This window comes from Flavobacterium sp. HJSW_4 (assembly GCF_042436695.1).
Classification (GTDB): Bacteria; Bacteroidota; Bacteroidia; order Flavobacteriales; family Flavobacteriaceae; genus Flavobacterium.
This window is the reverse complement of the sequence record NZ_JBHNPP010000017.1, coordinates 1-115343: the sequence shown is the minus strand read 5'-3', so window position 1 is coordinate 115343 and position 115343 is coordinate 1. Positions and strand designations below refer to the sequence as shown.

At 34.1% G+C, this 115343-nt stretch carries 93 protein-coding genes (1 of these 93 running past the window's edge); 60 read left to right on the top strand and 33 right to left on the bottom strand.

Annotated elements, in window-relative coordinates; translation table 11 throughout:
- Both ACE01P_RS16340 and pdeM read left to right on the top strand, forming a co-directional pair.
- A protein-coding gene (locus ACE01P_RS16340) for a ligase-associated DNA damage response DEXH box helicase (protein WP_379699899.1) crosses the window boundary here: on the top strand, positions 1–1470 show its 3' portion. The gene continues 1020 nt to the left of window position 1, outside the view; the window shows 1470 of its 2490 coding nt (coding positions 1021–2490); the start codon falls outside the window, past its left edge; it ends in the stop codon at positions 1468–1470.
- A 6-nt stretch (positions 1471–1476) separates the two neighbouring features.
- Positions 1477–2115 carry a ligase-associated DNA damage response endonuclease PdeM gene (gene pdeM, locus ACE01P_RS16335; protein WP_379699897.1) on the top strand — a complete coding sequence of 213 codons (639 nt, stop codon included), beginning with the start codon at positions 1477–1479 and terminating at the stop codon, positions 2113–2115.
- 111 nt (positions 2116–2226) lie between these two features.
- On the opposite strand, the gene ACE01P_RS16330 is transcribed toward pdeM, so the two are convergent.
- From ACE01P_RS16330 to ACE01P_RS16305, 6 genes are all read right to left on the bottom strand, one after another.
- Positions 2227–3357: an efflux RND transporter periplasmic adaptor subunit gene (locus ACE01P_RS16330; RefSeq protein WP_379699894.1), complete on the bottom strand. Its 1131-nt coding sequence runs from the start codon at positions 3355–3357 to the stop codon at positions 2227–2229.
- A 1-nt stretch (position 3358) separates the two neighbouring features.
- A complete protein-coding gene (locus ACE01P_RS16325; protein WP_379699891.1) occupies positions 3359–7735 on the bottom strand; it encodes a CusA/CzcA family heavy metal efflux RND transporter in 4377 nt (1458 codons plus the stop codon).
- Between the two features lie 79 nt (positions 7736–7814).
- Entirely contained in the window at positions 7815–8135 is a 321-nt protein-coding gene (locus ACE01P_RS16320; protein ID WP_379699888.1) for a hypothetical protein, read from the bottom strand.
- A gap of 317 nt (positions 8136–8452) precedes the next feature.
- Positions 8453–8974 (bottom strand): hypothetical protein, encoded by a 522-nt coding sequence (locus tag ACE01P_RS16315; RefSeq protein WP_379699886.1) that lies wholly within the window; start codon positions 8972–8974, stop codon positions 8453–8455.
- A complete protein-coding gene (locus ACE01P_RS16310; protein WP_379699884.1) occupies positions 8952–9413 on the bottom strand; it encodes a hypothetical protein in 462 nt (153 codons plus the stop codon). Before ACE01P_RS16310 ends, ACE01P_RS16315 begins: the two co-directional genes overlap by 23 nt.
- A 4-nt stretch (positions 9414–9417) precedes the next feature.
- A complete protein-coding gene (locus tag ACE01P_RS16305; protein WP_379699881.1) occupies positions 9418–9876 on the bottom strand; it encodes a hypothetical protein in 459 nt (152 codons plus the stop codon).
- Positions 9877–10123: 247 nt separating this feature from the next.
- On the opposite strand from ACE01P_RS16305, the gene ACE01P_RS16300 reads away from it, so the two are divergent.
- The 3 genes from ACE01P_RS16300 to ACE01P_RS16290 all read left to right on the top strand — a co-directional run bounded on the left by ACE01P_RS16300 (position 10124) and on the right by ACE01P_RS16290 (position 13349).
- Positions 10124–12142, top strand: a complete 2019-nt coding sequence (locus tag ACE01P_RS16300) for a sensor histidine kinase (protein WP_379699878.1) — start codon at positions 10124–10126, stop codon at positions 12140–12142.
- A 3-nt stretch (positions 12143–12145) separates the two neighbouring features.
- Positions 12146–12886 (top strand): LytR/AlgR family response regulator transcription factor, encoded by a 741-nt coding sequence (locus ACE01P_RS16295; RefSeq protein WP_379699876.1) that lies wholly within the window; start codon positions 12146–12148, stop codon positions 12884–12886.
- A gap of 133 nt (positions 12887–13019) precedes the next feature.
- Positions 13020–13349 carry a DUF4870 domain-containing protein gene (locus ACE01P_RS16290; protein ID WP_379699873.1) on the top strand — a complete coding sequence of 110 codons (330 nt, stop codon included), beginning with the start codon at positions 13020–13022 and terminating at the stop codon, positions 13347–13349.
- 125 nt (positions 13350–13474) lie between these two features.
- On the opposite strand, the gene ACE01P_RS16285 is transcribed toward ACE01P_RS16290, so the two are convergent.
- Complete coding sequence (locus ACE01P_RS16285) at positions 13475–13768, bottom strand: winged helix-turn-helix transcriptional regulator (RefSeq protein ID WP_379699870.1); 294 nt, start codon at positions 13766–13768, stop codon at positions 13475–13477.
- A gap of 90 nt (positions 13769–13858) precedes the next feature.
- On the opposite strand from ACE01P_RS16285, the gene ACE01P_RS16280 reads away from it, so the two are divergent.
- The 15 genes from ACE01P_RS16280 to ACE01P_RS16210 all read left to right on the top strand — a co-directional run bounded on the left by ACE01P_RS16280 (position 13859) and on the right by ACE01P_RS16210 (position 34744).
- Complete coding sequence (locus tag ACE01P_RS16280) at positions 13859–14104, top strand: hypothetical protein (protein WP_379699867.1); 246 nt, start codon at positions 13859–13861, stop codon at positions 14102–14104.
- 108 nt (positions 14105–14212) lie between these two features.
- Positions 14213–16561, top strand: coding sequence for a mechanosensitive ion channel family protein (locus ACE01P_RS16275; RefSeq protein WP_379699865.1), 2349 nt, complete (start codon positions 14213–14215; stop codon positions 16559–16561).
- A 215-nt stretch (positions 16562–16776) separates the two neighbouring features.
- The gene (locus ACE01P_RS16270; RefSeq protein WP_379699862.1) at positions 16777–17367 is read left to right on the top strand and encodes a phage tail protein; all 591 of its coding nucleotides are present in this window, start codon (positions 16777–16779) and stop codon (positions 17365–17367) included.
- Positions 17368–17416: 49 nt separating this feature from the next.
- Positions 17417–18547, top strand: coding sequence for an ABC transporter substrate-binding protein (locus ACE01P_RS16265; protein ID WP_379699859.1), 1131 nt, complete (start codon positions 17417–17419; stop codon positions 18545–18547).
- A 14-nt stretch (positions 18548–18561) separates the two neighbouring features.
- Entirely contained in the window at positions 18562–24906 is a 6345-nt protein-coding gene (locus tag ACE01P_RS16260; RefSeq protein ID WP_379699856.1) for an MBG domain-containing protein, read from the top strand.
- 29 nt (positions 24907–24935) lie between these two features.
- Positions 24936–26249: an OmpA family protein gene (locus ACE01P_RS16255; RefSeq protein WP_379699853.1), complete on the top strand. Its 1314-nt coding sequence runs from the start codon at positions 24936–24938 to the stop codon at positions 26247–26249.
- A gap of 259 nt (positions 26250–26508) precedes the next feature.
- On the top strand, positions 26509–27441 hold the full coding sequence (nadA, locus tag ACE01P_RS16250) for a quinolinate synthase NadA (RefSeq protein ID WP_379699850.1): 933 nt from the start codon (positions 26509–26511) through the stop codon (positions 27439–27441).
- Positions 27442–27469: 28 nt separating this feature from the next.
- Positions 27470–28984, top strand: a complete 1515-nt coding sequence (nadB, locus tag ACE01P_RS16245) for an L-aspartate oxidase (protein ID WP_379699847.1) — start codon at positions 27470–27472, stop codon at positions 28982–28984.
- A gap of 31 nt (positions 28985–29015) precedes the next feature.
- Positions 29016–29747, top strand: coding sequence for an iron-sulfur cluster repair di-iron protein (gene ric / locus ACE01P_RS16240; RefSeq protein ID WP_379699844.1), 732 nt, complete (start codon positions 29016–29018; stop codon positions 29745–29747).
- A 14-nt stretch (positions 29748–29761) separates the two neighbouring features.
- Positions 29762–31885, top strand: coding sequence for a ribonucleoside triphosphate reductase (locus tag ACE01P_RS16235; protein ID WP_379699842.1), 2124 nt, complete (start codon positions 29762–29764; stop codon positions 31883–31885).
- The gene (gene nrdD / locus ACE01P_RS16230; protein ID WP_379699840.1) at positions 31866–32033 is read left to right on the top strand and encodes an anaerobic ribonucleoside-triphosphate reductase; all 168 of its coding nucleotides are present in this window, start codon (positions 31866–31868) and stop codon (positions 32031–32033) included. Before ACE01P_RS16235 ends, nrdD begins: the two co-directional genes overlap by 20 nt.
- Positions 31987–32703: an anaerobic ribonucleoside-triphosphate reductase activating protein gene (locus tag ACE01P_RS16225; protein ID WP_379699838.1), complete on the top strand. Its 717-nt coding sequence runs from the start codon at positions 31987–31989 to the stop codon at positions 32701–32703. Before nrdD ends, ACE01P_RS16225 begins: the two co-directional genes overlap by 47 nt.
- Before the next feature lie 21 nt (positions 32704–32724).
- Positions 32725–33171: a copper resistance protein CopD gene (locus tag ACE01P_RS16220; protein WP_379699835.1), complete on the top strand. Its 447-nt coding sequence runs from the start codon at positions 32725–32727 to the stop codon at positions 33169–33171.
- A 114-nt stretch (positions 33172–33285) separates the two neighbouring features.
- A complete protein-coding gene (locus ACE01P_RS16215; protein WP_379699833.1) occupies positions 33286–33873 on the top strand; it encodes a TetR/AcrR family transcriptional regulator in 588 nt (195 codons plus the stop codon).
- Positions 33874–33934: 61 nt separating this feature from the next.
- Positions 33935–34744 (top strand): SDR family NAD(P)-dependent oxidoreductase, encoded by an 810-nt coding sequence (locus ACE01P_RS16210; protein ID WP_379699831.1) that lies wholly within the window; start codon positions 33935–33937, stop codon positions 34742–34744.
- A 194-nt stretch (positions 34745–34938) separates the two neighbouring features.
- On the opposite strand, the gene ACE01P_RS16205 is transcribed toward ACE01P_RS16210, so the two are convergent.
- Entirely contained in the window at positions 34939–35667 is a 729-nt protein-coding gene (locus ACE01P_RS16205) for a hypothetical protein (RefSeq protein WP_379699829.1), read from the bottom strand.
- Positions 35668–35863: 196 nt separating this feature from the next.
- Between ACE01P_RS16205 and ACE01P_RS16200 the strand changes: the two genes are divergently transcribed.
- Positions 35864–36340, top strand: a complete 477-nt coding sequence (locus ACE01P_RS16200; protein ID WP_379699827.1) for a hypothetical protein — start codon at positions 35864–35866, stop codon at positions 36338–36340.
- Positions 36341–36363: 23 nt separating this feature from the next.
- On the opposite strand, the gene ACE01P_RS16195 is transcribed toward ACE01P_RS16200, so the two are convergent.
- Complete coding sequence (locus ACE01P_RS16195; protein ID WP_379699825.1) at positions 36364–36936, bottom strand: hypothetical protein; 573 nt, start codon at positions 36934–36936, stop codon at positions 36364–36366.
- Between the two features lie 339 nt (positions 36937–37275).
- On the opposite strand from ACE01P_RS16195, the gene ACE01P_RS16190 reads away from it, so the two are divergent.
- The 6 genes from ACE01P_RS16190 to ACE01P_RS16165 all read left to right on the top strand — a co-directional run bounded on the left by ACE01P_RS16190 (position 37276) and on the right by ACE01P_RS16165 (position 44668).
- Positions 37276–38178, top strand: a complete 903-nt coding sequence (locus ACE01P_RS16190) for a carbohydrate kinase (protein ID WP_379699823.1) — start codon at positions 37276–37278, stop codon at positions 38176–38178.
- 162 nt (positions 38179–38340) lie between these two features.
- On the top strand, positions 38341–40518 hold the full coding sequence (locus ACE01P_RS16185) for an HAD-IIB family hydrolase (protein ID WP_379699820.1): 2178 nt from the start codon (positions 38341–38343) through the stop codon (positions 40516–40518).
- 229 nt (positions 40519–40747) lie between these two features.
- Entirely contained in the window at positions 40748–42280 is a 1533-nt protein-coding gene (locus ACE01P_RS16180; protein WP_379699818.1) for a glycosyl hydrolase family 32, read from the top strand.
- Positions 42281–42510: 230 nt separating this feature from the next.
- The gene (locus ACE01P_RS16175; protein ID WP_379699816.1) at positions 42511–43035 is read left to right on the top strand and encodes a PPC domain-containing DNA-binding protein; all 525 of its coding nucleotides are present in this window, start codon (positions 42511–42513) and stop codon (positions 43033–43035) included.
- Between the two features lie 276 nt (positions 43036–43311).
- Complete coding sequence (locus tag ACE01P_RS16170; RefSeq protein WP_379699813.1) at positions 43312–43902, top strand: Crp/Fnr family transcriptional regulator; 591 nt, start codon at positions 43312–43314, stop codon at positions 43900–43902.
- Between the two features lie 76 nt (positions 43903–43978).
- Positions 43979–44668 (top strand): CPBP family intramembrane glutamic endopeptidase, encoded by a 690-nt coding sequence (locus ACE01P_RS16165; RefSeq protein ID WP_379699811.1) that lies wholly within the window; start codon positions 43979–43981, stop codon positions 44666–44668.
- 212 nt (positions 44669–44880) lie between these two features.
- Here ACE01P_RS16165 and ACE01P_RS16160 read toward each other — a convergent pair whose 3' ends face one another.
- Positions 44881–45237, bottom strand: a complete 357-nt coding sequence (locus tag ACE01P_RS16160; protein WP_379699808.1) for a hypothetical protein — start codon at positions 45235–45237, stop codon at positions 44881–44883.
- A gap of 169 nt (positions 45238–45406) precedes the next feature.
- On the opposite strand from ACE01P_RS16160, the gene ACE01P_RS16155 reads away from it, so the two are divergent.
- The 7 genes from ACE01P_RS16155 to ACE01P_RS16125 are packed head-to-tail and all read left to right on the top strand — an operon-like array spanning position 45407 to position 50761.
- Positions 45407–46534, top strand: a complete 1128-nt coding sequence (locus ACE01P_RS16155) for an NAD(P)/FAD-dependent oxidoreductase (RefSeq protein WP_379699805.1) — start codon at positions 45407–45409, stop codon at positions 46532–46534.
- Positions 46535–47248: a methyltransferase domain-containing protein gene (locus tag ACE01P_RS16150; protein ID WP_379699803.1), complete on the top strand. Its 714-nt coding sequence runs from the start codon at positions 46535–46537 to the stop codon at positions 47246–47248.
- On the top strand, positions 47245–48297 hold the full coding sequence (locus tag ACE01P_RS16145; protein ID WP_379699800.1) for a type III polyketide synthase: 1053 nt from the start codon (positions 47245–47247) through the stop codon (positions 48295–48297). Before ACE01P_RS16150 ends, ACE01P_RS16145 begins: the two co-directional genes overlap by 4 nt.
- A gap of 11 nt (positions 48298–48308) precedes the next feature.
- The gene (locus tag ACE01P_RS16140; protein WP_379699797.1) at positions 48309–48746 is read left to right on the top strand and encodes a 3-hydroxyacyl-ACP dehydratase FabZ family protein; all 438 of its coding nucleotides are present in this window, start codon (positions 48309–48311) and stop codon (positions 48744–48746) included.
- The gene (locus ACE01P_RS16135) at positions 48743–50011 is read left to right on the top strand and encodes a beta-ketoacyl-[acyl-carrier-protein] synthase family protein (RefSeq protein ID WP_379699794.1); all 1269 of its coding nucleotides are present in this window, start codon (positions 48743–48745) and stop codon (positions 50009–50011) included. The genes ACE01P_RS16140 and ACE01P_RS16135 overlap by 4 nt, the downstream gene beginning before the upstream one ends.
- A 1-nt stretch (position 50012) precedes the next feature.
- On the top strand, positions 50013–50267 hold the full coding sequence (locus tag ACE01P_RS16130) for an acyl carrier protein (RefSeq protein WP_379699791.1): 255 nt from the start codon (positions 50013–50015) through the stop codon (positions 50265–50267).
- The gene (locus ACE01P_RS16125; protein ID WP_379699788.1) at positions 50264–50761 is read left to right on the top strand and encodes a 4'-phosphopantetheinyl transferase superfamily protein; all 498 of its coding nucleotides are present in this window, start codon (positions 50264–50266) and stop codon (positions 50759–50761) included. Before ACE01P_RS16130 ends, ACE01P_RS16125 begins: the two co-directional genes overlap by 4 nt.
- A gap of 9 nt (positions 50762–50770) precedes the next feature.
- Here ACE01P_RS16125 and ACE01P_RS16120 read toward each other — a convergent pair whose 3' ends face one another.
- Genes ACE01P_RS16120 through mprF form a run of 4 tightly spaced genes read right to left on the bottom strand, consistent with a single transcriptional unit; the run spans position 50771 to position 55864 of the window.
- The gene (locus tag ACE01P_RS16120; protein WP_379699785.1) at positions 50771–51121 is read right to left on the bottom strand and encodes a DUF488 domain-containing protein; all 351 of its coding nucleotides are present in this window, start codon (positions 51119–51121) and stop codon (positions 50771–50773) included.
- A 3-nt stretch (positions 51122–51124) separates the two neighbouring features.
- Entirely contained in the window at positions 51125–52552 is a 1428-nt protein-coding gene (locus ACE01P_RS16115) for an AcvB/VirJ family lysyl-phosphatidylglycerol hydrolase (protein ID WP_379699782.1), read from the bottom strand.
- Between the two features lie 25 nt (positions 52553–52577).
- On the bottom strand, positions 52578–53225 hold the full coding sequence (locus tag ACE01P_RS16110; protein ID WP_379699778.1) for a DUF998 domain-containing protein: 648 nt from the start codon (positions 53223–53225) through the stop codon (positions 52578–52580).
- An 11-nt stretch (positions 53226–53236) separates the two neighbouring features.
- On the bottom strand, positions 53237–55864 hold the full coding sequence (gene mprF / locus ACE01P_RS16105; RefSeq protein WP_379699775.1) for a bifunctional lysylphosphatidylglycerol flippase/synthetase MprF: 2628 nt from the start codon (positions 55862–55864) through the stop codon (positions 53237–53239).
- A 189-nt stretch (positions 55865–56053) separates the two neighbouring features.
- On the opposite strand from mprF, the gene ACE01P_RS16100 reads away from it, so the two are divergent.
- The 6 genes from ACE01P_RS16100 (at position 56054) to ACE01P_RS16075 (ending at position 66311) form a co-directional block, all read left to right on the top strand.
- The gene (locus tag ACE01P_RS16100; protein ID WP_379699772.1) at positions 56054–56839 is read left to right on the top strand and encodes a polysaccharide deacetylase family protein; all 786 of its coding nucleotides are present in this window, start codon (positions 56054–56056) and stop codon (positions 56837–56839) included.
- A 103-nt stretch (positions 56840–56942) separates the two neighbouring features.
- The gene (locus ACE01P_RS16095; protein ID WP_379699769.1) at positions 56943–57860 is read left to right on the top strand and encodes a bestrophin family protein; all 918 of its coding nucleotides are present in this window, start codon (positions 56943–56945) and stop codon (positions 57858–57860) included.
- A 15-nt stretch (positions 57861–57875) separates the two neighbouring features.
- Complete coding sequence (locus ACE01P_RS16090) at positions 57876–58568, top strand: response regulator transcription factor (protein ID WP_379699767.1); 693 nt, start codon at positions 57876–57878, stop codon at positions 58566–58568.
- Positions 58558–59925, top strand: coding sequence for an ATP-binding protein (locus ACE01P_RS16085; protein ID WP_379699764.1), 1368 nt, complete (start codon positions 58558–58560; stop codon positions 59923–59925). The genes ACE01P_RS16090 and ACE01P_RS16085 overlap by 11 nt, the downstream gene beginning before the upstream one ends.
- Before the next feature lie 300 nt (positions 59926–60225).
- Complete coding sequence (locus ACE01P_RS16080) at positions 60226–63441, top strand: TonB-dependent receptor domain-containing protein (protein WP_379699761.1); 3216 nt, start codon at positions 60226–60228, stop codon at positions 63439–63441.
- 257 nt (positions 63442–63698) lie between these two features.
- Positions 63699–66311, top strand: coding sequence for a glycoside hydrolase family 3 C-terminal domain-containing protein (locus tag ACE01P_RS16075; RefSeq protein WP_379699759.1), 2613 nt, complete (start codon positions 63699–63701; stop codon positions 66309–66311).
- A 62-nt stretch (positions 66312–66373) separates the two neighbouring features.
- Here ACE01P_RS16075 and ACE01P_RS16070 read toward each other — a convergent pair whose 3' ends face one another.
- The 4 genes from ACE01P_RS16070 to ACE01P_RS16055 all read right to left on the bottom strand — a co-directional run bounded on the left by ACE01P_RS16070 (position 66374) and on the right by ACE01P_RS16055 (position 71030).
- A complete protein-coding gene (locus tag ACE01P_RS16070; RefSeq protein ID WP_379699756.1) occupies positions 66374–68158 on the bottom strand; it encodes a mechanosensitive ion channel family protein in 1785 nt (594 codons plus the stop codon).
- A gap of 77 nt (positions 68159–68235) precedes the next feature.
- Positions 68236–68742 carry an acetolactate synthase small subunit gene (ilvN, locus tag ACE01P_RS16065; protein ID WP_379699753.1) on the bottom strand — a complete coding sequence of 169 codons (507 nt, stop codon included), beginning with the start codon at positions 68740–68742 and terminating at the stop codon, positions 68236–68238.
- Positions 68743–69153: 411 nt separating this feature from the next.
- Positions 69154–70179, bottom strand: coding sequence for an NAD(P)-dependent alcohol dehydrogenase (locus tag ACE01P_RS16060; protein ID WP_379699751.1), 1026 nt, complete (start codon positions 70177–70179; stop codon positions 69154–69156).
- Positions 70180–70427: 248 nt separating this feature from the next.
- Positions 70428–71030: a murein L,D-transpeptidase catalytic domain-containing protein gene (locus ACE01P_RS16055; protein ID WP_379699749.1), complete on the bottom strand. Its 603-nt coding sequence runs from the start codon at positions 71028–71030 to the stop codon at positions 70428–70430.
- A gap of 339 nt (positions 71031–71369) precedes the next feature.
- Between ACE01P_RS16055 and bioB the strand changes: the two genes are divergently transcribed.
- Positions 71370–72359, top strand: a complete 990-nt coding sequence (bioB, locus tag ACE01P_RS16050; RefSeq protein ID WP_379699747.1) for a biotin synthase BioB — start codon at positions 71370–71372, stop codon at positions 72357–72359.
- 105 nt (positions 72360–72464) lie between these two features.
- On the opposite strand, the gene ACE01P_RS16045 is transcribed toward bioB, so the two are convergent.
- The 4 genes from ACE01P_RS16045 to ACE01P_RS16030 all read right to left on the bottom strand — a co-directional run bounded on the left by ACE01P_RS16045 (position 72465) and on the right by ACE01P_RS16030 (position 74598).
- Positions 72465–72893, bottom strand: a complete 429-nt coding sequence (locus tag ACE01P_RS16045) for a DUF5958 family protein (RefSeq protein ID WP_379699745.1) — start codon at positions 72891–72893, stop codon at positions 72465–72467.
- Between the two features lie 14 nt (positions 72894–72907).
- Positions 72908–73525: a hypothetical protein gene (locus ACE01P_RS16040; RefSeq protein ID WP_379699743.1), complete on the bottom strand. Its 618-nt coding sequence runs from the start codon at positions 73523–73525 to the stop codon at positions 72908–72910.
- A gap of 93 nt (positions 73526–73618) precedes the next feature.
- Entirely contained in the window at positions 73619–74113 is a 495-nt protein-coding gene (locus ACE01P_RS16035; RefSeq protein ID WP_379699741.1) for a hypothetical protein, read from the bottom strand.
- Positions 74114–74343: 230 nt separating this feature from the next.
- Positions 74344–74598: a hypothetical protein gene (locus tag ACE01P_RS16030; RefSeq protein ID WP_379699739.1), complete on the bottom strand. Its 255-nt coding sequence runs from the start codon at positions 74596–74598 to the stop codon at positions 74344–74346.
- Positions 74599–74936: 338 nt separating this feature from the next.
- Between ACE01P_RS16030 and ACE01P_RS16025 the strand changes: the two genes are divergently transcribed.
- Complete coding sequence (locus tag ACE01P_RS16025) at positions 74937–75437, top strand: DNA-deoxyinosine glycosylase (protein WP_379699737.1); 501 nt, start codon at positions 74937–74939, stop codon at positions 75435–75437.
- Between the two features lie 19 nt (positions 75438–75456).
- Here the strand turns inward: ACE01P_RS16025 and ACE01P_RS16020 are convergent, their stop codons facing one another.
- Positions 75457–75699: a hypothetical protein gene (locus ACE01P_RS16020; protein ID WP_379699734.1), complete on the bottom strand. Its 243-nt coding sequence runs from the start codon at positions 75697–75699 to the stop codon at positions 75457–75459.
- A gap of 713 nt (positions 75700–76412) precedes the next feature.
- On the opposite strand from ACE01P_RS16020, the gene ACE01P_RS16015 reads away from it, so the two are divergent.
- The gene (locus ACE01P_RS16015; RefSeq protein ID WP_379699731.1) at positions 76413–77213 is read left to right on the top strand and encodes a helix-turn-helix domain-containing protein; all 801 of its coding nucleotides are present in this window, start codon (positions 76413–76415) and stop codon (positions 77211–77213) included.
- An 87-nt stretch (positions 77214–77300) separates the two neighbouring features.
- Positions 77301–78122: a hypothetical protein gene (locus ACE01P_RS16010; protein WP_379699728.1), complete on the top strand. Its 822-nt coding sequence runs from the start codon at positions 77301–77303 to the stop codon at positions 78120–78122.
- A 70-nt stretch (positions 78123–78192) separates the two neighbouring features.
- Here the strand turns inward: ACE01P_RS16010 and ACE01P_RS16005 are convergent, their stop codons facing one another.
- From ACE01P_RS16005 to ACE01P_RS15980, 6 genes are all read right to left on the bottom strand, one after another.
- The gene (locus tag ACE01P_RS16005; RefSeq protein ID WP_379699726.1) at positions 78193–79095 is read right to left on the bottom strand and encodes a glycerophosphodiester phosphodiesterase family protein; all 903 of its coding nucleotides are present in this window, start codon (positions 79093–79095) and stop codon (positions 78193–78195) included.
- Positions 79096–79109: 14 nt separating this feature from the next.
- A complete protein-coding gene (locus ACE01P_RS16000) occupies positions 79110–80684 on the bottom strand; it encodes a calcineurin-like phosphoesterase C-terminal domain-containing protein (RefSeq protein WP_379699724.1) in 1575 nt (524 codons plus the stop codon).
- Positions 80685–80693: 9 nt separating this feature from the next.
- Positions 80694–82127 (bottom strand): SusD/RagB family nutrient-binding outer membrane lipoprotein, encoded by a 1434-nt coding sequence (locus ACE01P_RS15995; protein WP_379699721.1) that lies wholly within the window; start codon positions 82125–82127, stop codon positions 80694–80696.
- Positions 82128–82134: 7 nt separating this feature from the next.
- A complete protein-coding gene (locus ACE01P_RS15990) occupies positions 82135–85512 on the bottom strand; it encodes a SusC/RagA family TonB-linked outer membrane protein (RefSeq protein ID WP_379699718.1) in 3378 nt (1125 codons plus the stop codon).
- Between the two features lie 145 nt (positions 85513–85657).
- Entirely contained in the window at positions 85658–86587 is a 930-nt protein-coding gene (locus ACE01P_RS15985) for a FecR family protein (RefSeq protein WP_379699716.1), read from the bottom strand.
- A 90-nt stretch (positions 86588–86677) separates the two neighbouring features.
- A complete protein-coding gene (locus ACE01P_RS15980) occupies positions 86678–87265 on the bottom strand; it encodes an RNA polymerase sigma-70 factor (protein WP_379699714.1) in 588 nt (195 codons plus the stop codon).
- Between the two features lie 419 nt (positions 87266–87684).
- On the opposite strand from ACE01P_RS15980, the gene ACE01P_RS15975 reads away from it, so the two are divergent.
- The gene (locus tag ACE01P_RS15975) at positions 87685–88971 is read left to right on the top strand and encodes a hypothetical protein (RefSeq protein ID WP_379699712.1); all 1287 of its coding nucleotides are present in this window, start codon (positions 87685–87687) and stop codon (positions 88969–88971) included.
- Between the two features lie 203 nt (positions 88972–89174).
- Here the strand turns inward: ACE01P_RS15975 and ACE01P_RS15970 are convergent, their stop codons facing one another.
- Positions 89175–90287 (bottom strand): taurine catabolism dioxygenase TauD, encoded by a 1113-nt coding sequence (locus tag ACE01P_RS15970; RefSeq protein ID WP_379699709.1) that lies wholly within the window; start codon positions 90285–90287, stop codon positions 89175–89177.
- A gap of 273 nt (positions 90288–90560) precedes the next feature.
- Between ACE01P_RS15970 and ACE01P_RS15965 the strand changes: the two genes are divergently transcribed.
- From ACE01P_RS15965 to ACE01P_RS15930, 8 genes are read left to right on the top strand one after another with little or no spacing between them, the layout of a single operon-like run.
- On the top strand, positions 90561–91193 hold the full coding sequence (locus tag ACE01P_RS15965) for a nitroreductase (RefSeq protein WP_379699707.1): 633 nt from the start codon (positions 90561–90563) through the stop codon (positions 91191–91193).
- Between the two features lie 29 nt (positions 91194–91222).
- Positions 91223–92740: a pyridoxal phosphate-dependent decarboxylase family protein gene (locus ACE01P_RS15960; protein WP_379699705.1), complete on the top strand. Its 1518-nt coding sequence runs from the start codon at positions 91223–91225 to the stop codon at positions 92738–92740.
- A complete protein-coding gene (locus ACE01P_RS15955) occupies positions 92718–95159 on the top strand; it encodes a GNAT family N-acetyltransferase (RefSeq protein WP_379699702.1) in 2442 nt (813 codons plus the stop codon). The genes ACE01P_RS15960 and ACE01P_RS15955 overlap by 23 nt, the downstream gene beginning before the upstream one ends.
- Positions 95160–95176: 17 nt before the next feature.
- Positions 95177–96517 carry a lysine N(6)-hydroxylase/L-ornithine N(5)-oxygenase family protein gene (locus ACE01P_RS15950; RefSeq protein WP_379699700.1) on the top strand — a complete coding sequence of 447 codons (1341 nt, stop codon included), beginning with the start codon at positions 95177–95179 and terminating at the stop codon, positions 96515–96517.
- A gap of 4 nt (positions 96518–96521) precedes the next feature.
- Entirely contained in the window at positions 96522–98363 is a 1842-nt protein-coding gene (locus ACE01P_RS15945; protein WP_379699697.1) for an IucA/IucC family protein, read from the top strand.
- Positions 98360–99766 carry an MATE family efflux transporter gene (locus ACE01P_RS15940; protein WP_379699695.1) on the top strand — a complete coding sequence of 469 codons (1407 nt, stop codon included), beginning with the start codon at positions 98360–98362 and terminating at the stop codon, positions 99764–99766. Before ACE01P_RS15945 ends, ACE01P_RS15940 begins: the two co-directional genes overlap by 4 nt.
- A gap of 35 nt (positions 99767–99801) precedes the next feature.
- A complete protein-coding gene (locus ACE01P_RS15935) occupies positions 99802–100044 on the top strand; it encodes an acyl carrier protein (protein WP_091130053.1) in 243 nt (80 codons plus the stop codon).
- Positions 100045–100058: 14 nt separating this feature from the next.
- The gene (locus ACE01P_RS15930) at positions 100059–101447 is read left to right on the top strand and encodes an AMP-binding protein (RefSeq protein ID WP_379699692.1); all 1389 of its coding nucleotides are present in this window, start codon (positions 100059–100061) and stop codon (positions 101445–101447) included.
- 60 nt (positions 101448–101507) lie between these two features.
- Here the strand turns inward: ACE01P_RS15930 and ACE01P_RS15925 are convergent, their stop codons facing one another.
- A complete protein-coding gene (locus tag ACE01P_RS15925; protein WP_379699690.1) occupies positions 101508–103889 on the bottom strand; it encodes a TonB-dependent receptor in 2382 nt (793 codons plus the stop codon).
- A gap of 276 nt (positions 103890–104165) precedes the next feature.
- Between ACE01P_RS15925 and ACE01P_RS15920 the strand changes: the two genes are divergently transcribed.
- The gene (locus ACE01P_RS15920; RefSeq protein WP_379699687.1) at positions 104166–105275 is read left to right on the top strand and encodes a PepSY-associated TM helix domain-containing protein; all 1110 of its coding nucleotides are present in this window, start codon (positions 104166–104168) and stop codon (positions 105273–105275) included.
- A gap of 119 nt (positions 105276–105394) precedes the next feature.
- Here ACE01P_RS15920 and ACE01P_RS15915 read toward each other — a convergent pair whose 3' ends face one another.
- Positions 105395–106444: a proline iminopeptidase-family hydrolase gene (locus tag ACE01P_RS15915; RefSeq protein ID WP_379699685.1), complete on the bottom strand. Its 1050-nt coding sequence runs from the start codon at positions 106442–106444 to the stop codon at positions 105395–105397.
- A 276-nt stretch (positions 106445–106720) separates the two neighbouring features.
- On the opposite strand from ACE01P_RS15915, the gene ACE01P_RS15910 reads away from it, so the two are divergent.
- From ACE01P_RS15910 to ACE01P_RS15895, 4 genes are all read left to right on the top strand, one after another.
- Positions 106721–107113, top strand: coding sequence for a hypothetical protein (locus tag ACE01P_RS15910; protein WP_379699683.1), 393 nt, complete (start codon positions 106721–106723; stop codon positions 107111–107113).
- Positions 107114–107270: 157 nt separating this feature from the next.
- Entirely contained in the window at positions 107271–108353 is a 1083-nt protein-coding gene (locus ACE01P_RS15905) for an efflux RND transporter periplasmic adaptor subunit (protein WP_379699681.1), read from the top strand.
- A gap of 21 nt (positions 108354–108374) precedes the next feature.
- Positions 108375–111581, top strand: coding sequence for an efflux RND transporter permease subunit (locus ACE01P_RS15900; protein ID WP_379699679.1), 3207 nt, complete (start codon positions 108375–108377; stop codon positions 111579–111581).
- Positions 111571–113007, top strand: coding sequence for a TolC family protein (locus ACE01P_RS15895; protein ID WP_379699677.1), 1437 nt, complete (start codon positions 111571–111573; stop codon positions 113005–113007). Before ACE01P_RS15900 ends, ACE01P_RS15895 begins: the two co-directional genes overlap by 11 nt.
- Positions 113008–113182: 175 nt before the next feature.
- Here the strand turns inward: ACE01P_RS15895 and ACE01P_RS15890 are convergent, their stop codons facing one another.
- Positions 113183–113839, bottom strand: a complete 657-nt coding sequence (locus ACE01P_RS15890) for an outer membrane beta-barrel protein (RefSeq protein WP_379699674.1) — start codon at positions 113837–113839, stop codon at positions 113183–113185.
- 323 nt (positions 113840–114162) lie between these two features.
- On the opposite strand from ACE01P_RS15890, the gene ACE01P_RS15885 reads away from it, so the two are divergent.
- A complete protein-coding gene (locus ACE01P_RS15885) occupies positions 114163–114738 on the top strand; it encodes a TetR/AcrR family transcriptional regulator (protein ID WP_379699672.1) in 576 nt (191 codons plus the stop codon).
- Positions 114738–115139 carry an acyl-CoA thioesterase gene (locus ACE01P_RS15880; protein ID WP_379699670.1) on the top strand — a complete coding sequence of 134 codons (402 nt, stop codon included), beginning with the start codon at positions 114738–114740 and terminating at the stop codon, positions 115137–115139. The genes ACE01P_RS15885 and ACE01P_RS15880 overlap by 1 nt, the downstream gene beginning before the upstream one ends.
- Positions 115140–115343 lie beyond the last annotated feature (204 nt).

Here is a 115343-nt window from a genome sequence, read left to right as displayed (position 1 = left end):
GATTTTGCGCCTGTTGAATCTATCATTCAAGTTGGCGGACCAAAAGGTGTTGCCCGTTTTATGCAGCGCGCAGGACGAAGCGGTCATCAACCTGGAAAAGAAAGTGTTATTTATTTTCTAGCTACACATGCAATTGAACTTATCGAAGCTTCTGCTTTAAAAAAAGCGGTAGAAAATAGCGTTATCGAAGATCGAGTTCCCTACTTAAATAGTTGGGATGTTTTGGTTCAATATCTCAATACTTTAGCAGTTTCTGACGGATTTTATCCTAAAGAAATTTTCAAAGAAATTCAAGGAACTTTTAGTTATCAAACCATTACGCCAGAAAACTGGAACTGGATTTTAAATTTTATTACGCAAGGAAGTCAAAGTCTTTATGCTTATGACGAATTTAAAAAAGTAGAAATCGACGAAAACGGCTGTTATAAAATCAATAGCAGAATGATTGCAATGCACCACAGGATGCAGATTGGAACGATTGTGGGCGATGCTGTAATGAATGTCAAATTTTTGAGTGGCGGTTATATCGGAACAATTGAAGAATGGTTTATTTCGAAATTAAAACCAGGCGACACTTTTATTTTTGCAGGAAAAAAACTGGAATTATTCAAAATCAGAAATATGCAGGTTTTGGTTAAAAAAGCGAGTCCGAAGAAAGAATCTAAAATTGCAAGTTGGATGGGCGGACGTTTGGCGCTTTCTTCTCAAATGAGCGAATTGCTTCGTCAGGAATTATATCGCGCCAATACTGATAATCTTTCGCCAGAATTAAAAGCTTTACAACCATTATTTCAAAGACAAAGAAAAGAATCAATTGTGCCAAGTTCAGATGAATTTTTAATTGAAACTTTCAAAACTCGAGAAGGATTTCACGCTATTTTTTATCCTTTTGAAGGTCGTTTTGTACATGAAGCTCTCGCTAGTTTATTGGCTTTCAGAATTAGTTTATTGCAATCCATCACTTTTTCTTTGGCATATAATGATTATGGTTTTGAATTACTTTCAGATCAGGAAATTGATATTGAAGCAGTTTTAGATAATAATTTATTTTCAACCGAATATGTACATCACGATTTGCAAAAAAGCTTAAATTCTACAGAAATGGCACGAAGAAAATTTAGAGATATTGCTGTAATTTCGGGATTGGTTTTTACAGGTTTCCCAGGAAAAATGGTTAAAACGAAACATTTGCAAAGCGGTTCTCAATTATTATTTGAAGTTTTTAGAGATTTTGAACCTGATAATTTATTATTGCATCAAGCTTATCGCGAGACATTTGAGCATCAATTAGAAGAAGGTCGTTTGATTTTGGCTTTGGAAAGAATCGCCAATCAGAAAATCATTTGGAAACAATGTTTAAAACCTACTCCTTTTAGTTTTCCGATAATTACCGATCGATTAAGAGAAAAATTATCGAGTGAAACTTTGGCTGAAAGAATCCAGAAAATGACAGCTTCTTACATGAAATAATACTTTATGAAAATTCAAATACAAAACGAAAACTTTATACTTCATTCAAGCGGAGCTATTTTTTGGGAATCTAAAAAAATTATTATCATTTCTGATGTTCATTTAGGAAAAGTAACTCATTTTAGAAAACATGGAATCGCCATTCCGCAAGATGCTGTTTCGGAAAATTTTAGAAAAATCACTGATGTTTTAGAATATTTTGAGCCTGAAAAAATTATCTTTTTGGGAGATTTATTTCACAGCACAAAAAATTCAGAATGGGATTTATTTGAACAATGGATTTCAAATCACAATCAGGAAACTTATTTAGTTGCAGGAAATCACGATATAATCGATCAGAAACATTATTTCGAAATTGGAATTCTTGTTGTTGATGTTTTACAAATTGATCATTTTTTCTTCACGCATCATCCGACAGAAAAAGACAATTTATTTAATTTTTCAGGACACATTCATCCTGGAATTATTTTGCGAGGTTTAGGAATGCAAAGCTTAAAATTGCGCTGTTTTTTTCATAAACCAAATCAAATGATATTGCCTGCTTTTGGAGAATTTACAGGAAAATTTATTTTAAAACCTGAAGAAGATCATCTTGTTTATGCGATTGCTGGAGAGGAAGTTATTCTGATAAATAAAAACAATTGAAAGAGTCTATTGTTTTCATTTACAATTTTTTAAAAATCATTATTTGAAGCAAAAAATAAAACCCAGTAAATCTAAATTTACTGGGTTTCTTTTTATTTTGTAATGAAAAAATTACTGTTCGTCGTTATTCATTGCCGACATCAAAAGCGTATAAGCATTTTTGACAATCACTTTTGAAGAACTTGAAATCGCATCAGAAGTAATTTGGGTAAAACCTTCATTTTTAACTCCAGATTTAACTTCATTCATCTGAAACTGGTTGTTCCCAATATCAGTAAAGACATAGAATTTCCCTTGCCAGCGCACCACCGCATCTTCTGGAACTGTTAGTGCTCTTTGATTTTCAACTTCTACTTCTGCATTTACAAAGAGTCCAGGTAAAAGTTCTGGATTATAACTATTTACTTTACAGATAATTTCTGCCGCACGATCTCCATTTAAGCTTTGATTGATAAAAGCAATTTTAGACGCATACTTTTTTCCATTAGAAGCGTTTGTATACGCCATAACGGTTTGACCGATTGAAAGTGAAGTCACATCTTTTTCGAATGCGTTTAAAGTCAGAACGATGTCTTTTTTATCGATTAATTCGAAAAGCATATCCGTCGGATTTACATATTTTCCGATGTTGACATTTACTTTAGAAACAAGACCATTTATAGGTGAAATCACTCGAATTGTTTTACTTATATTTCCAACATTCAGCGTTTTAGCATTAATTCCTAATAAGTTTAATTTTTGTTCTAAAGAAGACATTGTAATGCGTTGCGTTCTCATTTCAGTCGTGATTTGTTCTAAAACTTTATCACTCGCCGCTTTGTTTGCATTTAACTCTTTCTGTCTTTTGTGTTCATTTTGAGCCAATTCGAACTTTTCTTTTGCCATCAGATAATTTTGCTGCAATTCGATAAACTGCATATCTTCCAAAACAGCTAAAACCTGACCTTTCTGAACGTTCATTCCCGCAATAAGATTCGTACTTTTCACATAACCTCCTAACGGAATACTGATGCTAATTACGCTTTTTGGAGGGACCGTTACTGTACCTTGAAGCTGTAAAATCTCTTTTACATTTTTTACAGTTGGATTACCACTTTCTAAACTAGCATTTTTAACTTGTTCAGGACTTAATTTAATGATATCAATGCTTTTAGTTTCAGCACTTTTAGTTTCTTCGTTTTTCTTATTTCCGCAAGAAATTAGAAATATAGCGCCAATAAACGCTGCAATATATTTTTTCATTTTAAATATTATTAAGATTTTGAAGTGTGACAACTGCTTTATTGTAAGCGTTTAGCGCGTCTAAATATTCACTTTTAATTGTAATAGCCTGATTGACTACCAAAACCCATTGCAGATAATCAATATCTCCGTTTTGCAATTGACTGCTTGAAGCTTCGATAATCGTTTGAGCGTTTTTCAATCCGTCAGTTTCATAATATTGCAGACTTTCTTGGTATTTTTTAAGCTCTCGATCTGCATTTTCAATATTGGTTTTCACTTCTATTTTAGCCGCTTCAGAAAGTTCAACAAAGCTTTCGTATTCTGCTTTTGCTGCTCTTTTTCGCTCTGACTGACTTGTGAAAAATATCGGAATTGAAAGCCCTGCATTTACATAATTAAATCTTTGTCTACTACCATAATAAACATCTTGACCTGAAGCATTAGTTTGAGATCCAATAATGCTCAAATTGTTATATCCCAAAGTAATTTCTGGAAGCATTTTGGCACCTTCAGTTTTCCATCTGTACTTAGCCGATTCCGATTCAAATTGCGAACGCTGCACTGCTGGAAGATTTTCTGGTTTTAAATTTTCGATAGACGAATGATCTAAAACTGCTTTCAAATTCATCTTTTTTGGAGTGTGTTCCGATTTGTCTTGAAGAATGGCATTAAACGAATTCAAAGCGATTTCGATATCACGATTTACCATAACCAATTGGTTGCTGTAGAATTGTCTCGCAGATTGCGAGGCGCTTTTTTCTAAAACATTCGCTTCACCAGCTTTAAACCTCAAATCTGATTTTTTCTCCATAATTCTGTAGATCGAATCAGCATAAACTAGAAGTTCTTTTTTGCTGTTTAGCCACAAATAATCGTAGTAAATATTTCGAACACGAGTTTTTATTTCTTGCGAAGTCAATTGCACTTCAGCTTTTGCTTTATTGAAATCGGCTTTTAAAGCTTTTTTCTGATTGCTATAAACAGTCGGAAAAGCAAAAGTCTGGCTGATTCCAAAACGAGTATCATTCTGCGCGCTATTAAACTGTCCGTAATCGGCATCTATTTGCGTTTGCGGAATATTATAAGCCGATTTCTGCAAATAGCTTTTTGACTGTTCATTCAATTTAGCCGATTTAATCGTTCTGTTATTTTGAATCGCAATTGAAATAGATTCGTCAAGCGAAATTGGTAATTCTTGCGCTTTTGCCATGTTACCAATAAAAAGAATACTCAATAAAATGGTTAGATTATTCATGTGCTTTTTTCTTTTTTTAGTGAAAACTTTAGCGTGATACGTCATTAAATAAATAGCTGGAAGTACAAAAAGCGTTAAAAGAGTAGCTGTTACTAATCCACCAATAACAACCGTTGCTAGTGGACGTTGTACTTCTGCTCCTGCACCATTACTTAAAGCCATTGGAAGAAACCCTAAAGAAGCTACAGCTGCCGTCATTAATACAGGACGCAATCTGTTTTTTGTTCCTAAAAGAATAATATCAAAAGGATCTGTAATTTCTCCTTGCTTCTGAATTCGATTGAACTCGGATATTAAAACGATTCCGTTTAGAACTGCAACTCCAAAAAGAGCAATAAATCCAACTCCCGCAGAAATACTAAATGGCATATCGCGCATTACCAAAGCAAATACACCTCCGATCGCTGATAACGGAATCGCCGTAAAAATGATAATTCCTTCTTTAAACGATCTGAAAGCAAAGTATAATAAAGCAAAAATCATTAATAAAGCTGCTGGAACAGCAACTCCTAATCTTGCTTTTGCTTGCTGAAGATTTTCAAAAGCACCTCCATACGTAATATAATAACCTGGATCAAATTTGATTTGCTGATTCACTTTCTTTTGCAGTTCTTCTACAATTGATTGAACGTCTCTTCCACGAACATTAAATCCGACGATAATTCTTCTTTTAGCGTTTTCTCGCTGAATCTGATTCGGACCCTCCACTTCTTCTACTTTCGCAACTTGATAAAGCGGAATCTGCATTCCTGAAGGCGTTGCAATCAAAAGATTTCTAACGTCTTCAATTCCTTTTCGTCCGTTGTCTTCAACACGAACAACCATATCGAAACGTTTTTCACCTTCATAAATACTTCCAGCAACAGCTCCTGCAAAAGCGGCATTAATAGTTCTGTTGATGTCTACCACACGAAGACTATATTTTGCCATTTCTGCCCAATTGTAATCAATTACGATTTGTGGCATTCCGGTAACTTTTTCTACGTATAAATCGGCTGCACCTTCAACGGTTTTACTGATTGCTCCTAATTTTTCTGCATATTCAGAAAGTTTTTGAAGATCTTCTCCGTAAATTTTACAAACCAAATCTTGTTTCGCTCCCGTCATTAATTCGTTAAAACGCATCTGAACAGGAAATTGGAATCCAGTTGTAACTCCAGGCGCAATTCGTTTAACGGTTTTCGTCATTTTATCAGCCAATTCTGGAAACGAAGAAGCACTTGTCCATTCTGATTTGTCTTTCAAAACAATAATCATATCTCCACCCTCAATCGGCATTGGATCGGTCGGAATTTCAGCACTTCCAATTCTGGAAACGACTTGCTGCACTTCTGGATATTCTTTCTTTAATTCGGCAGAAATCTTCTCAATCGTTTTGGTTGTCGTAGAAAGATTGGTTCCTAACAACAAACGCGTTTCAACAGCAAAATCCCCTTCTTCCAATTGCGGAATAAACTCTCCTCCCATTCTTCCGAACAAAACAACAGCGATTCCGAAAAGTACAAATGCAGCTATAACAATAGATTTTCTAATGCCTAAAGCTTTGGTTAGCCAGCCTTCATAAGCATTTTCCAGTTTCGCCATTATACGATCAGAAAGATTCTTTTTATGACTGATTTTTTTGCTTAAGAATAAAGCGCTAACCATTGGCACATAAGTCAATGACAAAATGAAAGCTCCTAAAATGGCAAATGCAACAGTTTGTGCCATTGGTTTGAACATTTTACCTTCAATTCCTTGAAGCGAAAGAATTGGCAAATACACAATTAAAATGATAATTTGTCCAAACACCGCTGCGTTCATCATTCGCGCAGCCGAGCCTGTAACTTCTTTATCCATTTCTTCTTGCGAAATATCATTTACTGTTTGGTATTTTTTAGAGCTATGAAGATGATGCAGAATAGCTTCTACAATAATTACAGCTCCGTCTACAATTAATCCGAAATCTAATGCTCCAAGACTCATTAAATTTCCGCTTACGCCAAAAGTATTCATCATAATAATGGCAAAAAGCATCGCTAACGGAATTACTGAAGCAACAATAAATCCTGCTCTAAGATTTCCTAAAAATAAAACTAGAATTAGAACAACTATTAAAGCACCTTCAACTAAGTTTTTTTCTACTGTTCCGATGGCGTTGTCTACCATTTTGGTTCTATCTAAGAAAGGCTCAATTTTTAAACCTTCAGGAAGAATTTTCTCGATTTGAGCAATTTTGTCTTTTACATTGACAATAACATTATTGGCGTTTTCGCCTTTCAGCATCATCACGATTCCACCAACCGATTCTCCGTATTCGTCAGTCGTTAATGCACCGTAACGAATTGCAGAAGAAATCTTAACATCGGCAACATCTTTTACAAGAATCGGAAGTCCGCCTTGTGTACTTTTAACCACAATGTTTTCAATGTCTTTAATGCTTTTAGCTAAACCTGTACTTCTAATATAAGAAACCGTTGGACCTTTCTCAATATAAGCTCCTCCAGTGTTTTCGTTACTGCTATTTAAGGCGGTAAAAACTTCACTAATCGTTAAATTTTGAGCTTTTAATCTCGCAGGATTTACAGCAATTTCATACTGTTTTAATTTCCCTCCAAAAGTAGAAACATCGGCAATTCCTTTCGTTCCCAAAAGCTGTCTTCTGATGGTCCAATCTTGAATGGTTCGTAAATCTTCTAGAGAATATTTTTCTTCGTAACCAGGTTTTGGTTTTAAAACATATTGATAGATTTCTCCCAAACCAGTTGTTACAGGCGCCATTTCTGGCGAATTGGCATTTCGATCAATTTCTACTTGCTGGAGTCTTTCTGCAATTTGCTGACGCGCCCAATATACATCGGCATCGTCTTCAAAAACAACACTTACAAGTGAAAGTCCGAAACGAGAAATACTTCGGCTTTCTTTTAAATTTGGAATATTACTAATCGCCTGTTCGATCGGAAAAGTGATCAATCTTTCTACATCTTCCGCGCCAAGCGAAGGAGCTGTCGTGATAATTTGTACCTGATTATTAGTGATGTCTGGCACAGCATCAATTGGTAATTGGGTAACCTCATACACACCGTAGACAATCCACAGCAGTGTAAAGATTCCAATTGCAAGTTTGTTCTTAACTGAGAACTGAATTACTTTATTAAGCATAATGTATTAATTAAAAAATAATAAATGAGCAACTGGAAACGATATGTCTCAGCCACTTCAATAAAAATTTAAAAATTAATTATGCAATCGGAGGTCTAAATAGGGAAAGCAGATTTGGATCTGAGAAAAGATCTGATCTGTAAGTTGGAATTTTTGATTGTGGTAATTCCGGATTGAAAGGAACCGGAAGTAGATCTTTGTCGTCTAAAATGAAAACAAAGTGTGCAGTTCCGCTGGTAATAACCTTAAAAGGAAGCTGCATGTCGCGATCGTCGTCATTGTCGTTTAAGTCTTCTCCCCAATAATGCATCGATAAGAAATCTACGAAACTTACATTTTGCAGTTTATTGTGCTCTTGAAAGTGCTCAATTAGTATTGGCAGTTTATAGAATTGCTGCACAAAACTACTATTCGAGGCAATAAGAAGGATAAATATGTAGACAATTGTTTTTCGCACGACGCAAATTTAACTTAAATTCTTAAAGTTTTCATCATTTTAAGTTAGTAAAGGGTTCTTTTAACAATTTAGAAATATTGAATGTTGCTTTTTTACATTCTAATATTATGAAGCCTATATATTATGAAATTGCCAAATTATTATTCTAACTTTCTATTTTTCAATGCTAACATTCTTTTTCATAAAACAAAAACGAATCAATTCTTGTTGAATTAACTCGTTTCTTTTTTAATTTCTAAAACTGTATTTTTAGTACAGAATTAATTATTTTTATTGGAATTTGCCTTTTCTAAAAGTTTATCGATTTTCATTAAAATTAAATTCTCGTATGCATCTTGTCTTTCGTCACTTTTTTTTCCTGAACTAAATCCTTCACTAATTCTATAATTCTTCAAAAACTGACTTTTCTTCGCTCCTAGTGCATAATACCAGCTTCCCATTTCAGATTGAACAAAAATTACGGCTTCGTCAAGATTCATTATTTTCTTTTTTGAAATTAACGGACTTGCCTTATAAACGGCATTATTACGAACATCAAACGTAAACTGAATTTTCGCAGCAATTTGAATATCATATAAAAAATGAAGAAAAAAGTATACTAAAAGTACACCAATCACCCAGCGCATTTCTTCTCCAAGATCATTAAAAAACAGTATTAAAGCTATTAATCCTGCCGCTATTCCAGCCAAAAACCACCACGATTGATTGAGTGATGGCTTTTGCGGATTTATTGAAAAAGAATTAAGGTTTTCTTCGATGTTATATCTTTCTCGAATGTTCATCTAAAATTTCATTGATTTCGTTAATCAAATTCTGCATTGATCTGGTTGTAAAACCTTGAGCAATTCCTGTGCGTTTTTCTTTGCTTTCTTTCATATAATAAAGATTTAAGGAAACGTTTGTCGTTATAAAATTATGCCTCACTTTGACCAATTCAAATTCGACAAAATCAGCAAACGGAATTTCAACTGGTTTATTGATTAATCCGTTTTTTATTCTGAATTCATTCCTGCTCAGATCAATAACAAATTCCTGCTGCCAAATGGCTATAAAACAAATAACTGTCAAGACTCCAAAAATGCCAATTACTGCATTGTTTTTGTAATAAATGCCTCCGACAGTGAAAGCGAGCATTCCTAACACCACAATTAAACCAAAACCGTATTGTCTTTTCATGACATACAGATTTTCTTCTTTTGTGAATTTCTTAAATTCATTCATTTCGCTACTCAATTTTAACGCCATCAATAATTAAAGAATCACAAAGAAGCGAGATGTAAGCACTTGTATAATCAGCAGTTAATTGATCGCTTAAAGAATCAACTCTTCCTTTTGTAAAATCGAATTTTCTAGTAGGAAGTTTTCCAAATTGGTCTGTCATGGTAATCTGACCATCAACTCCTGCTTTATTTTTCATAAGAACAGCTAGCAAAGCAATATCTTGTTTTTCAAAATCAAGAGAAAAATAGTAATTGTTTTTTACCTCCGTTTTGTCACTTCCGTCTGCAGCAGCGATACTAGATTTTGTAAAAGAAAATGTTGCAGATCTCAATACTGCTTTTGTCGTTTTGTTGCCTTCTTTCAAAGTGATTTCAATTTTAATGCGTTTATCGTCTTGCCCATATGTTAAAGACGATACAAAAAGGCACGCTATTACTAATAATGTAAATAAATTCTTATTCATAATTTTATAGTTTTAAAAATAATTTATAACAGCAAGATTACTACTAAGATCATCTTGCGACAATTCGTAATTGGCAAATGGAGACTTTAGATTTTTATTTGGTAATTCTATGCCAGTATTGAGAAAAAGCGCTTTTAAACCACTTCATTACATAGACTTTACAAAGGATTTTCTTGTCAAATTTGCTAGCTGTTTTTTTTGGTCAGTCGATTTTCAATTTGTACTTTGGCTTCAATTACCACGATATATGCACGTAAAAACTACTTTAAATCAGATAAAAAATAGAAAAACGAAATGGCTATTCTCGTTTCTGATTTTGTTTTTCATCACTACTTTAAATGCACAAGTTTCGGCTGTAGAAAAAATTGCGGCTTATGGCTATTCCAAACGTTTTTCAGATTCATCTGCGAGTAAAAAAATTCAGCAGCAAGCTCTTAATTTAGCCAAGAAAAAAAAGAACATCGACGATGAAGTAATCTGTTATTCGTACCTCGCTCTTACGCAAAGACGTTTATTACATATAAAAGAATTTACTCGTTACGCCGACACAGCCTATATTTTAGCTCAAAAAAGCAGTAAATTAAGAGTTAAGGCTTTTGCTTCTTTGGCAATGGGAACTTTGAAATCTTATATAGATGACAAACCGCAGGCAATCGATCATTTATTGCATTCGTATGCGCTTTTCAACAAAATAGACGCTCACGATCAATGTGCTAAAATTGCTTCTGATATATCGTATTTGTTTTCTCCAGCATCGCCAGAAAAGGTTCATAAATATGCACAAGAAGCTTTGGAACATGCTTATAAGGCAAAAGATCCAGAAAGTAAATTGTATGCAAGATTGGCGTACGGAGGTTATTTAACCGACAAACTCGATTCTGGAGATGAAAAAGATTGGGCAAAGTCTTTAGCATTTTTGAAAACTACGGTTCTATTGGCTGAAAAACAGTCTTTTGATATTATTAGTAAAAGCAATATCGGAATTGCTTACATAAATTTGGCCGATCTTTACTCGAAAGGTCCGAAACCTATTAATGAAGTTGCATTGCTCGAAAACCTTGAAAAAGCTACAGCAATTGCCAAAAAATACAACATTAAAATCATTTACAGAAGCGCTATTGGACTTCAAGGTTTTTATTATACAGAAAAAGGAAATTATGCAAAAGCCGAAATGCTTTTTATAGAAGGAATAAAATACCAGCTTAGTCTGCCTTACACTGATAATTATTTATTAGCAACCTTTTACAATTCTCTAAAAGAAGTTGCTGCAAAACGTCATGATTTTGAAGCATATTATACTTATGATACATTATATGCAAAATACAGTCAGTTAAAGTATAATGAAACCACTCAGAAACTTTTGCAGAATGCAGATGCGAGATTTGAGTCTTCCAAAAAAATGGAACGCATAAAACAGCTTGAATTGGAAAATGAACTTGAACAGCAAAATAAACTTTTAGGTTACGGAATTGCAGGAGGTTTACTAGTTGGACTTGTTTTTATGTTTCGTTCTTACTATTTCAGACAGCGTTATTATTTAAAACGCGAAGAAATTTTAAAACAAAAACAAACCAATAGCGAATTGAAATTGCAATTAATGGAGAAAGAAACCATTGAAAACCTTGCCACTAGACTTTCGCTAGAAAGAAGATTGTTGCGTTCTCAAATGGATCCGCATTTTATTTTTAATGCTTTGGGAAATATTCAGAGTATGATTTTACAGAAAGACACGATTCCGGCGGTTTCTTATTTGAATAAATTTGCCAAACTAACGCGTCAGATTCTGGAACAATCTCGAAAAGAGACCATTTCTTTAAGAGAAGAAATCGACACTTTAAAGAATTATATCGAATTGCAGCAATTGCGTTTGAATGATAGTTTCGAATATGCAATTGTTTGCGACGAATCTGTTGAAGACGATATTCTTATTCCGCCACTTTTGATTCAGCCTTTTATTGAAAATGCCGTTGAACACGGATTAAAGCCAAAACCAAAAGAAGAAAAAGGTTCATTGCAAATTAATTTCTCACAGCAGACCGATCAGAGAAATCTAATTTGCACCATAAAAGACAACGGAATTGGACTTACCGCTTCGAGAAAATTGAAGACAAACGAAAATCATAAATCTCTTTCTACGACCATTACCGACGAAAGATTATCAAAAATGCAAAAAGACCATCCGTATGCTGGTTTTCAGGTTTTAGAACGCAATGCAGACAACGGAGAAACGGGTTGCATTGTTATTATTAATATTCCAATCTTGTAAAAAATGTACAAAACTATCATTATAGAAGACGAACAGCGCATTCGCGAAGCTTTATCCATCATGTTGGAAATGGTTGCTCCAGAAGAAATTCAAATTATCGCTTACGCGGAAAGTGTTGAAGAAGCCGTAAAGTTAATTGACCGCATGCAACCCGATTTGGTTTTTATGGATATTATGCTTCAAAACGGAACTGGATTTGATGTTTTAAAGCAAATTACTTTCAACTCGTTTCATCTTATTTTTACCACTGCTTACGAACAGCACGCTATTAATGCTTTTAAATACAGCGCAATAGATTATCTTTTAAAACCAATTGATCCGGACGAACTTAAAACTGCCATTGAAAGAATTTCGCTTTTACAAGAAAGAGTTTTAGAAAAACAGCAATTAAACGAATTGCAAAACAATCTTTCTAAAACTCCAGATCGTATTATATTGCCAACTCAGGAAGCAATGTATGTGGTTAAATTAGAACAGATTACAAGATGCGAAACTTCTGGTTCTTATACGACTTTCTTTTTAACAGATGGACGAAAAATTATGGTTTCTAAGCCTTTAAAAAATTATGAAGATTTACTGGAACCGCCAATGTTTTTCCGCATTCATCAGTCGCATTTAATCAATGTAAATTCAATTGTAAGTTATTCTCGCGAAGGAATGGTTCATCTGAATGATAAATCGGTTGTGCCAATTTCTAGAGGAAAAAAAGAGCAGTTTTTTAAATTAATGAAAGAGGAAATTTAACATTTTGTAAAACATATTTTACCTCTTACCGATTTAAATACAACAAATACCAACCAAAAGGCACAGTAGACAAAGTAGCTATTCCAAGTCCTATTCATAGTATCTATTTTTGATCCAATAAATAACTCAAACTATGAATAACAAAACCCTTTCTATTCTTAGCTATGTCACTATTATTGGTTGGATTATAGCTTTCGTTAAAAGTAAAGATTTAACACCTAAAAGTGATTTGGTAACTTACCATTTAAAACAAGGATTCGGAATTTTTCTGGTTTCTTTAGCAGTAAATATTGCTTTGTCTATTGTTGTCACTATTGTTCCAACACTTTACTTTTTAGGCTACGTTGGATACGTTATTCTTATTTTATGGATTTTCGGAATCATAAATGCCGCTAACGAGCAAAAGAAACCAATTCCGCTAGTTGGGCAAATTTTTGAAGATAAATTCAGCTTTATTGACTAACCTGTCTTACTTTTTTTAACTGACGTTTTTATTTTTTGGATGTAGGAGATGATTCTCAGAGAACCTCGGTGGCTAAGGTAGCACTGAATAGTATTTGAGGATCTTTCTACTTTAAAAACGAAAATCTACGACAATCCTTCTAACTGCAGAAAAACTGGAATTAACGCTTTTCCTTTTTCAGTTAAATTATATTCGATATGAAGAGGTTTCAGTTTAATCGTTACCTTTTCTAAAAGACCTTCTTCTTCCAATTCTTTTAAAGCTGTGGCCAAAGATTGCTTGTTTGAACCTTGAATTTGGCGCAGTAAATTATTAAAACGCAAAGGCGATTCTACAGCCAGGCGAAAAATCTCTGCTTTCCATTTTCCAGATAACATCTTTAGGAGCCTTTGTGCCGGACAAGTTTCTTTTTCTTCCATAATTATTGGGGTAGTCAAAAAAAATTGACCTATTGTTTTCGAATGTTTTTTGATTAAAATTTGTTTTTAATTCTAAAGTAAAAATATAAAATGAAAGCAAAGAAACCAAGCGAAATGAGCGTTCAAGAATTGTTAAAAACACAGAAGACGATTAAAACAACTATTAAAGTTTTAATTATAGTTGCCATCTTACTGCTTCTCATTATTGTATTCCTATTTCTCGAAAAAAGTTTTTTAACCTTAATGTTATTTCCTTTGTCAATGGCATTCCTTATTGTGAATTCTAATTTTCTTAAAGAAATCCAAAACGAAATTGCTACAAGAAACTTAGAATAAAAATCACAAATTAAAATAAGTTTCTTTTTTTAATTTAATTTTTCTTAACCAAAAGTCTTGCAAAAAAAATTACATTTGGGCTCCCTAAATAAGCCCTAAATTATGATTATGAGCAAAAAGACTTTTTATTTTTTACCTCTATTTTTACTTCTTCTATTCTCGCAATTTAACTATGCTCAAAAGCAAAAAACAGTTAAAAAAGAAACCCGCGGAAGACTATTCAACGACACTACAGCTACAGACAGCGATTACTTAATGGCAATTGAAAAAGCTGGCGAGGTATTAGAATCTGCCTACAATGACATTGATTTTGCAGGTGATACGCGTCATCTTTTTGGCGACATGAAACACACTGAAAGCAAACTAGAATTAATTTTAGCTAGTTTGAAAGGCGCAAATCCGAATGTGCGAAACCAGCAGATGTACCGCATTGTTTTACAAGAAATCCAACAAGAATTGGAAGAACAGAACAAAGCAATCAACGCTAAAAATCTGGATCTTGAAAACATTAAAAAACGCGTAATTGATCTTCGTAAAGACAAGACTTTAATTACATTAATAAAGGATACCATTCGTCGTAAACAATTTAAGAAAGAATTCGGAAATCTTAGAAAAAGATATGTTGCTACTGATAGTTTGATGACGAAAAACCAGACTACTTTAAACAACAAAAAAAGACTTACGGTACAGCGAAAAATTTCTGTTTCTAATGCTTTAGTTGCTGTTGAAGGAAAACTTGAAAAATCTGGAATCAGCATTTTCAATAAAGAATATCCTTCTTTATGGCAGATTAATGATTCTGCAACAAAGAAAAGAGTAACACACAATATAAAAGCAAAAATCATAATCGAAGAAAATGTAGCCGCTTATTACTTAGGCTACAAAGCGGGCGGATTAATCACGCTATGTTTCTTTATGGGACTTTTGTTTTGGTACATTTCTCGAAATATCAAATTCCTTAAAACAAATGGTTATGCTGAAAATTTACACCATTTGAACTTTAAATATTTAAATAGAGGCGTTTTATTACCGATTTTAGTTATTGCACTAAACATTGCTGTAGTTACTAATTTGTATGCTCCTGCCCTATTTTTAGAATTAATTCAGCTTTTCCTACTTGGTGTTTTAGTCTTCCTTTTCAAAAATCAGTGGTCTGGAGTTGCCATGAGAAACTGGCTTTTCCTTTTAGGATTATTCTTCGCACTTTGCTTTTTAGACTTGTTCATCACTATCGGATTATTGCAACGTTTTGCTTTTGTAGCAATCAATGTTTTAGGTATTCGTTATGGATTAGTTCAAATTAAAACACTTAAAGAAGAACTTTATATAAAAGCCTTTTTTAAATGGGCAAGTATCATTTTTATCGGATTGAATATTTTATCAATTCTTTACAATTTATTCGGAAGAGTTTCTCTTTCTAATATGTTAAGTATTACAGCATTTATATCACTTACTCAAATTGTTGCTTTAAGTGTTCTTTTGAAGATTATTTTAGAGATTATTCTGCTTCAAATTTACACCACTAGAGTAAAAAGAGGAATTGAAAAAATGTTTGATTATGAAAGTTTATCAGACACTTTGAAAAAACCTTTTATCATTGTAATCAGTTATATGTGGCTGATTGTAATTGCTTCAAATTTGAATATCTGGGAATCGCTTCGTGGTTCGTTAACTAAATTATTAAGCCATCCGAATACCATTGGTAGCATTACATTTACATTGGGTAATGTTGTTTTATTCTTTATTATTATCTGGGCTGCTCATTTGCTTCAAAAATATGTTGCTTATTTCTTTGGTGAAATTGATGATGAAAATGAAGAAAACATCAATAAAAGACAGCATTCAAAATTACTTATCACACGATTAGTTGTTTTAATAAGCGGTTACCTGCTTGCGGTTGCGGCTTCTGGAATGCCATTGGATAAATTAAGTATTCTTTTAGGAGCTTTAGGTGTCGGTGTCGGACTTGGACTTCAGAATGTGGTGAACAATTTCGTATCGGGAATTATCTTGATTTTCGATAAACCGATTCAGGTTGGTGACGTTGTAGAGATTAGTTCAGAATCTGGCCGTATCAAATCGATGGGATTGCGTACAACTAAAATCAATGCTCCAAACGGTGCAGAAATTATTATTCCGAACGGTAATTTATTATCTCAAAATATCACAAACTGGACGTATACTGATAATTTCAAATTAGTTGAAATAACTTTTGAAATCAATGGAGAAACAATTCCAGAAGAAATTAATACAGTGGTAAACGAAACGCTTGCCAATCTTACTTTAGTAAACAATTCAAAACCATCACAAATATACTACATCTCAATTTCTGACGGAAAATATAAACTTCTAATCAAGTTCTGGTGTAGCATCTACAAAACGGAAGAAACGATAAGTTCAGCACGACAAGAACTGTATATTAGTTTCAAAAACAAAGGTTTAACTTTCTCTAGTTAGATTTTAAGAACATAAAAAAAGGCGGTAATTAATTACCGCCTTTTTTTATGTTAATATTTTAATATTTAGTTGTTTTTACATTAATATGTTAAATTATAAGAGTTTACTTAAAAACAGGTAAAAACCCGTGCATCCACAATTAAGTTATAAAGTAATTTAGCCTTGTAGTAAAATACTACTAAAAAACTAATACTAACAATTAAATCTTACAAACTATGGAAGTATTCCTTGGAACAATTTTGAGTTTCGCTTTTAATTTCGCGCCTAGAGGATGGGCTTTTTGCAACGGCCAAATGATGTCAATCGCACAGAATTCTGCTTTATTTTCATTACTAGGAACAACTTTTGGAGGAGATGGTATGTCGACATTTGGTCTTCCTGATCTAAGAGGTAGAGCTCCTATTCATTTTGGACAAGCGCCTGGTCTAAGTAATTACGTAATGGGTGAAAAGGCAGGTTATGAACAATTTACTTTAACAACATTAAATATACCTGCCCACGGACATACCCTTGCGACTACTGGTACAGGAACAGTAAGTCTAACTGCAAATTCTGTGGTTGGAGGAACAATCACAAATATAACTGATGGCGGAAACAACTCTTTTTCTTCTGGTGGTTCAACACCAAACATCTACAGTGAACCAGGAGGAAGCGGGACTGACAAAATTGGTGGCTTTACTGGAACTGTAGCTTTGGCTGGTAACACAGGATTAACTGGAGGAACTCAACCTTTTCCTTTAAGTAGCCCATATCTTGTTGTTAATATGTGTATTGCAACATCTGGAATTTTTCCTTCTAGAAACTAATAAACTCAAAATAGAGGCATTTTTTGCCTCTATTTTTTAATCTCATTTTATGGATAACAATATTAAAATAGGCATTTTAATTCCAAAGTCGCAACAATATCCTTCATTAGATAAAGATTTTATAAGGGGTTTAAAACTCAATAATCTAAACGTAAAGTTTTTTGTAGAAAGTATTGGTATTGGTGCAGATGAAAAACTAATAATTGATAAACTTCAGAAGCTTAACTTTCAAGAAGATATATCAATTATAATTGGTTTTCTGGGTCATTATAACATGCCTGAGGTCTATAAATATGCTTCTAATAATGATATTTTGTTATTAGCCGCAGATTTAGGAGCAGCAACTCCCTATCAAACATCTGATTACAAGAGCATTTTTATAAATTCATTAGGATTAACTGATTCTTGTTATTATTTAGGCCAATATTTTACACATAAAAAGTATCAAATAGCAACTTCTACTTCATTTTATGATTCGGGATATGGTTTGATTGCTGCCTTGGAATATGCTTTTAACAATCAAAATCATTTTACGGGACATTATATTACTCCATTTGTGCCAAGAGAAAATGAAGCGGCCCATATGGATCATACCATAAATACGCAGCAACCTAATGCTGTTTTTGCTTTTTATAGCGGTTTATATGCCGAAGAGAATGCTGATTTTTTGAAACAAAATAAACTTACTCAAAAATATCCTTTTTATGTAACGCCTTTTTTTATCAATGATAAAATTTTGGACGAATACAAAAATAATCCTCACGAGCTTTATGTAGTCAGCAGCTGGATGCAAAATGACACCGACTCAACAGATTTTACTTCAGGATATAAAGATGTTTACGATGAAAATCCAACCCTATTTTCAATTTTAGGTTATGAAAATGGGCTGATATTAAAGAACATACTTTTAAACGCTAATAATTTAAAAACAAGTTCTTTAATTGACGAAATGCACAAATTAGATATAGAAGGCCCAAGAGGCACTATCCGATTTGATGAGAATACCAACAGAACCAAATTCAATCATTATATATACCAATTAAATTTGGATTCTTTCAATAATATAAGCTTTAGAAAAATTGAAACATTGGTAAACGATGGAGATTTTATTAAGGCTTTTGCCTCACTGCCGAAACCTGATCATATAGGAGGCTGGGACAATGCTTATCTATGTCATTAACTAAATTGTATGTTATGAAAAAAAAATTACTTTTATTTTTTACGTTCTTTTGCGTCTTTGGTTTACATCAAAATATAAAAGGACAGACTTTAGGGCCTGGTGATATTGCTTTCATCGGTTTTGATACTGGAGCTCAAGATGGCTTCAGCTTTATTGCCCTAAAAGCTTTACCAGCTGGACAAATTGTATACTTTACTGAAGAAGGTTTATCTGCAAATGGCTGGCTAGGAAGCAATGAACCACACATTAGATGGACAATTCCTCCGAATGTAACCGTAGGAACAATCATATCTGTGATCGAAACTGTAGCAAACAACAATACCTTTACTGCAACTGCAAGTGTAATTGGTGATGTGACAAGTAGTTTTGTAATTAATCCTACAGGGCCCGTTTACAACTTTAATCTATCTGCAGGGGACCAGATGTTAGCCTATCAAAGTGTTGGAAATGTAATGAGACCTACAATGACACAAGTATCAGTCCCGATACCAGACCCAGAACCGGTACAAACAAATATAACTTTTATAGCGGGTGTTCATGGCGATTACAATGATAATAATTATGATTTAGTTACACATTGGAATAATCCTACTGTAACAGCAAATCTTGGTGGGGGAGAAAGTATAAAACCATGGGGATTAGAAAATGGAAAAAATTGTGTTTCATTATTTCCTGGGATTACAGAACCATCACAATTTTTCGCAAAATATACAGGTCCCTTGGTTGGTACAGCTACTGCTATAAGAACAAGCATTAATACTTACAGTAACTGGATTATTACAACGCCAACTTCTACACCTGCAGGCAGTCAAGGAATTCTACCTGCTAACTACACTACTCCAAATATAAGCCTTGTTAGTGCTCCAACAGTAACCACAACAACTCCTGTAACAATTTTTGGAGCAATTACGGCCACGTTAGGAGGCTCAAACGATAATGGTGGCGATACTGGCACTATTAACAGAGGAATTGTTTGGTCGCTAACGACAAATCCAATAATTAACGATCCAGGTGTAACACAAGTAACAGGGACTGCGGGAACTGGAAGTTTTACTATTCCAGTAAATTCGCTTCCTGCTGGAACAGTAATATACTATAAAGCCTATGCACAAAATTCAATAGGAACATCTTATGGGAATACGGTTTCATTTACAACCAATGCAGCTCTATCTGCTACGCAATCGCAAACAGCTGCTTGTGATGGATCTATTAATGGAACAGCAACAGTAACTCCTTCGGGAGGAAAATCGCCTTATACTTACTTATGGTCTAATGGCACTTCAGTAAATCCTGCAACAGGGCTAGCTGGAAACGCTAATTATTCTGTTTTAATAACAGATTCCGAAGGAACTTCTATATCTAGAAATTTTACTATAGCAGCAAACTCTCCTATATCAGGTGGAACTACCGTTACCAATGTCTCTTGCAACGGAGGAAACAATGGCGCAATAGATCTTACACCTAGTGGAGGAAGCGGAACATATACTTATAATTGGGGTGGCGGAGTAACTACTCAAGATAGAACAACACTTGTCGCTGGCACCTATTCTGTTATTATTACAGATTCTAATAATTGTAGTGTAACAATAAACAATATTGTTGTTGGTCAGCCTACTGCAGCGCTTAACGGAACAACAAATGTAACCACTGTGGCATGTAACGGCGGAAGCACTGGAGCTATAGATCTAACACCTTCAGGAGGAACTAGTCCTTATACTTTCTTATGGAATGATGGTGTTACGACTGAAGACAGAACAGGAATTCCTGTAGGTTCATACTCTGTTACAATTACTGATGCTAATTCTTGTACTAAAATTATTACTGGTATCTTAGTTACCCAACCTGCTGCGATTTCTACATCTGCAACTTTAACCCATCTTGCATGTTTTGGAGGGAATACAGGAAGCATAGTACTTAGTCCAACTGGTGGTGTTCCAGGTTACACTTATTTATGGAATGATGGCGTAACTGCTCAAAACAGATCAGGACTTACTGCGGGTACATACAATGTAACAATTTCGGATTCTAACAACTGTTCAAGACCTTTTAGCTTTACACTTAATCAGCCTAATTCTGCACTTGGAGGATCTGTAACCGTAGGTAATGCTTCATGCAATGGAGGATCTAATGGTAGCATTGATCTTACACCATCTGGAGGTACGCCAGCCTATACTTACAATTGGAGTGATGGGCCAACAACCCAAGATAGAACAGCAATTACTGCGGGAACATATTCTGTTACAATAAGAGATGCTAATAACTGCAGTTTTGTTATAAGTAATATTGTTGTTGGTCAGCCAACAACAGCTTTAAGCGCATTAACTGGAGGAAGTCAAACAGACGTATCATGTAATGGAGGCGGTAATGGAACCGCAACAGTTGCACCAACTGGAGGAACTCCTGGTTATACTTATTCTTGGAATACAACTCCTGTACAAACAACTGCTACGGCAACAGGTCTTTCCGCGAGCACTTATACTGTAACAGTAACAGATGCTAATGGATGCCAAACAACAAGAAGCTATACTATCGGGCAGCCAGCTGCAGCTTTAAGCGCATTAACTGGAGGAAGCCAAACAGACGTATCCTGCAGAGGAGCCAATAATGGTACTGCAACAGTTGCACCAACTGGAGGAACTCCTGGTTATACTTATTCATGGGCGCCTTCTGGAGGAACTAATGCAACAGCAACGGGTCTCATAGCGGGAACTTACACTGTAACAGTAACAGATGCTAATGCATGTCAAACAACTAGAAGTTTTACTATTGGACAGCCAGCTGCATCTTTAAACGTATTAACTGGAGGAGGCAAAACAGATGTATCATGTAATGGAGGTGGTAATGGTACTGCAACGGTTGCCCCAACTGGAGGAACTCCTAGTTATACTTATTCTTGGGATACAAATCCTGTACAAACAACTGCTACAGCAACAGGTCTTTCTCAGGGAACTTATACCGTAACGGTAACTGATGCTAATGGATGTCAAGCAAATAGAACTTTTACTATTGGACAGCCAGCTGCACCTTTAAGCGCATTAACTGGAGGAAGCCACACGGATGTTTCCTGCAATGGAGGCGCAAACGGTACTGCAACAGTTGAGCCAACTGGAGGAACTCCTTCTTATACTTATACATGGAATACAAGTCCTGTACAAATAACTGCTACGGCAACAGGTCTTTCTGCGGGAACTTATACCGTAACGGTAACAGATGCTAATGCATGTCAAGCAACTAGAAGTTTTACTATTGGACAGCCAACGATATTATCGGTAACAAAATCAAAAACAGATGCTCTTTGTAACGGCAGTGCTACAGGAAGCGCTACTGTTACTGTTAGCGGAGGAAATGGTGGTTATACTTATTTATGGAGTCCATCTGGAGGAACTGCAGCAACAGCTACTGGATTAGCTACAGGAAATTACACCTGTTTAATTACAGATGCCAATGCCTGTAGCATTACTGAAAACTTCTTCATAGATGAACCTTCACAATTAAATGCTACAACTTCTCAACAAAATGCTACTTGTTCTTTTGGTGGTCAAGCTACTGTTACACCATCTGGAGGAGCAAGTCCTTATGCTTATTTATGGACTCCTGGGGGAGCTACAACACAAACTGTAAGTAATTTAGCTGCAGGAAATTATAGCTGTCTTATTACAGATGGTAATGGCTGTACTATTACTAAAAATTTCACAATAGGAACAACTAACACTTTAGTTGCTACTACTTCGCAAACAGATTTATTGTGTAATGGTGGAAATACAGGATCTGCATCAGTAGTTCCATCAGGGGCACCTGGACCATTCACTTATGTTTGGTCTCCTTCTGGAGGAAATGGTGACACAGCTACTAATCTTGCAGCAGGAAACTATTCAGTTACAATTACATCAAATAATGGATGTTCTATTGTCAAAAACTTTACAATCAATGAACCGCCAGCACTTGTAATCACAAAAACTGGACAAACAGATGTTAGTTGTTTTAGTGGCTCTAACGGATCGTTAGCTATCAATGTAACTGGAGGGACTGGTACTTACACTTATTCATGGGCACCTGCTGGAGGAACAAGTGCAAATCCAACAGGTCTTTCTGCAGGAACTTACACTGTAACCGTTACAGATGCTAACGGATGTACAGCTACAGAAAATTATGCAATTACGCAGCCTACTGCTCTTGCGCCAACAATAACTAAAAATGATGTTTCTTGTAATGGTGGTTCAAACGGGTCTGCAACTGTAAGCGTTACAGGAGGAACTGGAGCATATGCCTATTCATGGGCACCTGCTGGAGGAACTGCTGCAACAGCATCTGGCCTTGCTGCTGGAAATTACACAGTTACTATAACAGATGCTAATGCATGCCAGACTACAGCATCGGTACTCATAGAACAGCCTACTCTACTTGAAGCAACAATATCAAAAACAGATGTTTTATGCAATCAGGCAAATAATGGTACAGCAACAGTAACTCCTACTGGAGGAACAGGAAATTATACTTACTTATGGTCACCATCTGGCGGAACTGCCGCAACAGCAACTGGATTAAGTCCGAACATTTATAGTGTTCAAGTTACTGATGCTAATGGATGTTTCATAATCAAAACTATTAATATCGTAGAGCCTACCGTGCTTTCTGCAACAGATTCTCATACTAACGTAAGTTGCTATGGCGGTAATAACGGATCTGCTTCAGTAGTTGCAACTGGCGGAACAGGTAACTACAGTTACTTATGGGCACCTTCTGGAGGAACGGCTGCAACAGCAACTGGTTTAACAGCTGGAACTTATACCGTAACGGTTACAGATCAAAATTTGTGTTCAGTTGTAAATACAATCGTTATCTCAGAACCTAATGATTTAATTGTAACTGCAAATGTTGTAGCGGTTTCATGCCATAACGGAAATAACGGATCGATTACAATTAATGCAACTGGCGGTACAGGAGCTTACTCTTACACTTGGTCACCATCTGTATCAAACACTGCTTCTGCAACTGGTCTAACAGCTGGAATTTATGCTATAACCGTTACAGATGCCAACTCTTGCTCAACTATTATAGCTATTGATGTTCTTCAGCCTGCAAATCCTGTTGTTTTAAACACTTCAGCTGTTTCTGGAATAACTGTAAGTGGAGCATCTCTATCTGGTACTGCTTCTTCTGACGGAATAAATACAGATAAAGGAGCATGTTTAACAGAAGTTGGTTTTGTCTACGCAATGCATGCAACTCCTACTACTGCAGATACTAAAATAAATGCTACTTCAACATTAGGAACATTTACAAGCACTTTATCAGGACTTAGAGGAAACAGAACGTATTACGTTAGAACTTATGCTATAAATAGTAATGGTTTTGTTAATTACGGGAATGAAGTTAGTTTCACGACGCCAAAATACATTCTTACTATAACAGCAGAAGCTGGAATTACAAAAGTATATGGTACTGCTGACCCAATATTCAACTATACACCGCTAGGTTTTGCTAACGGAGATACACGTGCTATTTTAAGTGGTCTGCTTTCTAGAGATGCTGGTGAAAATGTTGGGAAATACAACATCAAACTAGGAACAATCGATGCGGGTGCTGATTATACTATTGTGTTTACTGGTGCAGAATTTGAAATTACTAAAGCCAACCAAACGATTACTTGGAATCAAACTTTAGAATTCGGATGTGAAGATTCAAGCTCAGTAGCTTTAACTGCAACAGCAGATAGCGGATTGCCAATTTCGTATACAATTGCAAATTCAGCATTGGGTACAATTTCAGGAACAACTTTAAATATCACTGGATCAGGAAGCTCTACAATTACCGCTGTACAAAATGGTGATCAAAATCATAATGCAGCAACAGCAGTTGTTAAACCGATCGAAATAAGCCAATCTGGACTTGTTATACAGCAATGGGCAAATGTGCTATTCTTTGATAACAAATCAAACAATTATGTGGCTTGGCAATGGTATAAAAACGGAGTAGCTGTTTCTGGTGCAACTCGCCAATATTATAGCGAACTTCTGCCTTTAAATGGTACTTATTATGTAATTTCAAAAGACAAAAATGGAAATTCAATCAAATCTTGTCCAATTGAAACTACTGGAACAATTTTTACCAAAAAGATCAAAATCTATCCAAACCCAGTTAAACCTGGAGGTGAATTTACTTTAGAATGTGATTTTAGTGAATCTCAATTAAACGGTTCTGAGGTAGTTATTTACGACATTACAGGAAAATTAGTTCAGACTATTTCAAATGTAAAAGCCAAAAATCAAATTATCGCTCCCTCACAGGTAGCCTTATATGTTATCGTTCTTAAATTGGCTGATGGTCAGTTAAAAACAATTAACTTATTGGTTAAATAAAAATGAGATTTAATTTAAAATTACGAGCAATGAAAATTAAAACCACGATAGCCATACTACTACTGTTTAATGTCACTATAAAAGCACAGGAAATTAATGTTAAGATAAATGGAGGTCCGTCGGGGATTCTTTATGATAGCAATCTTGGAGATGGCAAACTCAAATTTGGCGGAGGAATAGGTGTTGGATACACCTATTTCTTCAGCAGCCATTGGGGAATTTTGACAGGAATCGATCTTATGTACAATCAAAATAGTTTTGAATTAAAAAACGGAAATACAATTTCAAGTTACGAAGTTGATGATCAAACTTCTGCATTTGAATATCAAGTGACTCCGACAAACTATAAAGAAGATCAGCATTTTATTTCTGCTGCAGTTCCACTTATGATGCAATACAGAACTTTTGTTTCACCAAATACTCAAGTGTATTTTGGATTTGGAGGAAAAATTTTATTTCCAGGAAAACAAACAGCAAAAGCTTCTGCTTCCGAATTGCAATTGAGCGGTTATTATCCAGATATGAATCTTACAGTTGATGATCTGCCTTCTCACGGATTTGGTAAAGTAACCAATTGGCAAGATAAAACAACAGTAAGCTTAGATCCTACTTTTCTTTTAAGTGTTGAAACGGGTCTTACTTTCAAACTAAAAGAGAAAACACAGCTTTACACTGGTTTATATCTAGATTACGGTTTGACTGAAATAGCAAAAGAAAATGCCAATCTTAACATCGTTGCTTACAACCCGACTGGATTGGATAATATCCAAGCAAATGGTACAAGCGGCAATAGAAAAATTGTTCAGGAAAGCCGTTACCTATCTGCCGGAATTCAGCTGAAATTAGGTTTTATGCTAACTAAAAACAAGCCAGAACCTGTCCAGCCAAAAGCAGAACCAGTAACTCAAACAGAAGCGCCTGTTCAGCAAGCACCTCCTGCACAGCAAAAAGTTGTTGAACCAACTCCTGCTAAAAAAGAATTGACGCCGGCTGAACGAGCAATAGTTGAAAAACCTCTTTCTTTTCAAAAGGTTGGAAATACTGACGTAACTCCAGAACTGGCTACAAGATTAGATGAAATCGCCAAAATTCTGAAATCGAATAATGATACAGACTTAAATATCACAGGATATACTTGCGATATAGGAACTGAATCTCGTAATATCGAAATCGGAATGAAGAGAGCGCAAGCCGTTTCTGATTATTTACAGAATAAAGGAATTGAGTCTAATCGTATGCATTTATTTTCAAAAGGAGAAAGCGAACCTTTAGTTCCAAACACTCCAGCTGAAAATAAACCTCTAAACAGAAGAGTTTCACTTACGCTGATAGACGCGAAATAAATTCTACAATTTTCAAAAATCAAAGCCTGAAAAAAGAAATTAGTTCTCTTTTTTCAGGCTTTTTCTTTATTACAAATGTGTTTACTCAAAAACAACACAATCGCGTAATATAAAAAAATAAATTTTTAACACTATGATTAGAATCATGTTTTAAAAAAAATGATGATAATACATTTACCCTATTAAAATTATATGCTAAAACACATTTCAAAACGAGCTTAAAATACCATCAGCTTTAAACTGAAATTCAATAATTTATATGGACAAGAACTTTTTAGTACAGGAGATAATCCGATTGAAAAAAGAAAAAAATGCTGTGATCCTGGCTCATTATTATCAAGATGAGAATATTCAAGAAATCGCAGATTTTATTGGAGACAGTCTTGAATTGGCTAAAAAAGCTCAAAACACAAATGCTGATATTATTGTTTTTGCTGGAGTTCATTTTATGGCAGAAACAGCAAAAATTTTAAACCCAAATAAAAAAGTAGTTCTACCCGATTGGAATGCTGGCTGTTCTCTTGCAGATGGCTGTCCTCCAAAAGATTTTAAATTATTTAAAGAACAACATCCCGATCACATTGTGGTCACATACATAAATTGTTCTGCTGAAATAAAAGCCATGAGCGACTTAGTTTGCACTTCGGCGAATGCAAAAAAAATAATTGAATCGATTCCTGCAGAACAAAAAATAATATTTGCTCCAGATGAAAATTTAGGCAAATATCTTCAAAAAGAAACCAAGCGCGAACTTGTCTTATGGAAAGGCTCATGCGTTGTGCACGAAGCCTTTTCATTGGACAAACTAATTGAGATATACAACAAAAATCCGACTGCAAAAATCGCAGCACACCCTGAATCTGAAAGTCATATTTTAAAAGCAGCACATTACATTGGCTCGACTTCGGGAATTATTAATTTCATTAAAACGGATCCTACTTCCGTTTTCATTGTGGCCACAGAAGCCGGTATCCTACATGAGCTTGCAAAAGCAGTACCTGATAAAACGCTGATTCCGGCTCCTACCACAGAAGAAAACAGCTGTTCCTGCAGCGAATGTGCTTTCATGAAAATGAATACACTCGAAAAATTGTATTTGTGTCTTAAAAATGAAAGCCCAGAAATGCTGGTTACAGAAGAACTGCGAACAGAAGCGCTAAAACCAATAAAAAGAATGCTTGAACTCTCATAAAAACACAACAACTCTAAATCAAAATAACATGCTTAAAACAGATATATTGATTATAGGTTCCGGTATTTCAGGATTATTTTTTGCCATGAAAACAGCAAAAAAACGTCCAGATTTATCGATTGTTATAATGACGAAAGAAACTGCCAAAAATACCAATACACGACTGGCTCAAGGTGGTATTGCGGTAGTTACAGATCATTTAAAAGACAGTTTTAATAAACACATACACGATACGCTTCGTTCTGGAGGTGGTTTGTGTGATAAAGAAGTTGTTGAGATGGTTATTAAACAAGCTCCCGAAAGGCTTCAGGAATTAATCGAAATTGGAACTTCTTTTGACAAAGATGAAAAAGGCCAATGGGATTTAGGTCTAGAAGGCGGACATTCACAACATAGAATATTACATCATAAAGATAGCTCCGGACAGGAAATTGAGAGCAAATTGCTCAAAATTATTAAAAAGATGCCCAATATTGAACTCTTAGAGAATCATATGGTCATTGACATAAATGCCGAAACAAAGAAAGCTAAAACTACTTGTACCGGAGTTTTCTTTTATGAAAAAAAACACAATCGCATCAAATACATGAGAACGCGAACTATCGTTTTAAGTACTGGAGGATGCGGACAACTTTTTGAAAATACAACAAATCCTAAAATCGCAACAGGCGACGGATTGGCAATGGCAGCGCGTGCAGGAGCAGAAATTGCAGATATGGAATACATTCAGTTTCATCCAACTGCTTTATTTACAGGAAAAGAAAATCCGTTGTTTTTGATTTCAGAGGCTGTAAGAGGTTTTGGCGCTCATATTGTAAACGAAGAAGGCAAAAGATTTTTATTTAAATATGATATCAGAGGCGAATTATCAACAAGAGATATGGTGTCAAATGCTATCAGCAAAGAACTTCAATTAAGCGGAAAAGATCATGTTTACTTGGATTGCAGACATTTGGATGCACGAAAATTTTATGCTCATTTTCCAGTAATTGCAGCTCATTGCAATGAATTGGGAATAAAACCAGAAAAAGATTTAATTCCAGTTGTTCCTGCTGCTCATTATCAATGTGGAGGAATTAAAGTTGATTTAAATGGAGTTACAAATATTAAAAATCTTTACGCTATTGGCGAATGCGCTAGAACTGGACTTCATGGAAAAAATCGTCTCGCATCAAACTCACTTCTTGAAGCTTTAGTATTTGCTCATCAAGCTTCAGAGAACGTTGATCGAACTATTGCTGAGTTTGTTTTTTCATCTAAAATATTAATTCCGAAGTTTCCAAAAGCAGAGCAAACCGATGATTATCATTCATTTGAAATACTAAAAAAAGAATTGCAAAAATTGGTTACCTCATTTTATACCAGTGAAGAACGCGATTCAGATTTGGCTTTTGAAAAAATTAAATCATTGCATAATGATGCCGTTTCACTTACAGAAACACACGAAATTACTATTCCTTTTATAGAATTTTCGAATATGATCGCAACTTCATTACTTATTATCAAACAATGTAAAGCCGCGCCAAACAAACAAATGTGCTGAAACCAAAGTTAATTTATACACCCCCTACACTATGAAACTAACAAGCAAAACCACAATTGGTGAAATCGTAGCAGACGATTTCAAAACAGCAGCCATTTTTACAAAATTCCATATCGATTTTTGCTGCAAAGGTCATCGAACAATCGAAGAAGTCTGTAAAAAAAGAGATATTGAAGAAAGTGTTCTTATTGAGCATATTGAAAAAGCAAGAAGCAGTTCTGCCAACCAGTCTTTTGATTATAAAACCTGGACAGCAGACATGATTGCAGATTATATAACAAAAATCCATCATAGATACGTTGAAGAAAAATCGCCTATTATTCTTCAATACTTAAATAAATTATGCGGTGTTCACGGTGCGATTCATCCTGAGCTTCATGAGATTCATACTATTTTTTCAAAATCGTATTTGGATCTAACAGCTCATATGAAAAGAGAAGAGTTGGTTGTTTTTCCTTTTATTAAAAAAATGAAAATCGCACACAGTAAAGGTCAGGAGCTGGAAACACCGCCTTTTTTATCTATTGAAACTCCAATTGCAACATTAAAAGACGATCATGTTACCGAAGGAGAACGCTTTAAAAGAATTGCAGCTTTAACCAACAATTACACCCCTCCTATTGAATCTTGCAATACGTACAAAGCTGCTTTTGCAATGCTCGAAGAATTTGATAAAGATTTAAAAAAGCATATTCATTTGGAAAACAACATCTTATTTCCAAAAGCAATCGAACTTGAAAAAACATTTGAAAAAGTGTCATAAATTAAAAAAATACCATGGAGAAATATGTAATCAAACGCAACGGAGATTATAAGCCTTTTGAAGCTTATAAAATTCAGGATGCCATTCAGAAAGCCTTTCAAAGCGTTAATCAGCCAATAGATAAGAGAATTTTTAAAACTGTTCTTTCTGGTCTTGAGGTAAAATTTTCGTGGCCTGTAGAAGAAATTCAGGACATGATAGAAAGAGTGCTTTTTGAAAAAGGCTATTTCCAGGCCATGCGTTCGTTTATAATTTATCGTCACACGAGAAAATTACAGCGAGAACATATTAATGGTTTAAACGACGACACAACATATATTGACAGTACACAAACTGTTGAAGAATACATCAATCAATCGGATTGGAGAATTAATGCGAATGCGAATATTTCGTATTCAAACGCTGGATTAGTCAGCAATACTGCAGGAAAAGTAATTGCCAATTATTGGCTTGACAAAATATATAACAAAGAAGAAGGTTCTGCTCATAGGAATGGCGACATACACATCCATGATTTGGATTGTCTTACCGGATACTGCGCTGGTTGGAGCCTGCGTGTGCTATTAAATGAAGGTTTTAATGGCGTGCGCGGACGTGTCGAGAGCAGACCTCCTTCTCATTTTAGAGAAGCTTTAGGTCAAATGGCTAATTTCTTAGGAATTTTGCAAAGCGAATGGGCAGGCGCTCAAGCTTTCAGTTCTTTTGATACGTATTTGGCTCCCTATGTTTTTAAAGATCAGCTTTCTTATGAAGAAGTTTTAAAAGGAATTAGAAGTTTTGTTTATAATCTGAATGTTCCAGCACGTTGGGGACAATCGCCTTTTACGAATATCACTTTAGATTGGAATGTGCCAGAGGATTTAAAAGAACAGATTCCGACACGAAATGATCTGCATTTGTTCTCGAATATTAAAAATGAAAATCTGATTTTAGAAGCCAAAAATAGAGGCGTTAAAAAATTGATAGACTTAAAATATGGAGATTTTCAAAAGGAAATGAATCTCATTAATAAAGCCTATTACACGATTATGACTGAAGGAGATGCCAACGGACAGCCATTTACATTTCCGATTCCGACAGTAAATATTACAGAAGACTTTGACTGGAAAGGAGAAAATGTCGATTTATTATTCGAAAATACAGCCAAAATAGGTTCTTCGTATTTCCAAAATTTCATTGGAAGCCAATATATTTTGGACGGAAATGGAAATCGTGTCGAAAATCCAGAAGCTTACAAACCAAATGCCGTTCGAAGCATGTGCTGCCGATTGCAACTCGATTTAAGAGAGTTATTAAAACGCGGAAATGGTCTTTTTGGAAGTGCAGAAATGACAGGAAGCATCGGCGTTGTAACCATCAATATGGCACGTTTGGGATATTTACATAAAGGAAATATTATCAATCTGTTTGAGCATTTAGACGAATTGCTTCTAATAGCCAAATCGACTTTGGAGAAAAAAAGAATCTTTATTCAAGAAATGTATGACCGCGGACTTTATCCTTACACGCAGCGTTATTTGAAGCATTTTAGAAATCATTTTTCGACCATCGGCGTAAACGGAATGAACGAAATGGTTTTAAATTTTTCTGAAGGAAAACAAAATATTACGTGCAGTTCTGGAATTCATTTCGCTACAGAAATTCTAGATCATATTCGATTGCGAATGAAGGAATTTCAAGAAGAAACGGGAAATCTTTACAATCTCGAAGCAACTCCAGCCGAAGGAACAACCTACCGTTTTGCGAAAGAAGATAAAAAGCGTTTTCCTGAAATTTTACAAGCGGGACAAAACGAGAATATTTACTATACAAATAGTTCACAAATTCCGGTAGATCATACCGACGATCCTTTTGAAGCCTTATTGCTTCAAGACGAATTACAATGCAAATATACTGGCGGTACAGTTTTGCATCTTTATATGAGAGAAAAAATAAGCAGTCCAGAAGCTTGCAAAGGCTTTGTAAAAAAGGTTTTGACCAACTTTAAACTGCCATACATAACCGTAACACCAATTTTCAGCATCTGCCCTATTCATGGCTACTTAAACGGTGAACATGAATATTGCCCAAAATGCGACGAAATTTTACTCAATAAAAACAATCAAAAACACTTGGCTTATGAGAACGAAAACGCTTAAAATTCTAGAAGAAAAAAAATCCCAAAGAAGTAAATGTTTGGTTTATACGCGTGTAATGGGATATCACAGACCTGTAGAAAGTTTTAATATTGGAAAAAAAGGTGAACACCAACAACGCACACATTTCGAAGAAACCATTATCTATTAAAGGAATATTTAGCCTCACGCCTTTTACTTTATTAGATTATCCGCATAAAACAGCCTGCATAGTGTGGTTTGCGGGCTGTAACATGCGGTGTTTATACTGCTACAATCCTGATATTGTTTTAGGAAAAGGAAAAATTGATTTTAATGAAGTTCTTTCTTTCCTAAAAACTAGAAAAGGATTATTAGACGGAATCGTATTAAGTGGCGGCGAATGTACTTTACACAAAAATATAATTGATTTTATAAAAGAAATCAAAGCAATGGGATTTGCGGTTAAAATAGATACCAACGGTTCCAATCCTAAAATATTAAATAGCCTGATTCATAACCAATTAATTGATTATGTTGCGTTAGATTTCAAAAGTCTTCCTCATACCTTTAAACACCTAACGCAATCAGGCTTATTTTCAGAATTTGAAGAAAGTCTTTCGCTCTTAATTCGGTCGAATATTCCGTTTGAGGTTCGAACGACTTTTCATTCTTCTTTAATTTCTGAAAATGATTTTGTGAAGATGATTGAATATTTAGAAACAAAGAATTTTGAAGGAAATTATTATGTACAGCTTTTTATGAATAATGTACCAACACTTTCAAAACTAGACGATTCGGATAAAAATATACGCCTTAAAGATTTCTCAACCTCAAAAATAAAAGTTATTTTTAGAGAGTAATAACTTCAAAATGAATGTTATATGACTTTACATCATTGTGTACTGATAGTTCATCTTTTAGCTGCGACAATTTGGGTTGGCGGACATTTATTGTTAGCTATTTGTTATTTACCAACGGCATTAAAGAAAAAAGATCCTCAGATTGTTTTAAATTTTGAAAAGAAATTTGAAGCCCTCGGAATGTCTTCTCTTGCTTTACTCATAATAACTGGAATCTGGATGGCATACGATTTCGGTGTCACGGCAGAAACTTGGTTTCATTTTTCAAGCGGATTTGAAAAAGTAGTTTCCATAAAACTATTATTGCTTTTCTGCACTTTCATTTGTGCAATTTGTGCGCAATTTTATGTTATTCCAAACCTCAATAAATATAATCTCTACAGAATTGCCATAATAATTCTAACGGTTACTTCGATTGGAGTTGCCATGCTTATTCTAGGCTCTACGCTACGTTATGGCGGAATTTGATTGATTTCGAACATCAAATAAGTTATTAAAAATCAATTTATTAAAAAATAATATCTCAAAAATTTGCACAAATGACCAATCGGTCATATATTTGCATCGTAAATATGATTTATCATGACAAAAGGTGAAGAAACCAGACAATTTATTATAGAAAAAGCCGCTCCTATTTTTAATACTAAAGGAATTGCTGCAACTTCTATGAGCGATATTATGGAGGCAACCAAATTGTCTAAAGGAAGCATGTATGTTCATTTTGAAAACAAAGATGTTTTGGCCTGCGCCGCTGTAGATCATAATATGAAAATATTGAGCAATAAACTTCAGGCTGAACTTTCTCAAGGAAAAAGTGCAGAAGAACAGTTATTTGCTTACATCGATTTTTTCAGCAATCCGATAAATCCGCCAGTTATTGGTGGTTGTCCTTTATTGAATTTCGGTACAGAAGCAGACGATACCAATCCGATTGTGAAAGAAAAAGTAAATAGCGCCATCAAACGAGGACAGCAGCTTTTGACTACAATCATAGAAAAAGGAATCATAAATAAAGAGTTCGATCCAAAATGGAATGCAACCGAATTTTCGACTGTTCTTTTTGCTATGTTAGAAGGCGGACATTTGATGTCTAGAATGTCTGGAAACAATGACAATATGAAAACAATAGTGCAAACACTTAAAAAAAATATATCTGAAAAAAGGATATAATTTTTTTTACCCAAAATATGACCGATTGGTCATTTATTAAATAATTATAAAAACAATTACCATGTCAAAAACAATTTTAATTACAGGAGCTTCAAAAGGATTTGGAAGAGCTTGGACAGAAGCATTTTTAGCTAAAGGATATAACGTAGCTGCAACAGCTAGAAATCTTGAAACTTTAAACGACCTTAAAGAAAAATACGGAAACAACATTTTGCCTCTAAAACTAGATGTAAATAATCGCCAAGAATCTCTTGAAGTGGTTCAGAAAGTAAAACAGCATTTCGGAGGAATTGATGTTTTGATTAACAATGCAGGTTACGCACTTACTGGCGCCGTTGAAGAAGCAAGTGAACAAGAAGCGAGAGAACAATTTGAAACCAATTTCTTTGGAACTTTATGGTTAACGCAAGCCGTAGTTCCTATTATGAGAGAGCAAAAAAGCGGTCATATTATTCAGGTATCTTCTATTTTAGGATTAGCAACTTTACCAACTGCAATGGGACTTTACAGCGCTTCAAAATTTGCAGTTGAAGGTTTAAGTGAAACTTTAGCTTCAGAGGTAAAACAGTTTGGAATTAAGGTTACTTTGCTAGAACCAAACGGTTACGAATCTAACATTTGGCACACAGGAATTACCAGCGAAAGTTTGCCTTATTATGACGAAATCAAAAAGGCTTTAGCAGAAAGAGAAAACATATTCGGAAAAGTACAAGCAACAGCACCAGCAGTTGTAAACTTGGTAGAAAATGAAAATCCACCATTGCGATTGCTGCTAGGAAAAGTAGCGCTTCCATTCGTAAAACAAAGCTACGAGCAAAGATTAGAAAACTGGGAAAAATGGAACGATGTTTCTGTTGAAGCACATGGTTAATTAATAATTCAATCCAATTCAAACATAGCCCACGGTTTCAATCGTGGGTACGCAATGGGAATCTCTTCTGTTTGTGTACCCACGGTTGAAACCGTGGGCTATGTTCATTTAGACAACAAAAAAAATGCTGTCTCAAACAAACAGCATTTTTTAGCTAAAAACTTAGCAGCTTAGCATCTTATTATCTCAGAAACTTAGCCCCCAAAGGCATTCCGATATTTATCCATTACCGTTTTGAATAAATCTTTGTTTGAAGGAGGCGAAAGCACAATTGCTCTCGAACCAGAATTTATAGATTCTTCGATATTATTTAGACTTTTTCCGCCAGTTGCCATTACTGGAAAATCAGGAAATTTATTTGAAATCTCTTTTACAATTTTATTGGTTTGCGCTCCGCCAGAAACATGAAAAATATCAACTCCAGCCTTAATTTTACCTTTTAAGAAATCATAATCTGAAGACGTAACCGACGCAATAATAGGTATTGTAATTTTCTCTCTTATTTTTTTGATGTCTTTATTCTCAAACGGAATATTGACGATGATTCCATGTGCGCCCATTTGTTCGGCATAAATTGCCATTTCTAGCGATTTCTTTCCTTTTGTTGTTCCGCCTCCAACACCGCAAACAACAGGTTTTCCAGAGAAATCAATTAGCGTTTTGATTATTTTAGGAGATGGAGGAAAAGGATAAACTGCCAAAATAGCATCGGCATCATTATTTTCTATAAGTGCCATATCTGTAGAAAAAAGAAATGATTTTAAATTTTCATTTTTCAATAGCAAACCCTGACAGTTTTTAGCAATTATTTCTGGCGTTGTAAGCGCTTTGTTAACTGGTTTGTTTCTTCGAAATAATCTTTCCAAAAAAGAAGCTTTCTTTTTACTGCCCCAAAATGATTCTGAAATTAAATTGATTTCCATGGTCGTTAATTTTTGCATTATGACCAAATTTAGGGTATTGAAATTTATTTTTTTTACAAAATAAGAGCGAAAAATTACATTTTGTAATGAGTTGAGGAAAATTTGTAGTAAAATAAAAAATCTGCACATTATTATGTAACATCATTCAATTGAAAAACAATTAAATTTGAATAACACATCATAAAACTATTCTATTATGAAAAATCTGACACTCCTTTTCCTTTGTCTTTTCTGCCTTTCATGTGGCAAGAAAGAAGATAAAAACAACATTACTACTAAAACTTTACAAGATACTTTTCAGCAAAAAAAAGTTGCTGATACCTTATTGGTTTCAGAGAAAAATATACAAACAGGTGATACTATTTTTATGAAATCAAAAAATGAAAATAATATTTATACCGCCGAAGGATCTTTAAATGCTACAAATTCTAAAGTTTATATAAAATTTACCAACCAAGATTCTAAAAACCTCAAAGCAAAAATTATTATTCCTGAAAGCGGAAACATCCGTTTCAATCAAATCATTTCTCCAGATAAAACTTCAGATGGCCCGTTTGGCTTTGACCTGGAAACAAAAATGGAACAGAAAGGAGATTACATTTTAGTAATCGGACATTCTCAAATGGCTGAAAATCCTTATGTAGGAAAATTTGTGGTGCAATTAGAAATGTGACAGAAAATAAAAAAAATCTACGATTATAAAAGATTACCTTCCCAATCTGTTTTCTTCGGAACAAACATTTTATGCCATTTTTCTACAAAGCCATTTATGTTTTGCATATCGGATTGTATCAATTTCGAAAGTTTAGCAACTTCATTTTCGTAACCTTTTTTAGTATAAAATTTTCCAAGTTTATGATCTGCTAAAAAAAGCATATAGAATAATGGCGGTCCTTTATATTCATCACTTCTCAATCTCATTTTAGTTGAAATTTTATCTGGAGTTCCAAATTCTAAACCATCAAAATCTTTTAAAAGCGATAATGAATTTAGGGACGGACTAAGCTCATAAATATTCAAATGAATTTGAATCCATTTTTCGCCTTGAAGAATAGTAACAGAAATTTGTTCTAAATAATTTTCTTTGGATAACCTGCAAAAATCATACGCATAACCACGACTGCTTTTATCATACTGACCGTGCCAAGAAGTTTTAAATGGAGAAAGTTCAAAACCGTTTTTTAACAAAGAAGGAATTCCAGCTTCTTTAAAAATTTCATTTCTAACTTTTAGAAGCTCTTTGTCTTCAACTTTGTAAAATAATTTCATTTAAACTCTATATTTTAAATAGTTTTTGAAAGTAAAATTTTATTAGCAAACTGTTATAGTACAATTTTAATCAACTTTAATTTCATTAGAAGTAACTTTTATAAAATTATAAGAAAATACCTTTTTTAACCCATTTTATCTTCTTATAAGTTATATTTTTATAAAAAAAAGACTACCCATTCAGCAAATATAAATTAAAATTTTAGACTTTCTAAAGTGAACAGATTGTTATGATTTTTGGATTTGGGTTGCAGAAACGGTTATTCTTTTCTATTTTTATACAATCTGATGAAACTCTAATCATCCGATTTAATGTTTTAAAAATAAGAGAAAATTAAAATGAGCAACGACAAAAAACTAAAAGCTGTCGCTTTCGGAGAAGTACTTTGGGATATTTTTGACAATGAAAAGAAAATTGGTGGAGCACCTTTAAATGTAGCGCTTCGCATGAAAGCCCTAGGTGTTGATTCTAATATGATTAGTTGTGTAGGAAATGATGCAGATGGAGAAGCAATTATAAAAGAAGTCAACAAATTAGGTCTAGAAACCAATACGATTTTAAAGTCTGATAATTTCCCAACGGGATTGGTAAACGTAACTTTAGACGAAAGCAAATCAGCTACTTATGAAATTATTTATCCTTCTGCTTGGGATAAAATTATTTTAAACGAAGAAACCAGAGAATTGGTCGTAAGCTCAGACGTTTTAATTTATGGAAGTTTGGTCTGCAGAGACGAAGTTTCTAGAGAAGCTTTAGAAGAATTACTTAATCACACGCATACTTATAAAGTTTTTGATGTGAATCTTCGAAAACCACATTACGATTATGAAATTCTACAGCACTTAATGCAATCGGCGAATTTTATCAAATTTAATGATGAAGAATTGATGGAAATCAGTGCTGCTTTAGATTCTCCATACAACACTTTAGAAGAAAATATGAACTTCATTTGCTCTTTAACCAATGCTACAGCAATTTGTGTGACAAGAGGTAAAGACGGTGCTTTACTTTTATGGGACAAGCATCTTTATGAAAATGAAGGCTATACAATAAAAGTAGAAGATACAGTTGGTGCCGGAGATTCGTTTTTAGGAGCTTTGGTCACTTCGCTTTTAAACGGAAAAGAACCACAAGCAGCTTTAAATTTTGCCTGTGCCACGGGGGCTTTAGTCGCCGGATCTGCGGGTGGAAATCCAGAAATTTCAATCTTTGACATTGAAAATCTGATCAACAAAAATTAAAAGAAAAAAACTACAGCCTGATTCAAAAAATCAGGCTTTTTTTATACTTAAAACATACCATTTTCCTTGTAAACATGGGAAATATGTAAATTTAAAATGTAATTATTTCTTCCTAATCGATACAAGCGGTGTAAATTGCATTTTCAAAATAATTAATGAAGAATGATGAAAAAACTACGAATTTCTCTTATCAATATACACGGACTTTTGAAGGGTTCTGGTCTCGAAATTGGTCGAGATGCTGACAACGGAGGCCAGACCAAATACATATACGAATTAGCAGAATTTTTATCGCAACATGAAGATGTCGAACACGTTCATATTTTTACACGATTGATTGACGATCCTGCTCTTTCACCAGAATATGCAGTGCCTGTAGAGATTGTAAATGACAAACTGGACATAAGGCGAATTCCGTTTCTGGGAAAAAAGTACAAAGCAAAAGAACAGCTTTGGGAAGGTCTGGATACTTTTGTGAATGGCGCAATGCAACACATCAAACAGCACAATATTTTCCCCGATTGGATTCATTCTCACTACGCTGACGCTGGATACGCCGCAGCTGAATTATCAGCCGTTTTAAATATTCCTTTCGCCCATACGGGACATTCTTTAGGATTCTACAAAAAGAAAAAATTAATTGAAGGTGGAGAAACGGAAGAAGAACTAGAAAAAAAGTTCAAATTTAAAGCTCGAATTGCTGCCGAAGAAAAAACCTTAGAACTCGCCGAATTTATTGTTACTTCTACCGAACAAGAAATCGAAACCTACAAAGCATACAAAAACTTCGAATTAGGAAAATACCACGCGATTTCTCCTGGAATTGACACTAGAAAATTTGTTCCTTATTATTATCAAGAAAATGATTCGGACAAACATATGGAAGAAGCGCAACGAAAATACTGGGTTGCCGAAACCATTTCGAAATTCTTGACTAATCCGCATAAGCCTATTATTATGGCACTTTCGAGACCTGACCGACATAAAAACTTAAATACTTTAATTGAAGTTTACGGAAAAGACAAAGAACTCCAAAGCATTGCTAATTTGGTCATTTTTGCTGGTATCCGAAAAGATATTGCCAAAATGCCCGAATCTGAAAAAAACGTTTTAACCGATTTGCTTCTTTTGATGGATAAATATGATTTGTACGGAAAAATGGCAATTCCGAAGAAACATGATGTCGAAAATGAAGTTTCGATTATCTATCGTTATGCGGCAGAAAAAAGAGGTGTTTTTGTGAATTTAGCTTTACATGAAAACTTCGGCTTGACCGTTATCGAATCGGCTAGTTCGGGACTTCCTGTTGTGGTTACGAAAAACGGCGGACCTTCAGAAATTATTCCGGTTTGCCAGAATGGAGAATTGGTAAATCCGCAAGAAGAAAGCCAGATTAAAAAAGCACTTCGAAATATTTTAACCGATGAAAATCAATGGAAATATTATTCGAATAATGGAGCGATCAATATTCAGAAATACTACAGTTGGGTAAGCCACGTCAATCAATATGTCGATTTAATTAATGAAAATCTATCGGTTTCTTCGACTGGAATTAAAAAACAGCATTATCCGAATATCAATATCAGCAGATTAAAACGAAAAATCGATCATTTATTGGTTTCTGATATTGACGGAACTTTAATTGAACCAAAATTAGCAAATCCAGGTTTAAAAGAATTAAAAGCCCATTTAACGAATCGTACGGATAAAATGGCTTTTGCAATGGCTTCTGGACGAAATTTGGCTTTAGTCAAAAAAGTAATTAACGAAGAAGAATTTCCCCTACCCGATTTTATTATTTGTTCAGTCGGAACGGAAATCTATTACACCAACGGGAAAGATTATATTCTGGATAAAGGTTGGGCAAAATTCCTTTCTGGAAGATGGAAAAGAGAAGAAATTGTCAATAAACTGAAAGCCATAAAATGGATTAAATTGCAGGAAGAAGATGCGCAAAACCCTTTTAAAATCTCTTATTATTATGATAAAGAACATTACGACCATGATGAATTAATTCGTGTTTTAGGAACTGGATGGTACAAAGTGAACATTATTCCGAGTCACGGTCAGTTTTTGGATTTTATTCCGAAGAGAGCTTCGAAAGGAAATGCAATCAAGTTTTTATGCCGAAAATGGTCGATTCCTTTAGGAAACGTAATTGCCGCAGGAGATTCTGGAAATGATGTTGATATGTTTAGAGGTCCAGTAAAAGGAATTATTGTTGGAAATCGAAGCGCAGAGCTTGCCGATTATGAAACAACCAAAAGTATTTATGTCGCTAAAAATTCAGCTTCAGAAGGAATTTTGGAGGGATTGAAATATTATAAGATTATTAAATAAAAAGAAGATGCCACTAATTACACGAATTAACTCGAATTTAAAATTTGTTTAATTCGTGGTAAAAAAAATTAAACACATAGAAACATAGATTTTGTTTGTCTGTAAAAAGTCATTTCACTCAAAATAAAAAACATAGTTACAACGACAACTTTGTCAAAGTTTAAAATTCGTGAAAATTCGTGCAATCAGTGGCTAAAAAAAAATATACAATCATTAAATAAGTAATAAAATGTATTCAGGTTCAGGATTTAGCAATTGGGAAATTGGAGATGTTGATGTATTTATAGATGAAAAAGGAATTCATCATTTATTTCATTTAATTATCCCAAATCACGATTATATTGCACATGCAGTTTCGAAAGATGGTCTTTCGTGGAAACGAGTAAAAAACGCCTTATTTGTGGGCGATCCAGGAGAATGGGACGATGATATGTTATGGACGATGCATGTCAGTAAAAAATCGGATGGTGAAGGTTATGAAATGTACTACACAGGACTTAAACGTCAAGATAAAGGAATTGAACAAAAAGTGGGAAGAGCAGTTTCGGCCGATTTGCTTACTTGGAAAAAAGAGAATTTGTATGGCCTTCCTTTTAAAAGTGAAGCACCACATTACGAAGGAAAAAATAACAATCCAAGAGAATGGATTAGTTTTCGAGATCCGTTTAAATATCAATATAAAAACGAAGATTATTTACTGATTTGCGCCAGAAGTGCCTCTGGACCAACTTATAGAAGAGGTTGTATTGGCGTTGCCAAAAGAGAAAAAGAAGGTTATGTGTTGCAAAAACCCCTTCATATTCCGTATGTCTATGATGATGTAGAATGCCCTTGTGTCTTTGAAATGAAAGGGAACCATTATTTATTGGGATCAATTCGAGAAGATATTAAAGTCCGTTATTGGTCTTCAAGTGAATTTAGGGGCGAATATTCGGCTTTTCATAATAATGTATTGCTTCCGCAGGGAAATTATGCCGCAAGAGTCGTAAAAGATGGCAAACATTTTCTAGTCTATAATTTCTATTTCGCAGACGGAAACGTTAATACACATCGCGTTATTCCGCCACCAAAAGAATTAGATGTAGATAAAAGCGGTAGGCTTAAACTGAAAAGCTACTATTATTGGCAAAAATTATATCAGAAAACAATTCATCAGAAAGATTTACCACAGCCCATGCCAATCTTAGGAAATCCTACTGCCGAATTTGTTTTCGAAAATGAAAGCAAATGGCGTTTTGGATGCCGAAGCGGTTATGAAATTTACGGATTCGAAAAACCTTCAAATGATTTTGTTTGGGAAGGAACGCTTGCTGTAGAAGGAATGGGAAAAACAGGTTTTGTAATTGAATGTGACAAAGAAGGAACAGGATATTATATTTCCATTGATTTCATGAATGGTTTCGTGCAATTTAGAGCTTGGGGATTTAATGAAAAGGATGTCAAGAACAATTTTATCTTTGAAAATATTCAAACTAATCAATTTGAAATTGGAGAAGAAAAACAGATTTATTTTAAGATAATCCGATACGGAAATTATTATGAGCTATCAATAAATGATTTCGTAAAACTGACTTTACTTGACTTTAAATACAACGAAGGAAAAGTAGGAATCTATGTTTGTTCTGCGGTAATTTCGATTAGTGATTCTAAAATTCATGTCATTCCAGAACCTGAAAACGAATACGCGGCTTCTGATCCAGAAAAATATTCGATCGATTATAACAGAATCATGCAGATAGATGCTAAAACAAATCCCAACTAATTTTAAAATTTGATTAGGTTGAAGCTTATTTTTCCCGCAGATTAAGCAGATTGAGCAGAAAAAAATCTGTAAAATCTGCTTAATCTGCGAGAGAACTTTTTCTAACAGAGGATTTTTAATTTGCGAAAATTTAATCTTTAAAAAGAAAATCATTAACATAATTTGTGAATTTATTGGCAACCCGAAACTAAATCTTGTTTTTAATTTGAGCCACAAATAATATAAATACCATGAGAATACAATTCAACAAAATTATGGCTGGGCTTTTATTTTGCTTAGCTTTTAATCTTTCGCAAGCGCAACAAAAAAATGATTCTGAAAAATGCCGTTACACCAAAACTCCTCAAGGTTATCTGATGGTTCTTCGCGAAGGCGATGATGTTTTGGAGCAAATCGAAAAACTGGCTAAAGAACAAAATATTCCCTCAGCAAACTTTACTGGAATTGGTTTTGCACAAGACGCCACCTTCGGATTTTATGATTTCAGTCAAAAGAAATTTCATCCCAAAACTTTCAATAAAGTCGAAATGGGAAGCATAACAGGATCAATCGCTTGGAGCGGAGAAAAACCTTCTATACACATGCACGGCGTTGCAACCGATGACAAATTTGATGCTTACGGCGGTCATATTTTAGGTTTAAAAGTTGGTACTGGTTCTATGGAAATTTATATCACAGTAAATCCTGAAAAACTAGAAAGAAAAGTAGAACAACCGCTGAATGCGAATGTTTTACAATTGCCTTGTTTGAAATAAATTTTTACTCACGCAATTGTTAAATTTAAACACATAAAAACATAGTTTTAGAATGTGTGTAAAGGCGCTTCACTTGCATCAATACACATAGCGCTCAAGTGGTAAACTTTGTCCGCAAAACTATGTGTTAGAAACTAGTTTCTTTCTGCACCCTTTTAAAAGTAAAAAAATCTATGTTTCTATGTGTTAAAAAATTAGCGCAAGCAAGACAATAGAATTGTTTTTATTTTGAAAGATAAAACTTATATTGGCATTCCAAACTGATACTTCCAAAAAATGCCACAAAGTCCTTCTCCAGAAGATGTAAAACGAATTTTCGAAAATTATTTTACTGCCGATATGAACATCTGGAAAGGGTTTTCGGAGAAAATAAAAGTACGTGAATTTGATAAATCTGAAATCATAAAAGATTATCACGGCGTCGAAAAATATCTAAGTATCATCATTAAGGGATCGGCAGGATTATTTGTTTGGGATGGCAAAAGAGATATTTGCATCAATCTTCTTTACGAAAATAGTTTTATAAGCGATTATATGTCTTTTCTTAATCAGCAACCATCTGTCATTAAAAATGAAGCTTTAGAAGATTTAACGCTTTGGTCGATTTCACATCAAGATTTGAACGAATTGTACCAAAGATCTGAAACAGGTTTACGAATTGGAAAAGCCATTTCTGAAATGCTGTATGTTCGTAAACAAGAAGAACAAATTAATTTGTTAACGCTTTCTCCTCAAGAACGTTATTTAAAACTTATAGAAGGACGTCCAGAAATTTTTCAAAGAACACCTCTTAAAATCATTGCTTCTTATTTGGGATTAACGGCCGAAAGTTTAAGCCGAATTCGAAAAAGAATTATGGAAAAATGATTTCTTACCCAAAGTCAATTTTATTTTCATTTTTGCTCGCTAAGTTTGCTTCACTAAACCAAACAAATTTAAAACGATGAAAAATAAAATCAACTTTGGCGCTATTATAGTTTATTACGTAATTGCTGTAATCTGCAGATATGCAGCTACTAAAACTAATTTATTATCTTCAATAGAAAATCCGTATTTGGTAATTTTGCTTCGCGGCGTTGGTCCAGCTTTGGGCGCTTTGGCAGCGATAAAAATATTCTCTCTTAATAATCCAATGTCGTTAAAAGGAATCTATAAAAATGCAATTGTTCCGTTTGCCGTTTATTGGATTCTTCCAGCGGTTTTAATTGCAAGTGTTTATTATTTCACAATTGGTAAATTCCCAATTTTATTGATGTTTACGGTTCTAGTTTATGGACTTTTAGAAGAAATCGGATGGCGTGGATTTTTGCAAGAACAATTAAAATCGCTTCCTAAATTTACTTCAATTTTGATTATTGCGATTCTTTGGTTCGCGTGGCATTTAAACTTCGAAATGACAGCAAGCAATATGATTTTCTTCGGAATCATTTTCTTTGGAACGTGGGGAATCGGAAAAGTATATACTTCTACAGGATCTTTGTTAGCGGTTGCAGGAGTTCATTCTCTAAATAATTTCTTCCGTAACGGACTTCACGATACTGAACTTACTTTGATCATAATTTTGTTAGCAATCTGGGTTGGTTTTATTATTCTTTATAACAGAAAATATAAAACTGTAGCAAATCCAGCTTAACTATTTTTCTAAACACATAGAAACATAGTTTTAGATTGTGCGTAAAGGCGTTTCACTTGCAATATTTCACATAGTTTTCTCGGTGATAAACTTTGTCAAAGTTAGCTTCACGCAAAGCTATGTGTTAGAAACTAGTTTCTTTCTCTACTCTTTTTAAAGTGAAGAAAAATCTATGTCTCTATGTGTTTAAAAATTATTAAAAAAAAACGATTTTAATTTAATCGTTCTGTAGTTTCCATTCTTAAACAATGTTCACTTCCTAAATAAAGCGGATCTCCATGTTTCTCAGACCAAAATCCGTCTAAAACATCTTTTGTAATGCATCTGTAAACTACAACCCCTTTATAAGTTTTATTGTCATCGCCTTTGTAACTGAAATTAATTACCAAAATATTGTCTTTGAAAAACCCCGTTCCTTTTTGCTTATGCGAATTGATAACCCAATCTGCTTTAATTCGGTTATTTTGATCTAAAGTTAGAGTCAAAACACCTTTGTATGTAACCTCATTACTTTCGTCCTGGTTGCTTCCCGAAATAGAATAAGTGCCTACTAAATCTTGTATTGTCATTTATTTAACGCGCTATTTTTCTGCAAAAATAAAGATTATCTTTTAAATGAATTGCTTCTAATTTTTCCAACTGCAAGTAGCTTAATCCTTTAAAATAAAAGTTGAAATTTTGTTAATTTCTTATCGAATTAAGTAATACTATTCGAGATTTTATGATTAAATTGGTGGTATGAGAACAAATCCTGATGTGCTTATTATTGGTGGTGGCCTTGCTGGTCTTGCAAGCGCTATACACTTATCCAAAAAAGGATTGAAGGTAATTCTTATCGAAAAAAACACGTATCCAAAACATAAAGTTTGCGGAGAATATATCTCAAATGAAATCCTCCCCTATTTATTTTGGTTGGATATAGATGTTAGAGAACTTCACCCAACAAGCATTTCAAATTTTGAATTTACAGCTCAAAACGGCAAAACGGCAAAAACAAAACTTCCGCTTGGCGGTTTCGGAATCAGCCGTTATGAATTGGATCATTTTTTATTTGAAAAGGCAATCGAAAACGGATGCACAATTATAACCGAAAACGTCACTAATATTTCTTTTGAAAACAACATTTTCACAATAACTACTTCTGAAGAAATTCTTTCTGCTAAAATAGTTTTGGGCGCTTATGGCAAAAGATCAAATATTGATCAGGTTCTGTCGAGAGATTTTATTTCTAAAAAATCGCCGTGGCTTGCCGTAAAAGCACATTATAAAGGAAATTTTGACAAAAGTCTCGTCGGTTTGTACAATTTTCAAGGCGGTTATTGTGGCGTTTCTAAAGTTGAAAACGACGTTATAAACATTTGCTATTTAGCCGATTTTGAGACTTTTAAAAAGTATAAAAACATCGAAGAATATCAGAAATCAGTACTTTATAAAAACAAAAAACTGAAAGCCATTTTTGAAAATAGCACTTCCCTATTCGAAAAACCATTAACAATCAGTCAGATTTCATTCGATAAAAAAGAACCTGTAGAAAATCACGTTTTAATGATTGGAGACACCGCAGGATTGATTCATCCAATGTGTGGCAACGGAATGGCAATGGCAATTCATAGTGCCAAAATTGCTTCTGAATTAACTCTTGATTTTTATTATGGAAAGATTGAAACCAGAAATGAATTCGAACAAAAGTATCTAAAAGAATGGAAAAAGCATTTCAGCAAACGATTATACTTTGGAAGAATTTTAGCCATTGCTTTGACACATAAAAATTTAACTCACGCAATGACAACGGTTGCTGCATCGATTCCGGCATTACTTTCATTCATTATAAAACAAACGCACGGCCGACCAATAACAATTGAATAAATGAGTGTAAACACTAAATATAGAACTGAAGAAATAGAAATAATGGATGATTTTTCGCTTCAAAGCGAAGAATTGATTGGCGCGTTAGATCAAATTGCTTCAATTAACCAATTACTTGGCGGAAATAAACTGACGCTTCACGGCATAAAAGAGCTTTTAAAAAATACTGATACTTCCAAAACAATTACCGTTGCAGATATTGGTTGCGGAAATGGAGATATGTTGCGAATGCTTGCCAAATATGGAAAAAAGCAAAATTTGAATTTTAAATTAATTGGTATTGATGCCAATGCTTTTACAATTGATTATGCTAAAAAACTTTCTAAAGATTATCCAAATATAGAATATCTGTGCATGGATATTTTTAGTGAAGATTTTAATGAACTGAAATACGATATTATTTTGTGTACATTAACATTACATCATTTTACAACAGCACAAATTGACGAAATCATGAATGTTCTAAACAAAAATGCTTCGATTGGAATTGTAGTAAACGATCTACACAGAAGCAAACTTGCTTATCGATTATTTGAACTGATAAGTGTTGTTTTTAATCTCAATAGAATGTCGCGTAACGATGGTTTGATTTCTATTTTAAAAGGATTCAAAAAGAACGAATTGGAACATTTCTCCGAAAAACTAAATCTAAAAAACTATTCCATAAACTGGAAATGGGCGTTTCGTTACCAGTGGATAATTACTAAAATATGAGTGTAAAAATCATCACCGCTGTTAAGCAGCTTCCGCAATATTCTCGAACGACCGAAGAAATACTTCCGCTTTTAGACGTATGGCTTGAAGGTCAGGAAGAACGTTTTATTAAAAAAGTAAAAAAGATATTTGAAGGCGCTTCTGTAGATAAGCGCTATTCTATTATGGAACCTTCAGAGGTTTTTACCGCTACTTCATTCGAAGAAAAAAATGACATTTATAGCCGAGAAATGATTGTTCTCGGACATCAAGTTCTTGAAAAAGCATTAGAAAAAACAGGCTGGGATCCGCAGAGTTTGGATTATATTATTACCGTAAGCTGTACCGGAATTATGATTCCTTCGCTCGACGCTTATCTCATTAATAAAATGAAATTAAGACAAGATATTGTTCGCCTTCCCGTAACCGAAATGGGCTGTGCCGCAGGAATATCAGGAATTATTTATGCGAAGAATTTCTTAAAATCAAATCCAGGAAAACGTGCTGCGGTAATTGCTGTAGAATCGCCAACAGCTACTTTTCAGTTAGATGATTTTTCGATGCCAAATATTGTCAGTGCTGCTATTTTTGGAGATGGCGCTGCTTGCTGTTTATTGTCTTCAAAAGAAGAAGATGCAGGCCCAGAAATTCTAGATGAACAAATGTATCATTTTTATGATGCCGAGCACATGATGGGTTTTAAACTAACCAACGGCGGGCTACAAATGGTTCTCGATATTGAAGTTCCTGATACAATTGCTTCACATTTTGGCGATATTATTCATCCGTTTTTAAAACAGAATAATTTAGAAATTAAAGATATTGACCACATGATTTTTCATCCCGGAGGAAAAAAAATCGTAACAACTGTCGAATCTCTTTTCGGCGGATTGGAGAAAAATATTGATGACACGAAAGAAATTCTAAAACAATACGGAAATATGTCTAGCGTAACGGTTTTGTATGTTTTAGAAAACATTATGAACCGAAATCCGAAAAAAGGAGAAAAAGGTTTAATGTTGAGTTTTGGCCCTGGATTTTCGGCGCAAAGAGTTTTATTACAATGGTAATTTGAAAGCGTATGAAATTAACTGATATTATTGCTCAACTTCCTTACAGCGAACCTTTTTTATTTGTAGATGAATTGCTTCACGCGGATGAAAATGGCGTAACAGGAACGTATACCTTCAAAGAAAATCTTGACTTCTATAAAGGTCATTTTAAAGATAATCCTGTTACTCCAGGCGTTATTTTGACCGAAACAATGGCGCAGATTGGAATGGTTTGTTTGGGAATATTTTTGTTGGGAAATGAATTGGGAGAAAACACCGTAATCGCTTTTACTTCTGCTGATATGGAGTTTTTAAAACCTGTTTATCCGAATGAAAAAGTTACCGTAACTTCAGAGAAATTGTTCTTTCGTTTTGGAAAATTAAAATGTAATGCCGTCATGAAAAACGAAGCAGGACAAGAAGTTTGCCGAGGCGTTTTAGCAGGAATGATAACGAAAAAATTATGAAAAAACGAGTTGTAATAACCGGTTTAGGAGTTGCAGCGCCAAATGGTGTTGGAATTCCTGCGTTTACTCATGCGCTGCAAAACGGCATTTCGGGCATTCGTCATGATTCTCAGTTGGAAGAATTGCAATTTTCTTGTCAGATTGCGGGTCAACCTCAAATATCTGAAGAGTTGAAAGCGCAATATTTTACAGAACTCGAACTTCGCGGATTTAACAGTACGGGAATTTTATATGGCGTTATTGCTGGCTTGGAAGCTTGGAATAATGCAGGATTGCCAATTAATGAAACCCCAGATTGGGACAGCGGAATCATTTTCGGAGCTGGAACTTCTGGAATTGATAAATTTCGCGAAAGCATTTATAAAATCGATGAACTGCAAGTTCGAAGATTAGGAAGTACGGTTGTTGCTCAAACTATGAATAGCGGTGTTAGCGCTTTTCTAGGCGGTAAAATCGGATTAGGAAATCAGATCACTACGAATTCTTCTGCTTGTACAACGGGTACAGAAGCTATTTTAATGGCTTATGACCGAATTCAATCTGGTCAAGCAAAACGAATCTTGGCAGGGAGCACTTCAGACAGCGGTCCGTATATTTGGGGCGGATTTGATGCGCTTCGTGTTTGTGCTTCAAAATATAATGACAATCCCGAAGAAGGTTCAAGACCTATGAGTGCTTCTGCAGCAGGTTTTGTTCCTGGAAGCGGTGCCGGTGCTTTTGTTATTGAAGATTTGGAAAGTGCTTTAGAACGTAATGCTACTATTTATGCTGAAATTCTTGGCGGAAATGTCAATTCAGGCGGACAGCGAGATGGCGGAACTATGACGGCTCCAAATAGTATAGCCGTTCAAAGATGCATTAAAACTGCTGTAGAAAACGCAGGAATTAATTCGAATGAAATTGATGCGATAAACGGACATTTGACAGCAACAACAAAAGACAGTTTAGAAATTGAAAACTGGACAAAAGCTCTAGAAAGAAACGGTTCTGATTTTCCGTACATTAATTCGCTGAAAAGCTTAACTGGACATTGTCTAAGCGCTTCTGGAAGTATTGAAAGCGTTGCTACAATAGTACAACTTCACAAAGGATTTTTGTTTGGAAATAAAAATTGTGATGATCTTCATCCTGAAATTACTGCACTAATTGATCCGTCAAAAGTGCTTTTAGAAACTATTAAAATTAACCCCAAAATAATTGCAAAAGCCAGTTTTGGTTTTGGCGATGTAAACGCGTGCATATTATTTAAAAAATTCGAAAATTAAAATGGACAGACAAGAACTTACCGCAAGATTAAAAGTAATAATAAAGCCTTTCGTTGCGAACATGGAAGCTTATAACAATTTAACGGAAGAAACCGATTTTATCAAAGATTTGAATATAAACTCGGCTAATTTGGTTGATATTGTTCTTGATCTTGAAGAAAACTTTGATATCGTAATCGACAATGCCGATATGGAGCGAATGCTTGATGTAAAAACGGCTTTAGAAATCATCGAAACTAAACTTGCCCAAAAATGATTGGCAATGACATTATAGACCTTGCGCAGTCACGCATAGAAAGCAATTGGCAACGGAAAGGCTTTATTGAAAAGCTTTTTACGAATGAAGAACAATTGCTTATACAAAATCATGCCGAACCAGAAATCATGGTTTGGCTTTTATGGAGTATGAAAGAGGCTGCGTATAAAATCTATAATCGTCAAACGAAAATACGAGAATTCAGTCCGAAAAAGCTATCTTGTTGTTTAGATTCTTTGAATTCAAGAAATGCTTTAGGAAAAGTGATTTGTGATAAAAATATTTATCACACCAAAACTACATTATCTTCAGAAAGTATTTATACAGTTGCAGTTAGACATTTTGAGCATCTAAATAATGTTATTGACGTTGAAACCAAAGAAATTGTAAAAGATGAAAATGGAGTTCCGTTTTTAAAAACTTCAAATTCACTTCAGGCTATTTCTATAAGTCATCACGGACGATTTGAAAAACGTGTAACTCTAAGACAATAATTAATTTTATTAGTTCTTTAGCAGAAATTCTCTCAAAACAACAGCATGATTTATTTCATGATCTTTTGCACCAAATAGCAAAGTTAAAGGCTGTTTCTCTGCTATTTTTCTTAATCTTTCTACATCTTCATTTTTCAGTTTTAATTCTTCAATATATAATTTAGAGAATTCTTCAAAATGCTCTTTTTTATGATCGAACCAAATACGTAATTTAGGAGAAGGCGCAATTTCTTTATCCCATTCATCCATTTTCAAATCGACTTTTTTTATTCCGCGTGGCCATAAACGATCTATCAGAACGCGATAAGTTCCATCACTTTCTTTAGAATCGTAAACTCTTTTAATATTGATTGTTTTCATTTTTTACTTCATTTCCTTCAAAATACTTTCTGCTATTCTAGCGTAATCATCGTTGAAATGATGTGAACCAGGAATTTCCATTGTTTTTATACCTGCTTCTGCAAAACGTTTTCGGGTTTCTTGATCTTCTTCACTCCCAAAAAAACAAACCGGATTATAGGCTTTGATTTTCTTGATTTCTGCAATAACATCATAGTTATCATTTGAACTTTCCAAACTCAACATATCGGCAATATGAATTTCAAAATCAGCTTTTACATCTGGCGATAACGAATAAACTCCTTTTAGTTTTTCTTTTAAAGTTTCTGAAAAATTAGCCACCGCAAACGGAACGACAGAAGCTCCAAACGAATAACCAACCAGAATAAACGATTTTTTATTCCATTGCTGTAAATAATGTTCGACAGCTTTTGAAATGGAAATCGAAGTTTCTGATGGCGTTTTAGCATTCCAAAAATATTTCTGAGCGTCGAGTCCAATAACTGCGATTCCTTTCTCTGCAAAAGCTTCTCCAACAGATTGGTCAAAACTTGTCCATCCACCATCGCCTGAAATCACAAAAGCCATAGGAAGATTTTCGTCTTTATTTTTTGTCGGAATTAAAGTTAAAGGCATATCAAACGGAAGCGGTGCCAAATGCTGTTCTTTCAATAACGAATTTTGCTCTGATTTTTGTTTCGCATAATTCGGCGTGTTCAGAATTTCCTTGTAAGCTTCTATAAATTGCGGCAACCAGTTTTTTGTAACCGAAAATCCATGCCCTACTTTCTGAAGCGTAATTAGCTTTCCAAGCTTGAGTCCGTCCATATATTTTTTGGTATCCGCATAATTGCAAACCTGATCTGTCGTTCCTTGCAATACAATAAAAGGTGCTGTGAGTTTTTCTGTTTTTTCCAAATAAAACGCTTTTCCCGCTTTTAAAACATGAGAAGTCAGTCCAGAACCATCACATAAAGTTCTATCTGTTTCTATATCTGGACAAAATCCTAAAGCAATTGCTCCGCTAAAAGTATTGGCAGGAGCTTGAGCCAACATGCCGTAAACCAGTGTAGCACCAGAAGAATATCCCACCAATATGGGTTTAAAATATTCTTTTAGTTTAAATTTCTTTTGTAAAATCAAGCTCAGTTCTTCAAAATCTCCAGCTGGATAATAGCATTTCGATTTTTCTTTTTTAATACTTTTAAAATAATGCTGAATATCAATACCAGCCACCAAGGCGCCTTGATCGACAATATTTTTAGCCATATCCACTACTCCACTATTCCAACCTCCGTCTCCAGAAATGAATAATACAACTGCATTTGGCGTTGTCTTTGGTTTGTAAATGGTGACTTTTCCAAATGAACCTACTTTTATTGTGTCTGCGCTTGAAGCAAAAACACTATTAGAAAAAACAAAAAGAAAAATTAGTGCTATTTTATTCATCATAATTCTTTTAATATTAAATTAAAAACTACGTTTTTTTGCCTAACATTATAACTGAAAGTGCTGTAAAATAGATATAAAGATTTAGCAGAAAAAGCCTTTGCCATAATCCTTTATAAAGAGAAATAAAATTATTCTGATCTGAAGAAAAACGAAATGTAAATAATATCGTTGTGATAAGTCCGAAAATAAAAACCGCCCAAGAGAAATTGTAAAATTGAGATTTTCTTTGTGTTATAACAGCTTTACGCAAAATTAAAGGAAGCAATAATGCCGCAATAACACCAATTCCTCCAGCCGAACTATGCATCATAAAAGAATCGGTCATTTTTCCGTCGATTTTATCTGCTTTAAATAAACCAGAGCCAATTCCTTCTCCTAAACCGTAAAGTATAATTAATAGAGAACCTAATTTTACGTTTTTAGAATTGTCATTAAAAGCCTTTTTAAACATAACTCCGAACCAGATAAATACAATTCCGATACAAATCCACCAAATTGAAATTATATCTGAAACCGGGCTAATACTGGCTCCTAAAGAACTCATTGTATTCTTGAACTGATTATATCCTGGATAATAATTTCCTAGTACAAACACGACAATCAAATCAGAAATACAGGTCAAAATACAAAGTATTGCCGCTATTTTTATCCAATATAATTGTCTTGTTTTCATACTGAAATACATTAAGGTTTTACCACTTTATTGAGCACAATTGGGGCTTGAAGCAAATCGTAATCGTGAGAATACACCAAATATTTGTTGTGCCAATCGGGAGAAAATTTTTCCTTAAAATCACGCAAGCCTTTATAATGTGAAAAGAATTTGATTCTTTCGTAAGCAAACTTCATTGATTTTTCTGGAAAAGTATTCGCCTCTTCCATTCCGCTCATGGCCGCCAATCCGAGGTTGACAGATTTACAACCTTGTGCTTTTAAATGCGTAAAAAGTTCAATAAGAATAAAATCCATGATGCCGTTTGGAGCGTCGTTGGTTTTACGAATTAAATCGTAAGTTCCTTCATTTTCAGCATAATCAGGAATTATATTTAAGAAAGCAACAACTTTTTCTTCAGCATTGTCAACTGTAATAATTGTTTGTTGTTTGAGTTCTTCCCAATCAAATCTTCCTTGCGAAAAAATGAGCTCGTTTCTGCCTGTACTATCGAGCCATTCATCACTTACGGCTTTTATTTTTTGAAGCACACCATCTTTTATTGGCGGAGCATAAATAGTAGTTTTAAAACCTTTTTCTTTGACTTTGCTTAGCGCATTTCGCAACGATTTTTTCGCACCACCTTCTAATGTAAACGATGCTAAATCGACAATTCCTTCTTGACCAATAAACAAGTTCTTTTTTTGTAGTGAAGTAAACAAATCTAAATTTTCTTCAGAAACGCGATAATAGATACTTCTCAATCCGTTTTCGTAGCAATACGCATCAAATTCTATTATACAATTTTTCATTTCTTCAGCCGATTCTGCAACTGGATTTTCTAATACAACCGCAAAATTATCTGCAACTCGATATGCTAAAAAAGCTTTCTGATTTTCTGCAATAAAAATAGTCTTGTCATCATACGTTTTAAAATAATCTAAAGAAGACGAACCGTATTGTTTCAGAATAGCATTCGCTGCAACGAAATCATCTTCAACGGCTTCTTTTTTAATTGTATACGGACGAATCAGTGCATAAACCAGAAAGCCTAAAGATAAAAATCCGCAGATGTTTATGGATAAAAGAAAACGTCTCGCAAAATGATCTAAAGGCACTAAATCTGAACTTCCGATCAAAAAGTAATTCTGCAAAGTATATTTTATCGACTGAAGCCAATTGAAATCAATATTAAAATGTTTTTTGTCTAAGAAATAAAAACCTAAAATTCCGTAGACTAAAACGGCTGAAATACTAATCAAAACTGTTTTTAAGCCTAAACTCTGCAAGTGCGAATTGCTTTTTATATAATATTCTTTTCGAGTTACAATTAAACTAATTAGAACAATAAAGGCAATTACAGCTTCCTCATAATCAATTGCTTTGGTAAGATGTCCAATAACCGAAATACCTGTTAGAAAAACTGAAAACCACCAAGCAGTTCGTAATCCTTTGAGCATAAATGCGGCGTTAACGAGCATGAATAATCCAGCAGTTATCACAAAATAATTGGATACTTTAATGGCCGAAATCGGAATTACATTTTCTAAAACATGCAAACGTTCTGAAATCGCTGGCGTTAAAACAGAAATAATATTGATTAATCCTAAAATAAAAATCAGGAAAGACGGAATTATACGCATTAATAGCTTGTTAGCGCTAAACAGAAATAATGCGGCTCCAGCCAAAAGCGGAATCCAGAATTCAAAAAATCGATATAAAAAAGTGATGGCTATGGCATTAACATTCTGAAAACCAAATTGTATCAATATAAAACTCATTGATATTTCTATCGCTCCGAGTCCGCGAAGAAAAGGCGAAACAATCAAGAATATAACCGAAATAATATAGCCCATTATTGCCGCGGTTAAGGATGGCGCAAATCCTAAAGCAATCATGGCTACGTATAAATGTGCTATTCCGACAAATTCAATAATGGTCGAATAAAGAATAACAACCAGAAATTTATTTTTTATGATTCTGTTATTTCTCAAATCCTCCATAAATACCTCGGCAGAAGGAAAAAATCGAATTATAGCATTATAAATAAATCCTTTTTTTAAAACCGAAACATAAACGAAGTATAACAGAATACTTAATCCTGCAACGGCCGCAAACGCGTACCATTCGCCAGAACCCGTAGTGCCTTGAAAAAAGGAATAAATTAAAGCTGGAATTGCGACAATAATTACAGAGAGAATTCCAACAAAACCATAAACGATTGAGGCAAAATGAATTTGAGTTGCTTTTACGCCTTTCTTTTCAATAGGTTTTGTGAAAAATGCTAAAGAAGAAATTCCGCCCGCAGGCAGGAAAACACTAACAAAATTTCGTTTTAAAAAGAGAATCACAGCATCTTTAAATGCAATTTTACTTTGCACCGCCTGGAAAGAAGCGTAATACATTAAGGCTTGCAGAGTGATGTAAATTACAGCTAAAAGAACACCGCACAAAACCCAAAGACTATTTGCGTCGGCAATGACATTTTTGACTTCTTTTAGTTCCGAATTTTCATGTTTGATAAACCATATTCCGATACCGAGAAAGAAAATGGTAAAGATAGATTGTCTAATTATTTTATCATTTTCACGTATAAAAGAGATTCCTTTTTTCTCTTTAAAAAAACCAAGAAATCGGTTAGAAATGGAGTGTACTTTCATATTTATATTATAGAATAATTTTGGCAATGAAAATAAATGTCTTGAGTTCTATAAATTTACAATAATTATCTATTACTTATAAGTTTACATAGATATATTTTAAACAACTACAGAACCAATTATTAAGAAGATTCTTTATATTTGAATTGAATTATATTCTGATTTTAATTCATTAACAACCTAAAATCTATGAGGAGACTTTTTGCAAAATCTGTATTGTTTTTACTATTCTTAGCCTTATTTTCCTGCGAAAACAAAAAATCTAAACCAGAAGCAAAACCTGTATACAAAGCCGGTGTAATTTTATCTTTTGACGATGCCTATGTTGATGAATGGTCTGAAGCCGATCAAGCTTTACGAAAATATGATTGGAAAGCTACTTTTAATGTTTGCCGAATAGATTCTATTGGAGCTCCTGAAATTAAAACATTGCTAGAAATGCAAAAGTATGGCCATGAGATAGCTGGACACGGTTATCATCATTATAATGCTGTGAAGTTTACCCAAAAGTATAATGTCAAAGAATATTTGAAACAGGAAATAGATCCGATGATTATTTCCATGAAGAAAAAAGGATTCAACGTTACTTCGTTTGCTTATCCTTATGGTGAAAGATCAGATTCATTAGATCAAGCCTTGTCTCCTTTGTTTAAAATTATTAGAGGCAGAGCTTTTGGTGGTGAAATTCCAGAAAAACAAGACAGTTATTTTAATAATTCTAAGATTGTTTTTGCTTTTGATATTGATAATAGCCACATACATTTCAGTATTCCGTATGTGTTAGAATTACTAGACTATGCTAAAAAGAATAATAAAATTCTGCTTCTATGCGGTCATAAACCAGTGAAAGACATTACCGAAAATTATCAGGTAAAAATCGAAACATTAGAGTTTATCTGCAAATACATGAAACTGAATGATCTTAAATTCTATAAACTTTCGGATTTGGATAATTTGGTTCCGCCAAAGCTTTAATCTTCCTAGATTTTATGTATTTATATCGGAACTTATTCAGTAAAAAATTGCAATTAATTAATACTTTATAAGTACTTTTAATGCATCAATATTACTTTGCATAATGATTATTAAGAAAAAAGACAATTGGTTTAAAATGCTCTTTGAGTGGAAGGGTTCTGTTTTACCCCAATTGCTTCCGCGACTGTTTCTACTCTTTTTGTTTTCCTTTTTAATTGTCTATTACAAATCTTTTCTTCTCGAGTATAATCTTCATATCAATCCAGCAATTTTTACTTTGTTTGGAATTGCACTTGCGATATTTCTTGGCTTTCGAAATAATGTAAGCTACGACCGTTTTTGGGAAGGAAGAAAACTTTGGGGCGCTTTGTTAAACGATACCAGATCGCTTGCCAGACAAAGCATTACGCTTTTAAATACAAAAGAAAACAAATCGGGAAGTCAGAACTTTATCAATTTATTGATTGCTCTTGTTTATGCTTTAAAACATCAATTGCGAAATACCGATGCTACTGAAGATTTTAATCGTCTGCTTCCTCAAGATTTTAAAGAACAGCTGAAAGACGTTCACTATAAGCCAATTATCATTTTAAGAGAATTAGGTTTATGGGTAAAAAAAGCAAAAGAAGAAGGCAAAATTGACGGAATGGCGCAATTGGCATTCGAAGAAAACTTAAATAAAATTTCGGATATTATTGGCGGATGCGAAAGAATTGCCAGTACTCCTATTCCATACACTTACAGCGTTTTATTGCATAGAACAGTTTATATTTATTGCTTCATACTTCCGTTTGGATTTGTAGAAACATTAGGATGGATCACGCCTTTTGCAATTGTTTTTATTGCTTATACTTTTGTAGCCTTAGAAGCTATTGCAGATGAGTTAGAAGAGCCTTTTGGCGTTCAACCGAATGATCTAGCTTTAGATGCCATGTCTTTGATGATTGAAAATACACTTTTAGAATTAAACGATCAGAAGACGATTGAAAAGAAAACTTCTAACCAATATTATATTACCTAATTCACTTCAAAAACGATGAATAAAGTATTATTAGTCGAAGACGATCCGAGAGTTGCTTCTTTTATTACAAGAGGACTTGAAGAACAATTGTATCAGGTAAAGAATGTCAGCAAAGGTTTTGATGCCATTAATGAAGTAATGGAAAACTCTTATGACATTATCATTCTTGATATTATGCTTTCTGATATTTCTGGTTTTGAAGTTTGTGAAGTTTTAAGAAATCGAAAAATAATTGTTCCGATTCTTATTTTAAGTGCGCTAGATACTCCACAAGAAAAAGTAAGAGGATTAAAAGCAGGAGCCGATGATTATTTGGCAAAACCTTTTCTGTTTGAAGAACTTTTGGCACGAATTAATGCACAGCTTCGTCGTACCGAATTTAGTTCAGGCGTTTTAGATTTTCAGTCGTATGCTGGAATCAAAATCAATATGAAAGAACAAAGCGCTAGCAGAGACGGCAAAGAATTGAATCTTTCTTCTCGAGAATTAAAGCTTTTGATCTTTTTTATGAAAAACAGAGAAACTGCTTTGTCTCGAATTGCCATTGCAGAAGCCGTTTGGGATATGGATCTCGATATGAGCATCAATACGGTTGATGTTTACATTAATTATTTAAGAAACAAAGTCGACAAGAATTTTCCTTTTCCGCTTATACACACCATAAAAGGTACTGGATATATGCTTAAAGATAAATCTCATGAATCTTAAAAGTAAACTTGCCAGAAACTCTACTTTGTTGTTTGCCTTTATTTTAGGCCTTGTTCTTATTGGATCTTTTTTTCTTTTTAAAAGCCATAGAAAAGATTTGTATTATGAAAAGCTAGAAGACAACGCTTTAATTACTGCTTTTTTCTATTTTGAAAAAGACGAAATTAGAAAAATCGACAGTGTCAGCTATAAAGACATAGAAACGCAATTCAACAAAATTGCCAATCAATCTATTAGGATTTACAATGCCAAAACAAAGAAATTGTATTTGAGCGATGATGTTCCCGTTGTATTAAGCGAACGAAAATTAAACGCTATTTCTAAGGATCGAATTCTGCATTTTACAATAGACCAAAGGCAATTTAGTGGTTTGTACTATAAAGACAATCAGGGAGATTTTATTATTGTAGTTTCTGGAGTTGATGATGTTGGAATTCAGCAGCTAGAAATGCTTGCCCTTGTGTTTTCTATTTTTTATCTGGCAGGAATTGCGTTAAATTATCTTTTGGGAAGATTTTTAGCGAGACAAACTTTCAGACCTTTTGCAGATGTTATTTCGAAAGTAAATACCATTACAACAGAAAACCTTCATTCAAGACTTGAGATGCCTGCTGCAAGCGGAAAAGATGAAATAAAAGAGCTGATTACCACTTTTAATTATCTTTTAGAAAGACTTGAAAGCGGTGTTGCCATACAACGAAACTTTCTTAAAAATGCTTCTCACGAACTAAAAACGCCTCTTACTTTTATTATTGGCGATATCGATGTTTCGTTACAACAGCCTAGAACCAACGAACAATATCAGGAAGTTTTAAAATCACTTCGAAAAGATACTTTCCATTTAAAATCGACTTTAGACGGATTACTTATTTTGTCTGGCTTAGAACTTTCAGAGCCAGATCAAATGGAGACTATTAGAATTGATGAAATTCTGTGGAATATTCTCGAAAAGAAAAACATCGAATATCCAGAAGTAAAAGTTGCACTTAATTTGGATGCCATTGTCAATAATGAAGATTTATTGTCTGTAAATGCTAACAAACACCTACTTTTTATTGCTTTGTATAATATTATAGACAATGCGATTAAATTCTCTTTTCCCTCTCAGGTTAATGTTGTCGCGCATGAACAACAAGGAAAACTTCTTTTAAAAATAATAGACCAAGGTTCTGGAATTGCGGAAAAAGACATTGAATCTATTTTCGATTTATTTTTTAGAAGTGATCGTACAAGACATATTCAAGGCCAAGGATTGGGACTTTTTATTACGATGCAGATTCTTAAGCGTCATAATATTACTTTAACTGTTGAATCTGAACTTGAAAAAGGCACTGTTTTCTCTCTCCTATTTCCGTAATTTTTAAAACAAAAATCAAACACTTTTCTTAATCTAAGAAACTGTTTTTTGCCAATTGGTAACATTTACATAATAATCTAATCTATCTCTAATCTTGTTCAAATCTACCTCTAATGCCTTATTTTATGGGATCTGAGAGAAAGTACTTGATTTTAAAGCGATAGCTGTTTTTTCATTAAATAACAACTTCGTTATCTTAAATTAACAAAGAATTGTTTTTTGATTTTTCGTTAACATAAGCCTTAAATCGAATCAAAACTAAGAGAGTTTATTTGTCGTGAATAAAAACTAATAAACAACATGACAAAACTAAAACTCTTTTTTTCGGCTTTAATGCTCCTTACCGCAGGAAGCATTTTTGCCCAGATTACAACTTCATCGTTGTCTGCAAAGGTCAATGATGGAACTGCTGCAGTTATAGGTGCAGAAGTTACTTTAACCCATTTACCTACAAATGCAGTTTACAGAGCGACAACAGACAAAGCTGGTCGTTTTAGCTTCGAAAACTTAAATGCTGGCGGTCCTTACGAATTAGAAATAAAAGGCGGCGACACCAAAGATTATTCAAATGCAAATATTTATTTAAATCTTGGCGATAATGATTTACCGACAATTGTAGTTGGAAAAGCAGATAATAATGTATTGGAAGAAGTCGTAATTACAGGTTCTAAGCCTTCTTCTAAAAACAATGGCACAAGTATTAATGAAAAACAAGTAAACGCGCTTCCTTTAATCAATAGAGGAATTCAAGATGTTACCAAACTTGTTCCTCAAAGTTCTAACAACTCTTTTGCTGGTACGAATTTTAGATACAACAATGTTACAATTGACGGTTCTATTAATAATGATGCTATCGGATTTAGTCCGTCTTTAGGAGGACAATCTGGAACTTCTGGAATGCCAGGAAGCAGCACGCGTTCGAATTCTATCAGTTTAGATGCAATTCAAGATATTCAAGTTTACATTGCTCCTTACGATATTAAATTAGGAAACTTTTTAGGAGGAAGCGTAAATGCTGTAACAAGAAGCGGAACAAATACAGTGAGCGGATCTATTTACAGCTATGGAAGAAGTGCAGCTATAACAGGTCCAAACAATGCTGGTGATGGTTCTAAAATGCCAAGTTCTTTCGGAGATTATCAAGTAGGTTTTAGATTAGGATTGCCAATTATTAAAGACAAATTGTTCTTCTTTACTAATATGGAATACGCAGAAAGAACAGATCCTGTTTTTTATAATGCTGGTGCAACAGATGCTAACGGAAAATTGACTTCTTTAGTTGATAATGCTACGGCAGAACAGATTTCGCAATTCGTAAAATCAAACTACGGATTTGATCCAGGGACTTACGGCTCTTATAATAACTTTTCTAAAAGTCAGAAGTTCTTCAATAAAATCGATTGGAAAATCAATGAGAAAAACTCGCTTTCGTTAAGAAACAATACGGTTATTTCTCAAGCAACAAACTTAGAGCGCGATGCTGCAAACTTTAGATTTGCAAGTATGGATTTTACTCAGAAAAACCAAGCGATCAGTACAGTCTTAGAGTTAAAGACACACTTTAATAGCCAATGGTCAAACTCCTTCATTGCAAGCTACTCAGCAATCAAAGATTATCGTGATCCTAAATCAAATAATTTCATGTTTCCTCAAACAGAAATTGGTTACAATGGAGGAACTATTTTCTTAGGAAACGATCGTGAGGCAACTGTTTTCAACATGAAGCAAAATACAACTGAAATTACAGACAACCTTACCTATAAAACAGGAAATCATACTTTATTATTTGGTACTCACAATGAGTTTTACGACATCAACTATGGTTTTGTAAATGCGCTTAACGGAAGAGTTTCATACAAATCTCTTGCAGATTTCTACAATAAACTTCCTACTCGTGTTCGTGGAACTTATCCTTTTGATGGTTCTACTAGAGACGAAATCTTCAATAATCCGTACGCTAAATTCAAAATAAACATGTATAGCGCTTACGTTCAGGACGAAATTAGAATTGGAGACAAATTAAAAGTTGTTCCAGGTGTTCGTATCGATTATACAGATTTACCCAATAAACCAAAATTAAGCGAGCAAGTTCAAAACTCTCCTGAAGATCCAAACTACGGAACAACGTATACTTATACTCCGTTAAATCAAATTAAAAACAACTTCTTTAGTTCGGCATTAGTTTCTCCTAGAATTGGATTTACTTATAACGTAGACGAAGACAAAACATTTGTTATTAGAGGTGGATCTGGAGTATTTACAGGAAGAGTTCCGTTTGCTTGGTTAGGTTACGCATACTACAATGATGGTGTTGGATACGGAAGTTATGACAAAAACAATTTAACTGCTGCTCAAGTTGCAGCTGCAGGAGATCCTTTAGCAACTGGCGGACTTAACGGTTATCACGATGCTACGCCAAAAGTTCAAGCAGATTTAGTTGACAATAAATTTAAAATGCCAGCAGTTTTAAGAAACTCATTGGCTTTTGACAAAACAATTGACGGATACAAATTTACTCTTGAAGGTATGTACACAAAAGTAATTCGTGACTTAGAATTCCAACAAGTAAATAAGACAGACAATCCAACTTATTTTTCTTATGATACGAAACACGAAATGCCAATTTATGCTGCAAACATAAACTCAGCTTTCTCAAATGCTTATTTGTTATCAAACACAAACAAAGGATACCGTTACAGTATTACAGAAATGATTTCTAAAACTTACGATTTCGGTTTCAACTTTATGGTGGCTTATACTTACGGAGATTCTCGTGATATCACAAACGGAATTCGTAACTCTATGGAAAGTAACTTCCAGATGAATCAATCTTTGACTCCAAATAATCCGCAATTGGCAACTTCTAACTTTAACATCAAACATAGAATTGTTTCTAATGTTGGTTATGGAGTAAAATTAGCTCCAAACAATACATTTTCTGCTAACGTTTATTTCAATGCACAATCAGGAAATCCGTTTTCTTGGGGATTTGTTAACTCAACAATTGCAGGAACTGGACAAGCAGCAGGTTTAGCTTATATCTTTAAAGACGCGGCAGAAGCAGCGAAATATATTGGAGTGAATGCTGCAGGAGTTCCTTCTGCAACAGCAGCACAACAAGTAGCAGATTATGAAGCGTTCATTAACGGAAATGATTATTTAAAAAGCCGTAGAGGAACATTCACACAAAGAAATGGTGATACAACTCCATGGAACATTCAAGCAGATTTAAAATTAATGGATGAAATTCAGGTTACTAAAGTAGGAACTTTCCAAATTTCATTCAGCATGGCAAATATCGGAAACCTTATCAACAAAGATTGGGGAAGAAGTTATTTCGTTCCAAACACTTACAATTCAACAGCAAGTCTTGGTTTAACAAAATCTGGAAACTTAGGAGGAACTGCAACAGGCGATCCTACTTATACTTTCCAAAAACCAACTACTTCACCTTATACTGTAGATCAATTAGCTTCTAGATTCCAAGGACAGCTTGGCGTAAGATATTCGTTCTAAAAATTGTGTTTTTTTTATTTTTGATTATCTCCCCGTTTCTACTTTAGGAAACTGGGAGATTTTCCTTTTTATAATCTGATGAAATTTCAAAAACAGCATTATCTAACATTTTTGAAAAAGACTGTGAAACTTATTTTGCTTTTCTGTTTCCTTCTAAAATAGAAATAAGTATATTTATTTAACACTAACTAAACCAAATCGTTATTGCTGTTTTAATTCAACAGTAAATAAAAAATAAATCAAACCAACCAAAACCTATGAAAAGAAAATCCATAGTTATTGCGTTACATTTTCTTGCTTTAACCGCTTTTGCACAAGAAAATTTTCCGTACAAAAATCCAAATCTTCCAACCGAACAGCGTGTTAATGATTTAGTTTCCAGAATGTCATTAGATGAAAAAATCAATCAATTAATGGATTCAGCACCGGCAATTGATCGCTTAGGAGTTCCCGAATACAATTGGTGGAACGAATCGCTGCATGGCGTTGCACGTGCAGGTTATGCTACTGTTTTTCCGCAATCTATTTCAATTGCTTCTTCTTGGGATCGCCAATTAGTTTTGGATGTTGCCAATGTAATTTCTGATGAAGCGCGTGCCAAACATCATGAATATTTAAGAAGAGGACAGCACGGAATTTATCAAGGATTAACATTCTGGTCGCCAAATATCAATATTTTTCGTGATCCTCGTTGGGGTCGCGGACATGAAACCTACGGAGAAGATCCGTTTCTTACTGGCCAGTTGGGACTTAATTATGTGAAAGGACTTCAAGGCACAAATGACAAATACTTAAAAGTTGTGGCAACCGCCAAACATTATGCAGTGCATTCTGGTCCAGAACCGTCTCGCCATTATTTTGATGCAAATACAAGCGATGTCGATTTATACGAAACCTATCTTCCAGCTTTTAGAACTTTAGTCAAAGAAGGTCACGTTTACTCAATTATGGGCGCTTACAATCGTTTTAGAGGAGAATCGGCTAGTGCGAGTCCGTTTCTTTTTAATATTCTTCGAAATGACTGGGGATTTAACGGCTACATCGTTTCAGATTGCGGTGCAGTAACCGATATCTGGGAATATCATAAAATTACCAAAGATGCCGCAAGTGCCTCTGCATTAGCTGTTAAAAATGGTTTGGATTTGGAATGCGGAAGCAGTTTTAAATCATTAAAAGAAGCTGTAGAAAACAAATTAATTACGGAAGCAGATATTGATATCGCAGTAAAACGTTTATTTACAGCAAGATTTAAATTAGGAATGTTCGATCCAGACGAGATCGTTCCTTTCGCTCAAATTCCTTATTCTGACAATAATAATGCAGCACACGATTACCTTGCTCGAATAGCTTCGCAAAAAAGTATTGTTCTTTTGAAAAACCAAAACAATACATTGCCTCTTTCTAAGGATATAAAAACAGTTGCCGTAATTGGTCCGAACGCTGATGATGTTCAATCTTTATGGGGAAATTACAACGGTTTTCCTAGCAATCCAATTACAGTTTTAAAAGGAATTCAAAACAAATTGGAACCAAGTGCAAAAGTTTTATATGCGCAAGGAACTGATTTAGCCAAAGGAGTTCCAGCTATGAAAATTATTCCGTCTATTTATTTTCAAAATGAAAACGGAACGCAAGGTTTAATTGGAGAATATTATGATAATCGCGAATGGAATGGAAAACCTCTTTTTACTCGTGTAGATGATAATGTTGATTTTCATTGGGATATTGACACTCCAGATCCTCGTTTGAAAATGGGTAATTATAGCGTAAAATGGACTGGTTATTTGACAGTTCCTAAATCGGGAACTTATAACATTTCTGAATGGTCAAAACCATTTATGACGGTTCAAATTGAAAACGGAAAAGCTTCAGGCGGTAAAAACGATCACCATCCGCGTTTTCGTCCACAAAAAATTGATTTAGTAGCGGGAAAGAAATATAAAATAGAAATCAAATACCAAAATTATTATGGTGATGCCATTGCGCAATTACTTTGGGCAGAGCCGCAAGAAGACTTAGTTCAAGAAGCAGTACAAACTGCGAATCAAGCCGATGCTGTAATTTTGGTTTTAGGACTAAATGAACGTTTAGAAGGTGAAGAAATGAAAGTCGAAGCTGATGGTTTCAACGGTGGTGACCGAACTAGCTTAAATCTTCCAGCTAATCAAGAAGAATTGATGAAAGCGGTTAAAGCTACTGGAAAACCTGTAATATTGGTTTTAATTAACGGAAGCGCGCTTTCTATCAATTGGGCAAATGATAATATTCCTGCAATACTTACAGCTGGCTATCCAGGTCAGCAAGGCGGAAATGCTATAGCAGATGTTCTTTTTGGAGATTATAATCCCGCGGGAAGACTTCCTGTTACGTATTATAAATCTGTAGATCAGCTTCCTAAATTTGAAAATTATGATATGGAAGGCAGAACGTACCGTTATTTCCATAAAACGCCTTTGTATCCTTTTGGATTTGGTTTGAGTTATACCAATTTCAAATATTCTAATTTAAAGCTCCCAAAAACTTTAAATTCTGAAACCGATTTTAAAGTTTCTGTTGACGTAACCAACACAGGAGATCGCGACGGCGATGAGGTTGCCGAATTGTACATAAAAGATGAAAAAGCTTCTACTCCACGCCCAATCTGTCAATTAGAAGGTTTTGAGCGAATTCATCTTAAAAAAGGAGAAACAAAAACCGTTACTTTTACCATTACGCCAAGACAGCTTTCTATGATCAATAAAAAAAACCAGCGCGTTGTAGAGCCGGGCTGGTTTACCATTTTCGTTGGAGGAAAACAGCCAGACGGATCTAATGACATTCAAAGCGGAAGAATCAACTTTACAGGAAAGACTATAGCATTAGAAAAATAATCTTTATCAAAGTTGATTAAAAAAAACGAGCGCCAAATATTTTTGACGCTCTTTTTTTTATTTTAAAACATCGTATTTTCATCATTAGGATTAAAACTTCCTTTATCTGGATATTTAATGCTATCCTTTAGTTCTTCTACCCTTTTCGGATCAAACTTAGGCAATTGCAATTCGTTATTTTCTTTCCATTTTTTAACTATTTTAGAAACTTCTTCTGCTTTTTCATTAGAAACTGGAATATCTCTAGTCATGTAAAGTGTCTGCGAAGGATAAGCCAGAGAGGTTCCGCTTTTTTCTATAATATCCAACATTCGCAACAAAAGATCTTCTTGCACTTCTTGTGATGTTTCAAAATTAATAGCTTCAATATAAGACGTAATTTCAACTTTTAAAGCATCGGCTGTTATACCTGTAAAACGCACAATTGGTGGCGAATTTAGAACCGCAGGATGTGCATAAAGCAAAGATCGAAGTTCTACAAGCAAATAACGCATCTGATCGGGAGTTGTTTCCATTCTAAAACCAAAAATCGGATTGAATATAAATCGGTCGCGATGTGCATAATTTTCGATTTTACTAGCAGAAAGCTGACCATTCGGAATAGTTACAATACTACGAGCTGCGGTACGAAGTGTTGTCGAACGCATTCCGATAGATTCTACAGTTCCTTTTATGTCATCAATTCGGCAGTAATCGCCAACACGAAGCGGCTGATCGGCAATAAGGCTCACACTTCCCACAAAATTTTCTATTGTTTTTTGTGCTCCTAGAGCCAATGCAATCCCCCCTATTCCCAGAGCTGCAAGCCCAGCAGTTACATCAACTCCAATAATTCCTAATATGGCAATAATTCCGATAACGACAATTGCGGCTTTCATCGTACGACTTAAAAACAATACCGCAGATACTGCAGAAGCACGTCCGCGATTAGTCATTCTGCTTCTTGTAAACATGCTCACAAAATCGGTCATTCGCCAAAGCAGGATTAAAAAAGCTACAATTCCGATTGTGATTATTATGATGCTAAATCGCTGTCTAACAATTATCGAAATCCCCATTTTCTGTGTAAGGGCCACAAATAAAATTACCGTCAGATACATCTGAACGGGAAGCGTAAAAGCATCTATAACTGCATTACCTTTTTCGCTATCTGCTTTCTTCCAAATTTTTTGAAGCAGGAAAATAAAAACAAAGATTATCAGTCTAGAAAGCAAATATGTAACTACCGCCATCACAACTACCACTGCCCAATGTCCAATGGGAACATTTCCTAACTTTCTTTCTTTTAAGGCTTTTGGCAATACCCGATCTAAAAAAGTTTTTTCAACACTAACATCAGCTCCAAGAATTGCTTCTATCGTTTCCGCAGAAAAAAGCCATAAAGCCGGCTGACTATCATCGGATTGATTTTCTAGATAAAGTTGTATGTTTATTTTGTCTGTAGAAATATTTCCAACCAAATCTACACCAGTTGCCAAATTATCATCAATACGTCCTAATTCTTTATTGCTAAGAATTGATGAAGGAGAAAAATTTCCTCCCTGATCTAATAACTGCTGAAAAATTTTGGCTATTCGAATTCTTTCTGATGTTTTGCGATACGAACGTTTACTAAGCATAAAATACTGGCTCGCACGCAGATAATTCTGATCGCCAATTGCTTTGATGAAACCGTTGACAGTTCCTTGCGGTGTTCTTCTTCCTAATGAATCATCTGGAACTTTTTCAGGTTCTTCAGTAGCAGTTTTTGCTCCACCTAAAAGCTGTGCTTCTAGTTTGCAAGGAGTTATCATTACTACTAAAATCAAGAGTAAAAAAGAGAATAAACGTTTAGTACCTAAAATCATATTTTTTTGCTTTAGTAACTTAGACTATTAAAAATAAGAAATATCAAAGAAAAACAACTTGTTTGCGGTGGCTTTTTTTAATTTTCTATGCAAAAGCCTTCACTAGATTTCATAAGGGCGATTTTGGAACTCTTAATAAATTCTATTAATCCAAATTGATTTAATTTTTCAATCCAACCTTTTATTTCTTCATCTGTTCCTATAGCTTCTAAGATTGTATATTCTTTTTGAATCTCTGAAATTTTGAAATTATTTTCACGAAATAAACTTTCCATTTTCGTGTCATTCATAAATGTAGCTGTTGGAATTTTAAACAATATAATCTGTCTGGAAACAATTTCTTCATTTGAAGAATAATAACATTTAAAAACCTCTATAATTTTCTCTATCTGTGCTGCTAAATTTATGACTGTATCCAGTCTTTCATTTACTACAATCGTATGTCTGTACATTTTATCAATTTCGCAAATAGACATATTAAGGCTTAAAATTGCTATTTGTTTTCTTATAAACATTGAGCTCAGTTTAGTGATTAATCTTAATTGGTCTTCTGAATAAATGGTAAGAGTAAATTCGTTTTTCATTGTTTAATTTTTATTGATGCTTTTTTAGGTAAGTGAGGAAATAAAAAAGCCTTTCACATTTAGACTGAGAAAGGCTTTTTTGAATAGACAATAGAATCCTGACTCGTCATGTGATACGAATAATGATAATTGAAATAATAATGCTATTCTGAATTGAATTTTTCATAATTGCTGTAAACAAAAAAACCTCCCGTTGCGGGGAGGTTTTCTAAATTGTATTTTTACTTATTTATATAACATCCCTTCACTACTATCGAATGATAATAATGATAATAATTGCAGCGATGTTAATGATGTTTTTCATTTGTTTGATCTGATGCGCAAATATATTGATATTTTTTAATCTGCAAGCATTATTACAATAAACAAAAAATCCGTCTCTGTGGCGACGGATTTTTCTGTTTTTAAAATTTAAGGTATCAAAACGGCTCTACCTTTTATTTTTCCTTCTCTCATTCTTTCATAAACTTCGTTAGCATCATCTAGTTTATGTTTTTCAATTTCTATATGGATTTTCTTTTGTCTTGCTAAACCAACCACTTCCATCAATTCTGTTCTTGATCCCCAATACGGATTGGTCATACTTACTCCAAATGGCAAGCCATTCATACTGTATTGATAATGTCCGCCGCCAAGACCAACAATGGTAAGATCTCCATCAAGACTTACAACTTTTGTTCCTAAATCTATTGTAGAAGTTGCACCAACAAAATCTATAACCACTTTGGCTTTCTTAATTCCTGTAATTTTCTGAATTTGTTCTGCGGCATCAGCATCTTTAGAATTAATTGTGAACTCAGCGCCTAATTCTTTTGCAAAAGCCAATTTATCTTCGGTAACATCGCAAGCAATAATAGCTGCTCCGCTAATTTCTCTTAATATCTGTAAGGCAACGTGGCCTAATCCTCCAACACCAATTACGACAACAAACTCGTCTGGCATTAATTTCGGAAGCGAGCGTTTTATAGCTGAATAAGGCGTAAGTGCCGCATCTGTCAAGGGAGCTGCAATTACAGGATCTAAATCAAAAATAGGAACTAAAAGTCTCGAAGATGGTACTAACATATAATCGGCCATACCACCATCTAATCCTAAACCTCCACCATAGGCTTGCTCAGATTGATGATCACAATAATTTTCTTTTGATTGCTGGCAGGGTTTGCAATGACCACATCCCCACGGACCATAAACTAAAACGGCATCTCCTTTTTTATATCCTTCTACATTTTCGCCAATTTCTTCGATCCATCCAGCATTTTCGTGTCCTAGAGTAAAAACTGTCCCCACAACAGTTCCTTCGTCGATAATGTGCAGATCTGAGTGGCAAACACCAGCACCGCCAATTTTTAATAAAACTTCATCACCTTTAGGAATAGGTTTTTCAAGATCATTAACAACACGGACATCTTTGTGCCCAAAAAAACGTACTGCTTTCATAAAATAAACTTTTGATTACTATTCTACTAATTTACGATTTTGTATTTTCTATCTCGTTACTAAACAAGTTAAGTTTATCCTAATTTATTGAGTGTTTACGGGAGTTAATAGCTAAAAGAAAAATAAAAAGGGACGAAAATTGGGCATAAAAAAAAGAGAACCTAAGTTCTCTTTTTAAATTTTATACTGTTTAAAATCAGTTGAAGTTTTATCAGTTCAATCTAAACTAATTGTTCCGTTATTTAATTTTAATAATAAACAGACAATAAGATTTTAGAATTTGAACTCTCTATGTATTTTTCAAGTCTTTTAAAAAATTCATCGTTCACCATTGGACATCCGTGGCTGTTGATGATGTAGTAACCTTGCTCATCCTGAGGAACTTCTTTGTATTTGTGCAATACAATAGCACGTTTCATGGCATTGTTGTTCGTTTCATCTAATCCTGCAAGTCTAAAAGCTTTTCCGAAAACACCTTTATATGGTTTTTCTACTGAATATCTTCCTAAAGAAGTGCAATTAGAATTCGGAAGATTACTGAATTGAAGAATGTCTCCTTTAATTCCTGTCTCAGAACCTGAGCCATGCGCAACCAATCCCTGGTCAAGGATTTGGTTATTTTCTAAATCGTAAACAAAAAAACGGTTTTTTCCTGATTTAATCTTCATATCAACAAGAAAAGCAATTTTGCCATTATACTTGCGATTAGTCGCTGTAAAAGCCTTAATTTCATTTACATGATCTGTAAGTCTTGCAAATTCAAGTTCGCTTAATATTTCATCGTCTTCTCGTACATTCATCGTAGTGAAGGAACTTAAGGAAATAAGCAGTGCCACTAAAAATATTCTCATACCAAGCTGATAGTTAAGTTAATAATGATAATTTGGGGTTATTGATAATTTGTTGCTGCAAAATTATGCACAAAGTTTATACAATTCCCATATTATAAGTTAAAGATATTATAAATATCTGGAAATAACAATATTAAACGTTAAAGTTTGATTAATTAACGTTAATCTGCAACACATAATGCATCAAGTTTATAAATCGCCTGATCATTTTTTTTGTCTTTAGAAGAAGAATTGACTGTTCTCTCTAACCGGACTACCCATAATATAAAAAGTGGTACATTTTGGTGATACAGTAAAACAATACATTTGACCAAAAATCATAAAGCATCAAAATAAAAAATGAACGAACAAATAAGAAACGACTGGAGCAGAGAAGAAATTCAGGCCATTTATGATCAGCCTTTATTAGAATTGGTTTTTCAGGCTGCAACTGTACATCGCAATTGGCATAAACCCTCAGAAATACAGGTCTGCACCTTGCTTTCTGTAAAAACAGGCGGTTGTCCAGAAGATTGCTCTTACTGCGGACAGGCGGCTCGCTATCACACTGATATAAAAGTTCAAGCTCTTCTTCCAACAGAAAAAGTATTGGAACATGCACAAAAAGCAAAAGACGGCGGTTCTTCTCGCTTTTGTATGGCCGCAGCTTGGCGCGAAGTTCGCGATAACAAAGATTTTGACCGTGTTATCGAAATGGTAAAAGGGGTTAACGATCTTGGTTTGGAAGTTTGCTGCACATTGGGAATGCTTACCGAAGAACAAGCAATACGTCTTCAGGAAGCAGGTTTATATGCTTATAATCACAATTTGGATACTTCAGAAAGTTATTATGATGAAATCATCAGTACACGAAAATTTGACCAGCGTTTGGATACAATTAATAATGTTAGAAAAGCAGGAATAACTGTGTGTTCTGGAGGAATTATTGGTTTGGGAGAAACCTCATCAGATCGTGTTTCTATGTTGGCAACTTTAGCGACAATGCCAGTTCATCCAGAATCTGTTCCTGTAAATGCACTGGCTCGAGTAAAAGGAACTCCATTAGAAAATAATCCGAAAGTACCAATTTGGGATATGGTTCGAATGATTGCCACAGCGCGTATTATTATGCCTGCATCTGTTGTTCGTTTGAGTGCCGGACGCATTGAAATGACCGAAGAAGAACAAGCTTGGTGTTTTATGGCAGGAGCCAATTCTATTTTTACAGGAGAACGCGAAACGTTATTAGTAACGCCAAACCCAGGATTATCAGAAGACATGCAAATGTTCCAAAACCTCGGACTGAAACCTTTAACTAAAGAAGCTAAAAGTTCTTGTTCTGTGGTTTAAAATAAAAAAATTATCACCCTTTATAGCCCGAAAACTGTGCAATCTTGAAAACTTTCAGGATTGTGCAGTTTTTTTTTTAGTTAAAGAACTTTTGCGAAGCGAAGGTTATTTATATGTCTTTAAAATGGCTTCAATATTTTCATCTTTTGATAAATCCCAGTACCACCATTTATACAAATCTTTTTTTTCTGTTTCAAATCTCTTCATGTAAGCTATTTTTAATAAGCTTAAAAGTAATATTAAAGATTTATTGAGTTCATTTTCTGGAAGATTTAGCAATCTTTTCAGATTATGTGTTCCAACTCCTTTCTGGATTATTACGCAGGGTGTGTATGTTCTTCTTAATTTACTGTTTTCAATAGCAGGTTCAATATCTTCATCTTGAGCTTTGGCCTGTAAAATGAAAAAAAGCAAATCATATAAATACTTCTTTTTCTCCTCGTGACTAAACGTATTAAATATCAGTATCAAATCCTCAATATCTACAACACTCTGTCCATACTTAGTAACCAATATTACGTTTTCTAATTCCATTTTCTAATCTTCTTTTACCAGATAACGCCCCAATATATTAAAGTCTTATTCTTTCTGCTCGTTGCTATTCCTTTTGAATATCCATTTTGCCATTCAGGAGGCATTTGTAGATTTGGCAGTAAATTAAAATTTCCAAAACGATTTCCTGATTTAGCTTCTAATACATAAATATTAAAACTTTCATCTATAGAATTAAAAATCTTAAAATTTGGTACTGGATATTTCATTTTATAGCAGTCTCTATTTACCAACAATGAATCTAATATTTCAACCTTTTTTCTATTTTCATAGGTATATTTTGTTTCGAATCTATTAATGAAAAAAAGACATGAATCTTGGTATGCATATTTAGCAATAAAATGATATTTATTTATAACTGAATCAATTTTTAATGGATTTACATCATGCTCGTATAGCATGAAACAAATATCGTTTTTAGCTTTATTTTTATTGTTGATAATTGTATATGGATATGCAACAAGTTTATTTGGAAAATGAGACGTTAAAATCTTGTCAAATTCACCTTTACTTTTAAGATATTCGTTACTATCTTCTTTACTTATTACTTGACCATTACAACTTGCAAACATAATAGCAATAAATAGTAATCTTAAAAATATTATTTTATTCATAATTAAAGTTATTTTATTCTCTGTGACACAAATATCTTTGACTTTGTAAAGCTTTCATGAAAACTCTTCGACAGGGAAAAACATTTCCTCTTTTTAATCGACTACATAAACTTCTTTGGAGAATAAACAATCACTTGTTCTTAAAGTCATTTTGTCTGGTGATGTATTTTTTTGTGGTTTCAAAAATTTATGATCTCGTATAACTATATTTAAAATTTGCTTACCTTCCTTTTCAAAAACAGCTTTAAACTCAAATTTACCTGTGTTTAATGAATCAACATATGACAATAAAGCATTATTATTAACTTCATTGTAATTAGCTAATTCTTTGTTGATATTTGTTGATAAGATAAGTTCTAAAAACCTACTACTAGTTATAGTAGAATCTATATTTCTTACATCATATTGAAGTTTGCCATCCATTACTGTATTTATCTTTACTGTGTCAGGAAAACTACAAGATAAAATTTTACTCTTATTAAGATCGTTTTTCAAATCATCTTGTAAGTTTTGCTCTTTTTTGTTATTACAGGAAATGATAAATAAAACAATTGCACAACACCCTGCTATTTTAAAAATTTGCTTCATATTTTTTATTGAAATTTTCTAAAAGTCTCCAACTTTAAAACCAAATCTAATAATAAATTATAGAAAAACAAGATAAAAAAATTGCACAAAGTCAGAGACATTTGTGCAGCTTTACAGTAGAACTCTTCGGAGAGCGGGGATTTAAATTATATAGTTTTTCATTTGCATAAACCATAGTAATCGGGGGACTTACATTGATCGCCTCATTTTCTATCCAATAAATTACTATTTCAATGTTTAAGCCATCCCATGAGAGGTAAAATGAACGAATAATAAAGTAGCATTATTCCAACTAAAAAAAGGACAATACCTCCACAAAAACCTTGTAAAGCATTAGATTGACTGACAGAAGGTTTTTTATCCTTGATTTCTTTCCACCATTTCCAAAAGGATTTTGCAAGTAAATAACCGGAAGTGATTAGTACGACCCCTGTAATAGTACAATACATATCATTAATGTCATTCCAAAATAAAATATTATCCATGATTTTTAATTTATTTTTCTTGTAGTTTTTTGTTAATTGCATCTTCAGCAATACCTGTTTTTATCCCTAAACCTTGTTTTATTATTTCCCCCCGCTCTCCGAAGTATTCCTTATACGTTGCGCAAATGTGTCCGACTTTGCGTAACTCTAATTCTTCTTAATAACGTAAATTTATAAATGCCTCCAACTTTAAAACCAAATCTAATACAAATTATATAAAAACAAGATAAAAAAATTGCGCAAAGTCAGAGACATTTGCGCAGCTTTTCAGGTGAACTTTTCAACTAAATCCAAATCTTTATCGGTAATTTTACATTTCTAAGAAAGAAGAAAAAAACATGTATAAAAAAGCCTTACAACCACTAATAGACAATTCTACAGTTATTCTAATTATGGGTACAATGGCGGGTGAACAATCTATTGCCAAGCAAGAATACTATGCTAATCGAGGAAACCTGTTTTGGAAAATTCTGTTTGATATTTTTGAAGAAGAATTCAGTACCTCGTATGAAGATCGAAAAGCGCTGGTTAAAAAATATAAAATTGGACTTTGGAATGTTTTGGAAAGCTGTAAAAGAGAAGGAAGCAGTGATGCTACAATAACAGAAGAAAAAATAAACGATTTTGAAAACTTGCATAAACAATTTCCTAATATCAAATATGTCTTTTTTGAAAGTAAAGCCGCTGCAAAATACTTCCAGAAACACACTTTACCACAAGAAGGCATAACGTATATCACTTTACCTTCGACTAGCGGACTAAATGCAGGTTTAACAAAAGCAGAGAAAACAGAACAATGGAAAATCGTATCACAAACAGCTCTTTCTGAAATACGCTAAAAATTATTCCGTAAAAGAATTACCTATTTCTCATGATGTAAAAAAGTATTTCTTCTTCTAATTCCCTTGACAGATTTTCAAACTTCATTCTACGTCGGTAATTTTTTTCGCTTTTGTCTTTATAAAGTTCTGTTTTAGCAGTACTTATACAATAAGCGTCGCATATAACTTTAAATTTTTCATCTAGTATGTACAATTCTTTCATAGAATCAAAGTACGCTGCAAATTTAACATTATACAATTCGTCAGGAATAACGGCCATAGCTTTTTATTTAATTAATACTGTATTTCACCTTGTAGATTCATTTTTGATACTTCGATATAGAGACCAAAAAATTCTGCATCGAAATAATATTTAAAATTAGAATGAAAAAACTTTAATCTCTTTCTTTGAATCTCTGGAAATGGTTTCAGTTTATAATCTGAAACCAGAAATTGTAAAATGAACCCTCAACCGTTAAAATGCAACATGATGATTTCATGCATTTTATGAAATTACTAATCTTCTTGGAATCAATCACGAAAGTGTTCAAACTCATAAGTATCGTCTGAAAAAGAAGCTTATGATTATATCATACAATTTTATATCTTGCAGGAGGTTCTTTAAGTCTAACTGGTGCTTTACTAAGTAGTAAATTTGGATTTAAAGAATATGAGTCCAAAAAAAAACACGGGAGTCGTTTTCCTATCAAATGGGTAGAAATAAGCACACTCAAACAGGAATCAGCTACAAAAGTTAGAGAATTTGGCTGAACAATTATCTAAAACCTTAAAAAGAGAAATATTTTATATACAGATCTATTAATAAATCTTAAACAATAAGATTTACTATTTTTTTCTAATTAGACGTCAGAAAATCCTCTAAAAATAATCCAACCAATTCAATAATAATAATAATAATAATAATAATAATAATAATAATATAACCTTTTATTTACTATTTTTAGTTTTTTTAACTACCTCAAATACCATAAAATGAATCTGGATTTTTATAAGCCAAAAGATAAAATCTTAAAAAAATATATTGAAGGATATTACTTTATTTCAAAAGATAAAAATTCACAATCTATACAATATTTAACTTTCCCGAATAATTTTTGCATCTTGACTACTAATGAAGATCTTGATGTTGAGGTAAAAGAGAATGAAGTTATCATAAAATCTTCGCCAACTAAAAACATCATGACGTGTGTGGTTTCGCGTTATACGAAGCCTATGAAAATTCATTATAAAGAACTTATTAATGAAGTTACCATTTATTTTAAACCTTTAGGAATAAGTTACTTTTTAGAAGATTCAAAAAGCATTTTTTCGGAAAGTACTATATTGGATTTTACGTTTATGCCTGACTTTAATGCAAAAATGATCGAAATTTTCGGTTTCACAAGAGAAAGACAAATTGAAGAACTTGAAAATTATCTGCTTTCAAAATTACAAGTCAAAGATTTTTCTTTAATGGAAAAAATACTTTCTGACATTGAAACGGATGCAAAGATTGAAGAAATCGCGCTTAAACATCAGATAAGCAGACAGTATTTGAATAAAATTTTTACCAAACATATTGGCAAACCGCTTTCGGAATATCGAAAAATACACCGTTTTAGAAACTCCATTATAAAGCAGAAAGAAAGTAGAAATTTTTCTGAATTATCACAGCATGATTTCTATGATCAATCTCATTTTATTCGAAATTTTAAAGAGCTCACCGACAGGAATCCACAATTGTTTTTTAAAAATATAGACACAGAAAAAGAAAATATTTGGCTGTTTGTTTAAACAGTTTCCATTTGTACAATTCTAAGGTTTTGGGATAATTTACTTTTATCAAGTTGAAAATAAGTAAAACCCAAAAATCTCAAAAATATGAACTGGCAAAAAATTCATCTTTTCCTACACACCTTGTGTCGCTATTCTCTCGCTACAATTATAATTATGTATGCCTTTGCTAAAATATTAAAAACCCAGTTTGTATCTGAGCCCAGCGTTTACGATATGCCAATTGGCTCTTTAGACGGTTTTAGACTTACATGGTATTATTATGGCTACTGTTATTGGTACGGACTTGTAATCGCTATTACACAAATTGCGAGCGCTCTTCTCCTATTTTTTAGAAAAACTACTAGAATCGGAATCATTCTTTTCCTCACTTTTATGATCAATATTCTGCTAACAGATTTTGCCTATGAAATTCGCGCAAAAGAAGTCGCAATTACATTAACTCTAATGGCGCTATTTGTATTATTTTCTGATTATAAAGCTTTACTAAAATATTTTATACAGGAACCGCCACTGTTTCAAAATAGCGACAGACCTAAATGGATAAACAAAATCAGCATCGTTAAATTCATTTACATTCCAGCAGTATTCATTACCTTCTTTGTTGTGTTTACTAATTTGAAAGACGAATACTTGAAAGAAGATAAATTTTATGGAACTTGGGAAAATCTCAAAACCAAAGAACGCTTTCATTTTGAATCGATGAGCAGTTTTCAGATTAACAAGCTTGGCGAGTCAAAAAACATTGCAAATGGAGAATATTCGTTTACAAAAGACTCTTTAACTTTAAAATCAAGCGATAGTTTAAATAAAACAAAAAACTACTTAAAAGGAAAATACAGGTTAAGTCATTCTAGTTTGACTATTGCTACACAAAATGGCGATTTGAATTTTACACGAATTAGATAATACAATCAAAGCAAATAGGCCTTCAATAAAACTGAAGGCCTATTCTGAAAAAAAACAATTAAAACACAAGTTATCGCTTACCCAAAACTCTTTCTGGATAATCGGTAATAATTCCGTCAACTTGAAGCTGAATCATATTGTCGATTGCGACATTATCATTAACCGTCCAAGGAATAATTTTCATTTTTAAAATTCTCAAAGAATCTACTGTTGCTTTGTTTAACAGTTTATAATGCGGACTATAAATTTCTGGTTTAAAATCAAGCTGCGAAAGATTTTTAGCAATAGCTCCTTCTCCAACCAAATACGCCAATTTTATTTTTGGATATTTTTTATGCATCACATTTAATACCGTAGGATCAAAAGACTGAATATTTATCTTCTGTTCAATACCTTTTTCTTTAATAACTTTCATCACCATTTCAGTAAAAATTTCTGGATCTGGTTGTCTTTTGCCATAATCAGCTTTTTCAGATTTGATTTCGATATTATAACGAACAGGTTTAAGATTGTTCTCTTTGATAAAATCCTCGACAGTCTCGATAACTTCTGATAGCAATGGTTTATATGTTTTCTGTTTTTGCTGCATTGGGAAATTGGCATTCCCTCTCGAACCTCCATCAAACTTTCTGATGCTGTCGTAAGTCATTTCATAAAGATTATAGCTCTTTTCTTTATCCTTCGCAATTGCGTTCCCTGCAAAATCAGACATATATTGCGAAGACATAAAAGCTTCGTGAGAAACGACCACTTTTTGATCTTTAGAAATTACAACATCAAGTTCCAGAACATCAGCACCTTTTTTTACAGCGCTCAAAAAAGCTGGAATTGAATTCTCAGGAAAGTTCCCGCGATCGCCACGATGGCCTTGCACTTCTATAACATTTTTTGAAGTTATCGCTTTCTGACTTCCACAAGAATATACTGCCAAAACTGCTATTAAAACACAGATTATCTCTTTGATTTTTAACATCTTTTCTAAATCAATTATTTTACTTTATCTATTCTGTAAGTAGTATTTGCATTGTGCGTTTTACCAAACATATCAGTTGCTTTGATCTCGATTGCATGTTCTCCAATAGCAAGATCTGAAGGAATATTTCCTCTCCAAACGTGTGTACTTTTTTCTGGATCAGATGAACGTTTTCCTGGCATAAGCACTTCTGACAATTCCCATTCGTAAACCAATTCTACGTAAGATGGATCTTGAACTTCTACATATTCCATTTCTTTCCATTCTCCTTGATCTACTCGGTACTGCACTTTGTCTTTTTTACTTCCCATAAAGAAATTGGCAAACACACCAGATTTTGTGCGTTTCGCTTTAGCAACTACTTTTGGAGCAAAAACTTTCATTTGGTAATTCTCAGGTTTTCCTGCCACTTTGTAATCAACAGTATATTTATTTCCATTAAAATGAATAAAAGCATACCCTTTTGGCGTTCCATCTCTCATCACTGAAATTGGAATTCCTTTTTCATCCAGTTTTCCTGAATACCAATCTCCAGAAGTTGTTCCGATATTATAATGATGATGAGGTGTTTCTTGTAACCATCCGTCTTTCTTTTCGAAAAAATCTTGCCTTTGCAAATGCGTATGCGCTGAAAGAGAAAGCGTATTCGGGAAATCTTTCAATAATTCAAATAACTTCTGACGGTCTTCATCTCTAAACGAATCGTCTTTAGCATCTGGCTCACTTATCGGAATATGGAAAGCCATCACAATTAAATTATCCTTTGGAACAACTTTCAAATCATTTTCTATAAATTGCATTTGTTCCTCAGTAAATCCGCCCCAATAACCTTCGTGATCTCTTGGGTCTGGATACAAAACATCATCCAAAACAATAAAATGCACTTTTCCATAATTGAAAGCATAATTAGCTGGACCAAAATGAGCTTCGTAAGTTTCATCGGCTAAATTATCTGCTTTAGCATCAAAATTTAAATCGTGATTTCCAAGAAGATTGTACCACGGAATTCCAACCTTTTTAACTGCTTGAATGTACGGATTGAATAAACTAAGATCATTCCCAACCAAATCTCCCATACTTAATCCGAATGGAATATTTTTGATTCCTTCTACTTCAGAAACAATTCCTCTTGTAAAAAAATCAACTTCTTCTAACGTGTAAGGCTGTGGATCTCCGAAAACAAGCGCTGTAAAATCAGCCGTTTCCTTTTGCGGAATCAATCCGAAATCTACCGATTCTGGAAGTTTTCCCGTTGGAGCCACTCCTTCAAACTTCCCTTTAGGCGAACCCGAAGGTTTATGATTGTAGAAAAATTGAGGTAAATTGTCCTTATTCACCTGAATTTTATACGCTGAAGGTTTGATTACCGCTATAATCGCGTCGTCTTTTAACTGAAGTTCGTAATTCCCTTTTTTATCCGTCAAAACTACTTCACGACCATTGGTAACGGCAACATTTGCGATTCCTTTTTCCTTTTTTTCTTTTTTACCGTTCTTATTTAAATCTTCATAAACGATTCCTTTTACAGTTGTTTGCGCGGTTAAAAAACTACCAAACAACAATGCACTATATATAAATGTCTTTTTCATTTTTCAAATTTATTTATCCCACCAAACTTTAGTATTGATATTGTCACCTCCAACCATTTCAACGGCTTCCAAATAGTTTTCGTTATTTTTAATCTGCTGATTATCTGGATAAGTGAATCTTGACGGCATCACTCCGTTATTAAGCATTGCAGTTGTTGTTGGCAATACAGGAAGTCCAGTTCTGCGGTATTCAAACCACTGCTGATAATCTGTAAAATACAAAGCGTAGTATTTTTGCAGCATGATTCTTTCTAGCGTTCCATCGTATTGTGCTTCAGGTTTACTGAAATATGTTGTCGGAGTTGTTGCTTTTAATTGCTCGATTCCAGCTCGAACGCCTTTTTCGTAATGCCCTTGTGCATCTGCGATAAGTCCACGTTGTGCCAATTCTGCTTTGATAAACTCAACTTCAGCATACGTAAGAAGAAAGATCTGCATCGGATTTTGCACTTGCGTATTTAAAAGCGTTGAAGCATTGTATTTAAACTGAGAATCTGAACCTGCATAAGCACTTGTAATTCCTTTAAAACCAATTGGTGCATTGGTTACCAAAGCTGTTGCTCCTGTTGCAATTATGGCTCTTCTCGGATCTTCAAGCGTATTTAAATTATCAATAAAGAAAGAAGCCATTTTGATATTCAAATTAAAATCTTGAGGTCTTCCCCACGGAGACATATTCGGAGAAACACCCGTTATTTTCAAAATAGCACTTTCGGCAGTAGTAGTAAAAACAGGATAAATTTCTGGATGATCTGACATATAAGCCAATTTCTGAAAAGCGCCCATTTCTGTTCTGTTCGAAACTCTTAATAGCAATCTCATTTTTAAAGAATTCGTAAACTTCTTCCATTTCAAAACATTATTCTGAAACAAAATGTCTTCTGTATAAATCATGGCTTTACTGGTGTCATAAAGCGTATTGGCTCTTTCTAAATCTGCTAAAAGCGTTTCGTAAATAAACTCTTGTTTGTCGTATTTTGGATATAAAATTCCGTCTTCTCCACGAACTGCTTCCGTCATTGGAACTGGCCCAAAAAGATCCGTAAGATTGGCGTAAACCAAAGCATTAAGCGTTAAAGCAACTGCTTCGTAATTGCCGTCTCCAGCTTTTACAGAAGCCATTCGCATTTCTCTAATATTCGAAAGCCATTTATAATAATTATTCCAAGCCGAGTTACCGATATTATTGCTCACATCATAACGATGCAAACCTCCAGTAATACTTGGAAAAGGAAGCGAAACCTGCATAAGATTGAAAGTAACATCTACACTTTGAGTGGCATTCTGCGAAGCAATTCCGTAAATAATCGGATTCAATAATGTTCCTGGACTAATTTCTGTGATAAGATTAGGATTCTCGTTAAGTTCTTCAAAACCTGATGAACAAGAAACACTAATTCCTGTAAGTAAAAGGATTATTGCTGTAATTTTTATCTTTTTCATTGTCTTATTATAAAGTCAAACTTAAATTGAAACCATAAGTTGCTGGAGAAGGCATCTGCCCCATTTCTATACCTGGTAAAATAGTATCTCCGTTTAATGCTGCTGTTTCTGGATCATAAATTGGGAAATCTGAAACGGTAGCTAAATCTCTTCCGAATACTGAAAATTGAAGAGATTGCAATCCCGTATTTTTCAGCCATCTTTTTGGAAGATTGTATTGAAGACTGATTTCACGAAGTTTTCCAAAAGAAGCATCGAAAGAGTTTGACTCGATGTTTGCTCTTCGGTAATAACGACCATACCAATCTGCAGTTTTTACTTGTTTTGTATTTTGAGAATAAGAACCGTCTGCATTTTGAACTACACCATCACCGATGATGAAACCGTCTGTCCTACCCAAATTATTTGAATTTAATTTTCCTTGCTCAGAAAGTTTGTGGTGCGTCTGAGAATAAATAATACCGCCATACTGACCGTCAACAGTCACATTCATAGTAAAATTTCCAATCGAAAAACTATTCGTTAAACCCGCTTTCCATTTTGGACTTGCGTCTCCAATGTATTGTATTTCTTCAGGATAAGCCGGAAGACCTGCGTCATCGTAAACAATTTGACCATCAGGAGATCTCACAAATCCGAAACCATAAATAGCACTTGTAGTTCCGCTGACTTTTGCTATAATAGAAGCTGTTCCTCCAGTACCAATTATCTGCTGACCGTCGATTCCTTCTGGCAATTCCATTACTTTATTCCAGTTGCGCGACCAGTTTATAGTCGAATTCCATTTGAAATTTTCGCCATCAATAATTTTTCCGCCAAGCGTAAGCTCAATTCCACGGTTTCTAACTTTTCCTCCGTTTAAAACTGCTCCGCTGTAACCTGTAGAAAAATCCATCGGAATATCAATAATCTGGTTTTTCGTTATACTTTCATAAACTGTTGCATCAGCTGTAAGTCTATTTTTCAGCATTCTAATTTCAAAACCCGTTTCAAAACTTGTAGTAATTTCAGGTTTAAAATGATCGTTATACAAAACCGTCAATGTCTGTGCAGAACTCGGAAAAGCACTTTGCCCGTAATATTTCTGTGTTTTATAAGGTTCTGTATCATTTCCTACTTGAGCAAAAGAAAGTCTGTATTTTAAAAAATCAATTGTTTTAGGAAGCGTAAACATTTCAGAAATCACCGCACTGGTATTAATTGACGGATAAAAGAATGAATTGTTTTCTACCGGAAGCGTACTTGTCCAGTCGTTTCTTCCTGTTACGTCAACAAAAAGCATATCGCGATATGACATTGATATTAAACCATATAAACTGTTCATTTTTTTATTAGCATCACCCAAAGTCAAAATTGGCGCACTAGAACCATTTGAAAGTTTGTAAACTCCAGGAACAACCAAACCAGTTACTTCAGCTTCAGTTCTTCTGTATTTATAGCTCATTGAATTTCCTCCAGCTGAAGCTGAAAGCGAGAATTTATCTCCGAAATCCTTTTTATAAGAAAGTAAAAAGTCTGAGTTAACTTCTTGTTTGAAAACATCTTGTCTTTCATAAAAACCTTTCGCATATCTGTTGATACTGTAAGGTCTTTTTTGTTCTCTGGTCTGATTGTACGTATTCATAGAAGAACGCAACATCAACTCTAAATTTGGAGACAAAGTGATATTCGCAAAAATATTACCCACAATCTGATCGCTGTCTAAAGTATTTGTAGCCTCATAAGCAATCAAATACGGATTGTCGATGAAAGAACTAAAAGGATGCAACTGCTGAATCTGCTCTTTTCCTTTCTCCCAAATCGGGCGATACCAATCTAAATCAATATTAGGCTGTTGGAAAATCATGAAATAAGCGATAGATCCGTTATTGTATCCTGTAGAAGGAAGATTATCACTATTTCTAGTATTGTAATTTACTGTTGTTCCCAGTTTAATTTTATCAGAAACCTGATAATTGGCGTTTACAGCAGCTGTAACTCTATCAAAACCAGTATTTGGCATAATCCATTCATTCTTTTGATTTCCAAGAGAAAGACGCATCGAACCTTTATTGTCACCGCCTTGAATAGAAATGTTATTGTTTAAAGTCACACCCGTTCTCCAGAAATCTTTACGGTTATCTCGATAAGATTGCCACGGAAGTCTTCCAGCAGATTGACCTTGCACGGCAGGATCATATTGGTAGAAATTTTGTCCTGTAAAAGCTGGTCCCCAAGCACTGCTCGTTCCGCTTGTTGAAGTTCCATCCGCAGAATTCCCATAAGAATAATATTGGTTACCAGATGTATCTGGAGAATTTCCTGTTCCTTGTCCGTAACTATACTGATAATCTGGCCATCTTTGAATTACATCGAAAGTAGCTCCAGTATTGAATGAAATTCCTAGACCTTTATTTTTCTTTCCTGATTTTGTTGTAATAATCAAAGCTCCATTTGCCGCGCGACTTCCGTAAAGCGCAGTTGCACCTGCGCCTTTAAGAACTGTTACCGCATCAATATCATCAAGATTTAAATCAGAAATTCCGTTTCCGTAATCAATTGGAGAATCTTCTCCCATATACGCGCTTGTAGAACCAGACGTTGTCATTTCCGCATTCACTGGAACACCATCTACCACAATAAGCGCGTAATTTCCTTTTGGGCTTAAAGATCTGTTTCCTCTAAGTGTAATCTGCTGTGAATTTAAAGGACCAGAACCCGTTGAAGTTATGCTTAATCCTGCAACTTTTCCTTTAAGACCAGACGACCAGTTATTAGGTCTTCCTTGCGATAAATTCTCCGATTTTATGGTTTGCTGAGAGAATCCTAATCTTTTTTCTTCTCTTTTAATTCCTAATGCAGTTACGACAACTTCATTCAATTCGCTTGTGCTCAATTTCATTGTCACAATAATTGGACTAGCGCTGGCAGCAACTTCCTGAGAATTATATCCCACATAAGAAATTACCAAAACAGCCGACGAACTTACAGCAAAACTGAAATTACCTTCCATATCAGTCATCGTAGAAGTTTTTGTTCCTTTTTCTAGAATGGTAACTCCTGGCATTGGCATTCCGCTTTCGTCTAGTACTTTTCCGCGAACATTCATCTGCGCGCGTGCATTGTGCGTAACGGCAATCGTGTTGTTCAATTTTCTAAATGACAATCCGGTTTTTGCTGCAATTTTATTTAGAACTCCGTCAAGGCTTTCTTTTTCTACATAAATCGAAATTCTTTGTGCTGTTCCCGATATTTTTTCATCAAAAACAAAAGTGAAAGTCGTTTTTTGTTCTACTGCTTTAAAAAATTCTGTAATTGTAGCATCTTTTAAATTTAGGCTTATTTGTACGTCTTTAGCAGATTGACCTAAGGCAAATCCGTTAAAGGAAAAAATTAATAAAATCATTAAGTAAAGATTTTTCATCTTTATATACTTATTGAAAAAAAATTGTAGTTTCGTGTTCATTACTATTAGGCTATAAATTTTATTTTTAGTCTTTTCTAAAAGCCCGTTTCCGTTGCACCGGAAGCGGGTTTTGCTTTTTATTTTCTTATGGCGTCTTTTTTCTTATACTGATTTGGTTTTTAGTTGTGTAATTTATTTTTAGCTGTTTCAAATAGGCAATACTTTCTAGAACATTCTCCAGTTTTTCATCTTTAAACTTTCCTGAAATAGTAAGATCATTAAGTTCTTGATCTTCAATTACAATATCGACGTTGTACCAGTTTTCGATAATTTTAACCGTTTCAGAAAGTTTGGTATTTTTAAGAATAATCGTGTTGCTAATCCAAGCGATTTTATCATCGCTATTTTCTTTAGAAATCTTTAAATCTGAATTTTTGATTAAATCGGCTTGCTGATTTTTAGTGATTTGCACTTTTTTTCCAGTTGGAGAAGTAACTTCCACTTTTCCTGTAATGACACTCACTTTTGTATCGTGATGATTATAAGAATTGATGTCAAATGAAGTTCCGAGAACCCTAACTTTTACATCATGAGTTTGTACAATAAAAGGTCGTTTGACGTCTCTAAAAACTTTAAAAAAAGCCTGTCCAACAAGTTCTATATTTCTTGTCGAGTCAAATTCTTCGGGATACGTAACGCTACTATTAGAGTTTAGTACAATGACACTTCCGTCTTCAAGAAAAATCTCTTTCTTTTCTCCTTTGGCAGTAACTTGGGTAATTGTTGCAGGTTTGAAAGCAAATTTGGCTGCAGTAAATGCAATTGTTAGTCCGACAACTAAAACGGCTGCTACTTTTAATGCTTTTCGAATAGAATATGTTTTTTGTTTAACTTGTAATTCTGAAAATATTTTGTTTAGAATTACATCGCCTTTATCATCAGATATATCATTTTCGATATCTAATGTTTGATTTTGCATCTTATCAAAAAAAGCTTCAACAGCTATTTTTTCTTCTGGTGTGCAAGTACCTTTTTCGTATTTTTCTGCAAGAAGCAGAAAGGTTTCTTTTTTCAAAATAATATGCTTTTATATACAAGTCACATTTTTTGAATTGAACAAGTAGTCGAAAAAGCAGGCTTAACGTTTTCTTAAAACGAGTGTTTTTTAGTTAACATAAAAGAATGCCGCCCAGTAAAAAAGAAGATAATTATATGATGCAGAATTTAAACGAAGCTGCTTCAGAGCATTGCTAATATGCTTTTCTACCGTGTAAATAGATAGATTAAGTTTTTCGGCTATTTCTGCATTAGTAAAATTATCAATTCTGCTAAGCAAAAAAACCTCTCGGCATTTCGGAGTCAGTTTATCAATTTGATCATTGATATTTTTCTCAAAATCAATATATTCCAAGTCATTGATGGTAAAACCTGGATCTGGAATCGTATCTAATACTTCAATATGCTGCTGATCAAATTTTAAGTTTCTAATCTGATTGGCAATTTTATATTTTACAGCTCTAAAAAGATAAGCTTCAAGATTTAAGATTACTGTACTTGATGCATTTTTCCAAAGACTGATAAAGATTTCCTGCACCATGTCTTCGCAAACTGCTTCATCTTTATAAATCTTAAAAGCATAGGCATAAAGCTTTTTCCAATAACGGTTAAAAATAATTGAAAACGCAGTATCATTTCCCTCAAAAATTAATTTTTGAAGTTCATCGTCAGCCATTTTCAAAAGATCTTTTTCCATGTTTAATTAAAAAAACAAATGAAAAGCAACAGACAAAAAATACCTAAGAACTTAATTTAACTTTGTGTTAAATTAATTAGAAGGCTGATTTAATTGGTTTCGAAACATAAACAACGTTTGTATCTTATTGAAAAACAAACTGTAATAAAATATATTACTTAAGTTAGAAGATATCAGCTTTCATCAAAGAGGCTTCTCATTCATAATCTTAACTTCAACAAATGTTAAATATTGAGTAAAGCCCCGTAAACTCTAATATTTTTCTTTATATTTGTAATAGATGCTCTAAGAAAGTAGTTTTAAAAATTCTTACAGTTGCGATAAAATATTTTTCTCCAACTCACGTTTCAATAACAAAAGAACTTTAGACTTCATTTTAGAAGCATTAAAAAAAATGTAATACCAAATAGCCCCAGACTATGAAAAAAATTACTCTAATGATCTGCTTACTGTTCGCTGCAGGAGTAAGTGCTCAACAAGAAAAAGGAATTATCGGATACACTAACTGGTTAGACAACTGGACAGAATTTAAGCCACAAAAAGCTGATTCTAAAGAAGCTAATCAAATTCTTGCTGGTAATATTACCGAAAACACTAAACTGATGAAAAAAAATGTATACATCCTTCAAGGTAATGTATATGTAACTAATAATGCAGTATTGACAATTGATCCAGGAACTGTAATAATCGGAGATGTTGCAAGCAAGGCAACTCTTGTTATTACTAAAGGAGCTAAAATTATGGCAGAAGGTCAAGAAACTGACCCTATCGTATTTACTTCAAATGCTAGCATGAAAAAAGCTGGCGACTGGGGTGGTTTAGTAATCCTTGGTGATGCGCCTATCAATAAATTTGGTGGTGTAGGTTCTTATAACATGGATCTTGATCCTGCTTTAACTGTATACGGTGGAAACAATGTAGCAGCAAGCTCAGGAGTTTTGAAATTTGTTAGAATCGAATTTGCTGGAAAAAAAGTAAAAGGAGCAGATAGCTTTAATGGACTTACTGTTGCTGGAGCTGGAAATAAAACTGTTTTAGAAAACATTATGGTTAGCTACTCAGGTGGAGATTCATTTGCTTTTTACGGTGGAGATTTAAATGCTTCTCAATTAGTTTCTTATAAATCAATCAACGACGATTTTAAAATTACTCAAGGAGCACAATGCCGTTTGTTTAACTCTTTAGCTGTGAGATCTTCTTACCTATCAAGTAACAAAGATGGTTCAAGATGTTTAGAGGTTAAGGCTTTTGAAAAGAAAAGTGAAACAGACTTTACTAGAAAATCAACTTTCGTTTCTGCATCAAACCTTACTATGCTTAACGACAGCGAAAACATTAAAGCTGATATTCAATCTGGTTTAGTTAAAGAAGCAATTTACGTAGCTGATAATACTTCATTAGAACTTAAAAGAAGTGTTGTTTCAGGATTTAATCCAGCTGTTTTATTAGATAGCCAAACTGTAGTAAATGGTGATAACTTGAAGAAAATCAAATTTGAAGAAATGTTTTTCAACCAATGTACTGGAAACATTTTTACAGAAAACAATAAAGATAATTCTGATTTAGAGAACTGGTACGGAAATAGTGTTTTCTCTAATGTTTATTCACAAACTGACAATAAAGAAACTTTCGTAGATATCTACAATGGAAAAAGACCAGATTTCAGACTTCAATTAGGAAAAATCACAGCGTCTAGCGGAAAATAAGTTTTTAAAATATCCATAAAAAAAGAGGAAACACCTTCACAGGCCGTTTCCTCTTTTTTTTGTTTAACCTTTTCCTCAAGAAAAAACTTTTGAAGAAAAGATTTTTTATTCTACATCTTCTGCAAACGGATGCAGTTTAAACTTAATATCATAAAAAAAAAGAGATATCAAATCTGATATCTCTTTTTAATTCAATCTAGCTTTTAATCCAGATCAAAAGCTTTCCCTAAATGTTCTTCCATGACAAAATATGGATCATCAGTATGCGTCATAGATCTAATATGAATTAAACTCGTTTTACTCATCATTCTAAGCATCTGTCGTCTCTCACATTTGACAATTTTACCATTCTCCTCTCTTTGTCCTGCTGTAAAAGCACTTCTTCCGTGCGCACACAAATGATTATTGACAAAAATAACATCTCCTGAATCAGGAATATATTCGCTGTTTATTAACTCTTTTGCCTCGTTCCAGAATTCCGTTAAATTGTACAATGCTTCGGGAGTCTGCCCTGCCTTTTCATTAAAAATCTGCTCGGCAGCGTCAAATCTTATAAAAGGCAATTCTTTATTTCCGTATAAAACAGAAGCCAGTGGACCTTCATTAATTTCCTCCTCGTAATTGGCATCTTTTGGACATTGGTAAATTGGCTCAAAAAGTTTTTCCATTATAGGATTTATTTTACCATGCGATCTTACAGAATAAAGTGTCGAAGGAACTCTTTCTTCATTTCGAAGATACAAGAAACTCAAAAAATCTGCCTGATGAAGAAGAAATGCATCTTCTGTATGAACATATAAATCTGTTTTTGATCCTGAACCTGTCTGCGTTGCTGCCATTTTTTCGTCTGGAATTACAGCATGAAGTATTCCGCCACCCTTTCGTTGAGCATAATACTGAACAGGTTTGGACGGTACAGCGCCATGCAATAACGAACAGATAAAGCCATATTTATTAAGTTTTGAGTAATCTGCACTCTGCCAGTTTGCAGGTGTCGGCCCTAAATATTCCTGATCAACTTCCAAAAGTCCTTTAAAAACAATTGCTCCATATTGGTCTGCTGAAAAGTCTGTTCCAAACTGGCTTAAAATCCTAGCTATTCTTTCAGGCAACAATTGAAAAGAATGAAGATGAAGCGCTGCAATATAATCTGGGTTTTCATAGGAGCGAAACGCCTTCTCTAAAAGAGTCCCAACATTAGATAAAATGTTTCTCTCTTGGGGCGTAATTTCTACAATTAGTGGACTTGTAGGAATTTGATAAGCATAATTTTCTCTAACTGGTATTTCATCTTCAATTACTGACTGTGATTTCATTTCTTACGTTTATTTTATAGTTAATAAAAATTTGGATAAATAAAAAACACAAACTACTGAAAACAACCAATATACAAATAAAACATCATTCAAATACATTATTAAAATGTAAAGAATTTCGTATATTTTTTTACTGTTTTATTTTTTTTTATAAAGATTAATTTCTACATTTGTTTACGCTGTTTTTATTCATTCTAAATAAAATCTACTTACAAATATATTTAGTTTTGCATTTTAAAAAAAGAATTTTCTTAATTAATTTTTAAAAAAAATATGAATATTAGTACGAAAGTCAATGAAATTAAGCTGTCAGAAAGTGTACATCGACAGAAAAAAATTTCTAAAATCATCCGAGCCAGACGAAGTGTTTACGCAGGAGATTTTATAAAAAAGGAAATTCCAGATAAACTATTAGAAGAAATTTTGACCAATGCGCTCTGGGCGCCAAACCATAAAATGACAGAACCCTGGAGATTTCTTGTTTTAAAAGACAGCTATCTCGAACAATATGGCATTTTCATGGCAGATTACTTCAAAGATTCTTATTCCGAGCTCAGTGCACAAGCTAGGATCGAAAAACTGGAGTATCTCAAAAACTATCCTCTAAATGCGGCCTGTCTAATTGGTATCGTAATGGTTCGGAATACCAAAATTAATCTTCCCGAATGGGAGGAAATTGCTGCCGTATCATCAGCTGTCCAAAATATTGCTTTAACCTGCACGGCATACAATATTGGAAATTACTGGAGTACAAAACAGGTTGCAATAGATTATGTTTCCCAATTTGGGCTTGCTGACAATGAAAAATCACTAGGTCTCCTCTATCTCGGATATTATCCTTCTGATTTAAAAATTTCAAAAAAAAAGAGAACTCCTCTATCGAAGAAAGTTTCCTTTTTAAAATAATCATTAACTGAACTATAAAATTTAAAACTATGAATAATACGGTCCCTACCACACAGGAATCTAAAACCACGCTTACTGAAGCGGAAAATTTTAAAGACATTTTCAGCCAGCATTCTGATAAAGAATATGCAACTGCTGTAAAATCTGCGCAAGAAAGAGTCAGCAGTTTTTTAAAAAATACTACCAAGCCGTTCACAGGCATCAGGCCAGATGAAATGAAACGTATGGTTGAGGCAATTGATCTTGATGAACCGCTTCCAGATTATCAGAGCCTTTTTGATGAAGTTGATGAAATTTATGTTAACCACGCTACAGCTTACCACCTTCCTGAATACATTGCACATTTGAACTGCCCAGTAGTTATACCAGCACTTGCGGCAGAAGTTTTAATAAGTGCCATAAATTCTTCGCAAGACACTTATGACCAGAGTGCTGGAGGTACTTTTATCGAAAGAAAACTAATCGATTGGACTAGCGAACAGATTGGTTACCAAAATGGAGATGGAATTTTTACAGCAGGAGGTTCACAAAGTAACTTAATGGGGCTTCTTTTAGCGAGAGATTATTATGCTTTAGAATACCAAAAATGGAATATCAAGCTTGACGGTCTTCCTCCTGATGCTTCAAAATTTAGAGTTTTTGTTTCGGATAAAGCGCATTTTAGCAACCATAAAAATTCGTGGATTTTAGGATTGGGCGAACAAGCGGTCGTTCACGTTGATGTTGATGAAAGATATAGAATGGATCCTGAAAAATTAGAAAAAGCCATAGCTTCAGAAATTCAAAAAGGAAATATTCCAATTGCTATTACGGCAACTGCAGGTACTACCGATTTTGGAAATATTGATCCGCTTCAGCCGATTGCTGCCATAGCAAAACGCCACAATATCTGGCTTCATGTTGATGCTGCTTATGGTTGCGGACTTCTATTGACTGATACGCACAGACATCTTTTAAAAGGAATTGAACTAGCTGATTCTGTAACAATTGATTATCATAAATCATTTTTTCAGCCTATCAGCAGCAGTGCTTTTATCGTAAAAAACAAACTGCATTTAAATATTATCAAGCATCACGCCGATTATTTAAATCCGAAAGAACAGGATTACGATGCACTTCCAGCCCAAATCAATAAATCGATTATTCAGAGTACGCGCCGTTTTGATGCTCTTAAATTGTGGTTCACGCTACGTTATCTGGGCAGAGAAAAACTGGGGAAGTACACTGACACCATCATCGAGACTACTCAACAGGCCGCATCGCTTATTGGATCAGATAAAAATTTCGAATTATTATGCGAATCTGATATGGGAGTTTTAGTGTTCCGTTATCTGGATGGTCCTGCTGAATCTAATTCTTGCGAAGTCAACAAATACATCAAAGAAAAACTTTTTTTCAGCGGAGATGTTTTAGTAGCCAGTACAAAAGTCAATGGCGAATTCTATTTAAAATTTACCATTTTCAACCCGCTCACTACTGTAAATGACATAAAAAACATTCTTAATCAAATAAAACAAAACGGAAATGAATACCACAGACTTAACTAATTATCAACAGCTTGCTGAACAAGTAAACTTTAAGTCTCTGCTGAATTGTTATTGCAGAGAATTTAGCAACTGGAGCCGTTACGAAGGCATTCCTAAATATGATCCCGCTCTAGCTGATTTTATGCAAACGATTAATCATTCTTCTTTTTTGAGATTTGATTTTGCTTCAATTGGGCAAGAAGTTTTCGCTCCTTTAGTCTACTTTTCAGAAAGTGGTGTTCATGCTTTTATTTTTCCAGTTGTATCTCGCGATCTTGCTACAGATACATTCAGAGAAATAAATCCAATGGAATTTGCTGGGTTTGCCGCGCTTTATTCTAAAGAAGAATATCCTGATGCAGATGCAAGTTCAACTCAGGAACGCATGCAAAACAGCATTTCCAATCTCGCTTTATATCTGGAACATCATAAAGAAAATGGTTTCAGTGCTAATAGTCCAGAAATGAGTTTTATAGAAGGGGAACAATCTTTGATTTTAGGACACAATGTACATCCATTGCCAAAAAGCAGAGAAGGATTTACCAAAGAAGAATTGTTTCAATATTCTCCTGAAACCAGAGGAAACTTTCCGCTTCATTTTTTCCTTATTCATCCTGAAAATGTAATTGAAAAAAGTGCAGCAGATGATCTTCCAACGGATTATCTTCGAAAAGAAATTTCAAAATATAACAGTAAAAATGCTGAAGAACTTCTGGCTTTATATCCTGATTTTAAAGTAGTTCCTACTCATCCTTGGGAAGCATCCTATTTATTGGAACTTCCAGAAGTAAAAGAAATGGAAGCTAAAAAGCTACTTTTTAACTTGGCGCAATTAGGACCAGATTATACTGCAACTTCATCTGTTCGAACAGTTTACAACGCTCAAAGCAAATGGATGTATAAATTCTCTTTACATGTAAAAATCACTAATTCTTTCCGTGTGAATTACTTGCATGAATTAAATCGTGGTTACGATGCTGCTAGACTTATGAAAACAGATTGGGGAAAAGGAATTCAAAAAGATTATCCTCAAATTCAGCTTATTACAGATCCTGCTTTTATCGCTGTAACTTATAACGATCAAATTATTGAAGGTTTTAGCACGAGTATTCGCGAAAATCCTTTTAACGAAAATGCTGCTTCGAAAAATGTTTCTATGGTAGCTTCTCTTTGCCAAGAAGGATTTTTGGGTGAACAAGCAAGAATTCATAATGTAATTAATGAAGCTGCGAAAAGAACGAATGCTTCTCCAAGAGAAACTGCTATTTCTTGGTTCAAGCAATATTTGAACATTTCGATCACTCCATTGGTTGGCATTTTTAACAAATATGGTTTTGGCTCAGAATTTCATCAGCAAAACGTGCTGGTAGAATTTGACGATAATCTTTTTCCATCAAAACTCTACTTCAGAGACAATCAGGGTTATTTTTTCAGACAAGGAAAAGTTCCAGAACTAGAGAAATTGATTCCGAATTTTGGTGAAGAAAGCAGATCTTTTATTGCCGAAAAAAGAATTATTGATTTTTGGGGATATTATCTTCTAATAAATCACTTGTTTGGAATTATAAGCATTTTAGGAAGCAACAAATTAGCCGACGAAACTGCATTGCTTGAACTTCTTTATCAGGCTCTAAAAAAAGAAGAAGATTTGGATACTACAGGTATGATTTCACATTTTACCAATAGTGTGAAATTAGTAGTGAAAGGAAATCTGCTAACCAGTCTAAACAATATGGATGAAGCAAGTGCTCCAAGAACCAATCCTGCTGTTTATAAATCATTTCCGAACCCACTGAATAAGCACTTTTTCTCTAAAAAACTTATAAATCCAAGAGTAAACAGTACTGTTTTTAAGCGTTTTTTCGAAAAAGAAAATGTCACTATAACACTGCGTCCGGTAGATTTAGATAAAGATTTAGAAATGTTGCACGAATGGTTTCATCGTGAGCATGCTTTGAAAATCTGGCAAATGAACTGGCCGCTTCGCGAATTGGAAGCGTACTACAGAATGCTATTGCCTGGAGATCATTCGCATAGCTTTATAGGGGAAGCAAATGGCATTCCGACTTTTAACATTGAAGTATATTGGGCAAGCCGAGACATTGTTGGCAATTATTATGATGTCCTTCCTTCTGATTATGGAACGCATCAATTTATCGCGCCAACCGATCCTAAATTAAAATACGGCTCTCCAGCAACGCAATCGATGATGGATTTTGTTCTATCGGAATCAAAAGTTGGCAAAATGGTCGGAGAAGGATCTGTAGATTCAATCGCTTCTATGATGAATAAAGCCCATGTTGGTTTTAAAATCGAAAAAGTGATTGAAATGCCGCATAAAAAAGCTAATCTAAACTTCTGTTACAGAGAATGGTATTGGGCAAAATTCCCTGCTGCCAAAGATTTTCAAAATATTGAAGTTTCAACTGCCCAAGTCTAATCATAAAAAATACTTCCATGAATACAGAAAAAATATATTCCGTAATAGGAATCGGTATCGGGCCTTTTAATCTAGGGCTTGCTGCTCTAATTGAACCCGTTGAAGAATTATCAGCTTTATTTTTCGATCAATCAGAAAGCTTTGACTGGCATCCAGGCCTTATGCTTGATAATGCCAATCTGCAGGTTCCGTTTTTAGCAGATTTGGTAACTATGGCAGATCCATCAAACCAATACAGTTTTTTAAATTACATTAAAGAAAGTGGCCGTTTATATCGATTTTACATTCGTGAAAACTTCTTTATTTTTAGAAAAGAATATAATCAATACTGCCAATGGGTTGCCTCCAAATTATCAAATTGCAGGTTTTCTCATAAAGTTGTCTCTATTGATTATGTTGATGATGTTTATAAAATCGTAGTTCTTAATGCAAAATCGAATACTACTGAAACTTTTTATTCTCATAAAATTGTTTTAGGAACTGGTACTTCTCCACATATTCCTGAATTTGTAAATCAGGAAGAGCTGTCTAATGTAATTCATACTTCAAAATATCTGTATTTCAAACCAGAAATTAGTGAGAATTCAACTGTAGCTATCATTGGTTCAGGACAAAGTGCGGCCGAAGTTTTCCGCGATCTTCTTCCAGAAACTCAAAATGGATTGCAGTTAAAATGGTTTACGCGTTCTTCACACTTTTTCCCTTTGGATAATAAATCAAAATTGACTTTGGAATTGACTTCTCCAGAATATGTAGATCATTTTCACAGTCTTTCTCATGAAAAACGCCAACAATTGCTATCTAGACAACATGGTCTTTACAAAGGAATTGATCAAGAATTAATTAATGAAATTTTTGACAGTCTTTATGAAATGAGCTTGGATGGAAAACCTTTAAATGTTGAACTGCGTTCCAATCTAAAACTGACTTCTGTAAATGAAGAAACGGATGGTTCTTATCATCTAGATTTTACTCATACTGAATTGGAAGAACCTTTTGATGACCAAACGGACTATCTTATTATGGCTACAGGTTATAAGTACAAAGAACCTGCAATTCTTTCATCTATTGAAAATAAAATTCAACGTTTGGAAAATGGTCTGTTTAACGTAAACCGCAACTATACCATTGATAAAAACGGAACTGATATTTTCGTTCAAAATGCTGAACTGCATACACATGGACTTTCTACTCCAGATTTAGGAATGGGTGCTTATAGAAATTCGTGTATCATTAATCAGTTAGCTGGACGTGAAATTTATAAAGTTGAAAAACGTATTGCGTTTCAAGAATTTGGTGTACAGAAAACGGAATCTGAACAGCCGACAGCTACTATTTTGGAATTGATAAACGAATAATCGAATGAGCATGACACTTTCAGAAAATACATTTAAAGAGGCAAAACATTTGAACTCTTCTACATGGGACAAAGTAAATCGAAATCTGCTTGCCAAAAGCATTTCAGAACTGATGCGAGAAGATGTGGCAAAACCAAAAAAAACAGGAACTGAAATAGATGGTTTAACACATTTTAAATTGCAAACAGATAGCGAGAATATTTATTACCGTTTTACTGCTTACCCAAGATTTTTAAACTATTGGCATATTGTAAAAGAAAGCATAGTTAAAGTTGAAAACGAAATACAGCTCGATCATATTGATGTGCCGAGTTTTTTCATGGAAATGCAACAGACTTTTCAAATTAACTCTTTTACACTCGCTCATTATGTTGAAGAATTGCTTCATACTTTATATGCTGATGCTTTTATTCATTCCAAACGCCGTTTGTCTGCCGCTAAATTAGCTGATGCTGATTTTCAGACTATTGAACATAGTCTTGACGGACATCCATGGGTAATTGTAAACAAAGGCCGAATAGGTTTTGATACTCAGGATTATGAAAATTACACTCCTGAATCGGGTCAGAAAACAAGGCTAATATGGGTTGCAGCTCATAAAAAAAGAGCAAAACTGCACCTTCAACCAGAAATGGATGAACAATCGTTTTACGAAAATGAAATTGGTTCTGAAAAAATAAAAGCTTTTAAAGATAAATTAGCGCAGTTACATGTAAATCCTGAAGATTATATTTTTATACCTGTTCATTTATGGCAATGGCAGAATAAATTGGTAATGCAGTTTGCAAGCGATATTGCGTCTAAAAATCTTATTGCTTTAGAAGAAACGGAGGATATTTACAGTCCACAACAAAGTATTCGTACTTTTTTCAATCAAAGCAGTCCGCGAAAACATTATGTTAAGACTTCCATATCGATTTTAAATACAAGTCATATTAGAGGTCTATGTCCGAAACAGTTATTTATCGCACCGAGACTGACTTCTTATTTGAAAGATATTTTAAAGAAAGACGATCATTTACAGAAAATGGGCGTGATTCTTTTGGGCGAAATGGTAACAGCTTCTTATACTCACCCACATTACAGTAAAATTGAAAATCCTCCTTATCAGTATAATGAATACTTGGGAGTTTTATGGCGTGAAAGTCCAGTCAGTTTTTTAAAACACGGAGAGAATTTAATGACTATGGCTGCGCTTTTATACGTAGACGATCATGGAAAAAGTCTAGTAGAAGAATTGATTGAAAAATCTGGTCTTTCAACAGAACAATGGCTGAAAGCCTACATGAGAGCGTATCTAAAACCTGTTCTTCAGATTTATTATCAGCATTCTTTATGCATTGATCCGCATGGGCAAAACGTAATTCTGGTTTTAAAAGATTATGTTCCAACGCGTATTGCTTTGCAAGATTTTGCTGGTGATATTTTAATTAATGAAGAAGGAAAGAAAAAACTTCCTCAAGAATTTATAGAAAATCTATTTAATGCTTCTCCAAATCCTGAGAATGCGCCATTAACCATATTAATTGCCGTTTTTGATGCTTTCTTCAGATATTTAAGCGACGTCATGATTACATCTGCTGGATATGACGAAATTTCTTTTTGGAATTGTGTACACGATATTGTTATTGAATATCAGCAAGAACATCCTGAACTGAAGGACATGTTTGACAAGTATAATTTGTTTATTCCTGAGTTTAAACGTCTTATTTTCAACAGTCGACGTTTGTACAATGGTTATGAAGAAACAGCTGGTTTTCCTCACATGAAAAAAAGCGGTTTTATTCCAAATCCATTGCATCAGCTTGTCAATCAAGAAGTAATAATAGAAAAAGAAAACGCATGAAAGAAGCTATTTTAAAGACACGCTCTTTCTTAAATCTTTTAAGGCGTTCTCTTGCTGGAAGCGAAAGCAATTTTACATCAGGAAGCATAAACAAAACTATTTTCCTGCTTTCTGTGCCAATGGTTGCCGAACTTTTAATGGAATCATTATTTGTCTGTTCTAATCTGTTTTTTGTCAGCAGATTGGGTACAGATGCCATTTCTATTGCAGGTGCAGCAACTACTTTTATAACCTTTTGCTATTCTGTTTCAATCGGTTTGGGTATTGCCGCTTCGGCTATGATTTCTAGAAGAGTTGGCGAGAAAAAGTTCAAAGCTGCTGGAAATACTGCCATGCAGGTTATTTATTTAACCGTTCCTATTGCTGCACTCATTAGTATCGCCTGTTCTATTTGGGCTGCAGAAATAATGCAAGCAATGGGACTTTCGGCTGCAATGATTCAGCAAGGAGCATCGTATAGCGTTTTGATGTTCGCGTCAAGCGGATTTCTAATTCTTCGAATTGTGGTCAACGGAATATTTCGCGGTGCAGGAGATGCATCAACAGCCATGAAAATACTCTGGCTTTCAAACGCAGTAAATATTCTTCTTTGTCCCGTTTTTATTTTCGGCTGGGGTCCTATTCCTGCTTACGGTCTTCTCGGTGTCGGTTTGGCAACTTTAATTGCCCGCGTTATCGGAGTACTGCATCAGGCTTGGTATCTCGTTCGAGGAAAAACAATTTTGAGAATTGGAAGAGCGCAACTTTTAGTCAATAAAGAAATTCTAAAACGAGTTGTAAAACTGGCATTTGGAGGAACTGTCCAATTTATTATTCCTGCTTCGAGCTGGGTTATTATGATTAAAATAATGTCCTATTTTGGAGCCAATGCGCTTGCAGGATACATTTTAGCCCAAAGAGTAACTTCTATTGCCACCATGCCCGCGTGGGGATTGGGCAATGCAGCAGGAATTTTGACTGGCCAAAATCTTGGAGCAAAACAGCCTGAAAGAGCTGAAAAATCGGTTTGGAGGGCAGGAATGTTCAATATGGTCTTTCTAATTTCAATTGGAATTTCATGGATATTTCTTGCTTCGCCTGTTGTCAGAATATTTACTGATAATCCTGAGGTTATTTCTTTCAGCACGAGATACATACACTTTATTTCCATGGCTTATATACTTTTAGGCTATACAATGGTGATATCACGAGCTCTGAATGCAGCAGGAGAAGTCAAATCTGTCACATGGCTTTATATCTTAATGTTTTACATCGTTCAGATACCTCTTGCTTATGCTTTGGGCATTTCTTTCAAACTCGGATCGAATGGCGTTTTCTCGGCTATTCTTATCTCAGAAATCGTATTGGCGGCTGCCTGTATAACTGTTTTCCGTAAAGGCGGATGGAAACATACTAAAGTTTAATAACTCAATTATAAATTTAATTTAAAACCATAAAAATGAATACAATAGAACAATTACACGGTGCATTTGCAAGAGCTTTTGAAATTCCTGTTGAGGAAATAAATGATCAATTAGAATATCAATCTATATCTGAATGGGATTCTATGAGCCATCTCGTTTTAGTTCAAGAACTTGAAAGCACTTATAATATTTCTATCGAAATGGAAGATATTTTGGAGATGGGCAGCGTAGCTAAAATTAGAGACATCTTGAAAAAATACGGTTATGAAATTAATTAGAATCTGCTTGATATATGGAACTATATAATTTAATTAGGAAAAACGAAAAACTGGTTTTTACGGATTCTGGCACCGGCATTTCAAAATCTATTGAAGAGATGCATCAGTCGTTGGAAATTGAAAACCTTCGTGCTTTAGTTTTTATTTATAATGACAATCAACTTCCTGCTGTAGAAACATTATTAAATTTCTATCAGAGCAGATATACAGTTGCTTTATTAGGCATGGGAATGCTCGAGAATTTCAAAGAAAATCTCGAGCAAAAATATACGCCTTATTATATCTATGATCCTTCTCGCAGCTCAATTGAAGGTTACACTGCTGTGAATGCTTCAGAAACGATTGTATTGTTTAAAAGAAATACCAATATCCTTTATCCAATACATGAAAAAATTAAGCTTCTTCTAAGCACTTCAGGGACTACGGGTTCTCCTAAATTTGTGAGGCTTTCAGATGAAAATCTTGTTGCAAACGCAAAATCAATTATGGAGTATATGCCTATTGAAAATGAAGACGTTGTGCCTTTAAATGTTCCGATAAATTTTGTTTACGGGCTGTCTATTTTTACGACAAACTGCATTAAAGCAAAAGAGATTGTATGTACAGATAAAGATGCTTTTCAAAAGGAGTTTTGGGAAGATTTCAAAAAATACGGATTTTCAACTTTAGGAGGAGTTCCTTATTTCTATGAAATGCTTTACAGTATTGGATTCTTCAGAAAAGATCATCCTTCGCTAAGATATCTAACTCATACTGGAGGAATGTTGAATCACAAATTGATCGAAGCAATCGCATCTTTCAGCGAGAAATTCGATAAAAAATTCTTTGCGCAATACGGACAAACAGAAGCGTGCGGACGTATGGCTTATTTGCCACCAAAAGATCTTTTGAGAAAAGGAACTTCCATTGGAAAACCAGTCAAAAACGGGCAATTTGAGATTGATCCTGAAACTTCAGAATTGATTTACAGCGGTCCGAATGTATTTGGAGGTTACGCCAATATCAGAGATGATCTTAAATTTTTTGAAAAGCAGGAAAAACTGTATACTGGTGATAAAGCTAGAAAAGATGAAGAAGGCTATTACTTTATTGTAGGCCGAATCAAAAGAATTGTAAAATTGTTTGGCGTTCGATTCAATCTTGACGAAACAGAGCTTCTTCTAAAAGATGCTTTGGGAGGACAGACCGTTATTTGTCTTGGAATAAATGATAAATATCTGGCTGTCATGTATACAGATGAAAGTTTAACCAGAGAACTGATTCATACAGTTCTCAAAGCAAAACTAAATCTGCATTCTAGTTCCATCAAAACCATACACATTACTGATGTGCCGCTCACAGCAAATGGAAAAGTCAATTATCCCTTATTGAAAAGCACTTTAGAATCTGAAATACTGGTTTAATAAAAAAGCCCCTCATTACGAGGGGCTTTAATTTTATTTATTCATTTTAACTTTCAAAAATTAAAAACTATATCCTAATGCTAGATTAAATCGTGAACCGTTTCCTCTTGTATAATTAGCATTTGTTCCATAAAATTGTGAAGTAGTTGTATAATAATCTGTGTTGAATATATTTTCAATACCCAATTTCACTCTTATTCTATCCGTAACTTTGTATGCCGTTGCAAGATTCCATAAATTGAAAGAATGGATAGGCCCTTCACCAATTGCATAAGCACCAGCTGCGTTAGGTTTAAAAAGATCACGATCACCAACCAACATCCAGTATAATTCTACATTAAGCCTTTTGTCTCCATATTTTGCATAACCGGTTACCTTTACTGGTGGAATTCTATTTGATTTCAAATATATATCAGTTGGTCCGTAAAAATTACCGTCAGAATCCTTATCTCCTCTTCCTTGTACATACGCATAATTTCCTCCAACAGTTAATTGTTTTAAAACTTGATAATCTGCTTGAACCTCATATCCCCAAACTCTTTCAGGCAAACGTTCAGCAACAAGATATCCATCCACTTGAACTAAATTGGTTCCAAGTTTTGAAGTGCTGAAATAATACGCAGCACTTAAATTAAATTTGCCTAACTGACTGCTGAAACCTCCTTCGTAATTGTTGACGATAATTGGTTTTGTTTGCAATTTAGATACAGCATCCTCTTTTGCATTTGTAAGCACCCTTCCTAAATCAAAAACTGAAAAAGATTGAGAGAAGCTCACAAAAGGATTAAAAAATTTAAATCTTGAATATCTCAATCCAGTGTTAAACACGAAGGCATCATAAGTAAGATCTCCACCTGTAACAGCAATACTTCCTTTACCATCAGCACCAGTAGCAATTGTGTTATAATCTTCGATATTTATCTTTATGTTTTCAGCGCGCAAACCTGCTTTTAAAGTCCAGTCACTAAAAATCTGTGTGGTCAACTGCGCATAAGGAGCAAGATTTACCATATCAATATTTGGTACCCACACCCTTCCGTCAACTAGTTTTTGATTGGTTTTATCATTCAATAAATCAAAACCGTAAATTACATCACCAGAAAAATTAGAAGAAATTTCAAAAGGAGTATTCAGATAAACTCTAAGCCCTTTCTTTGCAGAAGCTGTCTGTGATTGTCCGCTTCCGTAGAAAAAAGTTGAATTTGAAAATATAGTTAAAAAATCTTGGAAGTAAATATTTGCTGTAAATGAAGTATTGCCAAAAAGCTGTTTATTTACATATTGCAAGCTACCATTGTGATTATATCGGGTTCCTTCATCAACTCCCGGTCTGTTGCCCAGAATACCGATTGCAGGACTCACACCGTACACACCTGGTTTCAGTATAAAATCAGAATCTTGGTTTGAGCTGAAATAATTATACATCAATTCAATTCTTTGATTAGCTGTAAAATCATATCCCGCTTTAGTAAATACGTTGTAAGTTTTAGTTTCCCCTAATCCGTATTCAGGCGAAATTACCTGTCCTTCTCCATCACGAAAAACACCTGTTTTTTCGTAAGTTCCGCTGACCATATAATTAAATTTATTTAGCCTTCCATAAAACTGCTGATTGTACCTATAACCTGCGGTACTGTCTCCTTTAATATTACCAGTAGTTCCAGCTTCACTATATCCTGCAAATTTCTTTTGAGTCTTGTTCGATTTAGTTATGTAATTGATCAATCCGCCATCTGCACCATTCCCGTAGATAGCAGTTGCACCTTTAATCACCTCGATACGCTCTATAACTGAAGGATCGATTGAACGAATTTCTCTACCCGCAGATTTTAAAGGAGTAGATTGCGGAATTCCATCAATTAAAACTAAAGGATTTCGACCTCTCAATGTCTGCCCATAATTTCCAGTATTGTTTGTCGCTGATCCCAAACCTGGAACTGCATAGGCAACGATGTTAGCAATATTTGGACTCACAATTGATAATTCGTCAATATCTTTACTTGTAATAACAGTTACTGAAGATGGTGTCTTCGATAAAGTTTCTACTTTTCTGCTCGCTGAAACTATAATTTCATTCAGTTGATCCCCTTCATTTCCGTCTGCATTTTGATTGTCATTTGATCTTTGAATCTGAAAATTTAAATCTGCTGTTTCCCCAGCTGAAATATTAATTTCTTGCTCGAGAGTATTATAACCTTGAAGTGTAACTTGAACAAAATAGGACTTCTCCTTAATATTTTTTAAACTGAAACTACCGTCGCTATTTGCAGTTGTTCTGTATTTTGAATTTTTAAGAGTAATTACTGCCCCTGAAGAAGACTTTCCGTCTGAAGTTGTGATTCTTCCATTAATTTTTCCATGCTGTTGGGCATAAGAAACTGTTATAAAGAAAAAGCTAAAAATAAATAAAAAATGTAATGCTTTTAAACTAAAATATTTCATCTGATTATAAATTTGGTTAGGATTGTTTTTATTCATTCTAAATAAAAACGCGACAAAAATATAAATTAATATTAGTTTAACAAGCAAATACTTTATTTAATCGTAAAACTCATTAAATATCAAAAGAATCAAAATTAAACTTCATTAAACCTTTACAATCATTTACTTTAAAATTCTTAAAATTTCTTCTAAAATAATTCCTATTAATTCTAAATAAATATAAATTTGTGCAGATTTTTTATCAGAAAAATAGATTTAATTCACACCCTAATTTTAATGAAAGGATTTAAAAAGAAAATTGGATTATTGCATTTATGGCTTGGAATAGCTTCTGGTCTTATAATTTGTATCGCTGCAATAACCGGTAGCCTATTAGTTTTTGAAAAGGAAATTGACAGCACTCTTAATCCTGATTATTACAATGTTTCAGAAATTGGAACCCAAAAGAAAAGTTTGGATTTCTGTGTAGATATCCTTCAGAAAGAATATGGAATAAAAGAGATCACCCGAATTAGCACTTTTAGCAATCCTTCACGTACCATTCAAATAGTTGGAAAAGATTCCGATAAAAAAGTGCATTTATTTTCTGTAAACCCTTACACAGGCAAGGTTCAAGCATCAACACTTCAGAAAAGCAGATTTTTTGCCGTTGTTTTAGAAATACACAGACAGCTTTTAATGGGCGAAACTGGCAGCATAATAATGGGAACATCTTGCCTAGTTTTTGTTTTTATGCTAATTTCAGGACTAATATTATGGTGGCCTAAAAAAGTAAAAAACTTAAAACAAAGACTTCAAATAAAATGGGATGCTTCTTTTAAAAGAGTTGTGTGGGATTTGCACTCAACAATTGGATTCTATTCTTTTTTCATTTTATTGATTATTTCACTAACAGGATTATTTTTTGCCTTCAACTGGTTTCAAAATGGTGTTCTTTATCTCGCTGATGGAAATACTAAAAGGCCTTCTGCTAAAATCGAAAACCCTACAAAAACGGATCCTGGTTTAATAAAAACAGATTTTTACCAAAGTATTTATGACCAATCTGACAATCTTTTTCTCTATAAAGGAAATATACAGATCAGAATGCCAGCCGATACAATAAATAGTATTTTGGTATTAAAAGAAAATACAGAAAGGCTTATCCCCCATCAGTCAAGTGCGGCGTATTTTGATAAATATACTGCTGAAAACATTGAAGCAAGACCTTATAAATCTTTTTCAACTGGAGACAAATTAAAACGTCTTATTTATCCAATTCATACGGGAAGTCTATACGGCTGGCCTACAAAGATTATTGCCTTGTTGGTTTCATTGCTTGCAGCGACACTTCCTGGTACAGGATTTTTGATATGGCTTGGAAAAAAGAAAAAGAAAGCAAAATAAGCTTGTGCATTTAATTCGTGACTGTAAAGAACTTTCATAAAAAAGCCAGATTAATTTCTGGCTTTTTTTATAATGATATTTAAGAAAGCTCTATTGAGTCTTACAATTCTTCCTTCATATTAATTTATATTCTTTGAGTCTGTATCTTTAAGAAACTTGATTAATCCTTTCATATAAATTTCCTGATCATCATACATACTCATATGACTGCCATTCGGGCAATATAAATAGGTTCCGTTTTTTACCTGAGAGGCAATCCATTTCATATGCTCGGGATCCATTGTATCATATTTAGCTCCAATAGATAATGTCGGGACAGTAAGCTTTGGAAGCTCTTTTTTAATATCCCATTTCTCCAGTTTTCCTGACAATCCAAATTCACTTGGCCCCTGCATGGTTACATACAACGACTGATTAATTTTACTAAAGGATCTGTTTACAGGTTCTGGCCATTTATCTGCATCTAAACGTAAAATATGTTTGCTATAAAAATTAGGCATTAGCAACTGCATGTATTCAGGATTTTCAAAATCTTTATTTTTCTCAATTTCCCTGATTCTTGCCAACACTTTTGGATCCATTTGTTTTGCCAACACATCATCTGCATATTTATCATAATCAATGGCACTCATCATCATATTAGAAATAATAAGTCCTTTTAGGTTCTGCTGATACTTTAATGCATACTGCGAAGCTAAAATTCCGCCCCAAGAGTGACCCAATAAATAAAAATTGCTTTTATCCAGACCCAGCGCTTCGCGTACTTGTTCTACTTCCTCCACATAACGATTTAAGTCCCAAAATACAGGATCATTTGGATTATCTGAATTTCCAGTCCCCAATTGGTCATAATAAATAAATTCAATTCCTTCCTGCGGCAAAAAACTCTCCATACACTCAAAATATTCGTGAGTTGCCCCTGGCCCTCCATTTAAAAGCAGCAGTTTTATTTTCGGATTATTTCCAATACGTTTAGTCCAAACCTTAAACTTGCCTTTTGGCGTGTTTATTTCTACAACTTTTATTCCTCCCGTTTTTATACCTGAGGATGTATCTTTTAAATAAGCACTAAGAGGTTCATTTTCTTTTTCCATCTTTTCTTTATTATTGCAAGCTGTAAAACACAGCATACTTAATACCGCCAAAGAGAACTTTTTGTACACATTCATGAGTAATTTATTTAAATTGATTAGTGACTAGTTTTGCTGTTCTAATATACTAAATTTCAGTTAACCGAATTTCTCAACAATACAAAAAACCTTCAATTAGATCCAAGATTAGAAACCTTATAAGGCATAACAATCTAAGCTTTCTATCAATTTAATGTCAAAAAAAAATCAGATTATAAGTTTTAAAAACGCTTTAATCCGAAAACTGCATTTTTACAAAATAATAATTTAGCGCCGTTGTTTTTAAAAAAACGTTTCTTTAAATTTGTGACTCTTATGAAAAACTGGTGCACTAAACTTTTACTTTCAATTGTCATTCTTTTAAATGGATACGGCAATGTTTATGCACATTCTGCAGTTTCAAGAGTTAATGATTTTTCTTCTTCTTTAATTTTTAAAACAGATTTTAACGCTGGACATCAAATAAACCGCGGACGTTTATTTGAAACATTTAAAAGAAAGATATGTCTTTTCGACAATGAAGAAAATGAAGATAACTTTTCATCAGCTCAAAAACAGCTTGTAAAAAGCAACTACTTTTTAATTTTTCACAGCAGTAATCACTTTGTTGTTTCGACAACTGCTTTTACTCAAAAAGTAAATGACTGCAAAATTTTCAGTTTACTTTATAACAAAGTATATCTGTTATTTCAGGTTTTTAGAATTTGATTTTTAATGCTGTTGTTTCCCAGCGGCTGATTTCTTTACTGTTTTTATCCTCTATTTTCTTATTTGAACAATAGAAGGATACAAACCTCTATGGCTTATTTCCAAAAGCCTTTTACTTAAAATCAAAAATAAATTACGTTTTAATGCTGAAATAATTATGAAGAGAATTTTCATGATCATGACTTTGTGCACCTTAGTTTTTGCAGGGTGCAATTCTAAAAAAGAAGAAGAAAAAGAAGAAAAAACCAAATTTCTGGTTACTAATCCAATCGAAAAAGATACTACAATTACAAAAGAATATGTATCACAAATACATTCTATTCAACATATTGAAATAAGAGCTCAAGAACGCGGTTATCTTGAAAAAATTTATGTAGACGAAGGACAAATGGTAAAAAAAGGCCAATTGCTATTTAAAATCATGCCTGCACTTTACGAAGCTGAATTAAAAAAATCTAAAGCCGAAGTAAGTTTTACCGCAATTGAATACCAAAATGCTAAAAAATTAGCAGATGAAAAAGTGGTTTCTCCAAATGAATTGGCAATGGCAAAAGCCAAGTTAGAAAAAGCAAATGCTGAGATGGCGTTAAGCAAAGTTCATCTTCAGTTTACAGAAATCAGAGCGCCTTTTGACGGTATCATAGACAAATTCCACGTACGTCAGGGAAGTTTAGTTGATGAAGGAGAACTGCTTACAGAGCTTGCAGACAACAGTTCAATGTGGGTTTATTATAATGTTCCAGAATCTGAATATTTAGATTATCAGGAAAAGGCAGGTAAAAACGGAAAAATGAAAGTGAATCTTTTGATGGCGAATAATAAAGTTTTTCCATATTCAGGAGTTGTAGAAACCATTGAAGCTGATTTTGATAACGAAACAGGGAACATTCCTTTTAGAGCAACATTTCCAAATCCGAAGAAACTTTTAAGACACGGAGAAACAGGAAGCATTCAAATGCCTATAGAACTTAAAAATGCCATGCTGATACCTCAAAAAGCAACTTTTGAAGTTTTAGACAAAAAATATGTGTATGTAATTGACAAAAATAATGCTGTAAAATCTAGAGAAATTGTTATAGCTGCCGAAATGCCTCACCTATTTGTAATAAAAGAAGGTTTGTCAATTCATGATAAAATACTTTTAGAGGGGATTCGTCTTGTAAAAGAAAACCAGAAAATAGACTACGAAGTGGTAAAACCTCAATCGGTTATGTCCAATTTAGAACTGTACGCAGAATAACCGAATCTAAAAGAAAAAGAAATGTTTAATAAATTTATACATAGACCCGTTTTTGCAATTATAATTTCGATTATAATTGTCTTTATAGGTACACTGTCGATCAAACAGCTTCCTATATCGCAATTCCCTCAAATTGCGCCCACAACCGTAAATATTTTTATCGCTTATCCTGGTGCAAGCGCCGATGTATTAGTAAAATCGACCTTAATTACATTAGAGAATTCCCTTAACGGAACACAAGGCGTGCGTTACATGGCGACCGATGCAACTAGTGCCGGAGAAGCAACACTTAGAATCATATTTGAGCCAGGAACCGATCCTAATGAAGCTGTAATTAGAGTCAAAACAAGGGTAGATCAGGTAATGCCATTATTACCTGAACTGGTTCAGCGTGAAGGAGTTGTTATTACTCCTATTCAGCCGAGTATGTTGATGTATGTGAATCTTTATTCGAAAAGCAAAAGCATGGATGAGAAGTTTCTCTACAACTATGCCGATGTGAAAATGATTCCTGAAATCAGCCGTGTAAAAGGTGTTGCTAGAACTCAAATTTTAGGAAGCCGTAAATATGCAATGCGTGTTTGGCTGAATCCTGACAGAATGCGAGCTTATAAAATTTCTGTTGAAGAAGTTATGCAAGCGCTGCAAGAACAAAGTATTATTGGTCGTCCAGGTCGATTGGGACAAAGTTCTGGTATTGCCGCACAATCTTTAGAATATGTATTGACATACAAAGGAAGATACGACGAACCAAAACAGTACGAAAATGTAATTGTCCGTGCAAATTCTGAAGGTGAAAGCATTCGTTTAAAAGACATTGCAAAAGTAGAATTAGGAAGCGAATTTTTTGATATTTATTCGAATCTAGACGGTCATCCTTCTGCCGCAATAGTATTAAAACAAAACTATGGAAGTAACGCAAGCGACGTAATCAATGATGTAAAAGCGAAACTGGAAGAAATGAAAGCCAGTTTCCCTCCAGGAATGGATTATAAAATCAGTTATGACGTTTCGCAATTCTTAGATGCTTCTATCGATCAAGTAGTTCATACTCTAAGAGATGCCTTTATTTTGGTTGCTATAGTAGTATTTATATTTTTAGGAGATTGGCGTTCGACTTTAATTCCGATTATTGCCGTTCCTGTCTCTTTAATTGGAGCATTTTTCGTTATCCAAATGTTTGGAATGTCAATCAACTTGGTAACGCTGTTTTCTTTGGTATTAGCAATCGGAATTGTGGTCGATAACGCGATTGTCGTCGTCGAGGCCGTCCATGCCAAGTTTGAAGAATTTCCACATATTACGCCTTATCATGCTGTAAAATTGGTGTTAGGCGAAATTGGAGGAGCTATTATTGCCATTACAGCCGTTATGGTATCTGTATTTATTCCCGTTTCGTTTATGTCTGGTCCCGTTGGAACTTTCTACAGACAATTTTCGGTTACCATGTCAAGTTCGATTATCATTTCGGCAATCGTGGCTTTGACCCTTACTCCTGTTCTTTGTGCGATTCTTTTGAAAAATAATCACGGAAAACAGAAAAAGGGAAATATATTGACTAAATCTCTTGATGCTTTCAATAGATGGTTTGAAAGACTTACAGGACGTTATGTTATTGTTTTAAAAACAATTGTAAGCAGAAGAGTTTTAACTTTTGGAATTCTGATTGCGTTCTGTGCTTTTATCTTTATAGAAAATAAAGTACTTCCTTCAGGATTTATTCCGAGTGAAGATCAAGGAACTATTTACGGAATCATTCAAACGCCACCAGGTGCGACTTTAGAAAGAACGAATCAGGTTGCTCAGAAATTACAGAAAATCTGTGAAAAGGTTGAAGGTGTTGAATCTGTTTCTTCTTTAGCAGGTTACGAAATCATGACTGAAGGCCGTGGTTCAAATGCAGGAACGTGTTTGATTAACTTAAAATCATGGTCTGACAGAAAACATTCTGTAACAGAAATCATGGAAGAGTTAGAAAAGAAATCTAAAGATCTAGGAGCTGTTGTAGAGTTTTTCGAGCCGCCAGCAATTCCCGGATTTGGTTCTTCCGGAGGTTTTTCTATGCGTTTATTAGATAAAACAACCAGTACCAATTATCAAGAGTTTGATAAAATCAACAAGCAGTTTATGGCCGAATTAGGCAAACGTAAAGAACTTTCTGGTTTGTTTACGTTCTTCGCTGCCAATTATCCACAATACGAATTAGAGATCAACAATGATTTAGCCATGCAAAAAGGTGTTTCTATTGGAAAAGCGATGGAAAATCTAAATATCTTAATCGGAAGTACATACGAACAAGGATTCATCAAATTTGGACGTTTCTTTAAATTATACGTACAATCTGATCCAAAATTTAGAAGACTTCCGTCAGATGTATTAAATCTCTTTGTAAAAAATGATCATGGAGAAATGGTGCCTTATTCTGCCTTTATGACTCTTAAAAAAACACAGGGACCCAATGAGATCACGCGTTACAACATGTACAATTCTGCTGCTATTCAAGGTCAGCCTGCAAAAGGATACACAACTGCTGATGCCATTAAAGCGGTGCAGGAAACAGCTCTTAAAACACTCCCTAAAGGATATGACATTGCGTGGGAAGGTCTTTCTTATGATGAAGCTGGAAGAGGTAACGAATCGCTTTATATCTTTTTAGTGGTATTAGCTTTCGTTTATTTCGTATTGGCGGCACAATATGAAAGTTTTATTATACCGTTTTCTGTGATTTTATCGATTCCTGTTGGAATTTTAGGTTCGTTTGTCATTCTTCAAATGATGGGCTTGCAAAACGATATTTACGCACAAATCGGATTGATTATGCTTGTTGGATTGCTCGGTAAAAATGCTGTATTGATTGTCGAATTTGCTGTCCTCAAACATCAGCAGGGCGCAACCATTCTTGAAGCCGCCATCGAGGGTGCCAAAGTACGTTTTAGACCAATCTTAATGACATCGTTTGCCTTTATTGCTGGTTTGATTCCGTTAATTTTTGCTTCTGGAGCAGGTGCAATCGGAAACAGAACTATTGGAGGATCAGCACTTGGAGGAATGCTTTTTGGAACCATTTTCGGAGTAATTATCGTTCCTGGATTATATTACATTTTTGGTTCAATGGCACAAGGCAGAAAATTAATTAAAGGAGAAGAAGAAAGTTCATTATCAGATGATTTCATGCATCATGTAGATGATTTTTCAAAAAACAATCAAACGGAGGAAAATGAAGAATAATCGAAACATAAAATACGCAGGTCTTGCCTGCGTATTACTCTCTATAGCAGGTTGTAAAACACCTTCAATTGTAGAAAAAACAGAAAACAAAACGTTGCCAGAAAAATATACTGATAATGCTTTGGATACGCTCAATACGGGAAAAGTAAAATGGAGAAGTTATTTTACAGATGAAAATCTCGAAAATCTGATTGATATTGCATTGAAAAACAATCAGGAATTAAACATTACACTTCAAGAAATTGAAATTGCTAAGAGCGAAGTAAAAGCACGAAAAGGAGAATACTTGCCTTTTGTTGGTTTTAGTGCTGGTGCCGATGTAACTAAGTCAGGAAGATACACAAGCACAGGTTCTGGTGAAGCTACAACAGAGATTATGCCGGGTAAAGAAACTCCAGATCCGCTACCCAATTTTAGATTTGCACTGACTTCAAGTTGGGAAATAGATATTTGGAACAAACTGCACAATGCTAAAAAAGCAGCTTTAAACCGTTATTTAGGTTCTATTGAAGGAAAAAATTTTGTTGTAACCAATTTGATTGCAGAAATAGCTGATTCGTATTATGAACTTTTAGCATTGGATAATCAATTAGAAATCATCAAACAAAATATTGATATTCAAACGAACGCTTTAAAAGTAGTTAAAATACAAAAAGAAGCCGCTAGAGTTAACGAACTAGCTGTACGAAGATTTGAAGCACAAATTTTAAGCACGCAAAGTCTGCAATTTGATATTCAACAGCAGATTACGGAAACGGAAAATAAAATCAATTTCTTGCTAGGACGTTTTCCTCAAAAAGTTGTTAGAAACAGCAGTACTTTCAGCACTATCACTCCAGCAGATGTTCATGCTGGAGTTCCATCTCAGCTTTTAGAAAATCGTCCAGACATTAAAAAAGCAGAAATGGAATTAATTGCTGCAAAACTGGATATTAAAGCAGCCAAAGCTCAATTTTATCCATCTCTCGGTATTTCAGCCGGAATCGGATATGAAGCTTTTAATACCAAATATTTGCTGACTTCTCCAGAATCTTTATTGTATTCTATAGCAGGCGATTTAGTTGCTCCTCTTATTAACAGAAATGCAATCAAAGCAAGCTATCTAACTGCAAGCGCCAAACAGATTCAAGCTGTTTACAATTATGAGAGAACATTAGTAAATGCTTATGTGGAAGTTGCAAATCAATTATCTAAAATACAAAATACAGCGAAAAGCTATGATTTGAAGTCTAAACAAGTTGAGGCATTAAACGAATCTATTCAAATATCGAATAATTTGTTTAGTTCTGCCAGAGCAGATTACATGGAAGTTTTATTGACTCAAAAAGATGCTTTAGAATCTAAATTTGAACTTATCGAAACAAAAAAACAGCAAATGAACGCCTTTGTAAATGTTTACAAAGCATTGGGAGGTGGCTGGAATTAGTAGTTTTCATTTTTTTTTTATTTTAATTTAAAAGGAGGCCTTCTGAAAAGAGGTCTCCTTTTTACTACCAGATTCTTCAATATTTCATCAATATATTTTAAATCTATTGATGAAAACAAAAAAGCTTGAGAAATCTCTCAAGCTTTTTTGTTTAACAATTTTACTTAGATAATTATCATTTACTGAAATCGTAGCTTAAAGAAGCGCCAAGTCCAAATTGAAATGTTGATGCATAATCAGTAACTGCCACCGGACCCCAATAATAATCCCAATAATAATCATATCCAACAGCTGCCGACATAGACTGCAGATAAGCATGAAGATTAATTGATAACGGTGAATTAGTTTTTACTTTTACACCACCTTTAATTTCCCATGCAAAATAAGTTCCGCTCCCACTCTTCGGTGTTTCAAGAATTGCAACTCCTAAGCCTGCTCCCAAAAATGGAAGCGCCTTTTGAGAACTCGACCCAAAATAATAAGTATAATCTGCTAATATATAATTAATAGCACCTTTATCATCTCCGGCATTAAGCTGAGTTCCTGGTGGAATAGGATTACCATTATTAGATATAGTAGCCTTTGTATACAAAGGCATATTTGTATCAAGTCTGTTATACTTTAACTCAATGGAAGCGTTATCCATTATAAAATATTCCAAACCAAGACCGTACTCAAAACCATCTTCAACTTTTCCATAAGAAGAATCAAAATCTACTCTATCAGAAAAGGTATAGCCTCCGTACAAATTAAGCAAAAATGAATTGGCAGTTTGTCCTGACATTGCCAATGAAAAGAATAAAACAGCAACTAATAAATAATACTTTTTCATAATTTTTAATTTTAGTTTATAATAATTGATTTATTATTCCCCAGTCTATAAGCTTAATTAAAAATGTTTCTATCCTTTTGTTTACTGCTAGACCACAAAAGCGGCTATTTTTCAACAGTTACTTTACTTTCTTTTTTTGTAATCTACAAATGCTAAAAGCAGTAAAAAATTTAGAACTTTTTTTCATGGCGTAGTACTGTAAGGTTTTGGGTTGTTTAATGGCATCAAAGTTATTCTACCTAAAGCATTATGTTGTAAACAAATAGATTCAAACATGTTGCAAATTATAAAATGAAACCAAATTTTTATATATTTGTCTACCTATGAGTAGATACATTATGAGAAATAGCATTATTAAGGAAGCTGACCGCTTACTAATGCAGACAGGATATAATGCATTCAGCTATAAAACAATAACTGAAAGAATAGACATCAAAACATCATCTATTCATTACCATTTTCCAAAAAAAAGTGACTTAGGAATCGCTATCATTCAAGCTCATCAAGACGCATTTGAAGAAACTATCCTGCGTACAAAAGATAAAACTCCTTTAGAAAAAATCTTAAAGCTTTTTCTCTATTACAGAAGACTTGCAGCAGAACAAAAAGTTTGCATTGTAGGAGCTTTAACCTCTGATATAAACACATTGGATGAGAAATTGAGAGAAAAAGTATTGGCATTCGCAGAATCAATTGTTGGCTGGACAGCTACAATATTAGAAGAAGGAGAGCATCAAAAAGTATTCAAACCTATTTCTGCTCCACATTTAAAAGCAAAAATTCTTGTATCAACACTTATGGCATTAACACAACTTGCTAGAATTGAAAATAGCAATGACTCATTTGAAAAAACTTTAGAAGTTCTTTTAGACGAAATAATTTTAAAAAATAATATATAATGGCAAACAAAATTTTCGAGTACGAACTCACCATCAAAGAATTTCATCTTGATACTTTCGGTCATGTAAATAATGCAACCTATTTACAAATTTATGAAGAAGCACGTTGGCAGTTTATAACTGAAAACGGCTATGGTTTAGACAAAATTAAAAAAACTGGTTTAGGCCCAGTTATCCTTGAAATTAACCTTCGATTTATTAAAGAGTTAAAACTAAGACAGAAAATAGTTATTCACTCGCAAACTGGCGAATATGAAGGTAAAATAGGAACAATAAAACAATGGATCACCGATAGTGAAAATAATATCTGTTCTGATATAGAAATGAAAATAGGATTATTCGATACATCGCTACGTAAATTAGTTAAACCAACAGAAGAATGGCTAGAAGCTATAAAATAGCCTATCATTTTTATTTCTAAAGGCTGTCTATAGACAGCCTTTTTCATAGAGATATAATTTTTCTTTATTTCTTTTTATTGCAAAAGAGTTTTTAGATGTCTTATCCATTGATTTCCCAAAACATCCTTAAAACAGAAAACCCCATCCGTATTGGATGGGGTTTTCAAAAGAAAGGCGACGACATACTCTCCCACATAACTGCAG

Excerpts from the sequence above, each read along its gene's own strand:
- ACE01P_RS15935 (WP_091130053.1), top strand. The coding sequence starts at position 99,802 with ATGAATACAATAGAACAATTACACGGTGCATTTGCAAGAGCTTTTGAA.
- ACE01P_RS16125 (WP_379699788.1), top strand. The coding sequence starts at position 50,264 with ATGATTGGCAATGACATTATAGACCTTGCGCAGTCACGCATAGAAAGC.
- ACE01P_RS16255 (WP_379699853.1), top strand. The coding sequence starts at position 24,936 with ATGAAAATTAAAACCACGATAGCCATACTACTACTGTTTAATGTCACT.
- ACE01P_RS16120 (WP_379699785.1), bottom strand. The coding sequence starts at position 51,121 with ATGAAAACAATCAATATTAAAAGAGTTTACGATTCTAAAGAAAGTGAT.
- ACE01P_RS16185 (WP_379699820.1), top strand. The coding sequence starts at position 38,341 with ATGATGAAAAAACTACGAATTTCTCTTATCAATATACACGGACTTTTG.
- ric (WP_379699844.1), top strand. The coding sequence starts at position 29,016 with ATGAAACTAACAAGCAAAACCACAATTGGTGAAATCGTAGCAGACGAT.
- ACE01P_RS16305 (WP_379699881.1), bottom strand. The coding sequence starts at position 9,876 with ATGAATAAGAATTTATTTACATTATTAGTAATAGCGTGCCTTTTTGTA.
- pdeM (WP_379699897.1), top strand. The coding sequence starts at position 1,477 with ATGAAAATTCAAATACAAAACGAAAACTTTATACTTCATTCAAGCGGA.
- ACE01P_RS16270 (WP_379699862.1), top strand. The coding sequence starts at position 16,777 with ATGGAAGTATTCCTTGGAACAATTTTGAGTTTCGCTTTTAATTTCGCG.
- ACE01P_RS16155 (WP_379699805.1), top strand. The coding sequence starts at position 45,407 with ATGAGAACAAATCCTGATGTGCTTATTATTGGTGGTGGCCTTGCTGGT.
- ACE01P_RS15955 (WP_379699702.1), top strand. The coding sequence starts at position 92,718 with ATGAATACCACAGACTTAACTAATTATCAACAGCTTGCTGAACAAGTA.
- ACE01P_RS16200 (WP_379699827.1), top strand. The coding sequence starts at position 35,864 with ATGAAAAATCTGACACTCCTTTTCCTTTGTCTTTTCTGCCTTTCATGT.
- ACE01P_RS16290 (WP_379699873.1), top strand. The coding sequence starts at position 13,020 with ATGAATAACAAAACCCTTTCTATTCTTAGCTATGTCACTATTATTGGT.
- ACE01P_RS16160 (WP_379699808.1), bottom strand. The coding sequence starts at position 45,237 with ATGACAATACAAGATTTAGTAGGCACTTATTCTATTTCGGGAAGCAAC.
- ACE01P_RS16315 (WP_379699886.1), bottom strand. The coding sequence starts at position 8,974 with ATGAACATTCGAGAAAGATATAACATCGAAGAAAACCTTAATTCTTTT.
- ACE01P_RS16175 (WP_379699816.1), top strand. The coding sequence starts at position 42,511 with ATGAGAATACAATTCAACAAAATTATGGCTGGGCTTTTATTTTGCTTA.
- ACE01P_RS16075 (WP_379699759.1), top strand. The coding sequence starts at position 63,699 with ATGAAAAGAAAATCCATAGTTATTGCGTTACATTTTCTTGCTTTAACC.
- ACE01P_RS15960 (WP_379699705.1), top strand. The coding sequence starts at position 91,223 with ATGAATAATACGGTCCCTACCACACAGGAATCTAAAACCACGCTTACT.
- ACE01P_RS16035 (WP_379699741.1), bottom strand. The coding sequence starts at position 74,113 with ATGAAGCAAATTTTTAAAATAGCAGGGTGTTGTGCAATTGTTTTATTT.
- ACE01P_RS16165 (WP_379699811.1), top strand. The coding sequence starts at position 43,979 with ATGAAAAATAAAATCAACTTTGGCGCTATTATAGTTTATTACGTAATT.
- ACE01P_RS16045 (WP_379699745.1), bottom strand. The coding sequence starts at position 72,893 with ATGGAATTAGAAAACGTAATATTGGTTACTAAGTATGGACAGAGTGTT.
- ACE01P_RS15990 (WP_379699718.1), bottom strand. The coding sequence starts at position 85,512 with ATGATTTTATTAATTTTTTCCTTTAACGGATTTGCCTTAGGTCAATCT.
- ACE01P_RS15895 (WP_379699677.1), top strand. The coding sequence starts at position 111,571 with ATGAAGAATAATCGAAACATAAAATACGCAGGTCTTGCCTGCGTATTA.
- ACE01P_RS16015 (WP_379699731.1), top strand. The coding sequence starts at position 76,413 with ATGAATCTGGATTTTTATAAGCCAAAAGATAAAATCTTAAAAAAATAT.
- ilvN (WP_379699753.1), bottom strand. The coding sequence starts at position 68,742 with ATGAAAAACGAATTTACTCTTACCATTTATTCAGAAGACCAATTAAGA.
- ACE01P_RS15975 (WP_379699712.1), top strand. The coding sequence starts at position 87,685 with ATGAAAAAAATTACTCTAATGATCTGCTTACTGTTCGCTGCAGGAGTA.
- ACE01P_RS16280 (WP_379699867.1), top strand. The coding sequence starts at position 13,859 with ATGAAAGCAAAGAAACCAAGCGAAATGAGCGTTCAAGAATTGTTAAAA.
- ACE01P_RS15970 (WP_379699709.1), bottom strand. The coding sequence starts at position 90,287 with ATGAAATCACAGTCAGTAATTGAAGATGAAATACCAGTTAGAGAAAAT.
- ACE01P_RS16040 (WP_379699743.1), bottom strand. The coding sequence starts at position 73,525 with ATGAATAAAATAATATTTTTAAGATTACTATTTATTGCTATTATGTTT.
- ACE01P_RS16265 (WP_379699859.1), top strand. The coding sequence starts at position 17,417 with ATGGATAACAATATTAAAATAGGCATTTTAATTCCAAAGTCGCAACAA.
- ACE01P_RS15950 (WP_379699700.1), top strand. The coding sequence starts at position 95,177 with ATGAATACAGAAAAAATATATTCCGTAATAGGAATCGGTATCGGGCCT.
- ACE01P_RS15995 (WP_379699721.1), bottom strand. The coding sequence starts at position 82,127 with ATGAAAAAGATAAAAATTACAGCAATAATCCTTTTACTTACAGGAATT.
- ACE01P_RS16145 (WP_379699800.1), top strand. The coding sequence starts at position 47,245 with ATGAGTGTAAAAATCATCACCGCTGTTAAGCAGCTTCCGCAATATTCT.
- ACE01P_RS16110 (WP_379699778.1), bottom strand. The coding sequence starts at position 53,225 with ATGAAAACAAGACAATTATATTGGATAAAAATAGCGGCAATACTTTGT.
- ACE01P_RS15890 (WP_379699674.1), bottom strand. The coding sequence starts at position 113,839 with ATGAAAAAGTATTATTTATTAGTTGCTGTTTTATTCTTTTCATTGGCA.
- ACE01P_RS16085 (WP_379699764.1), top strand. The coding sequence starts at position 58,558 with ATGAATCTTAAAAGTAAACTTGCCAGAAACTCTACTTTGTTGTTTGCC.
- ACE01P_RS16140 (WP_379699797.1), top strand. The coding sequence starts at position 48,309 with ATGAAATTAACTGATATTATTGCTCAACTTCCTTACAGCGAACCTTTT.
- ACE01P_RS16210 (WP_379699831.1), top strand. The coding sequence starts at position 33,935 with ATGTCAAAAACAATTTTAATTACAGGAGCTTCAAAAGGATTTGGAAGA.
- ACE01P_RS16330 (WP_379699894.1), bottom strand. The coding sequence starts at position 3,357 with ATGAAAAAATATATTGCAGCGTTTATTGGCGCTATATTTCTAATTTCT.
- ACE01P_RS16170 (WP_379699813.1), top strand. The coding sequence starts at position 43,312 with ATGCCACAAAGTCCTTCTCCAGAAGATGTAAAACGAATTTTCGAAAAT.
- ACE01P_RS16235 (WP_379699842.1), top strand. The coding sequence starts at position 29,762 with ATGGAGAAATATGTAATCAAACGCAACGGAGATTATAAGCCTTTTGAA.
- ACE01P_RS16090 (WP_379699767.1), top strand. The coding sequence starts at position 57,876 with ATGAATAAAGTATTATTAGTCGAAGACGATCCGAGAGTTGCTTCTTTT.
- ACE01P_RS15965 (WP_379699707.1), top strand. The coding sequence starts at position 90,561 with ATGAATATTAGTACGAAAGTCAATGAAATTAAGCTGTCAGAAAGTGTA.
- ACE01P_RS16100 (WP_379699772.1), top strand. The coding sequence starts at position 56,054 with ATGAGGAGACTTTTTGCAAAATCTGTATTGTTTTTACTATTCTTAGCC.
- ACE01P_RS16130 (WP_379699791.1), top strand. The coding sequence starts at position 50,013 with ATGGACAGACAAGAACTTACCGCAAGATTAAAAGTAATAATAAAGCCT.
- ACE01P_RS16010 (WP_379699728.1), top strand. The coding sequence starts at position 77,301 with ATGAACTGGCAAAAAATTCATCTTTTCCTACACACCTTGTGTCGCTAT.
- ACE01P_RS15920 (WP_379699687.1), top strand. The coding sequence starts at position 104,166 with ATGAAAGGATTTAAAAAGAAAATTGGATTATTGCATTTATGGCTTGGA.
- ACE01P_RS15980 (WP_379699714.1), bottom strand. The coding sequence starts at position 87,265 with ATGGAAAAAGATCTTTTGAAAATGGCTGACGATGAACTTCAAAAATTA.
- ACE01P_RS16060 (WP_379699751.1), bottom strand. The coding sequence starts at position 70,179 with ATGAAAGCAGTACGTTTTTTTGGGCACAAAGATGTCCGTGTTGTTAAT.
- ACE01P_RS16215 (WP_379699833.1), top strand. The coding sequence starts at position 33,286 with ATGACAAAAGGTGAAGAAACCAGACAATTTATTATAGAAAAAGCCGCT.
- ACE01P_RS16070 (WP_379699756.1), bottom strand. The coding sequence starts at position 68,158 with ATGATTTTAGGTACTAAACGTTTATTCTCTTTTTTACTCTTGATTTTA.
- nadB (WP_379699847.1), top strand. The coding sequence starts at position 27,470 with ATGCTTAAAACAGATATATTGATTATAGGTTCCGGTATTTCAGGATTA.
- ACE01P_RS16115 (WP_379699782.1), bottom strand. The coding sequence starts at position 52,552 with ATGATGAATAAAATAGCACTAATTTTTCTTTTTGTTTTTTCTAATAGT.
- ACE01P_RS16195 (WP_379699825.1), bottom strand. The coding sequence starts at position 36,936 with ATGAAATTATTTTACAAAGTTGAAGACAAAGAGCTTCTAAAAGTTAGA.
- nrdD (WP_379699840.1), top strand. The coding sequence starts at position 31,866 with ATGAGAACGAAAACGCTTAAAATTCTAGAAGAAAAAAAATCCCAAAGA.
- ACE01P_RS15885 (WP_379699672.1), top strand. The coding sequence starts at position 114,163 with ATGAGTAGATACATTATGAGAAATAGCATTATTAAGGAAGCTGACCGC.
- ACE01P_RS16055 (WP_379699749.1), bottom strand. The coding sequence starts at position 71,030 with ATGAGAATATTTTTAGTGGCACTGCTTATTTCCTTAAGTTCCTTCACT.
- ACE01P_RS16030 (WP_379699739.1), bottom strand. The coding sequence starts at position 74,598 with ATGGATAATATTTTATTTTGGAATGACATTAATGATATGTATTGTACT.
- ACE01P_RS16000 (WP_379699724.1), bottom strand. The coding sequence starts at position 80,684 with ATGAAAAAGACATTTATATATAGTGCATTGTTGTTTGGTAGTTTTTTA.
- bioB (WP_379699747.1), top strand. The coding sequence starts at position 71,370 with ATGAACGAACAAATAAGAAACGACTGGAGCAGAGAAGAAATTCAGGCC.
- ACE01P_RS16285 (WP_379699870.1), bottom strand. The coding sequence starts at position 13,768 with ATGGAAGAAAAAGAAACTTGTCCGGCACAAAGGCTCCTAAAGATGTTA.
- ACE01P_RS16325 (WP_379699891.1), bottom strand. The coding sequence starts at position 7,735 with ATGCTTAATAAAGTAATTCAGTTCTCAGTTAAGAACAAACTTGCAATT.
- ACE01P_RS16205 (WP_379699829.1), bottom strand. The coding sequence starts at position 35,667 with ATGGAAATCAATTTAATTTCAGAATCATTTTGGGGCAGTAAAAAGAAA.
- ACE01P_RS16275 (WP_379699865.1), top strand. The coding sequence starts at position 14,213 with ATGAGCAAAAAGACTTTTTATTTTTTACCTCTATTTTTACTTCTTCTA.
- ACE01P_RS16220 (WP_379699835.1), top strand. The coding sequence starts at position 32,725 with ATGACTTTACATCATTGTGTACTGATAGTTCATCTTTTAGCTGCGACA.
- ACE01P_RS16005 (WP_379699726.1), bottom strand. The coding sequence starts at position 79,095 with ATGTTAAAAATCAAAGAGATAATCTGTGTTTTAATAGCAGTTTTGGCA.
- ACE01P_RS15925 (WP_379699690.1), bottom strand. The coding sequence starts at position 103,889 with ATGAAATATTTTAGTTTAAAAGCATTACATTTTTTATTTATTTTTAGC.
- ACE01P_RS15900 (WP_379699679.1), top strand. The coding sequence starts at position 108,375 with ATGTTTAATAAATTTATACATAGACCCGTTTTTGCAATTATAATTTCG.
- ACE01P_RS16095 (WP_379699769.1), top strand. The coding sequence starts at position 56,943 with ATGATTATTAAGAAAAAAGACAATTGGTTTAAAATGCTCTTTGAGTGG.
- ACE01P_RS16020 (WP_379699734.1), bottom strand. The coding sequence starts at position 75,699 with ATGGCCGTTATTCCTGACGAATTGTATAATGTTAAATTTGCAGCGTAC.
- ACE01P_RS15915 (WP_379699685.1), bottom strand. The coding sequence starts at position 106,444 with ATGAATGTGTACAAAAAGTTCTCTTTGGCGGTATTAAGTATGCTGTGT.
- ACE01P_RS15910 (WP_379699683.1), top strand. The coding sequence starts at position 106,721 with ATGAAAAACTGGTGCACTAAACTTTTACTTTCAATTGTCATTCTTTTA.
- ACE01P_RS16150 (WP_379699803.1), top strand. The coding sequence starts at position 46,535 with ATGAGTGTAAACACTAAATATAGAACTGAAGAAATAGAAATAATGGAT.
- ACE01P_RS16080 (WP_379699761.1), top strand. The coding sequence starts at position 60,226 with ATGACAAAACTAAAACTCTTTTTTTCGGCTTTAATGCTCCTTACCGCA.
- ACE01P_RS15905 (WP_379699681.1), top strand. The coding sequence starts at position 107,271 with ATGAAGAGAATTTTCATGATCATGACTTTGTGCACCTTAGTTTTTGCA.
- ACE01P_RS15945 (WP_379699697.1), top strand. The coding sequence starts at position 96,522 with ATGAGCATGACACTTTCAGAAAATACATTTAAAGAGGCAAAACATTTG.
- ACE01P_RS16310 (WP_379699884.1), bottom strand. The coding sequence starts at position 9,413 with ATGAATGAATTTAAGAAATTCACAAAAGAAGAAAATCTGTATGTCATG.
- nadA (WP_379699850.1), top strand. The coding sequence starts at position 26,509 with ATGGACAAGAACTTTTTAGTACAGGAGATAATCCGATTGAAAAAAGAA.
- ACE01P_RS15940 (WP_379699695.1), top strand. The coding sequence starts at position 98,360 with ATGAAAGAAGCTATTTTAAAGACACGCTCTTTCTTAAATCTTTTAAGG.
- ACE01P_RS16025 (WP_379699737.1), top strand. The coding sequence starts at position 74,937 with ATGTATAAAAAAGCCTTACAACCACTAATAGACAATTCTACAGTTATT.
- ACE01P_RS16190 (WP_379699823.1), top strand. The coding sequence starts at position 37,276 with ATGAGCAACGACAAAAAACTAAAAGCTGTCGCTTTCGGAGAAGTACTT.
- ACE01P_RS15930 (WP_379699692.1), top strand. The coding sequence starts at position 100,059 with ATGGAACTATATAATTTAATTAGGAAAAACGAAAAACTGGTTTTTACG.
- ACE01P_RS16180 (WP_379699818.1), top strand. The coding sequence starts at position 40,748 with ATGTATTCAGGTTCAGGATTTAGCAATTGGGAAATTGGAGATGTTGAT.
- ACE01P_RS16295 (WP_379699876.1), top strand. The coding sequence starts at position 12,146 with ATGTACAAAACTATCATTATAGAAGACGAACAGCGCATTCGCGAAGCT.
- ACE01P_RS16260 (WP_379699856.1), top strand. The coding sequence starts at position 18,562 with ATGAAAAAAAAATTACTTTTATTTTTTACGTTCTTTTGCGTCTTTGGT.
- ACE01P_RS15880 (WP_379699670.1), top strand. The coding sequence starts at position 114,738 with ATGGCAAACAAAATTTTCGAGTACGAACTCACCATCAAAGAATTTCAT.
- ACE01P_RS16135 (WP_379699794.1), top strand. The coding sequence starts at position 48,743 with ATGAAAAAACGAGTTGTAATAACCGGTTTAGGAGTTGCAGCGCCAAAT.
- mprF (WP_379699775.1), bottom strand. The coding sequence starts at position 55,864 with ATGAAAGTACACTCCATTTCTAACCGATTTCTTGGTTTTTTTAAAGAG.
- ACE01P_RS16300 (WP_379699878.1), top strand. The coding sequence starts at position 10,124 with ATGCACGTAAAAACTACTTTAAATCAGATAAAAAATAGAAAAACGAAA.